The organism is Streptomyces atratus (genome assembly GCF_040655115.1).
Lineage (GTDB): Bacteria > Actinomycetota > Actinomycetes > Streptomycetales > Streptomycetaceae > Streptomyces > Streptomyces atratus_D.
This window is the reverse complement of record NZ_JBFAJH010000027.1, coordinates 1-92,943: the sequence shown is the minus strand read 5'-3', so window position 1 is coordinate 92,943 and position 92,943 is coordinate 1. Positions and strand designations below refer to the sequence as shown.

The 92,943-nt window shown below is 69.1% G+C and carries 82 protein-coding genes and 10 pseudogenes; 59 read left to right on the top strand and 33 right to left on the bottom strand.

What is annotated here, in order from left to right; genetic code table 11:
• The first annotated feature begins 407 nt into the window (after window positions 1–407).
• A complete protein-coding gene (locus AB0I23_RS25710; RefSeq protein ID WP_359112604.1) occupies window positions 408–2,267 on the top strand; it encodes a phosphoenolpyruvate carboxykinase (GTP) in 1,860 nt (619 codons plus the stop codon).
• Window positions 2,268–2,676: 409 nt separating this feature from the next.
• Here AB0I23_RS25710 and AB0I23_RS25705 read toward each other — a convergent pair whose 3' ends face one another.
• From AB0I23_RS25705 to AB0I23_RS25690, 4 genes are all read right to left on the bottom strand, one after another.
• Window positions 2,677–3,297 (bottom strand): hypothetical protein, encoded by a 621-nt coding sequence (locus tag AB0I23_RS25705; RefSeq protein ID WP_359112602.1) that lies wholly within the window; start codon window positions 3,295–3,297, stop codon window positions 2,677–2,679.
• The gene (locus AB0I23_RS25700; protein ID WP_359112600.1) at window positions 3,284–4,900 is read right to left on the bottom strand and encodes a substrate-binding and vWA domain-containing protein; all 1,617 of its coding nucleotides are present in this window, start codon (window positions 4,898–4,900) and stop codon (window positions 3,284–3,286) included. The genes AB0I23_RS25705 and AB0I23_RS25700 overlap by 14 nt, the downstream gene beginning before the upstream one ends.
• Window positions 4,897–5,835: a toxic anion resistance protein gene (locus tag AB0I23_RS25695; protein WP_359112598.1), complete on the bottom strand. Its 939-nt coding sequence runs from the start codon at window positions 5,833–5,835 to the stop codon at window positions 4,897–4,899. The genes AB0I23_RS25700 and AB0I23_RS25695 overlap by 4 nt, the downstream gene beginning before the upstream one ends.
• 207 nt (window positions 5,836–6,042) lie before the next feature.
• On the bottom strand, window positions 6,043–7,149 hold the full coding sequence (locus AB0I23_RS25690; RefSeq protein ID WP_359112595.1) for a hypothetical protein: 1,107 nt from the start codon (window positions 7,147–7,149) through the stop codon (window positions 6,043–6,045).
• Window positions 7,150–7,460: 311 nt separating this feature from the next.
• Between AB0I23_RS25690 and AB0I23_RS25685 the strand changes: the two genes are divergently transcribed.
• The 3 genes from AB0I23_RS25685 (at window position 7,461) to AB0I23_RS25675 (ending at window position 10,944) form a co-directional block, all read left to right on the top strand.
• On the top strand, window positions 7,461–8,183 hold the full coding sequence (locus AB0I23_RS25685; protein ID WP_359112592.1) for a peptidylprolyl isomerase: 723 nt from the start codon (window positions 7,461–7,463) through the stop codon (window positions 8,181–8,183).
• Between the two features lie 197 nt (window positions 8,184–8,380).
• Window positions 8,381–9,784, top strand: coding sequence for a DUF2079 domain-containing protein (locus tag AB0I23_RS25680; protein ID WP_359112590.1), 1,404 nt, complete (start codon window positions 8,381–8,383; stop codon window positions 9,782–9,784).
• A gap of 68 nt (window positions 9,785–9,852) precedes the next feature.
• On the top strand, window positions 9,853–10,944 hold the full coding sequence (locus tag AB0I23_RS25675) for a tetratricopeptide repeat-containing glycosyltransferase (protein WP_359112588.1): 1,092 nt from the start codon (window positions 9,853–9,855) through the stop codon (window positions 10,942–10,944).
• A 156-nt stretch (window positions 10,945–11,100) separates the two neighbouring features.
• Here AB0I23_RS25675 and AB0I23_RS25670 read toward each other — a convergent pair whose 3' ends face one another.
• From AB0I23_RS25670 to AB0I23_RS25660, 3 genes and pseudogenes are all read right to left on the bottom strand, one after another.
• The gene (locus AB0I23_RS25670) at window positions 11,101–11,487 is read right to left on the bottom strand and encodes a hypothetical protein (RefSeq protein WP_359112587.1); all 387 of its coding nucleotides are present in this window, start codon (window positions 11,485–11,487) and stop codon (window positions 11,101–11,103) included.
• A gap of 85 nt (window positions 11,488–11,572) precedes the next feature.
• Entirely contained in the window at window positions 11,573–12,784 is a 1,212-nt protein-coding gene (locus AB0I23_RS25665; protein ID WP_359112586.1) for a pyridoxal phosphate-dependent aminotransferase, read from the bottom strand.
• A gap of 259 nt (window positions 12,785–13,043) precedes the next feature.
• Window positions 13,044–13,433 (bottom strand): annotated as a pseudogene (locus tag AB0I23_RS25660) (arylamine N-acetyltransferase family protein); the annotation flags it as partial.
• Between the two features lie 469 nt (window positions 13,434–13,902).
• Here AB0I23_RS25660 and AB0I23_RS25655 point away from each other — a divergent pair.
• The 6 genes and pseudogenes from AB0I23_RS25655 (at window position 13,903) to AB0I23_RS25630 (ending at window position 19,438) form a co-directional block, all read left to right on the top strand.
• Window positions 13,903–14,355, top strand: coding sequence for a winged helix-turn-helix transcriptional regulator (locus AB0I23_RS25655; RefSeq protein ID WP_359112584.1), 453 nt, complete (start codon window positions 13,903–13,905; stop codon window positions 14,353–14,355).
• A gap of 118 nt (window positions 14,356–14,473) precedes the next feature.
• A pseudogene (locus tag AB0I23_RS25650) lies at window positions 14,474–15,220 on the top strand (DUF3626 domain-containing protein).
• A gap of 343 nt (window positions 15,221–15,563) precedes the next feature.
• Window positions 15,564–16,430 (top strand): S1 family peptidase, encoded by an 867-nt coding sequence (locus AB0I23_RS25645; RefSeq protein ID WP_359112583.1) that lies wholly within the window; start codon window positions 15,564–15,566, stop codon window positions 16,428–16,430.
• A 226-nt stretch (window positions 16,431–16,656) separates the two neighbouring features.
• Window positions 16,657–17,079 (top strand): hypothetical protein, encoded by a 423-nt coding sequence (locus AB0I23_RS25640; protein WP_359112581.1) that lies wholly within the window; start codon window positions 16,657–16,659, stop codon window positions 17,077–17,079.
• Complete coding sequence (locus AB0I23_RS25635; protein ID WP_359112579.1) at window positions 17,076–19,166, top strand: bifunctional polysaccharide deacetylase/glycosyltransferase family 2 protein; 2,091 nt, start codon at window positions 17,076–17,078, stop codon at window positions 19,164–19,166. The genes AB0I23_RS25640 and AB0I23_RS25635 overlap by 4 nt, the downstream gene beginning before the upstream one ends.
• 104 nt (window positions 19,167–19,270) lie before the next feature.
• A complete protein-coding gene (locus AB0I23_RS25630) occupies window positions 19,271–19,438 on the top strand; it encodes a hydrophobic protein (RefSeq protein WP_359112577.1) in 168 nt (55 codons plus the stop codon).
• Window positions 19,439–19,486: 48 nt separating this feature from the next.
• Here the strand turns inward: AB0I23_RS25630 and AB0I23_RS25625 are convergent, their stop codons facing one another.
• Entirely contained in the window at window positions 19,487–20,320 is an 834-nt protein-coding gene (locus AB0I23_RS25625; RefSeq protein WP_359112576.1) for a TetR/AcrR family transcriptional regulator, read from the bottom strand.
• An 86-nt stretch (window positions 20,321–20,406) separates the two neighbouring features.
• Between AB0I23_RS25625 and AB0I23_RS25620 the strand changes: the two genes are divergently transcribed.
• On the top strand, window positions 20,407–21,249 hold the full coding sequence (locus AB0I23_RS25620; RefSeq protein ID WP_359112574.1) for a siderophore-interacting protein: 843 nt from the start codon (window positions 20,407–20,409) through the stop codon (window positions 21,247–21,249).
• On the opposite strand, the pseudogene AB0I23_RS25615 reads toward AB0I23_RS25620, so the two are convergent.
• Together AB0I23_RS25615 and AB0I23_RS25610 are read right to left on the bottom strand one after the other, a co-directional pair.
• A pseudogene (locus tag AB0I23_RS25615) lies at window positions 21,241–21,906 on the bottom strand (amidohydrolase family protein); the annotation flags it as partial. The gene AB0I23_RS25620 and the pseudogene AB0I23_RS25615 overlap by 9 nt on opposite strands.
• 134 nt (window positions 21,907–22,040) lie before the next feature.
• Entirely contained in the window at window positions 22,041–23,354 is a 1,314-nt protein-coding gene (locus AB0I23_RS25610; protein WP_359112572.1) for an amino acid deaminase, read from the bottom strand.
• Between the two features lie 137 nt (window positions 23,355–23,491).
• Between AB0I23_RS25610 and AB0I23_RS25605 the strand changes: the two genes are divergently transcribed.
• The 17 genes from AB0I23_RS25605 (at window position 23,492) to AB0I23_RS25525 (ending at window position 38,437) form a co-directional block, all read left to right on the top strand.
• Complete coding sequence (locus AB0I23_RS25605; protein WP_359112571.1) at window positions 23,492–24,595, top strand: sugar kinase; 1,104 nt, start codon at window positions 23,492–23,494, stop codon at window positions 24,593–24,595.
• Window positions 24,592–25,350 carry an IclR family transcriptional regulator gene (locus tag AB0I23_RS25600; protein ID WP_359112569.1) on the top strand — a complete coding sequence of 253 codons (759 nt, stop codon included), beginning with the start codon at window positions 24,592–24,594 and terminating at the stop codon, window positions 25,348–25,350. The genes AB0I23_RS25605 and AB0I23_RS25600 overlap by 4 nt, the downstream gene beginning before the upstream one ends.
• A gap of 6 nt (window positions 25,351–25,356) precedes the next feature.
• Window positions 25,357–25,776: a RidA family protein gene (locus AB0I23_RS25595; RefSeq protein ID WP_359112567.1), complete on the top strand. Its 420-nt coding sequence runs from the start codon at window positions 25,357–25,359 to the stop codon at window positions 25,774–25,776.
• 578 nt (window positions 25,777–26,354) lie between these two features.
• The gene (locus tag AB0I23_RS25590) at window positions 26,355–27,221 is read left to right on the top strand and encodes a hypothetical protein (RefSeq protein ID WP_359112566.1); all 867 of its coding nucleotides are present in this window, start codon (window positions 26,355–26,357) and stop codon (window positions 27,219–27,221) included.
• A gap of 223 nt (window positions 27,222–27,444) precedes the next feature.
• The gene (gene cpaB, locus AB0I23_RS25585) at window positions 27,445–28,152 is read left to right on the top strand and encodes a Flp pilus assembly protein CpaB (RefSeq protein ID WP_359112564.1); all 708 of its coding nucleotides are present in this window, start codon (window positions 27,445–27,447) and stop codon (window positions 28,150–28,152) included.
• 7 nt (window positions 28,153–28,159) lie between these two features.
• The gene (locus AB0I23_RS25580; protein ID WP_359112563.1) at window positions 28,160–29,446 is read left to right on the top strand and encodes an AAA family ATPase; all 1,287 of its coding nucleotides are present in this window, start codon (window positions 28,160–28,162) and stop codon (window positions 29,444–29,446) included.
• 3 nt (window positions 29,447–29,449) lie between these two features.
• A complete protein-coding gene (locus AB0I23_RS25575) occupies window positions 29,450–29,914 on the top strand; it encodes a TadE family protein (RefSeq protein WP_359112561.1) in 465 nt (154 codons plus the stop codon).
• A 3-nt stretch (window positions 29,915–29,917) separates the two neighbouring features.
• Window positions 29,918–30,310 (top strand): TadE/TadG family type IV pilus assembly protein, encoded by a 393-nt coding sequence (locus AB0I23_RS25570; RefSeq protein WP_359112559.1) that lies wholly within the window; start codon window positions 29,918–29,920, stop codon window positions 30,308–30,310.
• 62 nt (window positions 30,311–30,372) lie between these two features.
• The gene (locus AB0I23_RS25565; protein ID WP_359112557.1) at window positions 30,373–31,710 is read left to right on the top strand and encodes a CpaF family protein; all 1,338 of its coding nucleotides are present in this window, start codon (window positions 30,373–30,375) and stop codon (window positions 31,708–31,710) included.
• Window positions 31,711–31,721: 11 nt separating this feature from the next.
• On the top strand, window positions 31,722–32,660 hold the full coding sequence (locus tag AB0I23_RS25560) for a type II secretion system F family protein (RefSeq protein WP_359112556.1): 939 nt from the start codon (window positions 31,722–31,724) through the stop codon (window positions 32,658–32,660).
• A 14-nt stretch (window positions 32,661–32,674) separates the two neighbouring features.
• Window positions 32,675–33,562 (top strand): DUF5936 domain-containing protein, encoded by an 888-nt coding sequence (locus tag AB0I23_RS25555; protein WP_359112605.1) that lies wholly within the window; start codon window positions 32,675–32,677, stop codon window positions 33,560–33,562.
• Window positions 33,563–33,613: 51 nt separating this feature from the next.
• Window positions 33,614–34,930, top strand: a complete 1,317-nt coding sequence (locus tag AB0I23_RS25550) for a sensor histidine kinase (RefSeq protein WP_359112554.1) — start codon at window positions 33,614–33,616, stop codon at window positions 34,928–34,930.
• 47 nt (window positions 34,931–34,977) lie between these two features.
• Window positions 34,978–36,072 (top strand): response regulator transcription factor, encoded by a 1,095-nt coding sequence (locus AB0I23_RS25545; protein ID WP_359112552.1) that lies wholly within the window; start codon window positions 34,978–34,980, stop codon window positions 36,070–36,072.
• Window positions 36,073–36,293: 221 nt separating this feature from the next.
• Window positions 36,294–36,527: a hypothetical protein gene (locus AB0I23_RS25540; RefSeq protein ID WP_359112551.1), complete on the top strand. Its 234-nt coding sequence runs from the start codon at window positions 36,294–36,296 to the stop codon at window positions 36,525–36,527.
• Window positions 36,524–37,129 (top strand): pilus assembly protein TadG-related protein, encoded by a 606-nt coding sequence (locus AB0I23_RS25535; RefSeq protein WP_359112549.1) that lies wholly within the window; start codon window positions 36,524–36,526, stop codon window positions 37,127–37,129. Before AB0I23_RS25540 ends, AB0I23_RS25535 begins: the two co-directional genes overlap by 4 nt.
• Window positions 37,130–37,160: 31 nt before the next feature.
• Window positions 37,161–37,778 carry a hypothetical protein gene (locus AB0I23_RS25530; RefSeq protein WP_359112546.1) on the top strand — a complete coding sequence of 206 codons (618 nt, stop codon included), beginning with the start codon at window positions 37,161–37,163 and terminating at the stop codon, window positions 37,776–37,778.
• A 77-nt stretch (window positions 37,779–37,855) separates the two neighbouring features.
• Window positions 37,856–38,437, top strand: a complete 582-nt coding sequence (locus AB0I23_RS25525) for an OmpA family protein (protein WP_436846996.1) — start codon at window positions 37,856–37,858, stop codon at window positions 38,435–38,437.
• Between the two features lie 522 nt (window positions 38,438–38,959).
• Here AB0I23_RS25525 and AB0I23_RS25520 read toward each other — a convergent pair.
• Complete coding sequence (locus tag AB0I23_RS25520) at window positions 38,960–39,715, bottom strand: GbsR/MarR family transcriptional regulator (protein ID WP_359112542.1); 756 nt, start codon at window positions 39,713–39,715, stop codon at window positions 38,960–38,962.
• 228 nt (window positions 39,716–39,943) lie between these two features.
• Here AB0I23_RS25520 and AB0I23_RS25515 point away from each other — a divergent pair, with 228 nt between their 5' ends.
• Genes AB0I23_RS25515 through AB0I23_RS25505 form a run of 3 tightly spaced genes read left to right on the top strand, consistent with a single transcriptional unit; the run spans window position 39,944 to window position 42,400 of the window.
• Entirely contained in the window at window positions 39,944–40,609 is a 666-nt protein-coding gene (locus tag AB0I23_RS25515; protein WP_359112540.1) for a DUF4097 family beta strand repeat-containing protein, read from the top strand.
• Window positions 40,610–40,622: 13 nt separating this feature from the next.
• On the top strand, window positions 40,623–41,612 hold the full coding sequence (locus AB0I23_RS25510; RefSeq protein WP_359112538.1) for an ATP-binding cassette domain-containing protein: 990 nt from the start codon (window positions 40,623–40,625) through the stop codon (window positions 41,610–41,612).
• A complete protein-coding gene (locus tag AB0I23_RS25505; protein ID WP_359112537.1) occupies window positions 41,609–42,400 on the top strand; it encodes an ABC transporter permease in 792 nt (263 codons plus the stop codon). The genes AB0I23_RS25510 and AB0I23_RS25505 overlap by 4 nt, the downstream gene beginning before the upstream one ends.
• Here AB0I23_RS25505 and AB0I23_RS25500 read toward each other — a convergent pair.
• The 3 genes and pseudogenes from AB0I23_RS25500 to AB0I23_RS25490 form a co-directional block, all read right to left on the bottom strand.
• Window positions 42,381–42,631 (bottom strand): annotated as a pseudogene (locus AB0I23_RS25500) (hypothetical protein); the annotation flags it as partial. The gene AB0I23_RS25505 and the pseudogene AB0I23_RS25500 overlap by 20 nt on opposite strands.
• Window positions 42,632–42,721: 90 nt before the next feature.
• Entirely contained in the window at window positions 42,722–42,913 is a 192-nt protein-coding gene (locus AB0I23_RS25495) for a hypothetical protein (RefSeq protein ID WP_359112536.1), read from the bottom strand.
• Between the two features lie 11 nt (window positions 42,914–42,924).
• On the bottom strand, window positions 42,925–43,776 hold the full coding sequence (locus AB0I23_RS25490; protein ID WP_359112534.1) for a helix-turn-helix domain-containing protein: 852 nt from the start codon (window positions 43,774–43,776) through the stop codon (window positions 42,925–42,927).
• A gap of 307 nt (window positions 43,777–44,083) precedes the next feature.
• Here AB0I23_RS25490 and AB0I23_RS25485 point away from each other — a divergent pair, with 307 nt between their 5' ends.
• On the top strand, window positions 44,084–44,581 hold the full coding sequence (locus AB0I23_RS25485) for an ATP-binding protein (protein WP_359112532.1): 498 nt from the start codon (window positions 44,084–44,086) through the stop codon (window positions 44,579–44,581).
• Window positions 44,582–44,645: 64 nt separating this feature from the next.
• On the opposite strand, the gene AB0I23_RS25480 is transcribed toward AB0I23_RS25485, so the two are convergent.
• On the bottom strand, window positions 44,646–45,377 hold the full coding sequence (locus tag AB0I23_RS25480; protein ID WP_359112530.1) for a FadR/GntR family transcriptional regulator: 732 nt from the start codon (window positions 45,375–45,377) through the stop codon (window positions 44,646–44,648).
• 281 nt (window positions 45,378–45,658) lie between these two features.
• On the opposite strand from AB0I23_RS25480, the gene AB0I23_RS25475 reads away from it, so the two are divergent.
• From AB0I23_RS25475 to AB0I23_RS25455, 5 genes and pseudogenes are all read left to right on the top strand, one after another.
• The gene (locus tag AB0I23_RS25475) at window positions 45,659–46,894 is read left to right on the top strand and encodes an aminotransferase class V-fold PLP-dependent enzyme (RefSeq protein ID WP_359112529.1); all 1,236 of its coding nucleotides are present in this window, start codon (window positions 45,659–45,661) and stop codon (window positions 46,892–46,894) included.
• A 79-nt stretch (window positions 46,895–46,973) separates the two neighbouring features.
• Window positions 46,974–48,278 (top strand): ABC transporter substrate-binding protein, encoded by a 1,305-nt coding sequence (locus AB0I23_RS25470; protein ID WP_359112527.1) that lies wholly within the window; start codon window positions 46,974–46,976, stop codon window positions 48,276–48,278.
• 8 nt (window positions 48,279–48,286) lie between these two features.
• Window positions 48,287–49,441 (top strand): carbohydrate ABC transporter permease, encoded by a 1,155-nt coding sequence (locus AB0I23_RS25465; RefSeq protein WP_359112525.1) that lies wholly within the window; start codon window positions 48,287–48,289, stop codon window positions 49,439–49,441.
• Window positions 49,438–50,274 (top strand): carbohydrate ABC transporter permease, encoded by an 837-nt coding sequence (locus AB0I23_RS25460; RefSeq protein ID WP_359112524.1) that lies wholly within the window; start codon window positions 49,438–49,440, stop codon window positions 50,272–50,274. The genes AB0I23_RS25465 and AB0I23_RS25460 overlap by 4 nt, the downstream gene beginning before the upstream one ends.
• A pseudogene (locus AB0I23_RS25455) lies at window positions 50,275–50,530 on the top strand (hypothetical protein); the annotation flags it as partial.
• Window positions 50,531–50,752: 222 nt separating this feature from the next.
• On the opposite strand, the gene AB0I23_RS25450 reads toward AB0I23_RS25455, so the two are convergent.
• Window positions 50,753–50,944, bottom strand: a complete 192-nt coding sequence (locus AB0I23_RS25450) for a hypothetical protein (protein ID WP_359112522.1) — start codon at window positions 50,942–50,944, stop codon at window positions 50,753–50,755.
• An 11-nt stretch (window positions 50,945–50,955) separates the two neighbouring features.
• Window positions 50,956–51,746 (bottom strand): annotated as a pseudogene (locus AB0I23_RS25445) (DUF5753 domain-containing protein).
• Between the two features lie 41 nt (window positions 51,747–51,787).
• Between AB0I23_RS25445 and AB0I23_RS25440 the strand changes: the two are divergent.
• From AB0I23_RS25440 to AB0I23_RS25430, 3 genes and pseudogenes are all read left to right on the top strand, one after another.
• Window positions 51,788–52,270 (top strand): ATP-binding protein, encoded by a 483-nt coding sequence (locus tag AB0I23_RS25440; RefSeq protein ID WP_359112520.1) that lies wholly within the window; start codon window positions 51,788–51,790, stop codon window positions 52,268–52,270.
• 315 nt (window positions 52,271–52,585) lie between these two features.
• A pseudogene (locus tag AB0I23_RS25435) lies at window positions 52,586–52,747 on the top strand (helix-turn-helix domain-containing protein); the annotation flags it as partial.
• A gap of 62 nt (window positions 52,748–52,809) precedes the next feature.
• Window positions 52,810–53,706 carry a hypothetical protein gene (locus AB0I23_RS25430; protein ID WP_359112518.1) on the top strand — a complete coding sequence of 299 codons (897 nt, stop codon included), beginning with the start codon at window positions 52,810–52,812 and terminating at the stop codon, window positions 53,704–53,706.
• Window positions 53,707–53,717: 11 nt separating this feature from the next.
• Here the strand turns inward: AB0I23_RS25430 and AB0I23_RS25425 are convergent.
• Window positions 53,718–53,951: pseudogene (locus AB0I23_RS25425) on the bottom strand (N-acetylmuramoyl-L-alanine amidase); the annotation flags it as partial.
• Window positions 53,952–54,075: 124 nt separating this feature from the next.
• Between AB0I23_RS25425 and AB0I23_RS25420 the strand changes: the two are divergent.
• The 4 genes from AB0I23_RS25420 (at window position 54,076) to AB0I23_RS25405 (ending at window position 59,079) form a co-directional block, all read left to right on the top strand.
• Window positions 54,076–54,945 carry an LLM class F420-dependent oxidoreductase gene (locus AB0I23_RS25420; protein WP_359112516.1) on the top strand — a complete coding sequence of 290 codons (870 nt, stop codon included), beginning with the start codon at window positions 54,076–54,078 and terminating at the stop codon, window positions 54,943–54,945.
• A 214-nt stretch (window positions 54,946–55,159) separates the two neighbouring features.
• Window positions 55,160–55,753: a hypothetical protein gene (locus tag AB0I23_RS25415; protein ID WP_359112514.1), complete on the top strand. Its 594-nt coding sequence runs from the start codon at window positions 55,160–55,162 to the stop codon at window positions 55,751–55,753.
• A 127-nt stretch (window positions 55,754–55,880) separates the two neighbouring features.
• Window positions 55,881–58,325, top strand: coding sequence for a Tox-REase-5 domain-containing protein (locus AB0I23_RS25410; RefSeq protein WP_359112512.1), 2,445 nt, complete (start codon window positions 55,881–55,883; stop codon window positions 58,323–58,325).
• Between the two features lie 25 nt (window positions 58,326–58,350).
• Window positions 58,351–59,079, top strand: coding sequence for an Imm52 family immunity protein (locus AB0I23_RS25405; RefSeq protein WP_359112510.1), 729 nt, complete (start codon window positions 58,351–58,353; stop codon window positions 59,077–59,079).
• Window positions 59,080–59,218: 139 nt separating this feature from the next.
• Here AB0I23_RS25405 and AB0I23_RS25400 read toward each other — a convergent pair whose 3' ends face one another.
• From AB0I23_RS25400 to AB0I23_RS25390, 3 genes are all read right to left on the bottom strand, one after another.
• Window positions 59,219–59,668 carry a DUF3592 domain-containing protein gene (locus AB0I23_RS25400; protein ID WP_359112508.1) on the bottom strand — a complete coding sequence of 150 codons (450 nt, stop codon included), beginning with the start codon at window positions 59,666–59,668 and terminating at the stop codon, window positions 59,219–59,221.
• Between the two features lie 20 nt (window positions 59,669–59,688).
• Window positions 59,689–60,273, bottom strand: coding sequence for a hypothetical protein (locus AB0I23_RS25395; protein ID WP_359112506.1), 585 nt, complete (start codon window positions 60,271–60,273; stop codon window positions 59,689–59,691).
• A 195-nt stretch (window positions 60,274–60,468) separates the two neighbouring features.
• Complete coding sequence (locus AB0I23_RS25390; protein ID WP_359112505.1) at window positions 60,469–62,475, bottom strand: hypothetical protein; 2,007 nt, start codon at window positions 62,473–62,475, stop codon at window positions 60,469–60,471.
• 387 nt (window positions 62,476–62,862) lie between these two features.
• Here AB0I23_RS25390 and AB0I23_RS25385 point away from each other — a divergent pair, with 387 nt between their 5' ends.
• Complete coding sequence (locus tag AB0I23_RS25385) at window positions 62,863–63,270, top strand: hypothetical protein (protein WP_359112503.1); 408 nt, start codon at window positions 62,863–62,865, stop codon at window positions 63,268–63,270.
• 96 nt (window positions 63,271–63,366) lie between these two features.
• Here AB0I23_RS25385 and AB0I23_RS25380 read toward each other — a convergent pair whose 3' ends face one another.
• Window positions 63,367–63,738 (bottom strand): DUF192 domain-containing protein, encoded by a 372-nt coding sequence (locus tag AB0I23_RS25380; protein WP_359112501.1) that lies wholly within the window; start codon window positions 63,736–63,738, stop codon window positions 63,367–63,369.
• Between the two features lie 104 nt (window positions 63,739–63,842).
• Between AB0I23_RS25380 and AB0I23_RS25375 the strand changes: the two genes are divergently transcribed.
• From AB0I23_RS25375 to AB0I23_RS25360, 4 genes are all read left to right on the top strand, one after another.
• The gene (locus tag AB0I23_RS25375) at window positions 63,843–64,655 is read left to right on the top strand and encodes an A24 family peptidase (protein ID WP_359112499.1); all 813 of its coding nucleotides are present in this window, start codon (window positions 63,843–63,845) and stop codon (window positions 64,653–64,655) included.
• 77 nt (window positions 64,656–64,732) lie between these two features.
• Entirely contained in the window at window positions 64,733–65,515 is a 783-nt protein-coding gene (locus AB0I23_RS25370) for a class I SAM-dependent methyltransferase (RefSeq protein ID WP_359112497.1), read from the top strand.
• 198 nt (window positions 65,516–65,713) lie between these two features.
• Window positions 65,714–66,172: a hypothetical protein gene (locus AB0I23_RS25365; protein ID WP_359112495.1), complete on the top strand. Its 459-nt coding sequence runs from the start codon at window positions 65,714–65,716 to the stop codon at window positions 66,170–66,172.
• Window positions 66,173–66,382: 210 nt separating this feature from the next.
• Window positions 66,383–67,006, top strand: coding sequence for a hypothetical protein (locus tag AB0I23_RS25360; RefSeq protein ID WP_359112493.1), 624 nt, complete (start codon window positions 66,383–66,385; stop codon window positions 67,004–67,006).
• A gap of 248 nt (window positions 67,007–67,254) precedes the next feature.
• On the opposite strand, the gene mgrA is transcribed toward AB0I23_RS25360, so the two are convergent.
• Window positions 67,255–68,295, bottom strand: coding sequence for an L-glyceraldehyde 3-phosphate reductase (gene mgrA, locus AB0I23_RS25355; RefSeq protein ID WP_359112492.1), 1,041 nt, complete (start codon window positions 68,293–68,295; stop codon window positions 67,255–67,257).
• Window positions 68,296–68,495: 200 nt separating this feature from the next.
• Between mgrA and AB0I23_RS25350 the strand changes: the two genes are divergently transcribed.
• The 4 genes from AB0I23_RS25350 to AB0I23_RS25335 all read left to right on the top strand — a co-directional run bounded on the left by AB0I23_RS25350 (window position 68,496) and on the right by AB0I23_RS25335 (window position 73,852).
• Window positions 68,496–69,257 carry an isoprenyl transferase gene (locus AB0I23_RS25350; protein WP_359112490.1) on the top strand — a complete coding sequence of 254 codons (762 nt, stop codon included), beginning with the start codon at window positions 68,496–68,498 and terminating at the stop codon, window positions 69,255–69,257.
• Between the two features lie 633 nt (window positions 69,258–69,890).
• A complete protein-coding gene (locus AB0I23_RS25345; protein WP_359112488.1) occupies window positions 69,891–71,213 on the top strand; it encodes a PhoH family protein in 1,323 nt (440 codons plus the stop codon).
• Window positions 71,214–71,603: 390 nt separating this feature from the next.
• On the top strand, window positions 71,604–72,305 hold the full coding sequence (locus AB0I23_RS25340) for a transglycosylase SLT domain-containing protein (RefSeq protein ID WP_037689534.1): 702 nt from the start codon (window positions 71,604–71,606) through the stop codon (window positions 72,303–72,305).
• Window positions 72,306–72,439: 134 nt separating this feature from the next.
• The gene (locus AB0I23_RS25335; RefSeq protein ID WP_359112486.1) at window positions 72,440–73,852 is read left to right on the top strand and encodes an AI-2E family transporter; all 1,413 of its coding nucleotides are present in this window, start codon (window positions 72,440–72,442) and stop codon (window positions 73,850–73,852) included.
• 68 nt (window positions 73,853–73,920) lie between these two features.
• On the opposite strand, the gene AB0I23_RS25330 is transcribed toward AB0I23_RS25335, so the two are convergent.
• Together AB0I23_RS25330 and AB0I23_RS25325 are read right to left on the bottom strand one after the other, a co-directional pair.
• Window positions 73,921–74,457, bottom strand: a complete 537-nt coding sequence (locus tag AB0I23_RS25330; protein ID WP_359112484.1) for an alkyl hydroperoxide reductase — start codon at window positions 74,455–74,457, stop codon at window positions 73,921–73,923.
• A 12-nt stretch (window positions 74,458–74,469) separates the two neighbouring features.
• Window positions 74,470–75,024 carry a peroxiredoxin gene (locus AB0I23_RS25325; RefSeq protein WP_266982028.1) on the bottom strand — a complete coding sequence of 185 codons (555 nt, stop codon included), beginning with the start codon at window positions 75,022–75,024 and terminating at the stop codon, window positions 74,470–74,472.
• Window positions 75,025–75,155: 131 nt separating this feature from the next.
• Here AB0I23_RS25325 and AB0I23_RS25320 point away from each other — a divergent pair, with 131 nt between their 5' ends.
• Window positions 75,156–76,115, top strand: coding sequence for a hydrogen peroxide-inducible genes activator (locus AB0I23_RS25320; protein WP_359112482.1), 960 nt, complete (start codon window positions 75,156–75,158; stop codon window positions 76,113–76,115).
• A gap of 89 nt (window positions 76,116–76,204) precedes the next feature.
• Here the strand turns inward: AB0I23_RS25320 and AB0I23_RS25315 are convergent.
• Window positions 76,205–76,372 (bottom strand): annotated as a pseudogene (locus AB0I23_RS25315) (PadR family transcriptional regulator); the annotation flags it as partial.
• 269 nt (window positions 76,373–76,641) lie between these two features.
• On the opposite strand from AB0I23_RS25315, the gene AB0I23_RS25310 reads away from it, so the two are divergent.
• Entirely contained in the window at window positions 76,642–78,915 is a 2,274-nt protein-coding gene (locus tag AB0I23_RS25310) for a transglycosylase domain-containing protein (protein WP_359112480.1), read from the top strand.
• A gap of 94 nt (window positions 78,916–79,009) precedes the next feature.
• On the opposite strand, the gene AB0I23_RS25305 is transcribed toward AB0I23_RS25310, so the two are convergent.
• The 5 genes from AB0I23_RS25305 to AB0I23_RS25280 all read right to left on the bottom strand — a co-directional run bounded on the left by AB0I23_RS25305 (window position 79,010) and on the right by AB0I23_RS25280 (window position 86,876).
• On the bottom strand, window positions 79,010–80,473 hold the full coding sequence (locus tag AB0I23_RS25305; protein WP_359112478.1) for a catalase: 1,464 nt from the start codon (window positions 80,471–80,473) through the stop codon (window positions 79,010–79,012).
• A gap of 137 nt (window positions 80,474–80,610) precedes the next feature.
• Window positions 80,611–82,569 carry a SpoIIE family protein phosphatase gene (locus tag AB0I23_RS25300; protein ID WP_359112476.1) on the bottom strand — a complete coding sequence of 653 codons (1,959 nt, stop codon included), beginning with the start codon at window positions 82,567–82,569 and terminating at the stop codon, window positions 80,611–80,613.
• A gap of 371 nt (window positions 82,570–82,940) precedes the next feature.
• Window positions 82,941–83,687, bottom strand: a complete 747-nt coding sequence (fomD, locus tag AB0I23_RS25295; RefSeq protein WP_359112474.1) for a cytidylyl-2-hydroxypropylphosphonate hydrolase — start codon at window positions 83,685–83,687, stop codon at window positions 82,941–82,943.
• A 216-nt stretch (window positions 83,688–83,903) separates the two neighbouring features.
• Window positions 83,904–85,328 carry a class II fumarate hydratase gene (locus tag AB0I23_RS25290; RefSeq protein ID WP_359112472.1) on the bottom strand — a complete coding sequence of 475 codons (1,425 nt, stop codon included), beginning with the start codon at window positions 85,326–85,328 and terminating at the stop codon, window positions 83,904–83,906.
• Between the two features lie 402 nt (window positions 85,329–85,730).
• Window positions 85,731–86,876, bottom strand: coding sequence for an MFS transporter (locus AB0I23_RS25280; protein ID WP_436846995.1), 1,146 nt, complete (start codon window positions 86,874–86,876; stop codon window positions 85,731–85,733).
• A 376-nt stretch (window positions 86,877–87,252) separates the two neighbouring features.
• Between AB0I23_RS25280 and AB0I23_RS25275 the strand changes: the two are divergent.
• Window positions 87,253–87,393, top strand: a pseudogene (locus AB0I23_RS25275) (LuxR C-terminal-related transcriptional regulator); the annotation flags it as partial.
• Between the two features lie 92 nt (window positions 87,394–87,485).
• Here the strand turns inward: AB0I23_RS25275 and AB0I23_RS25270 are convergent.
• On the bottom strand, window positions 87,486–89,153 hold the full coding sequence (locus AB0I23_RS25270; protein ID WP_037688689.1) for a fumarate hydratase: 1,668 nt from the start codon (window positions 89,151–89,153) through the stop codon (window positions 87,486–87,488).
• A gap of 319 nt (window positions 89,154–89,472) precedes the next feature.
• Here AB0I23_RS25270 and AB0I23_RS25265 point away from each other — a divergent pair, with 319 nt between their 5' ends.
• Together AB0I23_RS25265 and AB0I23_RS25260 are read left to right on the top strand one after the other, a co-directional pair.
• Window positions 89,473–90,147, top strand: a complete 675-nt coding sequence (locus tag AB0I23_RS25265; protein WP_359112469.1) for a DUF1707 SHOCT-like domain-containing protein — start codon at window positions 89,473–89,475, stop codon at window positions 90,145–90,147.
• A gap of 372 nt (window positions 90,148–90,519) precedes the next feature.
• Entirely contained in the window at window positions 90,520–90,891 is a 372-nt protein-coding gene (locus tag AB0I23_RS25260) for a WhiB family transcriptional regulator (protein ID WP_359112467.1), read from the top strand.
• A gap of 208 nt (window positions 90,892–91,099) precedes the next feature.
• Here AB0I23_RS25260 and glpX read toward each other — a convergent pair whose 3' ends face one another.
• Window positions 91,100–92,131, bottom strand: coding sequence for a class II fructose-bisphosphatase (glpX, locus tag AB0I23_RS25255; RefSeq protein WP_359112465.1), 1,032 nt, complete (start codon window positions 92,129–92,131; stop codon window positions 91,100–91,102).
• A gap of 167 nt (window positions 92,132–92,298) precedes the next feature.
• Here glpX and AB0I23_RS25250 point away from each other — a divergent pair, with 167 nt between their 5' ends.
• A complete protein-coding gene (locus AB0I23_RS25250; protein ID WP_359112464.1) occupies window positions 92,299–92,817 on the top strand; it encodes a DUF4245 domain-containing protein in 519 nt (172 codons plus the stop codon).
• Window positions 92,818–92,943 lie beyond the last annotated feature (126 nt).

Genomic DNA, 92,943 nt, shown 5'->3' with positions numbered 1-92,943 from the left:
TGCTCATGTTGCTCTTGCCACTCAACCTGGACTGCTTCCTCCGGGACCCATCCGTCCCAGTATCAGGCTGTCCACTTCAGAGGGGGAACTTCAGTCCCGGCGCACTGCACAACCCCCACCCAGGTGGGGAAGAACCAGGAACCCGGCTCAAGGCACACCACGCGGATGCCAGGGAGAGAATCGCCTCGTTCGGGGGGTGAGGATGTCAACTACGCCACCGTAGGTTTCGAATTTTCGAACTATCGAACAGGAGTGGCGATGCTCACGTGGGCGCCCCTCTGGACATATGGGCGAATCGGTCGGATGATCAAATGAGTATGGTCGGCACCGGATGAGCGGCTACGAAGCATCCGGGTCGCAGCCCCCACGGGGCAACTGCCCAAAAACACCCTCGACAAGGAGCGATCGTGGCGCGCGACATCGCGGCTCCCTTCACTGTTCCCACCCGTCACCAGGAGCTCGCCTCCTGGGTGAACGAGATCGCAGCCATCACCGAGCCGGACCGCGTGGTCTGGTGCGACGGCTCCGAGGCCGAGTACGAGCGCCTGTGCGGGGAGCTCGTGGCCAAGGGCACGTTCACCAAGCTCGACGAGATCAAGCGCCCGAACTCGTACTACGCCGCCTCCGACCCGAGCGATGTCGCCCGCGTCGAGGACCGCACCTTCATCTGCTCCGAGAAGGAGGAGGACGCGGGCCCGACGAACCACTGGAAGGCCCCCGCCGAGATGCGGGCCATCTTCACGGGCGAAGAAGGCAACAGTTTCACCGGTGAGAAGGGTGTCTTCCGCGGCTCGATGCGCGGTCGCACGATGTACGTCGTGCCGTTCTGCATGGGCCCCGTCGGCTCCCCGCTCTCCGCGATCGGCGTCGAGATCACCGACTCCGCGTACGTCGCCGTCTCCATGCGCACCATGACGCGCATGGGCCGGGCCGTCCTCGACGAGCTCGGCACCGACGGCTTCTTCGTCAAGGCCGTCCACACGCTGGGCGCGCCCCTGGAGGAGGGCCAGGAGGACGTTCCGTGGCCGTGCAACTCCACCAAGTACATCTCGCACTTCCCCGAGGACCGCGAGATCTGGTCGTACGGCTCCGGCTACGGCGGCAACGCCCTGCTCGGCAAGAAGTGCTACGCGCTCCGCATCGCCTCGGTCATGGCCCGCGACGAGGGCTGGCTCGCCGAGCACATGCTGATCCTCAAGCTCACGCCGCCGCGGGGGGAGTCGAAGTACGTCGCCGCCGCGTTCCCGAGCGCCTGCGGCAAGACCAACCTCGCCATGCTGGAGCCCACGATCTCCGGCTGGACCGTCGAGACCATCGGCGACGACATCGCCTGGATGCGGTTCGGCGAGGACGGCCGTCTCTACGCGATCAACCCGGAGGCCGGATTCTTCGGAGTCGCGCCCGGCACCGGTGAGCACACCAACGCCAACGCGATGAAGACCATGTGGGGCAACTCCGTCTTCACGAACGTCGCGCTCACCGACGACGGCGACGTGTGGTGGGAGGGCATGACCGAGGAGATCCCCGCGCACCTCACGGACTGGAAGGGCAACGACTGGACCCCCGAGTCCGGCACGCCCGCCGCCCACCCCAACGCACGCTTCACCGTCCCGGCCGGCCAGTGCCCGATCATCGCGCCCGAGTGGGAGGACCCGAAGGGTGTGCCGATCTCGGCCATCCTCTTCGGTGGCCGCCGCGCCTCGGCCGTACCGCTGGTCACCGAGTCCTTCGACTGGCAGCACGGTGTCTTCCTCGGCGCCAACGTGGCCTCCGAGAAGACCGCCGCCGCCGAGGGCAAGGTCGGCGAGCTGCGCCGCGACCCGTTCGCCATGCTGCCGTTCTGCGGCTACAACATGGGCGACTACATGAACCACTGGGTCAAGGTCGGCAGCGACGCCGCGCGGGCAGGGAACCAGGCGAAGCTCCCGAAGATCTACTACGTGAACTGGTTCCGCAAGAACGACGCGGGCAAGTTCGTGTGGCCGGGCTTCGGCGAGAACAGCCGTGTTCTGAAGTGGATCGTCGAGCGCCTGGAGGGCACGGCCGAGGGCGTCGAGACGCCGATCGGCATCCTGCCCGCCAAGGGCTCCCTGGACACCGAGGGCCTGGACCTCTCCGAGTCCGACCTGGACTTCCTGCTCACGGTCGACAAGGAGGTCTGGCGCGAGGAGGCGGCGCTGGTCCCCGATCACCTCAACACCTTCGGTGACCACACGCCGAAGGAACTGTGGGACGAGTACCGCGCGCTGGTCCAGCGTCTGGGATGACGCCCCCGGGCGGCGCCTTCGAGGCGTCGCCCACCCGGGCGTACTCCTGAAGCGCCCCCTTCGATCCCCGCGGCCGGGTCTTCCGACATCCGCCCTGACCTGTGGGGTCAACAGCCCGCCGCGGAAAGGCCCCCGGAATCCCTGACGGTTCCGGGGGTCCCTCGTCATCCTCGCCGTCGAGCGGACCGACCGGAAGGGCACCGGCGCGCTGCCGCCGGCGGCGGTCGCCGCCGACGGCACATTCCGGATCAACGACCTGCCGGGGGCGACCGGCCAGGTGACGTACACGGTGAGCCGCACAGGCGACGCTCTGCACACGGACTCGGCGGCGTCGGCGACGGTGCGCGTCCGGCGGTGGAAGGGCGGCCTCCCGTCGGACGGCCCGGGAACCCCGCTCGTCCGACGGGAGTCAGTCCGTCCGGCCCCGGTCCTCCAGGTACCGTGTGTGCGTCTGCTGCCGACGCGCCTCGGCCTCCCGCTCCCCCGCGACCAGCGACTCCGCCTCCCGGTGCAGCAGCGACAGCTGCTGTTCGAGGTGGCGCTCGGGCGGCTCGGTGCCCGGTGCGATCCGCGTCCACCAGCGGGTCCGCAGATAGGTGTCGACGGACTCCGGGATGTCCTGGTGCACGGCGCGCGACAGGGCGTGGATGCCTTCCGGGTCGGTGGCGAGGGCCTCGGAGACCCAGCCGGGTGCGAGTAGCCCTGCCAGCAGCTCCGTCAGCTCGACGAGCCGCCCGGACGCCGCGGGCGGCAGCTCCACCTCGTCCAGATATGCCCGCAGGGTCACGAAGTCGGCCCGCAGCGAATCCAGTTGGGACGACGGGTCGGGGAAGTCCGGGGCGGGTGGCCGCTCGGGCGGGGCGATCAGCGCACCCGCTCCGTACAGCCCGACGATCACCACGGGCCAGTACGCCCCCGCGAGCCCGGTGAAGGTGAGGGCGAGCCCGGCGATCCCGCAGGCGCTCCCGGTGAGGTTCTTGCGCGACTCGACGTATGCCAGGACCCGGCCCGGCGCTCTACTGGTAGCCACGGATCTCCTCGAAGGCGTCGTCCAGGGAGCCCGGCCCCCGGTCCTTCGTCGCGTCGAAGAGCCGGCCGCCGGTCAGGGAGGCGATCGCGTCCAGCTCCGCGCGGTCCGAGTCGCCGAAGACGACCGGGAAGACGGGGGTGAAGCGGCGCGCGGCCAGGAGCGAACGGTAGAAGTCGGCGAAGTCGTCGGCCGAGTCGCCCGTCGTGTTCTCGCCGTCCGTCATCAGGACGATCGAGGTGAACGCGGACCCGGTGTCCGGACCCAGCCGGTCGTAGGCGGACTCCAGGCTCGAAAAGATCGCTGTTTCGCCGCTCGCGGTCAGGGCGGCGCTGTCCGCCTTGATCGCCGCAAGCCCCGCCTGCGGATCGGCGGGATCGACCGTATGGGTACGCGCCCGCTTCACCGACGACCCGAACGGCAGCAGCGTGACCTCCTCGCGCTCCCGGAAGTCCCCGGTCAGCCCGGTCAGCGCCGCCTTCAGCTTTCGCAGCCGCTCGCCCTTCATCGACCCGGACGTGTCCAGGACGTACACGGTGCGCGAGGGCCGCCGGAGCTTGTTCTCGTACTGGTCGAGCAGCCCGTCGGCGACGGATCGCGAGCCGGGGAAGGGTAGTTCGCGGCGTGCCTCGGCGGCCGGCGGCGCCGCCGGCCGTACGGACGAGACGACCGGGCGGCGGAACGTCTCCCGGGTCAGCTGCCGCTGCACGGCGGGGGAGCGGAGGTACGAGGTCAGGGCGCGCACCGAATCCTTCGCGTCCGGCGAGGCGGCGGAGAGCAGGCTCAGCGGGTAGTCGGCCGTCACCACGCCGTCGCGCGGGCGGATCACCGTCAGCCCGGTACGACTGTCCCGGCCCAGGGAGAGCAGCACGGACTCGTAGTTGATCAGCGCGTCGACCGTGCCCCGCCGGGCGTACGCGGTGGCCAGCCAGCCGGACGAACCGGAGGTCAGCCGCTGGCCGCCGAAGAACTCCTTCATCTTCCCGCTCGCCTTGCGGACATCGGCTTCGGTCAGCGCGGACTGGGCGCCCGACAGCGCCGAAGCGACCGAAACAAGCGCGGCGAAACCGGAGTTGGAGCGCGCCGGATCCGTCATTCCGTACGTCAGCTCCCCGTCGGCCACCGCCCGGTGCACCTGCGACCAGGTGACGCGCGACGGGTCCCAGCCCAGCCGCTTCACCACCGCCGGCTTGACGCCGAGGGCGACCGGCGACGTCATCAGCGGCGTCTCGGAAGTGATCCGCTTCGCCGCCTCCGGGTGGAGCCGCAGATAGTCGTTGGACGACAGCCATACCGCGTCGTACGCCCCGTCCGCCTTCCCGGAGCCGAGCTGCTGGACGGCGTCGAGCGTCCCGGTCCAGGTGGGCCGCACAGTGATTCCGGTCGCCTTCCGCGCCTGCTCCAACAGCGGCTTCATGTCGGCGAGTTCACTGGACACCAGCACGCGCAGCGTTCCGGCCCGCGGAGCGCCGTCGTCCTTCTTCCCGGACGCCGCGGGATCGTTTGCCGCCGAACACGCGGCGATCGGCACGAGGACCGCGGCGGTCAGCAGTGAAGCGAGGGTGCGCGACACCCGCCGGCGCGGCTTTCTCGGTCGGTCCGTCATCCGGGACCACCGCCCTCAAGTGCCCCCGCGGACCGGCTGCGCTCCAAGTGGGTGCCGGCCTGCTGGAGTTCGGATGTCAACGACTCGACCGTCGCCGCCATGGACTCGGTGGCCTGCACCTTGTACATGTCGATCGCGTCCAGCGTCCGGTAGATCTGCTGGAACGCCGTCCGCAGCGTCTCCGCGCCCACCGCCGGGTCGGCGGCGATCCGCTGGATCTCCCCGCTCTGCGTGGCGAGCATCTCCGCATTGCCGCGGATCAGATCCTCCGTGGTGGAGCGCAGCACCTGCACCTGTTCGGTCACCTTGCGCTGGCTCTCCAGCGCCGATGCCAGCATCACGGCTATCCGCAGCGCGGAGACGGTCGTGGTCGCGGCGCGGTCGACGCCCCTGATCAGCTCCTCGTTGTTGCGGCGTACGACATCCATCGCCAGGTACCCCTGCGCACAGACCGCGAGCTGGGTCAGCAGATCCTGGTGCTTCTGCCGTACGGGGAACAGCACATCGGCCCGCAGGGCCGCCCGTCCGCTCAGCGTCGCCAGCCCGTTGTCCGCCAGCACCTGCGCGGCGCCGCGGTGCGCGACGACGACGAGCGGCGAGTAGAAGGGCCGGAGCGGGCCGCCCTTGACGGGGGACTTGCGCTGCAGCTCATCGGCCGGAGCCTTCGAACCGGGGAACGCGAAGTCGTAACCCTTCAGCGGAAGTCGCTCCATGGCCCAGGACCCGGACGTCTCCGCCTTCACGGTGAATCCCTTGGCAGCAAGGGCCTTCACCACATCGGGATCGGCGAAGAACTCCGCCTTCTCCGACCCGATCACTCCACGCACGGTCTTCGTTGCCGTGCTCGTGTCCTTGCTGTCGCGGCCTGCTACGACGGCCACTGCCACTCCGCCGATCAGCAGCACCGCCAGGACGATTCCCACGATGCGTCTCACGGAGGCATCCTGCTCGCGGAAGCCTAAATTCCGGGCGGAGTTGAGTGGACGTCAGGTGAAGTGCGTATCTCAGTACGCAACGGGATCGGCCCGTTCCCTCCGGCAACCCGATCACAGGATGACGTGGACTGCGCCGCAGGGCGCACGCACGTGTGCCGTGCCCGGACGATCCCGGGCACGGCACACGTCAGAGGGATCCCAACGAGGTCAGGACCGCATCTGGCTCTTCGAGAGTGCCTTGTCGGCTGCCCTGTTGAGGTCGAGGCTGTTCAGCAGCTGCTCAAACGGGCTCGCGCCGCTGGACGACTGGTTCGCGCTGCTGGACGACTGGTTCGTGGTCGGCGGCTCGCCGGCCACGAACGGCCCGGTGCCTACAGGCACGAAGGTGATGAGATTCCAAGGCTTCTGGTCCAGGGGAGCGGTACTACCGCAGTCGATACTCATCCCCATGAGCGTGCACTGGAGCTCGTACACGGCCCCGGTCGCGGTGATCACCTTGAAGTTCACCTCCCCGTCCTGGGCCGAAACGCTGGCGGCACAGACAGTGGCGGGGTCGGGGTAGCCGGGGTTTTGATTCGGGTTGGTGAGGTCCTCGCGGAAGTAAGGTCCCGTGCTGGGGTCCTTCCGGTGGGCCCCAAACGCAACCCCGTCGACCAGGAGGACGCTGATCTCCTGAGTGTTGTCGGGGAGAAGACTGTCGACCTCGGAACCGCACCCGTTGGCTCCGGAGGCTCCGGTGGCTCCCGTGGATCCCGTGGCGCCGGTCGCGCCGGTCGCGCCGGTCGCGCCGGTCGGTCCCGTGGGTCCGGTCGGTCCCGTGGCTCCGGTGGCTCCGTTTTCGCCGTTCTCACCCGTGGCGCCGGTCGGTCCCGTGGGTCCGGTCGGTCCCGTGGCTCCGGTGGCTCCGTTTTCGCCGTTCTCACCCGTAGCGCCGGTCGGCCCCGTGGCTCCGGTGGCTCCGGTGGCTCCCGTGGCTCCCGTGGCGCCGCGCGGACCCGTCGGTCCGGTGGGTCCGGTGGGTCCGCGCTTGCCCTTCTCCTTCTCCTTGCACTTGTCCCTGTCGTGCTTGTTTTTGTGGTGGTCGCAGCACTCGTCCCTGTCGTGCTTGTTCTTCTGGCGCTCGCACTTGTCGCCGCCCATAAGCACAGGCCGGTTCATCCCGCCCGGAGAGAAGGCGTTCTGTGCGACCGCCATCGCAGGGCTGGAGAAGCCCAGCACGACGAGGCTCAGCGTTGCCATCGCACCGCCGGCCAGCCACTTGCGACCTCGGGGAACCGGGCCCAGACGTGAGGGGGTCCTGTTCTCAGGACTCATGAATTTGCTCCTTGGGGAACCGAATGGAGGTGGTCTCGAGAGGCATGCGGAGCCTCTGACGCAACATTCGGGTGCGTGTGCAAGAAAGTGGGCGAGACACACCAGACGTTCAGGCGATCGGCAGAGGGGGGAAGGGGGCCGAAAGGGGATAGGACCCCGAAGAGTTGGGCCACGCAGCCTAGTAGTGGTTTCAATCCCGAGTGTGTGTCGGTGCAGCAGGCACACAGGTGGATGGATACGCTCTGCATGCTTCATCAGCTCCCACTCGCCAAATCGAGGCTCGAATGTCCGTCAGCGATTTTCAAGGAAAGATGAATTTCTTCACCAGGGCCAGGAAGCGTGTGGTCAAGGTGGCGACGGTCGCACTCGCCGTGACCGCGACCTGTTCAGGACTGACATGGGCGGCGGTCTCCCTGACGGGAAACAGCGCCGATGCGAAGTCGCCGGTCGCGTGCTCATACAAACCCACCGACGGTGCAAAGCCTGTGGGAATTCCCACCTTCGATGCCTGGACCGCGGCCCGGCCGTACACGGCAGAACTCGTGACCAACCGGGGAACCATCACCTTTCAGGCCCTGACCGACAAGGCGCCCTGCGCCACCAACTCCTTCTCCTTCCTGGCGCGGAAGGGGTACTACGACGGCAGCACGTGTCACCGCGTCACGACCCGGGGGATTTACGTATTGGACTGCGGTGACCCCGAAGGGGAAGGTGCAGCCGATCCGGGCTATTACTTCCAGGACGAGAATCTGGACGGAGCCGAATATTCGGCCGGCACCGTGGCGATGTCCAAGGCGGTCCCCGGCAGGAACGGCAGTCAGTTCTTCATCAGTTATGCCGATCCTGATACTCCCATGTCGTCCGAGTGGACTCCCTTTGCGAAAGTCGTGAGTGGATTGGACGTACTGAAGGAGATCGCCGGGAACGGGACGCAGGACGGATCCTCCGACGGAAAGCCGAAGAAGGCCGTCGTCATCAAGTCGGTAACGGTGCGGCAGGCATCGGTCAGTGCCCCTCGCGAGAAGCGCGGGTGACTCCACCACGCCCCAGGTGTGCCGCTGTTCGGAGTATTCCGCGCGCGCACATGGTGGCTCAGAGCCAAGCCGTGAAGGCTGCTGGCATCTTGAGGTCCTCAGGGTCAGCTTTCCGGAAGGAATAAGTCATGCAAGCCCCACCCACCGACAGTGCCACGCTCCCGGTTCAACAAAAATCAACTGTGGATGAAGGGCCGGTGGTCGAGCCGTCTCGGGGGAGCCGCTCCGACATCCCGTGGTGGATCTGGGCCCTGGCGGGAGCGCTGTTCTTCACATACGCGACGTTGTCCTTGCGTATCCATCAGCGCATGCTCTCCCACAGTTTCGACCTGGGAATCTTCGAGCAGATCGTCCGCTCCTACGCGAATGGGCACCTGCCCGTCTCCGAAATCAAGGGGCCGGACTTTCCCATCCTGGGGGACCACTTCTCTCCCGTTCTGGCCCTGGTGGCACCTGTCTACCGGCTGTGGCCTTCGGCGATGGCCCTGCTCGTGGTGCAGGCGGCGCTGATCGCCGCGAGCGTTCTGCCCCTGACTCTCTGGGCGCGCCGAGCGCTGGGCTCCCCCGCCGCCGCGGTCATCGGGGTCTGCTACGGCCTCTCCTGGGGTCTCGCGAGCGGGGTCGGCTCCGACTTCCATGAATGGGCCTTCGCCGTTCCCCTTCTCGCGTGCTCACTCACCGCTCTCGCGACGGGCCGGATGCGTGCCGCGGTCTGCTGGGCTCTGCCCCTGCTGCTGGTGAAGGAGGACCTCGGGCTCACCGTGGTCGTGATCGGCCTCGTCGTCGCCCGGCGTGGCGACCGCAAGCTCGGGATCACAACCGCCGCAGTCGGTCTGGCGGGGGCACTGCTGGCGACGATGGTGATCCTGCCGGCCTTCAGTCCGAGCGGGTCCTACGACTACTGGCACTGGCTGAACGGCTCGGAAGGCAGTGAGGGTGGGCTGACGGATCTGCTGTACAAGAGCACGATCGGTCTCATCACCCCCGAGGCCAAGATCTCGACGCTCCTGCTCGTGCTGGCCCCGACCCTGTTCCTGGCCCTGCGGTCCCCGTTGATGTGGATCGCACTGCCGACCCTGATGTGGCGGGCTGCCTCAGGTCTCAGTACCCACTGGGGCACCGCCTACCACTATTCGCTCGTGCTGATGCCGATCGTCTTCGCGGCCTTCATCGACGCCTTGGTCCGACGGAACCCGAGCAGGAGCAGCCTGCGCCGATACCTCGCCGGCTCCGCGGCGATCACACTCCTGATCCTTCCGCAGTATCCGTTCTGGCAGCTGGTCCAGCCGGCCACCTGGCGGGGCGATCCCCGCATCGCTGTCGCCCACCGTCTGATGGACCGGATCCCTGACGGCGCCACGGTCCAGGCGTCCAATCTACTCGTGCCCCAGCTCACGAACCGTACGAGCGTCAGCCTCTACGGCTGGGCCGACAGCCGCCCCGATCCTCAGTGGATCATGGTGGACACCTGGGTGCCGTTCAGTCAGCGGTGGCCGCTGAACGTCCTTCAGGAACAGCAGGCCCTGGGCATCGCCCGCGCACAGGGGTATCTCACCGTGGCCAAGGAACAGGGCTTCGTCCTGCTCAAGCGCCCGAGCTGATGTCGTGACGTCGGTCTTCTACCTCACCGAGTTGGAGGTGACCCGTGAAATCAACGGTCTGCCTGAACATGATCGTCAAGAATGAGGCCCCGGTCATCAGACGCTGCCTCGAATCCGTGCGCCCTTTGATCGACACGTGGGTCATCCTGGACACCGGCTCGACCGACGGCACCCAGGACGTCATCCGTGACGTCTTCAGTGATCTGCCGGGCGCCCTGCACGAAAGTCCCTGGAAGGGATATGACGGGAGCCGCAGCGAGGCGATCGACCTGGCGCGTGCCGAAGCGGACTATCTGCTGTTCATCGACGCCGACGACGAGATGGAGGTGAAGCCCGGCTTTCGCATGCCGGAGCTGACCCACGACGCCTACCGAGTCGCACTGCACGACGGACCCCTCACCCACTGGCGCCCCGCGCTGGTCTCAACCCGGCTGCCCTGGCGCTACGTAGGCGTCCTGCACGAGTACATCGACTGCGGAACGCCGTACACCCTCGGGACGTTCAACGGCGCCAACATCCTCTCGGTGGGGGGCGGCGCACGCCTGAGGGGAGAAGGGCAGCGCAAGAAGTACCTGCGCGACGCCAAGGTCCTTCAGCAAGGCCTGATCAAGGAACCCGACAACTCCCGCTACGTCTTCTACCTCGCCCAGAGCTGGCGCGATGCCGGCGAGCCGAAGAAGTCACTCGCCGTCTACGACCGCCGGGCAGGCATGGGCGGCTTCGCGGAGGAAGTCTTCTGTTCCCACCTCTACGCCGCACGGCTTGCGGTAGAGCTCGGCAAGCCGTCGGCCGAGGTGATCGACCGCTACCTCCGCGCGCACGAAAGCCGTCCCTCGCGCGCCGAAGCACTCGGTGAACTCGCACGCTACTGCCGCATGAACGGCCGGCGCTGGCCACTTGCGCACATGTTCGCGCAGCAGGCAGCGCAGATCCCGTACCCGGAAGACATTCTGTTCGTCGAATTCGAGTGGTACGACTGGTGCTCGCTCGACGAACTCGCCGTAGCCGCTTACTGGACCGGAAACTATGAGGAGTCGGAGCGATGCGGCCAACGCCTCCTCGAGGGCGGCAAGGTGCCTCCCGAGCACCACGACCGCGTGGTCGGCAACCTCGAATTCGCCCGGCAGAAGCTGGGATCGAGGGAACTCGTCAACGCCTGACCGGGGGTCGGCGCAACCGCGGTGGCCCGGCCGGGGAAGAGACTTCGCGTCGCAGGCCGGTGCCTGCGGACGAGCCGGCGGCCGCTCGGGACGGCCGGCTGCGGCACACGAATGGCACCCGGTCCGCGCGCCTCCCCGGCCCGCGGACCGGGGCCGTCAGGGGGCGCCGATCGGCTCGGCGTCACGCAGGGCGGCGGTGTGCGCGTCCATGCGCTCGGCGGCGAGGATCGCGGCGGCGGTGTCCGCGCGGGACGCGGCGACGACGAGTGCGCGGCCGGCGAGGGCGAGCGCGCGATGGTGCAGTGCGGCGGGGGCGGGCTGGCTCAGCGCGGCAAGCCGCGCCGGTGGCGCCCCGCGCAGCCGGGCCACCTGCTCGGCTATGCGATCGCCCTGCCGGCCGAGCCCCAGCTCGTCGGTGACGGCGAGCAGGGCGGCCAGATGCCCGGCGAGCTGGATGTCCAGCTCCTCCTCGCGGGTGCGATGGGGGTACTGCGCGTCGTCGGCCATCGAGTGGACCGACTTGGTGCGGATCGGCTCGTACATGGAGATGGCCTCCTGCTCACGGTCAGGAGGCCAACCCTACATTGGATTCAGTCTAAAGTTGAGTGGTGTCGGGATTCGGTTGTTTTCAGGGCTGCCCGTACCCGTCCAGGAAGGCGCCGATCCTGGTCACCGCGTCCCTCAGGTCCTCGGCCGACGGCAGCGTCACGATCCGGAAGTGATCGGGCTCCGGCCAGTTGAACCCCGTACCCTGCACGACCATGATCTTCTCGGCCCGCAGCAGGTCGAGGACCATCTGCCGGTCGTCCTTGATCTTGTAGACGGCGGGGTCGAGCCGCGGGAAGAGATACAGCGCCCCCTTCGGCTTCACGCAGGTGACGCCCGGGATCTGCGTCAGCAGGTCGTACGCGACGTCCCGCTGCTCCAGGATCCGCCCGCCCGGCAGCACCAGATCGTCGATCGACTGCCGCCCGCCGAGCGCCGCGGCCACCGCGTGCTGCGACGGCATATTGGCGCAGAGCCGCATGTTGGCGAGGATCGTCAGCCCCTCGATGTACGAGGAGGCGTGCCCCTTGGGACCGCAGACCGCCAGCCACCCGGACCGGTATCCCGCCACCCGGTAGTTCTTGGAGAGCCCGTTGAACGTCAGCACCAGCAGATCGGGCGCGATGGCCGCCGTCGGGGTGTGCGTCGCTCCGTCGTACAGGATCCGGTCGTAGATCTCGTCGGAGCAGACCACCAGGTTGTGGCGGCGGGCGATCTCCGTCAGGCCGCGCAGCATCTCGTCGTCGTAGACCGCACCCGTCGGATTGTTCGGGTTGATGATCACGATCGCCTTGGTGCGGTCGGTGATCTTCCGCTCGATGTCGGTGAGGTCCGGCATCCAGTCGGCCTGCTCGTCGCACCGGTAGTGCACGGCCGTACCGCCGGCCAGCGACACGGAGGCGGTCCACAGCGGATAGTCCGGTGCGGGTACGAGCACCTCGTCGCCGTCGTCGAGCAGGGCCTGCATCGACATCTGGATCAGCTCGGAGACGCCGTTGCCCAGGTAGATGTCCTCGACGTCGAGGGCGATCCCCTTGGTCTGGTAGTGCTGCATCACTCCGCGGCGCGCGGACAGCAGCCCCTTCGCATCGCCGTAACCGTGCGCCCCGGAGAGGTTGCGCAGTATGTCTTCGAGAATCTCGGGCGGGCACTCGAACCCGAACGCGGCAGGGTTGCCGGTGTTCAGCTTGAGGATGCGGTGACCAGCCGTTTCCAGCCGCATCGCCTCCTCGAGCACGGGGCCCCGGATCTCGTAACAGACATTGGCGAGCTTCGTGGACTGGATGACCTGCATGCCAGCGAGGATACGGTGGTGTTTCACAGGGTGCGCGAGGTTTGCCTGCGGGTTGACCCGCCCGGGGAACCCGGTCCGCCCATCCGGTCTTCCATCGCCATGCACCCGCCGCCCCCGGCCGTGGGAACCCTGGCCAGGGGCGGTGACGCGGCTTGGAATGGGTGTGTGGCGGGCCGGTACGGGTGAGATGCGCCACGCGAACGGGTGCCACCGTCACTCCGGCAGGCGCGTGCCGTCCGGGAGACGGATGCCGAAGTCGTCCGCCAGGACCCGCAGTACCTCGTCGCCGCGGCAGCGGGCCGCCGTGCGGTGCGTGGACGAGCCGGTGACGGCGCGGTGCGTCGTGCAGCTCCGCGTCCGCCACCAGCGCGATCGGCTCCAGCAGCGAGCTGCTCGTGCCGAAGCCGACATCGGCGAGATACCGGGTCGGCTCGCCCGGCACCAGCATGTGGGTGCGCGGCCGTACGACCCCGGGCGCGGCCCCCAGCACCACGCGTGCGCAGAGCAGCGTCACCGTGAATCCGAGCTCGGCCGGCACGGCGGCGAAGAGGGTGTTGTGTTCGTAGCAGTACCCGCCGCGCTCACTGCGTACGAGCTTCGCCTGCAGATCGGCGAGCGCGAGCGAGGGCGCGCTGCCGAGCACGGGGTTGTGAGCTGCTGTCGGTTTGCTGAGCTGAAGTGAGTGGTGGTGAGTGGGAGTGAGTCCTGTCGGTGGGTTCGCGGGGGTGGGAACGGGAGTTCTGGCGCCGAATGGGTGACCTTGACGGCTGGTTCATCGCTGCCGACGGCGAGTCGGGAAAGCGGTTCGGGAACGAGACGATCCGCGTCACCCCGGACCAGGCGCCCGGCGGCGTGAGGAAACCCGCCCACCCACAACGGACCGGCCCCCTGGAGGACCGTCGCCGAGCGGGAAGCGAACGCGGGAACCCAGCGCATCCAACACCGTTCGGGATGCGCCCAGTACGCAGCAGTGGGTCCAAGACCCACTTACGCACACTGGTGAGGAACGGTGTTGTCAGTCATGGAGATTAGGCTGGTCGCAGGCCTCGGAGCGATCAAGTGCCCACTTCCGAGTGGGGGTTGCCACGGGGTGAGTGACCAGGTGAGAGAGGTGGGCCATGGGGACCGTACGCAGGCCGGGGGCGTTCGTCTGCGGGATCGACGCGGCGATGGATGTCATCGGCGGTAAGTGGAAGGTGCTGATCCTCTGGGCGCTGAACAAGCAGACGTGCCGCTTCGGCGAGCTCCGCAGACTGGTGCCGGGGATCACCGAGAAGGTGCTCACCTCGCATCTGCGGGAGCTGGAGGAAGACGGCATCGTGCACCGCGAGGTGCATGCCGAGGTGCCACCCCGCGTCGAGTACTCGCTGACCCCGCTCGGGTACGGGCTCAACGAGGCGCTCGGGCCGCTCGGCGCGTGGGGACGGGAGCACGTGCTCGGCCAGGGCGCCGCTGAAGGTGCTCCGGGTGGCCCCGACGGTGTGCAGGGCGGCCCCGAGGGCTCGCCGCATGCGCGCAATCCACGTGCGAGGGCGGACCGCGTTCCGACAGACTTCGCCGGTGACAGCTGATCCCTCATCCGCCTCTGCCTCGTCGCGGGCGCGCGCCCTGAGACATGTCGCTTCCCTTTCCTCGGGGCGGCCGCTGGACCGGTCTCTGCCGCTCACGCTGAACTTCCATCCGGACCGCATGGCGGGCCGCCGTTCGGTTCTGGTCAAGCCGGCCGAGGACGGCGTCTACCGCTCGCAGTTCGTCACCGGCACCAGCAATGGCGGACTGACCGCGCACCCCGGCGGCGACCGGTGGGGCCGGGAGAGCCGGATCTTCGGCGGTGCGTACGACGGCGTGCCCGGTGAACAGCGCCCGGTGTACGGGGCGTTGAACTTCCGGCGCAAGGAGGTCGGGGCGGCGCCACGGTTCGGCTCGGCGCACTTCCGGCTGACTGCCGAGGCGCTTGCGCGCACCACATTCCGCTACCCGGACAGTGCCGCCGAGCCCACGGACTTCGGCGTCGCGGACCGTATGCGGCTCATCGAACTGGCCGAGACCGACAGTCAGGACGCGCTCAACGACTACATCGAGGCACAGGTGCACGGCCCGGTGGTGCTCGACCGCCGCATGGAGGCCCTGGTCCTCGACCCGAGCCACCGCGGCACCGCCGTGGAGGAGGCGGCCCGTCGACTGCCGTGTGCCACCCAATGACACGCCGGATTCAGGCTCTCCGTCGACGAGTTGCACCACCACGCGGACTACCGCGGACAGGAGTTCGTGGACCTCGGCGCGGAGATCGCGGAGGGCGGCGTGCTCGATCCGCGGATCATCGGGGACGCGGCGCGGACGGGCCGTTACGAGACGCAGTCGCTGAAGATGGTCTGGCACTGCCTGGCCCGCTTCGGCGCACCGGCCGAGCCGCGGGTACCGGCGCAGGCCCGCTGAGAGGTGGCGGACTGCCGGCGGCCGGTACCTCTACGTTCCTGCCGTCGGCCGGCGGGGGCCGGCCCGCGGCGTGTTGCCGGGGCCGCGTGGCGGTGGAACCCGAACCTGCGCGCGGGTGACCGGCCACCCCGTCAGCAGACCGTGCCCGGCGGGCCGCGGTGCCCCTCAACAGGTCGCGCACCAGGTCGAAGTCGACGTCCTCCGCCGTGCTCTGCACCATGCGCACAGCCTAAGCGCTGTCCCGGGGCCGGAAGGGGGTCTTGCCCCGGACCCGTGCACCCCCAACAATGCGCATGACAAAACCGAAGGAACTTCGGTCACAGGTGTTAGAGGGGATCCCCACATGAAGAAGCCTCTCCTCGGCGCGCTTTTCGCTGTTCTGCTCCTCGGAGCGGGAACGGCACCCGCTGTCGCGGCCACAAGCCACGACGCGGACGCGCCGCAGAAGACGACGCAGGCCGAGCAGATCACGGCCAAAGCGGTCGACTTCGCCGGTACGGTCGCGCTCAGCAACTGCTCCGGCTCCGTGGTCCGCACGGCCGCCTCGCTCCCGAGCGATCCGGCGCTCGTGCTCTCCAACGGGCACTGCATGGAGACCGGCTTCCCCGGTCCGGGTGAGGTCGTCCTCGGCCAGAGGTCCACCCGCAGCTTCACCCTGCTGAACTCCGCGGGCAGCGGAGTCGGCACCCTGCGCGCCAGCAAGATCGCGTACGGGACGATGACCGACACTGACATATCGCTGTATCAACTCACCCGTACCTACGCGCAGATCGAGAGCACCTACGGCATCAAGGCGCTGGAGCTCAACGCCGCGCACCCGGTCCAGGGAACCGCGATCACGGTCGTCTCCGGTTACTGGAAGCGCACGTACAGCTGCAGCATCGACGGGTTCGTCTACCGCCTGAAGGAGGGCGGGTGGACATGGAAGGATTCGGTCCGCTACACCTCCGCCTGCCAGACCATCGGCGGCACGTCCGGCTCCCCGGTGATCGACAACGCGACCGGCAAGGTCGTCGCCGTCAACAACACCGGTAACGAGGACGGGCAGCAGTGCACGGTCAACAATCCGTGCGAGGTCGACGAGAGCGGCAATGTGACGGTCCGCCAGGGCATCAACTACGCCCAGGAGACGTACGGCATCGTGCCGTGCATCGGCGCCGGCAGCCAGATCGACCTCAACCGGACCGGGTGCACGTTGCCCAAGCCGTAGTCGTCGGCGTCCCCGTGTGGCCCGGGCGGTTCACGCCCCGCCCGGGCTGCATCGGTCCGAGCCGAGGTTCGAACGGGTGATATGACCCGGCCTCCGCCGTGTCGCTGGCTATGCCCTGGTATCGGAGGCGGCTTCCCATGGGGGCTCGCACTCCATAGAATCCGCCCCCGTGACACATCGTGACCATGCTGTATTCGTCGACACGTCCGGCCGCAGGGGTCGCCTCATGAGGTATGTGGCCACCTTTGTCGGCGTGATCTGCGTCGGATTTGTCGCGATCATCGTGGCCGGCCTGTTCGGCGCGGTTCCCTCGGGCGGCGCCCTGCCCTGGAGCCCGGGCGACGGCGGCAAGGCGCCCGCCCACGCCGAGGAATCAGCACAGCCCTCCGCCCCCACCGGCGCGGAGAAGCCCTCCGCGGTGCCGGCCGCCGACACCTCGGCCGTCGCCTCGCCCGGCGAGGACGCTTCCGGCGCGCCCACCGGCGCGGCCACCGCGCCCGCGAAGTCGACCGCCTCCGCCCCCACGGCATCGGCCGCCCCCGCCCCCGCGACGACCACCCCGTCCGCCTCCCGCGGCAACGGCAACGGCAACGGCAACAGTTCCAGTCGCAGCACCGCCGCACCCGGCTCGACCAAGGGACCCAAGTGACCCGGCACGCCCTGAGCCGCGACCCCCGAGCCCACTGGTTCCTGCTCAGCCTGACCCTGGCCGTCGCCGCCACCGCGCTGATCTTCAGCGGGTACGGACGCCACGAGATAGCCCCGACCGCCGCGCCCTCCACCACCACCTGCGCCACCGAGCCCACGGTGAGCCTCAGCGGCGGTCCCGTCATCCGCCAGAACCCCAGGACCGGCGGTGTCGAAGCCACCGAGATGCCCGGTGACACCGTCGCCCTCACCTACGACGGCGGACCCGACCCCGCCTGGACCCCGCGCCTGCTCGACGTACTGAAGAGCCACGACGCCAAGGCCACCTTCTTCCTCACCGGTGCGCAGGCCGCCGCCCACCCGGATCTCGTCCGCCGGATCAAGCGCGAGGGCCACGAGATCGGCTCGCACACCTACACCGACGCCAATCTCGCCGGACTCTCCAAGCCCCGCACCAACCTTGAGCTGTCGCTCACCCAGAACACCCTGGCCGGCGCGGCCGGCATCGGTACCCATCTGCTGCGCCTCCCGCACACCACCACCACCGGCACCCTCTGCGGCTCCCAGTGGGAGGCCGCGCGCCGGGCACTCATCGACGGCTACGTCGTGGTGGCCGCCGACGGTCCGGACCGGTCACCGCAGCGCGGCGCGGTACGGCAGTTGGTCGGCTCGCCCGCCGCGGTCAGCGAGACCGAGCAGCTCCTGACGGCCGGCGGCGCCCACGACCTTACGTTCACCAGCGTGGGCCACGGCATCGGCATGGCCGGCGCCACCTACGAGGTCTCCGCGCCCGCCCGCTGGCGGGGCGCCGCCGTGGTCGGCGCCCAGCAGGCCGCGCGCGGCTTCGCCGACGCCATGACCTGGCTGCTCGCGATCGCCGGTGTGATCACGGTGCTGCGTCTGGTGATGCTCTTCACCGTCGCCCGTGTCCACGTGAAGCGCGTCCGCGTCAAGCGTTCCCGCAGACGTGGCGCCCCGCGCCACCCCCCGCTCACCGATCCGGTCTCCGTGATCGTCCCCGCCTACAACGAGGAGGCGGGCATCGAGGCGACCATCCGCTCGCTCCTCGCCTCCACCCATGAGTACATCCAGGTCATCGTGGTCGACGACGGCTCCAGCGACCGGACCTTCGAGATCGCCGAAGCGATGCAGGCCGAGGACCAGCGGGTGATGGTGGTCCGTCAGCCCAACAGCGGCAAGGCGGCCGCCCTCAACACCGGTCTGGCCTGGGCCCACTTCGACATCATTGTCATGATCGACGGCGACACCGTCTTCGAGCCGGATGCCGTGCGCCATCTCATCCAGCCGCTCGCCGACCCCCGGGTGGGCGCGGTCAGCGGCAACACCAAGGTCGGCAACCGGCAGGGCGTGCTGGGCCGCTGGCAGCACCTCGAATACGTCATCGGCTTCAATCTCGACCGCCGGATGTTCGACATCATGGAGTGCATGCCGACCGTGCCGGGCGCCATCGGCGCGTTCCGCCGCGACGCACTCGTCGGCGTCGGCGGGGTCAGCGAGGACACCCTCGCCGAGGACACCGACCTCACCATGGCGCTCTGCCGTGACGGCTGGCGCGTCGTGTACGAGGAGAAGGCCATCGCCTGGACCGAGGCGCCCGCCACCGTCAAGCAGCTGTGGAAGCAGCGCTACCGCTGGTGCTACGGCACGCTCCAGGCCATCTGGAAGCACCGCAGGGCCGTCTTCGAACGCGGCCAGTCGGGCAAGCTCGGCCGGCGCGGACTGATGTACCTGATGGTCTTCCAGACCGTGCTCCCGCTGCTCGCCCCCCTGGTGGACGTCTTCGCTCTGTACGGGCTTCTCTTCCAGGGCGCGGGGCAGGCGCTGGTGGTGTGGCTCGGCTTCACGGCGATTCAGGTCTTCAGCGCGGTGTATGCCCTCCGCCTGGACCGCGAGAAGTTCGAACCGCTCTGGACGCTCCCGCTCCAGATCTTCGTCTACCGCCAGCTGATGTACCTGGTCGTTGTCCAGTCGGTGGTGACCGCACTCCTGGGATCCCCGCTGCGCTGGCACCGCATGCAGCGCACCGGATCGGCCACCGACACCCTGGAACGCCAGCCGGCCGGCTGACGCCCTGACCTCTGCACCGGGCCACTGTGCGCCCGGGCCCGTACCCCGGACAGAGTGTGGACGACGAAATGCGGGGCACTCGATGGGCTGGAGGTTGATATCCCATGGTTCCCCTTCTTCTCGTTCTCCTGATCGCCCTGCTTCTTTTCGGTGCCGGATTCGCGCTGAAGGTGTTGTGGTGGGTCGCCATCATCGTGCTGGCCGTGTGGCTGCTCGGGTTCATCGTCCGGCCCGGGAGCGGTGCGGGCCGCGGCCGCTGGTACCGCTGGTAGCCGGGCCGCCGCACACCCGTCCCCGCGCGCCGTGAGACCCCACAGCTCTCACGGCGCGCCCGTGCGTCGCACCGCCGCCTCGATCCCGTCCAGCAGCACGCCGAGCCCGGTGGTGAACGTCTCGCGCGCCTGACGCTCCAGGTAGGGCACCGTGTCGTCGGCCGGTGGCGGCTCGGGTGCGCTCTCGCTCTCCAGGCGGCCGACGTCCGGGAAGCGGTCCGCGAAGTCCGGGGCCACCTCACCGAGCAGCGCCGAGCGGGCGAACCACCACTCCTCGTCGGACTGGCCGGTCACCGCCGCGGCCTGCCGGGACTCGGCGACCGTCTGCGCCGAGCCGCGGACGAAGTGGAACAGCGTGCCGATCAGCCGCCGCAGGAGATGCGCGTCGAGCCCGGTCCCGTACAGGAGGCGTACGAGGGTGTTGAGCGCGGTGTACTCGTGCGGGCCCAGCACCGGCCGGGCCTGGGAGACCTGGAGCACCCACGGGTGGCGGAGGTGGAAGGCGAGGGTGTCCTCCGCCCAGCGCGTGAGGGAAGCGCGCCAGTTCTCCGTGTCCGGGTAGTCGGACGGGAGTTCGGCATGCACCGCGTCGTACATCAGGTCCAGGAGCTCGCTCCTGCCGGGGACGTACGTGTAGAGGGCCATGGCCGTCCGGCCCAGCCGCTCGCCCACCGCGCGCATCGAGAGCGCCGCCATGCCGTCCTCGTCGGCGACGGTGACGGCGGCGCTCACGATCGCGTCCACGGTCAGTCCGGGCTTGGGCCCCGACCGGGCCGGTCCCGTTCCGCCCGGCCCTGTTCCACCCGGTGCCGGAGCGTTCTCCGTGCGCCACAACAGGGCGATCGAACGGCGGGCGTCGCCCTGTCCCGCATAGACCACCACTTGCGACTCCTTACGCCATAAAGTAACTTCGCCCAGACGATTCTTTACGGCATAAGGTATCAGGGAGAAAGAAGGTGCCCGCTCCGATGAGTCAGTCGCTGCCGGTGTCGTACGTCCAGGTTGTGGGCGTGGAGCGGATCACGCCGCGGATGGCGCGTGTCACCTTTACCGGAGATGCGCTGGCCGACCTGATCGAGGACCGGCCGGATCAGCAGATGAAGCTCTGCTTCCCGAAGGGGCGGGGCGCGCCCGTGCTGCCGGAACAGGACGCCGACGACACGTACGGGATGCGGTGGTACGAGGCGTACCTCGCGATCCCGGAGGCCGACCGGCCGTGGATGCGGAGCTTCACCGTCCGGGCGTACGACCGTGAGCGCGACGAGATGACCGTCGACTTCGTGCTCCACGGCGACACCGGACCCGCCACCCGCTGGGGGCGGACCGCGCGGCCCGGGGACGTACTCGGCATGGTCGGCCCCTCCTCGGCGTACGCCCGGCCGCTGCCCGCCTCCGACTGGCTGCTGCTGGCGGGGGACGCGACAGCGCTCCCCGCGATCGGCACGCTGCTCGAAGCACTCCCGGCCGGGATGCGCGCGGTGGCGTACGTGGCGGTCGTCGACGTGGGGGAGGAGCAGCGGCTCTCCTCCGCCGCCGAGGTGACCGTGCGCTGGGTGCACGCGGGGGAGGAGCTGACGGACGTGGTCCGCGCGGCGGAGCTGCCGGGCGGGGCGGGGGCGGGGGCCGCATGGCTCGCGGGGGAGTCGGGGACCGTACGGACGCTGCGCCGCCACCTGGTCGAGGAGCGCGGGATGCCCAGGTCGGCGGTGGAGTTCAGTGGTTACTGGCGGCGCAGGCTGACCCAGGACGACGCCCCGACCGAGGAGGACCTGGCCTGGGCGAAGGAGCGGGCGGAGGAGGGTTCACCATGAGCCGCGTACCGACCGGGACGACCGGACCGCCCGTCCCGCCAGCACCGAGGTCCGCCTGCCGTCCTCGATGACGAAGCGGCCGTCGATCAGGACGTGCGGAATGCCCACCGGCAGGGTGCGGGGCGCCTCGAAGGTCGAGCCCGCCGCCACCGTCGCCGGATCGAAGAGGACGAGGTCGGCGCGGTAGCCCTCGCGGACGTACCCCCGGTCGGTCAGCCGCAGCCGGGCCGCCGGGCGGGAGGTGAGATGAGCGACGCACTTCTCCAGCGAAAGGACGCCCAACCCCCTTGCGTACCGGCCGAGATACTGCGGGAACGTGCCATACGCGCGCGGGTGCGGCTTGTCGCCCTGGAGGATGCCGTCGCTGCCGCCGGTGTGGACGCGGTGGCGCATGATCTGTCGGACGTTCTCCTCGTGGCCGACATGCTGCAGGATCGTCGAGCCGAGCCGGTCGTCGAGGAGCAGCCGCCGGGCGGTCGTCCAGGGGGTCTCGCCGCGCAGTCGCGCGGACTCGGCCACCGTACGGCCGACATGGTCGGCGAGGCCGGGTGCGCCCACGCCGGAGATCTCGATGGTGTCCCACTCGATCGGCACGCCGTGGCAGCCGTCCGAGCCGAGGACCTCCAGGTGGTGGCGGACGGTTTCCGCCAACCGGGGCCGCCGCCCCCGGCCCCCCGGGTCCTCGGTCGCCGGACGGGCTGGAGCGGACCGGTGACCGGGGGCGCTGCCCCCGCACCCCCGCTCCTCGATCGCCGGAGGGGCTGGAGGGCTGAGGACAACGCCCGCAGGGATCAGAAGAACGTGCGGATGTAGTCCGTGACCGTGCCGTCCGCCTCGACGAGCGGAATCAACTGCCACTTGTCGAACGACGTGCACGGATGCGACAGGCCCATGCCGACCCAGTCCCCGACCTCCAGTTCCGCCCCGGCCTCGGTGCGCAGCCACCCGTGCTGGTCGGACAGCCTGGTGACGGTGATGCCGGTGGCGGCCCGCACCGAACCGTCCCGCCCGGACCGTACGACCTGCGCCTGCGGAAGATCGAGGTCGTACGCCGCGTCCCGCTTGCCCGCGTTCACGAACGCCTGCTCGGCGGACGGCCGCGAGACGACCTGGGCCCAGAGACGGAACGCGGGCTGCAGGGCGCCTTCCTCCGGGACCCGGTTGAACGGTGTGAGGCGCAGGTAATGCCCGTCGTCGTGCGAGACGTACGCCCCCGAACGCAGCAACTTGCATACGGGGCGAGTGAGTTCGGGAATCGCGGCGAAGACCTCCGCGACCGTGTCGAACCACGCGCTGCCGCCCGCGCTGATCACGATCCGGTCGTCTCCGGCCAGTGCGGCGAACCGGCCCGCCTTGTCGAAGTCGGCGGCCACCCGGACGAGCCGGTGCAGCCAGTCCCGCACCCGCTCCGCGGACGCGTCCGGCACCTCGCCCTCGTAACCGGCGACCCCGACCAGCCGCAGCGTCCCCACCGCGGCCACCGCGTCGGCGACCGCCGCGCAGTCGGCCTCGGTACGGGCACCCGTGCGGGCGCCCTCACCGGCGCCGAGTTCCACGACCACGTCCACCGGACGTACCGCACCCGCGGCCCGCAGCGCCTCGTCCATCAGCTCGACGCCGCGCACCGAGTCGACGTAACAGATGAAGTGGAAGCCGGGGTCGGAGTCCAGCTCGCCGGCGAGCCAGCGCAGCGCGACCGCGTCGACGAGCTCGTTGGCGAGGAAGATCCGCTCGATCCCGTACGCGCGGTACACCCGGACCTGATGCGGAACGGCGGCGGTGATGCCCCACGCGCCGTGCTCCAGCTGGCGGGCGAAGAGCTGCGGCGCCATGGACGTCTTGCCGTGCGGGGCGAACACGAGCCCATGGCGTTCGGAGTACGTCTCCAGCAGGGCGAGGTTGTGCGCGACGGACTCCGCGGAGAGCGCGAGGACGGGCGTCGTGAAGCCGCCGGTGAAGAGGTTGCGGCGCTCTGCGGCGAGGGCGGCGACCGTGAGCCCGTCGGCGTCGGGCGGGAGCGCCTTGAAGCGGTGGTCGACCCGCTCGGCGGCGAGATCGCCGAGCGTGTGGGGAGCTGTCGCGACGTCTTCGTCGGCGGCGGCCATGGACCCTCCTCGAAATCTGTTCGTTGCATCATATGCAACGCCCGTTGCGCATATCGCTTACGGCTGTCTAACATCCGAGCCGACGCCGGGTCAATGGTGAGAGCCGGTGCGGAGCGCTCAGCAGCGAGGAGCCCAGAGTGTCCGGACCCGCAGCCGTGGGACGAGGTGGAGCCGCCACCGCCGATGTCGTCTGCGTCGGTGAGTCCATGGTGACGTTCCTGCCCTCGCAGCCCGGACGCCTCGCCGACGTCCCGTCCTTCGGCCGCGCGATCGGGGGCGCCGAGTCCAATGTCGCCTGCGCGCTCGCGGCGGCGGGACACCGCGCGAAGTGGGTCGGCCGGGTCGGTGCGGACGGATTCGGCGACCATCTCGTCGACGCGATCTCGGCCTACGGGGTCGACACGTCGGCGGTCCGGCGCGACCCGGACCGCCCCACCGGCATCTACTTCCGCACGGCGGCGGACCGGGCGACGGGTACCCATGAAGTCGCCTACTACCGGGCAGGGTCGGCGGCCTCCGCGATGTCCCCGGCCACCGTTGCGTACGAGGACCTGCTCGACGCGAGGATCCTGCACCTGACCGGCATCACGGCGGCCCTCTCCGCGGACTGCCTGTCCCTGCTCCGCTCCCTCACCGAGCCCCGCCCGGACCGCCCGCTGATCTCGTTCGACGTGAACCACCGCCCGCACCTGTGGCGCCGCGGGGACGAGGGCCCGGGCGTGCTGCTCGATCTCGCGCGCCGCGCCGATCTCGTCTTCGTCGGTGAGGACGAGGCGGAGGAGGCCTGGGGACTGCGGGGCGCCGACGCCATCCGTGAGGCGCTGCCGGAGCCGGCGGTGCTCGTGGTCAAGCGGGGGTCCCAGGGGGTGACTGTCTTCTCGGGGCGCCGCCCCGAACTCCGCTCCTCAGTCGCCGGACGGGCTGATTCCTCCGTCACGACCGTCCCCGCCCTCCACGTGGACGTCGTCGCCGCCGTCGGCGCCGGCGACGCCTTCGCCGCCGGCTTCCTCTCCGCCACTCTCCGCGGGCTCCCCGTCCGCGACCGCGTCCGCCACGGCCACCTCATGGCCGCCGCCGTCCTCACCGTCCCCGGCGACCTCACCGACCCGCCGGCCCGCGCCCACGCCGACGAACTCGTCGCTCTCGACGACGCCGCCTGGGGAAGACTTCGTCTCGGTCCCGGCTGGACGGCAGCCGGTATCGACCGGAGCCCGGCCCCGCAGGAGGTACACCCGACATGAGCCAGACCGTCGACCGAGCACTGAGCATCCTCCCGCTCCTCGCCGAGGGCCCCGCCGACCTCGGCCAGGTCGCCGACCGCCTCGGCGTCCACAAGTCCACCGCGCTCCGCCTGCTCCGTACGCTGCACGAACACGGTCTCGTCTACCGCCAGCAGGACCAGCGCTACCGCCTCGGCGCCCGCCTCTTCGCCCTCGCGCAGGAGGCCGTCGAGAACCTCGACGTACGCGAGATCGCCCACCCCCACCTCGTCGAGCTCAACGCACAGTGCGGGCACACCGTCCATCTCGCGGTGTACGAGGAGGAGGAAGTCCTCTACATCGACAAGGTCGAGAGCCGCTACCCGGTCCGGATGTACTCGCGGATCGGCAAGCCCGTCGCGATCACCGTCGCCGCCGTCGCCAAGCTGCTGCTCGCGGACCTGTCCGAGCCCGAGCGGCGGGCGGTGGCCGAGAAGCTCGACTACCCCATGTACACGTCCCGTTCGGTCCCGAACGCCGGTGCCTTCCTCAAGGAACTCGCCGTCGTCCGCGAACAGGGCTGGGCCACCGACCTCGGCGGCCACGAGGAGTCCATCAACTGCGTCGGCGCCCCGATCCGCGGCGCCGACGGCCGTGTCGTCGCCGCACTGTCGGTCTCCGCACCCAATGTGGTGGTCACGGCCGAGGAACTCCTCACCCTGCTCACGCTGGTGCGCCGTACCGCCGACACCATCAGCCGGGAGTACTCCGGCACCAACCGACCCGAGAAAGCCTGAACCGCGATGACCGAGAAGACCGCTCTCACCCCCAGCACCCACACCACGCCGCCCGCCAGGTTCTCGCACGGCGTCAGGAAGGGGAACATCCTCCAGGTCGCCGGCCAGGTCGGCTTCCTGCCCGCCGACCGAAAGGGGACCGGCCAGGCCCCCACCCCGGCCGGCCCGACGCTGCGCGAGCAGACCCTCCAGACGTTCGCCAACGTCAAGGCGATCCTGGAGGAGGGCGGCGCGAGCTGGGACGACGTGATGATGATGCGCGTCTACCTCACGGACGTGGACCACTTCGCGGAGATGAACGAGATCTACAACACGTACTTCGGCGAGCAGAACCTCAAGGAGGCCCCTGCCGCCCGTACGACGGTGTACGTCGGCCTCCCCAAGGGCCTGCTGATCGAGATCGACGCCCTCGCCGTCCTCGGCTGAACGATCCCCGGCCGATCCGCTTGCCTCACCGCACCACCACGCCGCACGGCGCGGCGCCCCGCATCGAGGGGGCGCCGTGCCGAGCCCCACAGGTCGCGGACGCATCCTGCGCGGTGGTCCGGACCGCTGTCGGCCGAAGTCACCCGTAGGTGGGTTCCATTGACGCTTTCCGGTGATCTTTTCGCGCGCGGTTCGAGGTCTCTCGCGGGTGGGCGGGTCGAGGTGGTCGGACAGTGACCGAGCCCGCCTCGGAGCCTGCCGTCGATCGGCGGAGATCCATTCTGACGTGCGGATACGAATTCTGAACACCGGGAATCGGAACGGAGTCCAGTAACCCTCCGCAGTGGTACGGCATTTAACGAGTATCAGTTTCGTCCGATTTCGCACCGGTGTGTTGCGTGCGAGTCGCCCCCGCACCGCGCGCACCTTGTCGTACTGGCCTCCGAAAAGTGTTCTCTGGCTGGTAAGACGTGGATAAAGTGCTGACGCAGAAGCACGGAGCAGGAGCGATTGCGGCCGTTGTCGTGACGACAACGGCCGGAGCCGAACGGGGAACCAGCGTGCCGACCGCAATAGCAGTGACCAGTGCTGATCTCGTGCTGCCGCCGACCGACCAGCAGACACCGACAGCCGCTTTGCTCCGGGCTCCGGAAGACCAGACCATGGACCAGGCGATCGGCGACATGCATGTGCTGCTGGAGCAGCACGGGTATGTCGTCGCCATCTACTCGGCCAGCCTGCCGGTCGCCCATGAGCGCAGGATGCACTCCGTCAGATCGGTCCTGGAGAGTGACCGGATCGCCCTGCTCAAGGTGGATCTGCCACCGTTGGGCATCGCCGTACTGGTGCGTCAGCTACGTCAGTTGTCGATCTGCGACTTCAGCCCGGGCGTGGTGGCATCCGCCGCCCGGCTGCTGTCCCACTACATCCACGCCGGCGCCCTGCTGAACTCCGTCACCAAGCTGGACCGGGTTCCGGTCAGCCTGAAGACGCACGCCAAGTCCTGGGTCCCGGGTTCCCAGTTCGCCGTACTCGCGGGTCCGAAACCGCAGCTCATCAAGGTCGGACCGACCGTCAAACCTCTGGACGGTCCCGAATTCGCGACGGATCTGCTGATCGCCAAGGGGCAGTCGCAGTCCGAATGGGTGCAACAGACCTTGGCCCCTGCATGGAAGGTCCAGGCCATTCACGAGACCGCCCCGCCTTCCGATTCCTCCGGCTGGTGGGGGACCGGAAAGCTGGTGGAATTTGCCGCTTACCTTCCGGACATCTCCGTGCTGTACCAACTCGTGGCCTCGGTAAGGCGGGAGATCTGCCACTGGTGCGGAATGGAGCTCATCGGGGACCGCTGCGGATTCTGTACGTCACCGCTTCACGCTCCCGAGAACCGAATGCCTGCCAGCGGTGTCCTCGGCCAGGGGGCACCTGCACCACCGGGCTCCTAACGCCTCCGGATTCCTCCACAGCCGCATATATCTACCCCCCGCTCCCCGATCTCCGCTCCTGTGTCTCCGCTCCCTGTCATCCGCCGTCCCCGTCGAACTGCACACAAGCCCCATGGACAGGTCCACGCGCAGACACAGACGCAGATTCAGACATGAACCGAGTCACCGCACATCCTTCTGTCCGCTGCCCCACGCATCCGATACGAACGAGGTTGTCCGGCCCATGAACTCCCGCCAGCGCCGCGGCGTGATACTCCTGCTCCTGTCGGTCCTGTGCGCCTTCGGCGCCTTCGCCGGGGTGCTCTCGGTGATCAGCGACGTCAACTCGAAGGTCGGACCCGAGGTCTCCGCCTACCAGCTGAGGTCCGACGTCGCCCCCTATACGGCGCTGTCCACCGGACAGTTCAAAAAGATCACGATGCCGAAGCGCTGGCTCTCGACCAACGCGGTGACCGATCTCTCCGAGATCAACGGCAAGATCGCCGTTACCCAGCTGCGCCAGGGTTCGCTGCTCCAGTCGGACATGATGCAGAAGCGTCCCGAACTGCAGCCCGGCGAGCAGGAGATCGCCATCATGATCGACGCCGCGACCGGCGTCGCCGGCAAGATCACCCCCGGTGCGACGGTCAACATCTACGCCACCTTCGCCGGGGAGCAGGACGGCGCGGCGTCCCAGTCGAAGGTCATCGTCTCCAACGCCAAGGTCCTGGACGTCGGCAAGCTGACCGCCCTGGAGCCGGGCCGGGACGCCAAGTCGAACATGGGCACCGAGGCCGTTCCGATCACCTTCGCGCTCAACACGCTCGACACCCAGCGCATCGCCTACGCCGAGTCCTTCGCGGAGCACGTACGCCTTGCGCTCCTCGCCTCCGGCAGCGACAGCACCATCCGCCCGGGCGACCGCACCTACACGCTCGACAAGGACAAGTGAGGATCGAATGACCACGAGGATCCTCCCGGCGGTCGGCGACCCCGACGCGGCCAGATCCGTCACCACCCTGCTCAGCCAGCTCCCCGACGCCGAGCCGGGGGCTCCCGTCGGTGACTCGACGCAGCTGATCGACACCCTCGCCCGGCTCGCGGGCGAGTCGCTCGACGAGCTGCCCGAGGTCGTGCTGGTCCATGAGCGGATCGGCCCGGTGCCGGCGCTGGAACTGATCCGGGAGGTCTCGCTGCGCTTCCCCGCCATCGGGGTCGTGCTGATCACCGCCGACGCCAGCTCCGGCCTGTTCGCCGCGGCGATGGAGTCCGGCGCCCGCGGCCTGGTCACCCTGCCGCTGAGTTACGAGGAGCTGGTCAGCCGGGTCCAGTCCGCCGCCCAGTGGTCGGTCGGCGTACGCCGCCACCTGGGCACCGGCGGAGATGTCTTCACCGGTCCCGGCGGCACGGTCGTCACGGTCAGCGGCGCCAAGGGCGGTGTGGGCGCCACCGTCACCGCGGTCCAGCTCGCCCTGGCCTCCCAGGCCTCGGGCCGTACGGTCGCCCTCGTCGACATGGACCTCCAGGCCGGCGACATCGCCTCGTACCTCGATGTGCAGTTCCGGCGCTCCATCGTCGACCTGGCGGCGATCACCGACATCTCCCCCCGGGTCCTGTCCGACGCCGTGTTCAGCCACAGCTCCGGACTCGCCCTGCTGCTGGCGCCCGGCGAGGGCGAACGCGGCGAGGAGGTCAGCGACCGGTCGGCCCGGCAGATCGTCAGCGCCCTGCGGTCACGGTACGAGGTCGTGGTCATCGACTGCGGCAGCCAGCTCCAGGGCGCCAACGCGGCGGCCATCGAAATGGCGGACACGGCGCTGCTGGTCACCACCCCGGACGTGATCGCGGTGCGCGGCGCGAAGCGCACCGTACGGATGTGGGACCGACTGCAGATCCGCAAGGCGGAGGAGACGCTCACCCTCGTCAACCGGTTCATCCGCAACACCGAGATCCAGCCCCAGCTGATCGAGAAGATCACCGGGACCCGGATGGCGAACACGGCCGTCCCCGCGAATTTCAAGGAGCTCCAGAGCGCCGTCGACGCGGGGCGGATGCACGAACTCGATGCCAAGAGCACGGTGAAGCAGGCGCTGTGGGGGCTGGCCGGAGAGCTGGGGATCGTGAAGGTCCCCGAAAACGCGGACAAGCGCGGCAAGTTCAAGAACGACCGAGGCTCGATCGGACGCCCGCGCAGACGGCGCGACGGTGACACCGGGGGCCGTGCGACGACCGAGGAGGCACGTTGAGCCATGGTGACCACCGAGATGAAAGGCCCCGGGATACGGGAGACGCGGGAGGTGCGGGGAGGGCGCTACGGCGACCCTGTCCGTGAGGGGGACAGCGGGAGGCGCGAGCGTGATCGTGGCCAGACCGCGATCGAGTTCCTGGGCGTGACGCCGCTGATCATCCTGCTGATGCTCGTGCTGTGGCAGTGCGCGCTGATCGGCTACACGTTCTCCCTGGCGGGGAACGCGGCGGACGAGGCGGCGCACAAGGGGGCCATCTCGCAGGGGTTGCGGTTCAAGGAGTGCCGGGACGCTGTCGAGGAACACCTGCCGCAGGCTTGGCGGGACGGATTGAAGTCGTCGAAATGCCGTGTCAAGTCCGGCCTGTACACCGCCGAGGTCAAGCTGCAGGTACCGGTCCTGGTGCCCGGCATCCTCAACTGGAAGTTCCCGGTCACCGGCTATGCGGCCGCGCCGCTGGAGGGCTGAGCGATGAGCAAGCGCACGCACACACCCGGCCGGACGGCCGATGTCACCACTCGCCGTGAGCGCGGCCAGGTCGCCATCGAGTATCTGGGTTTCATCCCCCTGCTGCTCCTGGTCGGCCTCCTTGCGATCCAGGCGGGCCTCGCCGCGTATGCCGCCAACCAGGCGGGCACCGGGGCCCGCGCGGGAGCCCGTATGGCCAGCATGTCGACGGGCGACTGCGACGGGCAGGCAGCCAAGGACGCGATGAGCGGCTGGACCGCCAACCGGGCCGAGGTCTACGGACCCTCCTCCGTCGACGAGGTCACCTGCACGGTCAGCGTCGACGTGCCCGACATCATCCCGGGCGTCCATATCTGGGGCCCGGCCGAACGCAGTTCAACGATGCCCCGCACCTGACCCGCACCGCACCGCTGCCTCAGCGGCGGATCAAAAAGCAAGTGGGAACGAGGAGTTACGGAATGAGTCTGCGGGCACGCATGACCGCCCCCGAGAAGAACGGTGAGGGGCGGGAGGACAGCCACATGGTGGCCACCTACCGCGCCAAGCTGCTCGAAGAGATCGACCTGGCGGAGATGTCCTCGCTCGCCGCAGCAGACCGGCGAGCCAGGCTGGAGCGCGTCCTCAGCCACATCATCAGCCGTGAGGGACCGGTCCTCTCGACCGTCGAACGCACCCAGCTGATCCGCCGGGTCGTCGACGAGGCCCTCGGTCTCGGCATTCTGGAACCACTCCTCGAAGACGCGTCCATCACCGAAATCATGGTCAACGGACCGGACCAGATCTTCGTCGAGCGCAGCGGCAAGGTCGAACAGCTCCCGATGCGCTTCGGTTCGCACGAGCAGCTGATGCAGACCATCGAACGCATCGTGTCGACCGTCAACCGCCGGGTCGACGAGTCGAATCCGATGGTCGATGCCCGCCTGCCCAGTGGTGAGCGTGTCAACGTGATCATTCCTCCGCTCTCGTTGACGGGTGCGACGCTCACCATCCGACGGTTCCCGAGGGCGTTCACGCTCCAGGAGATGATCAACGTCGGCTCGCTCGACGAGCAGATGCTGATCCTGCTCTCCGGGCTCGTCCAGGCCAAGCTCAACGTCATCGTCTCCGGCGCAACCGGCACGGGCAAGACGACCCTGCTCAACGCGCTCTCCGGGCTCATCCCGAACAGCGAGCGCATCGTCACCATCGAGGACTCCGCCGAGCTGCAGCTCCAGCAGAGCCATGTGATCCGGCTGGAGTCCCGTCCGGCGAACGTCGAGGGGAAGGGCCAGATCACCATCCGTGACCTGGTCCGCAACTCCCTGCGTATGCGTCCCGACCGGATCGTCGTCGGTGAGGTCCGTGGCGGCGAATCGCTGGACATGCTGCAGGCGATGTCGACCGGCCACGACGGCTCGCTCGCCACCGTCCACGCGAACAACGCCGAGGACGCGCTCATGCGTCTGCAGACCCTGGCGTCGATGTCCGAGATCAAGATCCCGTTCGAGGCACTGCACGACCAGATCAACAGCGCCGTCGATGTCATCGTCCAGCTCACCCGGCACGCGGACGGTTCCCGCAAGGTCACCGAGATCGCCGTCCTCGACTCGCACGGCCGGGACCCGTACCGCATCGTGACCGTCGCCCGCTTCAACGCCCAGCCGATGGCCGCCGACGGGCGGATCTACGGCGAGTTCCAGTACCTCCCGATCCCGCGCAAGATCGCCGACCGTCTCTACATGGCCAGCCAGCCCATCCCGCAGGCCTTCGGAGTCGCCGCGTCCGCCGAGCAGCTCGCCACCCGAGAGGCCAATTAGGTACCTGTGCCATGACAAATCTTCCTCTTCTCACGATCGGCGTCACCCTGCTCTGCGGCGTGACGGGCGTCATGGGCCTGCACGCCTACTCCGGCGGGAAGGCCGACCGGGACGCCCTGGTGGACCGGCTGTCGCACACCGGCCACCTCCCGGAGACCGGGCGCCACCGCCGCTTCCGGGAGCTCGACACCAGGCTGCGCAAGACCGGCTTGGGGCGGAAACTCGAACTGAAGCTGGCCGCCACCGGTCTGGACGTCACTCCGGGCGAATTCTTCGTCTACGCGATTCTCTCGATGGCCGGCCTGTGGATGACCGCCTCGTCCATACTCGCCAGCTTCTTCGGCCCGGTCGCCGCACTCATCGGTCTCTGGGGCACCAACGCCTTCCTGAACTGGCAGCGGACCAAGCGCACCGAGCGCTTCATCAACCAGCTCCCCGAGCTCGCCCGTATCCTCGCCAACGCCACCCAGGCCGGACTCGCGCTGCGCACGTCCATCGGTATGGCGGCCGACGAGATGGAGGACCCGGCGGGCGAGGAACTGGCCCGGGTCTCCAGACGCCTCGCCGTCGGTGAGTCCCTCGACGACGCGATGAGCGAACTGACCGACCGGCTCCCCTCCCGTGAACTCGTCGTACTCGTGACCACGCTCGTCCTGTCCAACCGGGCCGGCGGTACGGTCGTCAGCTCCTTGCGCAACCTCACCGAGACGCTGGAGGAGCGCAAGGAGACCCGGCGCGAGGTCAAGACCCAGCTCTCCCAGGTCACTGTCACCGCCTATGCCGTCCCCATCTTCGGCCTGGGCGCCATGCTCCTGATGAACGCGGTCATGCCCGGTGCGCTTGATCGCATGACCGGCGCGTTCATCGGCCAGGTCGCGGTGGTCATCTCCATCGCCCTGTACGCGATCGGATTCATCGTGATCCGCCGCATGTCCCGGATCGACGTCTGATGGGTGGCGCACACATGGACTTGCTGCTCGCCGGCCTGATGGGCCTCGCGGTGTATGGAGCCATCTCGGGCATCCGCATGTACCGGCGCGACGCGAAACTCCCCGGCGACCTCGCGATTGCTCTGGAGGTCGGCTCCACCCGCACCAGCGCCGTCGGCTCCGGCATCGACCGGCTCGGCATGCGCTGGGCCCCCGCTGTGCTGCGGATGATGGGCCCGAAGGCCGTCAACAAGAAGCGCCGCCAGATCGACCTGGCGGGCAACCCGGGCGGCCTGACCATCGACCGCTACGCAGCTCGCCGCTTCGTCTACGGCGCTCTCGGCGCGTTCGGCGCGCTCACGATGCTGATGCGCGGGCAGCTCTTCCTCGCCATTGTGCTGATCGCCTTCGGCCTGTTCTGGGTCGAGGTCGGCCTCTGGTCCGCGGTACGCGTACGCCGTGACCACATCGACCGGACGCTCCCCGACTTCCTCGACGTGCTGGCCGTCGTGGTCTCGGCGGGTCTCGGCTTCCGCCAGGCGCTGGCCCGAGTCGCCGAGAAGTACGAAGGCCCCTGGGCCGACGAACTCCGCATCACGCTGCGCCAGATGGACATGGGCGTCAGCCGCCGCGAGGCCTTCGACCAACTCCGCAAGCGCAACGACTCGGAACAGGTCGCCATGTTCGTGACCACGCTCCAGCAGGGCGAGGAACTCGGTGCCCCGATCGTCGAGACGCTGATCCAGATCGCCAACGACATGCGGCGCACCGACGCCCAGAACGCCCGCCGAAAGGCTGCCAGGGCCGTTCCCAAGGCGACCTTCGCGGTCACCACCTTCCTGCTCCCCGGAACGTTGGTCCTGCTGACGGTCGGCTTTGTCTATGGAGCCAACATCGACTTGGGCTTTCTCGCGGGCGGCTGACATGAATGACGCGGGCGGCGGAGAGAACGGGACAAGGGAGGTGACAGGCTCATGTCGTTCCAACTCGGCGGAACCCAGACCGGAGTGGACGCGGAGGTGCGCCAGGCGATAGCCGGTCCGGGCTCGCGCCCGGCATTCGCGATCCAGCTCAACGCACTCCAGGCGATGTGCAGGCAGGTCTTCGGCTTCCGGCTCGCGATGATTGCCATGGCCACACCGTCCGCGATCGCCCACACTGCGTCCGGCCCGGCCTCCTGGCTGATCGGCTCGGCCATCCTGGTCACCTTCATGGGCTCCTACGTCCTGTTCCGCGACTGGGAACGCTTCGGTCCCGTTTTCCTGCGCCACCCCTGGCTGTTGGGCATCGACGCCTTCTTCGGCGCCCTGTTGCTGATCACGGCCACGCCCGAATCCACGCTCGCGTACGTCACCGTGTGCACCCCGCTGCTGGCCGGACTCGTCTACGGCTGGCGGGGCGCGGCGGTCTTCGCGGCGCTCCAGATGGTGATCGTCTTCGGCGTGTACGCCACCGGCCCGAAGATGGATTCCGCCGACGCGACAGCCCTCCTTCTCCCCGGCTTCTGCGTGATCGCGGGCGCCGTCGGGGTCACCCTGCGCAATCTGCTCCTCCGATTCGGCACGGCAAGCCAGGCGCTCACCGAGACCAGGGCACGGCTCGCGGTGAACGAGGCGGTGGAGGGCGAGCGCACCCGGCTCGCCCGGGAGATGCACGACTCGGTGGCCAAGACTCTGCACGGTCTGGCGCTGGCCGCGGACGGTCTGGCCGGCTCCTCCGACCGGATGGATCCGCTCACCGTCAAGCACCAGGCCGAACTGGTCGCCCGGTCCGCTCGCCGGGCGGCGGCGGAATCGCGGGAACTCCTCTCCGACCTGCGTCGCGAGTCCGGACTCGACGGGGGAGTGGATGTCGTCGGCGAACTCCGCGCCCGCGCGGACGACTTCACCCGCCGCCACGGACTCACGGCCACCTTCCGGATGCTCAACGAGACCCCGGTCCCGTCCGTGCCGCAGGTGGTCGCCCGCCAGCTGCTCACAGTCGCCTCCGAAGCGATGGAAAACGCCCATCGCCATGCCCATCCCACCTATCTCGTCGTGCTTGCAGGCGTGAAGGGCGATGTCCTGCGCGTCAGCGTGTACGACGACGGGCGCGGCCTGCCCCCGGGCACGACACTCGACGACCTCAGGCGCGCCGGTCACTTCGGTCTCGTCGGCATGGTCGAACGCGCCGCTTCGATCGGCGCCCGTATCCGCATCGGCAAGGGTAAGGCGGCCAAGGGCACCGAAGTACGTCTCGAACTCCCGGTGGCCGCGCTCGTCGCCGGTCCGGAAACACAGCAAGTGAACTGACCCGCTCCACCCCCCACCCCCCATAGATCCTGAGAGGAGGTCGCAGAATGCCGGACGATATCTCCCGCGCTTCGGGCCAGAACTGGGCGGCACAGAATCACACCTCCCAGCACACGTCCTCGCACCTCACCCCGCTCACCTCGGAGCTCAGCTCCTCCGGGTTCCCCATCCCCCAGCAGCCCGCGGCATCCGAGGTCACACCTCCCTTCCCCGCAGCCCCGCCCATGGCCCTCCCCAGCCCCCTGCGGGTCGTCGTCGCCGACGACAACCCCGTGGTCCGGGCCGGCCTGGGCGTGCTGCTCTCCGGCCGTGAGGACATCGAAGTCGTGGCGGAGGCCGTGGACGGCCGCCAGGCCTACGACATGGCCGTGCAGCACCGCCCGGACGTCGTTCTGCTCGACGTCCGCATGCCGGGCGTCGACGGCATCTCCGCGCTGCCGCACCTTGTGCACGTCGCCCCCGTCATGATGCTGACCTACAGCCGCGAGAGCGAGATCGTCCACGAGGCGCTGCGGCTGGGCGCCGGTGGCTATCTGGTGCACGGCGAGTTCACGGCGGACCAACTGGTGCAGGCGGTACGGGACACCAAGAGCGGCCGCGCCCACTTCACCGCGACCGCGGCGAACGCGCTCCTGGCCCATATGCGGCAGGGAACGGGACCACAGGGGCGACCCCTTCCGGAGGGGCTGGGAACGGCGCTGACCACGGGCGTTCCCTACCCGGGTCCCGGATACGACGGACACCCGCCGGGCGCGGTGCAGCAGGACGGTGCGCATGCACACGGCTCCGGTCCCGAAATGGTTCCACCTGCGCCGCAACCGGTCCGATCCGCTCAGGGTCTTTCGCATCTGCAATCATTTATGGCACAGTCTTCACTGACCGGGACGCCGGGAACGGCGCCCAACAGGCAGCAGTACGGGCTGAGTTCTCGGGAGGTGGAGGTCATGGAGCTGATCGCGTCCGGCATGAGCAATCAGCAGATCGCCGCCACCTGCTTCATCAGCGAGAAGACGGTCAAGAACCACATCAACCGCATCTTCACCAAGCTCCACAGCGGCAGCCGCAGTGAGGCGATCGCCCGCTGGCTCGGCACGGCCCCGGCGAGTGGACCCGGAGCACGGGGGACTGGTGGCCGTGGCTGAGATGAAGGTCCGGACACCGCACAGGAGTGCGGGACTCGGGACCCAACTCCCCTTTTGGGCCCGGGAATGGGCCCTGGGACCCTCTGGAAGGCAGGGTGTGCCGCCGTATGTTTCTCATGTCGCCAGCGGGACCGGCCAGGAGGAAGCCGGTACCGCGGGCGGCACCAGAGAAACGTGCGAGTCGGCCGGCTACCGGTCGGCCGAACCCGGAGGGGAACACCATGTCGGACATCACCCTGAAGACCGCCGTCCGAATCAACGGTTGGGCCAACACGGCAGTCAGCGCGATCCAGAAGCGCTACGAGGCCAAGGACCGCGGCCAGACGGCGTTCGAGTACCTGGGCATCATCCTGGTGGTCGTGGCGATCATCGGCGCGATCATGGCCACGGGCATCGGTGGCAAGATCTCGCAGCGGATCGACGGCCTCGTGACCTCCATCACCTCGGGCACGTGATCGAGCGCAGTCGCCGCGATGCAGGGCAGGCCTTCCCTATCTATGTCGTGATGGTGGCGGGCCTGCTCTTCCTCGTGTTCGCATTCTTTGCCGTCGGCAAGGCTGCAGCCTTGCGTAATGGAGCCCAGGGCGCGGCGGACGCGGCAGCTCTGGCTGCAGCGAACGAGGCGCGTGAGAACTTCGAGGCCGGGTTCCTTGCCTCGCTCCCCGAGGACTTGCTCGACGCGTACCTGCAGAGTCATCCGGTCATCGGCTGCCCTGCGGCCCAGGGGTTTGCCGCCGCGAACCAGGCGGACGTCACGGGCTGCTACACGTACCCCGGTGGCTATCGGGACAGGATCAAGGTTGAGGTCGAGGGTCGAAAGCCGGTGAACTCGTCGGTGCTTCCCGGTTCGGAGACGACGCGCGCGAAGGCCACAGCCACCGCCCTGATCGAGTTCCGCTGCAAGTGGAGGTCCGTGGACCTCAACCGCGACAGCATCCGGGACATCTTCTTCTTCACATGCAAAGGTGGCCAGATGCTTGAAATCAGGCCGAGCAGCCCACCGCCCTGGTCCCAGGTGAGCAAGATTCTCTACGACGTGCATCTGGTCGACAATTGACAGCGAATGACGAGTAAAGGAATCAGAACCCATGAGCGTTCGGTGCTCCACCAAGTCCCGAAGGGTTGTGGCGGCCGTCTCGCTGGCGGCAGCGCTGGCCCTGGCTGTCACAGGCTGCGGCACTGATGACGGTGGCGGAAAGACCAATGACGCTGGTTCGTCACCATCCTCTACTCCGTCCAAGCCCTCGGAAGAGGACAAGGGCTCAAAGCAGGAGGACACGGCTGCCGGCGACAATGTGGACCCGAATGTAAAGCTCGCGCAGGCCAATGGTCGCGACGGGCTGATTCTTGTCGTCAATGAGGTAAAGCGTGATAGTGGCGGGTTCGTTACTGTCAGCGGCGTGATCAAGAATGACGGAGACAGTATTCAGAGTGGCGCCCAGTGGTCGGGCAACGAGAGTACTATCGTGGCCAAGAATCCGAATTCTGTAGCAGGCGCGACACTTGTGGACAAGGTCGGCAAGAAGCGCTACTACATCCTTCGGGACACGGATGGGCGATGCCTCTGCACCACCGGGCTGACAGCGATCCCGGCCGGAAAGTCGGTCTCTGTCTTCATGCAGTTCCCGGCGCCACCGGCAACCACCAGTGAAGTCGACTTCACGCTGCCGACGTTCGCCGCTGCCTCGCTGAAGATTTCTGGGTGATGGCCGACATGACCCACACCCTGACACGCCGCAGGCCACCGCGCCTCGCGGGCCACGTCATCGCAGCCACTTTGCTGATGGCAAGCGTCACCGTCCTGGGGGCCTCGCAGGCTGTCGCTGACGACGGTCCGAGCGTGCCGCCCGGCACCGAGGCGTCATCGGTGCCACCTGTCGAGGTGGACGGCAACGACCCCGACCTCAAGATGGCCGAGGGGGCCACACTCGCCCCGGCCAAGGTCCTCGACATCATTCAGGTCGTCGAGGACCAGGGCGGCGAGGAGCGGCGCGAGGACAGCAACGCCAGCATCAAGTTCGCGCTCCAGGCGGAGGTCCTCTTCGGCAAGGACAGTGCGAAGCTGAGCGCCGCAGCCAAGTCCCGTATCGCGGCCGTCGCAGCCGAGATCAAGAAGCAGAACGCCACCAAGGTGCGGGTCTTCGGCTTCACCGACAATCTCGGGTCCTCCGCACACGGCGACGTCCTGTCCAAGCAGCGGGCCGATGCGGTGCACGGCGAGCTGGTCAAGTCGCTCGGATCGACGATCACCTTCGAGATCCGCGGTTACGGCGAGCAGTACCCGATCGCTGACAACAGCACGGAAGAGGGCCGGAAGAAGAATCGGCGCGTGGAGGTCTCCTTCCCGCGCGGCGGCGCTTCCTGACCAAGTTACGTACGCACAGGGCTTGTGTAGGGTCTCAAATTTCTTGGCAGAGCCGCAGTACGTTGTGGCCAACCGAGCGGTGTTCGAGGTAACCACCGTGGATGATCATTCGCTCACGGGTGCCGCTTGCGGGATGCGCATGAAAGAACGGGCCTTTCGGTGGAGACGCGGTTGAAGACGACCGATCTCGCCGGGAGGCCCGTTGCCGCACCAGTTCACTACCGACGCCGTCGGCGAGTCCACTGCGGTCACTCCGGAGTGTGCCTGCTACGTCCACCAGTTCGGGGCGATCGCGCCGGGGCGCCGACTGCGCCGCTATCCGAGCGACATGACGGACGCGGAGCGGGCCGAAGTGCCCGCCGCTTCACGCTCCACCTGCCGCAACACTGGCGATAGGAGCACGATTTCGCCGACCCGTGGACAGCGACCGGCCAGCGCCTGATCACCTGAACAGTGCCGTCAGGGCCTCCGGGGCGCCTGACCCCGGACTCCGGGGAAGGCGTTGACCATCAAGACGGCTGTCTATCCGCGATCCGAACCTGGCGTGGTGGTGTCACCTGGGGTCGTTTCGGGTTTCGTGTAGAGGACTTCGCGGACCTGCTCCGCGGCGCGGAGGATGCTCTCGCTGATGAAGTCGCTGAAGCGGGCGATGTTCTCCAGGCGGGCGGCGGCCGGGGTGTCGCGGCCGAGGATGGTGACGCCCTGCCGTGCGGTCTCGGCGACCTGGGCGATGCCGCGGGCGCTGGCGATCGTCGACTGGTACCAGAGGTCGTTGTCGACGACGTAGCGCTCGCGGCGGCGTTCGTCGCGTTCCCGTCGGACGAGGCCCAGGCTTTCGAGGGCCGCGATCGCTTTGGAGACGGAGGCGGGGCTGACCTGGAGGCGCTGGACGATTTCGCCTGCGGTGAGGCTGCCCGCGTCGGTGGTCAAAAGGCAGGTCAGCACCCGGGATGTCATCTTGGGCAGGCCCTGTTGCATGAAGAGGGTGGTGAACGTCTCCTCGTACTCGCGCACGGCCTCGTCATCGCGCCCGTGGTCCTGCGTCGGCGCCCCCTGCCCGCGGGGCGCGGTCTGCCTGCGCCGGTGGGCGCGGCGTTCGGTGGCGCGGTGGGCCAAGTCGGCGCGGTAGGCGGTGGGGCCGCCGTTGCGCATCACCTCACGCGTGATCGTCGAGGTGGGACGGTCGAGACGTCGGGCGATCTCCGCGTAGGCGAGGCCGTCGGCCAGCCCCAGCGCGATCTGCTGACGTTCCTGCTGGGTGAGTCTGCCTCCCGGCACCGCGATCTCCCTTCGTGCTTCCCTAGTGCCGCCAGCGTAGCGTTCGCTTGCAGTCCAATGCAACGACCAGGACGCCCGTCATTGCGTTAGATTTACGCCCGTTGCAACGAAAACTGGACCTCTACCTGCACTAATGCAGATTGTGCGCAACGGGTTCGTTGCGTGATCCTCGAACGCAACATAGCGTTTCTGGCATCGGAAACAACGAGCGAGCTCGAGGAGAGCATCATGCAGAAGTTCGACACCCCCGCCCAGATCTCCGCCGTCCTGGACATCCCCGCCGGGCGCATCCAGGTCATCGCCGCCGAACGGGCCGACACCACCGTCGAGGTCCTGCCCGCCAACCCCTCCAAGGGCCGCGACGTTCAGACCGCCGAGCAGACCACCGTCGCCTACGCCGACGGCGTCCTGCGGATCCACACAACCGGCCCCAAGAACCAGCTGTTCGGCCCCTCCGGGTCCCTGGAGGTCACCGTCCGGCTGCCCGCCGGCTCGAGCATCGAGGCCAAGGCCGCCAGCTCCGAGCTCCGCGGCGTCGGCCGCCTTGGCGACGTCGCCTTCGAAGGCGCGTACCGGCAGATCAAGATCGACGAGGCGGCGAGCGTCCGCCTCACTGCGGTCGACGGCGACGTCGAGGTCGGCCGACTCAATGGCCCCGCGGAGATCAGCACCGCGAAGGGCGACATCCGGATCACCGAGGCCGTGCGCGGCACGGTCGTGCTCCGCACCCAGTCCGGTGACATTTCGGTCGGCGCCGCCGCCGGCGTCTCGGCCGCCCTGGACGCCGGCACCGGCTACGGCCGCATCAGCAACGCCCTCAAGAACGACGGCACCGCCGAACTCGACATCCGCGCCACCACCTCCCACGGCGACATCACCGCCCGCAGCCTCTGAAGGAGCACCCATCGTGACGAACCTGGCCATCGCGGCGAACGGGCTGCGCAAGTCCTACGGCGACAAGGTCGTGCTCGACGGCGTCGACCTGGCCGTCCCCGAGGGAACGGTCTTCTCCCTGCTCGGACCGAACGGTGCCGGCAAGACCACCGCCGTGAAGATCCTCTCCTCCCTCATCTCCGCCGACCCGGGCACCGGCGACATCCACATCGGCGGCCACAACCTGGCCACCGACCCGCAGGCGGTCCGTGCCGCGATCGGCGTCACCGGGCAGTTCTCCGCCGTCGACGGGTTGATCACCGGCGAGGAGAACATGCTCCTCATGGCGGACCTGCACCACCTGTCCAAGCGCGAGGGACGGCGGGTCGCCGCCGAACTGCTGGAGCGCTTCGACCTGGTCGAGGCGGCGAAGAAGCCCGCCTCCACCTACTCCGGCGGCATGAAGCGCCGTCTCGACATCGCCATGACCCTGGTCGGCAGCCCGCGGATCATGTTCCTCGACGAGCCGACCACCGGCCTCGACCCGCGCTCCCGGCACAACATGTGGCAGATCATCCGCGAGCTGGTCACGGGCGGCGTCACCGTCTTCCTCACCACCCAGTACCTGGAGGAGGCGGATGAGCTCGCCGACCGTATCGCCGTGCTCAACGACGGGAAGATCGCTGCCGAGGGCACCGCCGAGGAGCTGAAGCGGCTCATCCCCGGCGGACACGTGCGGCTGCGGTTCACCGACCCGGCCGCGTACCAGAACGCCGCCCTCGCCCTGCGCGAGGCCTCGCGGGACGACGAGGCACTGGCGCTGCGGATCCCCAGCGACGGCAGCCAGCGCGAGCTGCGCTCCGTCCTCGGCCTGCTGGACTCGGCCGGCATCGAGGCGGACGAGCTGACCGTGCACACCCCCGACCTCGACGACGTGTTCTTCGCCCTGACCAGCACCGCCCCGCAGCCCGGCCCGTCCAGCCTGCCCAGCCAGCCCAGCCAGCCCAAGGAGGATGTCCGATGAGCTCCCTCTCCCTCGCCGTACGCGACTCGTCCACGATGCTGCGCCGCAACCTCCTGCACGCACGGCGCTATCCGTCCCTCACCCTGAACCTGCTGCTCACCCCGATCATGCTGCTGCTGCTCTTCGTCTACATCTTCGGCGACACGATGAGCTCGGGCATCAGCGGCGGTGGCCCGGACCGCTCCGCATACATCGCGTACCTCGTCCCGGGCCTGCTGCTGATGACCATCGGCAGCACCGTGATCGGAACCGCGGTGTCCGTCTCCAACGACATGGCCGAGGGCATCATCGCCCGCTTCCGCACGATGGCGATCCACCGCCCTTCGGTGCTCGTCGGGCACGTCGTCGGCAGCGTGCTGCAGTCGGTCGTCAGCGTGGTCCTCGTGGGCGCCGTCGCCGTGGCCATCGGCTTCCGGTCCACGGACGCCACCGCCCTGGAGTGGCTGGCGGCGTTCGGGCTGCTCGTGCTCTTCGCCATGGCGCTCACCTGGATCGCGGTCGGCATGGGCCTGATCAGCCCGAACGCCGAGGCCGCCAGCAACAACGCGATGCCGCTGATCCTGTTGCCGCTCCTCTCCAGCGCCTTCACCCCGGTCGACTCCATGCCCGGCTGGTTCCAGCCGATCGCCGAGTACCAGCCGTTCACGCCCGCCATCGAAACCCTGCGGGGCCTGCTGCTCGGCAGCGAGATCGGCCACAACGGGTGGCTCGCCATCGTCTGGTGCCTGGGTCTCGCGGTGCTCGGCTACTTCTGGTCGACCTCGAAGTTCAACGGCGACCCGAAGTAACCGCCATGACAGCGCGGGCGGCCTCCCGCAACTCGTCCCGCCCCAGGGCGGCGTACTCCGACACCGCGTCGGCGTACGCCGCCCCGTCGGCGTTCTCGGCCATCCGCCGGGCCCGCTCCGCCGACATCGTCGGCTGGAACTCCCGTAGCACCCCGGCCGTTCGACCGGCGCGAGCAACCGCACCGCGGAAGGGTCGCCCCCGGCAAGGCCCGCCACGGCGAGCCGGTGCAGGGCTCAGGTCACGGACGCGGTCCCCGACATGAGCCACGAGATCCTACAGCCCGGTACCGCGATCACCTCGCGGTACCGGGCCCTGCGGGGTTACAGCAGGTGGTCGGCGGCGCCGGCCTTGATGTCGCGGATCATCTGCTGGAGTGCCTCGCGGCTGTCGGTGAGGAAGTGGTCCTCCGCGCCCGCGATGGTGATGTAACTGTTGCCCTGCTCATCGGTTCCGATCCGGTAGCAGGAGTTCCCCTCGCCGCAGAACGCGTCTTCCCAGTTGACGTCAGGCATCCGTCATCCCTTCAGAGTTGGCGTGCGATGTTGTGGATGAAGTCTCGCGACTTGCCAGGTGGCAGCGCGATTCGCTCCATCCAGTCCAGGTGGGCCCGGTACTTCGCCAACTGCGCCTCCGAGTAGACGAAGGCGGGCCCGTGCGAGCTGTCGATCTGTACGGTGTCGAGCTGAGGTGCCGGTCCCTCCGCGTACAGGACCGTCTGACCCGCTCCGGGGAACGCTCCCGCCTCGAACGGGATGACCAGCAGCGTCACGTTCGGCTGATCGGACTTCTCCAGTAGATGCTGGAGCTGGGCGCGGGCCACACCTCGGCCGCCGAACTGCATGCGGAGCGCGGCTTCGTGGACGATGCCGGTGTACGGCGGTGGCGGGTCCCCGTCCAGAACCTCCTGGCGCTCGACGCGGTGGGCCAGGCGCAGTGCGATCTCGCGCTCCGGCAGTTGGGGGACGACCACGCGGAACACGGCCAGGGCATGGTCCGAGGTCTGGAGCAGGCCCGGGATGTGCATGGAATACGCAGCCCGCATTCGCAGAGAGTGCGCCTCCAATTCGGCGATATCAAGGAGCCCTTGAGGCAGCGTCCCCCGGTATCTCTCCCACCATCCGCGGCTGCGCGGCTGAGCCATTTCGACGAGTGCGTCGACGTACCTGTCGTCCGTGCAGTCGCAATTGCAGGCCAAGGTGCGCAGGCGATCCGGGCTGATGGGGCGTGCTCCGGACTCGATGTTCGAGATCTTTCCGCGGTCCACACCGAGCAGGCCGGCCGCGAACTCGGCCGAGACATCAGCTGACGTGCGCATCCTCCGCAGTTCGGCACCTAGCCGCTTCTGGCGTTCAGTAGGAGACGTCCTCGCTGCCATGCCGTTCCTTTCCGCAAGCGGTCAACGGCAGTCTGCCGCTTGTGTGTCTGACCCGGCCACGAAAGGGTCCAGTTTCCATATGCGTAGGGTTATTTTGCCCTCAAGGCGCTACTTTGGGTAGTGCACTGCTCACGCTGCGATGAGTCGGAAGTGCATCGCGCGGTCCTGCCCGCAACCTCCTGCCCTGGGAGGGGCGGCCCGCGCCAGGGAGACAAGCCACTGCTCATTCAGCAGCGCACGAGCCACCTGTGCGCATCGACGCGATAGAGAGACAGCCAACTCGCCACCCGCACAAGGGGAGTCAGTCATGCCGCAATCTCCGCGCGCCGCGCTCTGCCCGGTAGCCACCGAGGAGCCCGCACCCGACCCGTATCCGTACGCGACCGCGTACCCGCGCCGCTCCGAGCGTGGGCTCGCGCTCAGTCTCACTCTTCCCGGTGATCCGCGGAGCGCGGCGATCGGACGCAACGCGGTCACGGCCTCGCTGCGCGCGTACGGGCTCACTCCGTACATCTGGCCGGTCGCGCTCGTGGTGAGCGAACTGGTCGGCGTCACCTCCACCATGACCCCGGGCCAGGAGCTGTACGTCTCCGCGCGGCACCGCGACAACGCGCTCCGGATCGTCGTCTGGGACCAGCATCCGCGCCACTGTGACCCGGATGCCGTCACGCTCTGCGAGGCGCGGCGCCGACAAGCGCTGTGGCTGCTGACTGCGGTCGTGGACGACTGGGGTGGGGAGTGGGGTGTCTGCGACGCGATGCCGCCGCACGCGGGCACCAAGTCCTGGGTCCTGTTGCCCCGTTGATGTTCGCGACCGGCCGTTGGCGGAGTGCCTGGCGGGGGTGACGAAGCACGGGCGGACCCCGAGGTCAGGCGCCCGACAGGCTCTCGGGGCTCGCCGGTGGTTCGGGGTCCGGTTCCGGTGCCCGCGGCAGGAAGGCGTGCAGCCACCTCTCCGTATGCGCCACATGCGCGGACGCCGCGGCCGCCGCCGCCACCGGGTCCCTGTTCGCGATCGCCGTCGCGATCGCCCGGTGGTCCTCGTCGCTTGAGCGCTTGATGCGGGGGCCCTCGGGCAGGGTGAAGACCTGGTACGCGCGGGAGCGGGCGCGGAAGACTCCCAGGAAGGACTTGAGGGTCGGGTTGCCGCCGACGCGGGCGATCTCCGCGTGGAAGTCCTGGTCGAGCGCCGAGACCCGCTCCGGATCCTCGGTGGCCTCCATCGCCTCCATGTACGCGAAGATCGTGCTCAGCGACTCGGGCGTGATCCGCGCCGCCGCCTGCGCCGCCGCGTGCGACTCCAGGACGCGCCGTATCTCGTACATCTCCAGGAGCCCGGTCAGCGGCAGCAGGTCGACGGTGAGCGAGAGGCTGCCGACGATGTCCTCGGGCCGGAGCTGCGAGACGTACGTACCGGAGCCGTGGCGCGGTTCGATCACGCCGAGCGCCGCGAGCATACGGACCCCCTCGCGCAACGAGCCGCGCGAGACGCCGAGTTCCTCGCAGAGGTCGCTCTCGGGCGGGATGCGCTGTCCGGCGACGAGACGCCCGTCGGCGATCATGCGGCGCAGGCCGTGGAACGCCTGGTCGACTGCGGACATCGCTTCCCCTCCCAAGACATCGACGGCGGCGGTCCGGTGGAACCGCCCACGGTCGAATGTGCTGCCGATCCTACAGACTCATTGGATCTCTTCAGTGTTTCCTTCCCAAGTCATCAGATGACTTCATCGGTCTCAGGTAACCAATTCGTGAACAACCTTGTTCTTTCCCGAGCCCGGTGTCAGGATTCGCCGCAAGTCATCAGACCTCTTTCTGCGACTGTCCGATGTGTCGACGGTGGCGTCCGCCGAGTCGATGAGGCCAAGGGGAGATCTTGAACCACGTGAGCGAGACCTGCGTCACCACGGCGCCCCGCCCCCTGCTGCTGGCCGACGGCCGGCCGGCGATCGAGGCGTGGTCGCTGCTGGCCGCGCACCAGCACCTCAACCACGGGTCGTTCGGGGCGGTCCCGCTCGTCGCGCAGCGGGAGCAGGGCCGGCTGCGCGAGGAGATGGACCGCTCGCCCGGCACCTGGTTCCCGGCCCTCCCGGCACGCGTGGCGGCGGCGCGGACGGAGATCGCCGCGTTCCTGCGGGTTGCCGCCGACGACCTCGCCCTCGTGCCCAACGCGAGCGGTGGCGCGAGCGTGGTCTACGCGAACGTCCCGGCGAGGCCCGGCGGCGAGATCGTCGTGACCGACCACGGATACGGCGCGGTGACCATGGGCGCCCACCGTCTCGCACGCCGCTGGGGCGGCACCGTCCGGACCGCGCGGGTCCCGCTCGACGCCGGCGAGGACGAGGCGTACGAGGCCGTGGCCGCCCAACTCACCGGCGCCACCGGGCTGATCGTCCTGGACCACATCACCTCGGCCACCGCCCGCTGGATGCCGGTGGAGCGGATCGGCGCGCTGGCGCGGGAGCGCGGCATTCCGCTCCTGGTCGACGGGGCGCACGTGCCCGGCCTCGCCGAGGACCCGCTCGCCGGCCTGGACTGCGACGCGTGGATCGGCAACCTGCACAAGTTCGGCTGCGCGCCCCGCGGTACGTCGGCCCTGGTCGCCCGGGGACCGCTGCGGGACGCGCTCTACCCGCTGATCGACTCCTGGGGCGCCGAGGAACCGTTCCCGCACCGCTTCGACACCCAGGGCACCATCGACGCGACGAGCTATCTCGCGGCCCCGACCGCCCTCGACTTCATCGACGGCGTCTGGGGCTGGGACACGGCCCGTACGTACATGACGGAACTCGCGGACTACGCGGAACGCCTCATCGGTGACGCCTTCGCCGAGGCCACCGGCGCCGGCGCCGCCGTGGACGTCGGCATGCCGGTCAACGCGCTGCGCCTCGTACGGCTCCCCGACGGTCTGGGCGCGACCCACGCCGCGGCCGACGCGCTGCGCGACCGGGTCGCCGCCGAACTGGGCTTCGAGGCCGCGTTCACGAGCTTCGGCGGCGCCGGGTACTTCCGCCTGTCGACGCACGTCTACAACACCGCAGCCGACTTCGAGGACTTCGTCGAGCGCTGCGTTCCCGTGCTCGTCGACTGGGCCCGCGCCCCGCAGGCCACATCCCAGTGACCTGCGCGGCCCCCGCCGCCCCCCGCAGATCCCTGTCCTGCATCACCGTCACCGACCCCCTTGAACTGGGAGGACAACAGTGTTGAGCAGAAGAAGGACCGCCACGGCGCTCTGTGTCGCCGCCGCTCTCGTGCTGTCGGGCTGCGCCGTGGGAGGAGGCGGCGCCGCTGACGGCACCGTCACCCTGCACATGGTCGAGAGCCTCACCAACCCCACCCGTACCGCGGTCCTGAAGGACCTCATAGCGGAGTTCGAGAAGCAGAACCCCAAGATCAAGGTCGATCTGATCTCGCCGCCCACCGATCAGGCGGACCAGAAGATCCAGCAGATGCTCCAGTCCGGCAGCGGCATCGACACCCTGGAGGTCCGGGACATCACGTCGGGGCCGTGGTCGACCAACCGCTGGCTGTACGACATGAGCAAGGACCTGAAGGGCTGGGCCGGCTGGAACCAGCTGACGGACAACACCGTCAAGTACGCCAAGGACGCCAAGGGCCGCACGTACTACATCCCGTACGGCTTCTACGGACTCAGCCTCTTCTACCGCAGCGATCTGGTCACCGGGGCCGGCTTCAAGAACCCGCCCGCGAGCTGGGACGACCTCCTTGAGCAGGCCACCGCGATCCAGAACCCGGGCAAGCGCCAGTACGGGTACGCGTTCCGGGGCGGGACGAACGCCAACAGCAACGCCGTGGCCGTCATCGAGGCGTACGTCGCCGACAGGATCGACCGCGAGAACGGCTTCAAGCTCACCGACGGCAGGACGATCTTCTCGGCGCCGGAAGCGCTCACCGCACTCAAGACGTACTTCGCCCTGTTCAAGAAGGCGTCGCCGCCGTCGTCCGTCGCCTGGGGCTACCCGGAGATGGTCGAGGGCTTCTCCAACGGCTCGACGGCGTTCCTCCTCCAGGACCCGGAAGTCATCGCGACGCTCGGCGAGTCGAAGTCGATCAGCCGGCAGCAGTGGACCACGGCGCCGCTGCTCACCGGGCCCAGCGGCAAGGCCGTCCAGCCGGTGGCGACCGCGGGCTGGGGGATCGCCGCGGGCAGCAAGCACAAGGCGGAGGCCACCAAGCTGGTCACGTTCCTCGCCGAGGGCGACGCGGCCACCACGTTCGACAAGAAGAACAGCCTGGTGCCCATTCTGAAGAGCGCCGCCGACGACGCGTACTACAAGACCGGCGCCTGGGCGAGCTACGTGAAGATGACGGAGAACCCGGACGCGTACATCACCGTCACGCAGCCGCGTGACTCCTCCTGGTGGACCGAGTGGATCCAGAAGTCGGACGCCGACATCCAGAAGGTGCTGCTCGGCAAGATGACGCCCGAGCAGCTCCTCACCGGCTGGGACTCCTACTGGACCGCCAAGTGGAAGAGTCAGTGAAGGAGCCGGTGGCGTCCCCCTCCGCGCGGCCGGAGGGGGAGCCGGGCGGGACGCCCACGCCCACCACCTCGACTACGGACGCCGCCGTGGAGGCCCGCCCGGACGCCGGCCCGGATGCCGGTACGGATGCCGGTACGGGTCTCCGCCCCCGCGCCGGCGGGCGCGGCTCCACCGCCACCGCCACCGCCACCTCCGCCCCGGCGGCCCCCCGCCCACGCCGACCCGTCTTCACCGGCCGTCAAGGGCTGACCGTCGCCGCCTTCATGGCCCCGGCCGCCCTGTTCGTCGCGGTGTTCATCTACTACCCGATGATCGCGGGCAGTCAGATGGCCTTCCGGAACTGGAACCTGAACGACCTCACCGACACCTCCTGGGTGGGGCTGAAGAACTTCCGGGAGATCTTCACCGACCCGGTGTTCGGCACGGTCCTGAGCAATACCGGGATCTGGGTCGTGGGATCGATCGTGCCGCAGTTCGTCATCGGGTTCGCCATCGCGCTGTGGCTGCGCCGCCGGTTTCGGTTCCGCGGGCTCTACCAGGCGATGATCTTCTTCCCGTGGGCCATTTCCGGATTCCTGATCGGCATCCTGTTCCGCTGGATGTTCAACAGTGAATTCGGTGTCGTCAACGACCTGTTGGAGAAGGCCGGTCTGATCAACGAGCCGATTCCCTGGCTCGCCGATCCGAAGACCGCCATGGTCGCCGTACTCATCGCCAACATCTGGTACGGCGTCACGTTCTTCGCCATCATGATCCTCGCCGCCCTCCAGTCCATCCCGGACGAGATCTACGAAGCGGCCGAGATCGACGGCGCGGGCAAGGTCCGCACGCTGTTCCGGATCACGATTCCCTCCATCCGGGGAACGCTGTCGCTGACCGTACTGCTCCGCGTCATCTGGATCTTCAACTTCCCCGACCTCATCTTCGCGATGACCGGCGGCGGACCGTCCAACGAGACGCACATCGTGACCACGTGGATGATCACTGTGACCCAACGGGGCGACTACGGAAGGGCGTCGGCGATCGGCCTCATCGTCGTCGCGATGCTGCTGGTCTTCTCGGTCTTCCATCTGACGGCCACGCGCGAGAAGTCGGCCACCGGCGGGAAGCGGGCCACCGGCCGTAAGCCGAGGACACGCAAGACGAAAGGAACAGTTTCGTGATCGGGAAGGAGTCCGCCGCAGGGCGCACGGTCCGTATCCTCTTTCTCTCCCTCTGGCTGGCCGTCACGGTGTTCCCGCTGTACTGGATCGCCGTCACGTCCTTCAAGAGCCCCGGGACGATCTTCTCCTTCCCGATCTCCTACTGGCCCACGCACTTCTCCCTGGAGAACTACACCGGGCTTTTCCGTGAGGCCGAGTTCGGGGTCTACCTCACCAACAGTCTGATCATCGCGACGGCCGCCGGAACGGTGGCGACCGCGATATCGATGCTGTCGGCGTACGTGCTGGCCCGTTTCGAGTTCCGCACCAAGGGCGCGGTGCTGATGGCGGCCCTCGTCACGCAGATGATCCCGTCGTTCATCGCGCTCGGCCCGCTCTACATGATGATGACGGAACTGAACCTGGTGGACAGCCGGTTCGGGCTCACCCTCGTCTACATCGCGGTGTGCATTCCCTTCTGCACGGTCATGCTCCGCGGTTTCTTCGAGAACATCCCGGACGCACTGGAGGAAGCCGCCATGATCGACGGCTGCTCACGCCTCGGGGCCCTGTTCCGGGTGCTTCTCCCGGTGATGAGGCCCGGAATCGTCGCCGCCTTCATCTTCAACTTCGTCAACTGCTGGAACGAACTGTTCCTGTCGGTGACCCTGATGAACGGCGACGCACGCAAGACGGTCCCCACGGCCCTGAACGGCTTCATCTCCAGCTTCAACATCGACTGGGGCTCCATGTCCGCCGCGGCGGTCCTCACCATCGCCCCGACGATGATCCTCTTCGCCTTCGCGAGCCGCCACATCGTGCAGGGGCTCACTTCGGGGGCGGTCAAGGGGTAGGGCGACCATGTCGGCTCCTGCGTCGCGGTGGCCGACGTGACTGGCGACGGCCGTGCGGAGGTCGCGTTCGGCATCAGCGGGGAGGATTTCGGCGGCCTGACCGACGCGGGCTCGTTCGCGCCGCTCCACGGCAGCGCGTCGGGCGTCACCGGCAGCCAGGTCATACACCAGAACACCCCCCGGTGTGCCCGGCGTCGCCGAGAAGGGCGACACGTTCGGGGCGGCCTGTGCCCTCCACGGCGGCGGGCACCGCGACCGGGCCGTCTTGCGGTAGACGTAGGACAGTACGTCCTCATCTTCCAGCGTGGGGCTGACACAGTGCCGAGGAAATGCCATGGGAGCCGAGACACAAGCGCAGGAAGGTGCCCTGAGACACATGACGAACCTGCTGGTCAGCACGACGCTCTATGACAGGAACCGCGAGATCCTACAGGGGCCCGGCACCGCGACCACCTCGCGGTACCGGGCCCTGCGCCGTTTACAGCAGGTGGTCGGCGGCGCCGGCCTTGATGTCGCGGATCATCTGCTGGAGTGCTTCGCGGCTGTCGGTGAGGTATCGATCCTCCTCTCCGAGGACGGCGATGAAGCCGTTGCCGTCTGCATCCGTGCCGAGTCTGAAACAGTTGTTCCCTTCACCGCAGAAGGGATCTTCCCAGTCGATCGCCGGCATGACGAGCATCCTTAGATTTGACGTGAGATGGCGTGGACAAAGTCTCGTGATTCAGTGGCAGTCAGCGAGACATCCTCCATCCAGTTCAGGTGTGCGCGGTACTTGGTGAGCTGCGCGTCGGCATGCATGAATTCGGGCCCGTGTGCGGAGTCGAGCTGCACAGTGTCGAGCTGGGGCACGGCTCCGTGGGCGTAGGGAACTGCGTGTCCGGCGCCGGGGAACGCCCCCCGGTCGACAGGGATAACCCGGAGCTCGATGTGCTCACGCTCGGACATGTCGTATAGGTGCTGCAGCTGCTCCTGCGTGACTTCCGGCTGCCGAACTGCATCCGCAGGGCGGCCTCATGGATGTAGCCCACGTAGTCGACCGGAGATTCGCGGTCGAGCACTTGCTGTCTTTCCATCCGATGGGCTACCCGCAGCTCGATCTCCAGACGTGACAGTGCGGGCAACACGGCGCCGAACACCGCCCGGGCGTACCCATCGGTGTGGAGCAGGCCAGGGAGGTGGACGGTCTGCGCTGTACGGATCCGGGCGGCGTGCCATTCGAGTTCCGCGATGTCCAGAAGCCCTGAAGGCAGAGTGCCCCGGTACTGCTCCCACCACCCGCGCTCGCCCTGCTCGGCCATCTCCACGAGAGCGTCGACGTAATGGGCGTCGGCACAGGCGTAGTTGCAGGCCAGAGTGCGCACGCGTGCCGGAGTGACAGGGCGGACGCCAACCTCCATGTTGGAAATCTTGGTCCGGTCGATACCCAGAAGGCCGGCCGCGTAGGCGGTGGTCGCTTCGGCGGCGAGGCGCATCTTCCGTAGTTCGGCGCCGAGCCGTTTTTGACGCTCTGTCGGTGTGGAACTGCTGGGCATGGGGCTCCTTTTCCGCCGACGCACCCGGCCCGTACCCGACCGCGTACCCGAGGCGCCCCTCCGAGCGTGGGCTCGCGCTCAGTCTCACTCTTCCCGGTGATCCGCGGAGTGCGTCGATCGGACGCAACGCGGTCACGGCCTCACTGCACGCGTACGGGCTCACTCCGTACATCTGGCCGGCCGCGCTCGTGGTGGCCGAACTGGTCGGCGTCACCTCCACCATGACCCCGGGCCAGGAGTTGTACGTCTCCGCGCGGCACCGCGACAACGCGCTCCGGGTCGTCGTCTGGGACCAGCACCCGCGCCACTGCGACCCGGATGCCGTCAGCCTCTGCGAGGAGCGGCGTCGGAGCGCGTTGTGGTTGCTCGCGGCCGTGGTGAACGAATGGGGCGGGGACTGGGGGGTCTGCGACGCGCTGCCGCCACACGTGGGCACCAAGTCCTGGGTTCAGCTGCCCAGGTGACGAGACGCTTCGCGAGCACCTCACCGGTGGTGTGCCGCATACCGCCAGGAACGTGTCGTGACTGCAGGCGCCCTTGTAGGTGCCGTGGGCCCCGGCCTTGGATTGTGTGCGCCGGCGGCCCCGCAACGCAGACGGCGCTCAGACGACCTCGGAAGGACTGAGAAAGAAACCGCCGCGACACACGACGTAAAAGTCTTTGAACACCCGGGGAAAACACCCCTCCCAGCCCAACCCGGCCTCCCGTCACCCACACGGGTGAGCTTGGCCAATTCGGCTGGATTCGTGTCCGGTTGGTCGGCATATGCTCGCGGCAAGGCACGCCTCCTCGCCCGCCGCCTCACCACTCATCTGCCGCCGCCACTCCTGGTGGCGCACGCCCCGGCAACCGCACCACGGCCGCACCCCTTCCAGGACTGCGACGGATGCGACCGCCCCTTCCGCGCTCCCGAACCTGGGCGTTGCCGCGACTGCCGTACCGGCGTACGCGAAGCCGCATGGTCCGTACGCCACCATCCATCCGCACGACCGAAGGACCCCGTATGGTCAGCTCGCCCCACGAGGCGATGCACCGCATCTTCCAGGAGTACCCGGGACTGTTCTCCCGCGTGTCCGAGGTGCTGGGCGTTGCCATCGACCCGCCCACCTCGGTCACCGTCATGCCCACCGACCTCACCGAGAACCGGCCCCTCGAACGACGCGTCGACACCCTGTTACGCATCGAAATGGAGGACAGCGAGCCTTTCCTTCTGGCCATCGAGGCGCAGGGCAAGAAGGATCCGGACAAGCCCGCCAGTTGGGGCTACTACTACATGTACCTGCTCAATAAGTACCGGCTGCAGGCTCTGCTGCTGATCGTCTGCCAGGACCGCGCCACCGCCGAATGGGCCGCACGCCCGTCAGTCTTCGGCAGCGTCGGGCATCCGATCATCACCCTGCGTCCCCTCGTCGTGGGGCCGCACAATATGCCGGTGATCACTGATGTGGCCGAGGCCCGCAAGGACCTGGCGCTCGCCACACTGGCCGCGATCACACACGCAGGCGATCCGGACATCGGTGCCATACTGAAAACACTGTCTGCCGCTCTGCGGGAGGCCCCGGAAGCAATCGCCGACCCCATCGTCGAACTCACCGCACAGGGCCTGGGCAACCGCCCGGCCGCACAACAGTGGAGGAACCTGGTGGCCGTGGACCTTTCTTTCTACACGTCACCCCTCTCGGAGGAAATCCGGGACGAAGGCCGCGCAGAGGGCCGCGCAGAAGGCCGCGCAGAAGGCCGCAAGGAAGACATCCTGCTCTTCCTCGCGCAGGCCGGTATCGATGTGCCCGACGAGGCCCGCGAACGCATCATGGGCTGTGGCGATCTGGACACCCTGAGCCGGTGGCTCCTGCGCGCCCCCGTCGCGTCGTCCATCGAGGACATCTTCACCGAGGAGTAGTCCCGCCTCGCCGAGGCGTCATCGGTGGATGTGAGCCGCACCTCGCTGCGGGGGTCGTCACCGCGCAGGCCGAGATTCCAGGCGGCGAGGGCCGCGATCGCATGTTCCATGGGGGTCGGCACCGGCGTCCCTCGTCCGAAAGTGCCGATCGCCGCGATTCCCGCAGTGCTCCGGTTGAACCCGAGGGTGTGGGAGCCGACGACGGGGTGGTCGACCCCGCCGGCGCGGCCTTCGTAGACGGTGCCGCGTGTGCCGAGTCAGTCCGGCACCCGGCCGGGCGTACAGGTCATGCCCGCCCGCCCGGACACACGTAACGTAACGAGGGGCTGCACAACGTTGCCGAAGGTGTTCCGGCGTGGAGGAGTGGACGTGAAGCTCGGCCTGCACTACTGGAACTACTCGCAACCCGCCGATCCCGCGCTCATCGCGCCCACCCTCGCCGAGTCGGCGCGGATCGCCGACCAGGGCGGGGTCGCGTCGTTCACGGTGATGGACCACTACTTCCAGATGGAGACCCCGCAGAGCGCGGCCGACGCGCCGATGCTGGAGGGGTACACGACCCTCGGGTACGTGGCCGCGCTGACCCAACGGATGACGCTCGGGCTGATGGTCACGGGGGTGATGTACCGCCACCCCGGCCTGCTCGCGAAGATCGTCACCAGCCTCGACGTGCTCTCCGGCGGCCGGGCGGTGCTCGGCCTCGGCGCCTCCTGGTACGAGCGGGAGCAGCGCGGCCTCGGCGTGCCGGTCGTTCCGGTGGCGGAGCGGTTCGAACGGCTGGAGGAGACGCTCCAGATCTGTCTGCAGATGTGGAGCGAGGACGACGGTCCGTACGACGGGCGGCACTACAAGCTGGCCGAGACGCTCTGCGTGCCGGAGCCGATCGGGGAGCGGCCGCCGATCATGATCGGCGGCGGGGGTGAGAAGAAGACGCTGCGGCTGGTCGCACGGTACGCGGACGCGTGCAACCTGTTCGCCACCGACGTCGACGAGGTGGCCCACAAACTCGACGTCCTGCGGGAGCACTGCGCGGCGGTGGGGCGCGACTACGACGCCATCGAGAAGACCCTGATGTTCAGCAGGCCGGTCCTGGACGAGACCGATGCGTTCCTCGCCGACGTCGAGGCGTACGCGGAGCTCGGCATCAGCGCGGTCCAGGTGCTGCCGGACCGGCACCCGGTCAGTTTCACCGAGCAGCTCGCCGCACGCATCGTGCCCAGGCTCGCCACGATCGGCTGACGGCCTCCAGATCCTCATACCTTCTTTGGGGCCGGCGGTGGGCCCGTGGGCCCAAGCCCCTTTCCAGCACGCTCATTACGCTCCTACCCGACCAACTGTGAGGCATGTGACGACGCCGCCCCGAAGCGGCAATCCGGCATGCCCGCGCGCACGGAGAACTTCACGCTCCATTCGTACGGGCGAGGTGCCCCCACACCGATGAGGTGAAGCGTCGATGAGTGACGGATTCTTCTACTCGTACCACCTTGGCTGGAGCCGCCCCGATGCCGAGTCACTGCTCGGCGATCTCGATGCGGCCGGACTGCGGATCACCCACCCCACCACCCGACGCATCACCCTCGTCACCCCGGGATCCGAGCCGGCGATGACCCAGTCGTGGGTGACCAGGGAGCAGCTCGCGCTTCTCGCGGGCCTGCAGCGTCTCGACGAGATCGGGTTCCTGCTGTGGGTGAAGCGCGGCGCGGAGATCCATGTGCGCATCCGCCGCACGCGGGACAGCATCGTCTCCCTCGAGTTCGGGCTGTACCGGCTGTCCCGGGACGAGCAGGAACTGGCCGTACGCGCGATCAGGGAGGCGATCGGCAGGGCGTCCCTGCTCTGCATCGGTTTCGTGGTCGACCGGGAGGGCGCGTCGGCGGCGACCGACTGGCGGGCGGTCATCGTGGGCGGCACGACCTTCTTCGACAGTTGGCCCGACACCCTTGCCGTACGGCATGAGATCGCCGACATACAGCCGCAGTTGTCCGGTGTGACGTCCTTCGAGCAGTCGCCGTGGATGCTGTTCGGGAGCGAGGTTCCCAGCAGGTAGGGCGCGCAGGCCGGGAGCTCGGGGTCCGGGTTTGGGCCCTGGGGCCCATGCCCTGGACGCGGCGATGTGGTCGGATAAATGAAGTGGCCCAAGTCTGGTCACACGCCGACCAGTTGGGGGACTCGTCGTGTCTGGCACAGGCGGAACAGCAGTTCCGGGCGGCGGCGTCTCCCTGACCCGTTCCGGCAGGCAGTCGCTGCCGCGCCCGCTGCAGGCGGTGCTGATTCTCGTCCGGACGCTGTTCGTCTTCGCGGTCCTGGGCGGCATCGGCGTGCTCACCGTGGCGTCGTCGATCAACGAGGTCGACGGAAAGCTGATCGGACTGCTGCTGTACGCGGCACTGCCGAGCGTCTGCGCCTTCGTCCTCTCGCTGTACCTGCGCACCGGCGGCATCTGGATCCGGCGCGGTCTCCTCGCCGTACACGTCTGGCTCACCCTCGGTGCGCTGGCGACGCTGGGCGCGGGCGGCGGGCGCGGGGCGACGCAGCTGGTGATGCCGGTCGTGATCGTCGTGCTGCTGCTGCTGCGTCCGTCGTCCCGCGACTGGTTCGAACTCCCCCTGGAGCAGCGGCAGCCGCACCGGCCGTTCAGCATCGCGCGGATGATCAAGTGGCGCCGGGACGGCGGCCAGACCGCCATGGAGTACCTGGGCATGGTCCTGGTGGTCGTGGCCCTCATCGGCGGCCTCGTGGCGACGGGGATCGGCGCCCAGCTGACCGGGGAGATCCGGAGCGCGGTCTGCCGGCTGACCGGCAGCGCGTGCCCGGCGCCGGGCGGCGGTGACGTGGAGGCCGGGGGCGGGACGAACGGCGGGGGTGCGGCATCCGGCGGGGGTACGGACTCGGGCGGCGCGGTCGCGGGCGGGGGCACGGACTCCGGCGGATCGGCCGCGTCCGGGGGCTCGGACTCCGGCGGGTCGGACTCGGGAGGCTCCGACGCGTCGGGCGGAACCAACGGCGCGGGCGGCTCCACCGAGGGCTCCGGCGCCTCGGGCGGATCCGACAGCACCGGCGGGAACGGCGGGACCACCGGCTCGGGCGGCACCGACACCACCACCCAGGACGGCGACGTCGACGTGGGCGGCGACGACATGGACCCCACCGAGGGTCCGGACGCCGACTACGGCGACTACGACGGCACCCAGGACAAGAAGGACGACGAGAGCTGCACCTCCGGCGTCGGAGCGTTCTTCTCGTGCGCCGCCCACCAGACCGGCGGCTTCGTCAAGGGCCTGGTCGGCGACGGCCTGTGGGGCGATGTCACCGGCACCTTCGACACGATCATTCACCCCATCAAGGCGTGGAACGGCCTGATGGACTACGGCAAGAGCCTCGGCGACACGTGGGCCGAGGACTCCAAGGGCGCGGGCGACAAGTGGTCCGAGGGCGACTACCTCGGCGCCGTCTGGGACTGGACCAAGGCGTCCGGCGGTACGGGCGTGAAGGTCCTCGACGACATGTTCATCGGCGACGAAGTCCGTGACATGTGGAAGAACGGCAACGAGGGCCAGGCGATCGGCACCGGTCTCTGGAACATCGGCTCGCTCTTCATCCCCGGCTACGGCGAAGCCAAGCTGATCGGCAAGGCCGGAAAACTCGGCAAACTCGGGAAGCTCGGCAAGCTCGGCGAGCTGGCCCAGAAGGCGTCGGAAGCCGCCTCCAAGGCCAGGAAGCTCGCCAAGGCGGGCGACGTGGGCGGCGCGGAGAAGGCCGCGAAGGAGGCGCGTCAGCACGCCGACGACCTGGAGAAGAAGGTCGAGAGCAAGGGCTGCCCGATCGGCGCGGGCCCCCTCGGCCGTACGGGCATCCGGCCCGGTGGCACCACGGTCACCGCGGCCTCCGTACGGACGACGGCCGGCACGACGCCCGGCACGACGGCCGGCACGATGCCCGGCACGACGACGCGTACGACGGCATCCGGCGCCGCACGGGCCACGTACGCCGGATACGCCGCCTTCCGAACCGGCTTCCGCGCCGAGGGCTGCGAGGCCACACCGGAAGAGGTCGAGGCGGCCGAGCAGGCGAAGAAGGACGCGGACGAGGCCGACAAGGCGGCCAAGGCGGCCAAGCGCGAGGCCGAACGGAAGCGGCTCGCGAAGATGGCGAAGCCGTCCTGGTACGACCAGCTCAAGAACCCGCGGGCGGGCACCAAGGACCTCGGCGACGGCACGTGGAAGTCGAAGAGCGCCGACACGTACGCCTACCCGCAGGAGATGGGCGCCCGCTACCAGGAGCAGGTCTCCGGCGTGAAGCGCGGCAAGGAGTACGAGGTTCCGCTCGACAAGCTGGACGGCAAGCCCGTCGAGTTCGACGGCTGGGACTCCGCGAAGCAGACGTACATCGAGACGAAGTGGGGCTACCGCGGGACCCGGTTCTACAACGAGGCGACGGGTCAGCTCACCAGCCTGGCGACCAACCGCTGGGTGCAGCAGGCGACACGGCAGCTCGACGCCGCGCGCGGAAAGCCCGTGGTCTGGCACATGTCGGACCCCGATGTGGCCAGGGCCACGCAGGAGATGTTCGACGACAGGGGCCTCGACATTACTGTGGAGCCCACCCCGGTGAAGCCCTGACCGGGCAGCGTGAGAGGAGACCCCGTTGCTGAATGTCACGGTCCACGGGCTGTGGGGTGTCCGGAAGGAGGACCCGCAGGAACTCGCCGAGCGCTGGGGGCACCTGCTCCGGGCCCTCGCCGGCATCGACGCAGATGCCTGCGGGACCTGGCGGGCGGCGGAGGCGGAGGAGGACCCGACGGCGCCGCCGGTGGAGCTCGACGCACCCGCGCTGACGGAGTATCTCCTGCGCACCAACCCGGACTCGGACGCCCCCTACATCGGCTACACCGCGTCCCTGTGGTCGGGACGGCCGGACACGGTGAAGGCGACCGTCTCCGTCACCGCGGGAGGGTCGGCGAACCGCGCGCCCGACTCGTGCGTGGTGGGACTCGTCTCGGCCGCGGACGGCGCGCCGGAGCTGATGTGGCGCTCCGCGGACGTTCTGGAGGCGCTCGTCTCCTGCTGGGGCCCGGACTGGGGCGAGGCGTACAGCAGGGAGGAGTTCCGCACGGTGAAGACGGAGTTCGGGCTCCGGGCCGGCGCGCCGCGCGCCGGCCGGTCGGTGTATCTGTCGCCGGGCCGGGCGGACCGCGTACCGGAGGGGCTGCCGGGGACGTACACCCGTACGGCAGACGGTGGCCTGGTCGTCGATCTCACGCGCGGTGGGACGGAGCTGCCCGGAATCGACACGATCACCGAGGTGAACAGGCAGCTGCTGGCGGCCGGGGCGCTGGAGCCGCTGACGGTGCCGTTCGACCGGGCCACGTTCTAGGGGTGCCCGGCGGAGCGCGCCGGGGACCGGCGCGCTTCACGAGGTTCCCCGGAAGAGGGCACCCAGGTGTCCCCTGATCATGGGGGTCCGACCGCCGCAGCCGCTGTGCGGCGGCTGTCGGACCCGGCTGCGGCGGCTGTCAGACCCAGCCCCGCATCGCCGCGAACCCGACCAGCAGCCCCACCGCGAACACCCCCAGGACCACCGTGAACACCGCGGGCATCAGCACCGGACCCCAGGCCCGCGGCCCGGCGACCGTGGCGCGCCCGACCGGGTCCGCCGGATCGTACGAGACCCGGACCGACGCCCCGACCTCGAAGCCGAACGGGCCCGGCGCGTGGTCGACGAACTCGACCTCGCGGCCGTCGAGCGTGCGGAACGCGAACACGTACTCCGTCGCGTAACTCCGCTCCCGGTCCGCCCCCCGGTCCACGACCCGGCGCTCCGCGCACCGCCCCTCGGCCCGCTCGCCGTGCCGGACCAGGCTCAGCACGCGGCTCAGCCGCAGCGCCGACCGCACGGCGAACGCACCGAGGAACAGGCCGAAGAGCAGCAGGAACGTGGCGGTCCCGCCGGGCAGTACATCCATGAACGCCACTCCTCCACCCGCTACTTCACGGTGATCGAGTCCACGAACGCGTCGAGATCCTGAGCGCTCAGCGAACCCTTCACCGCATTGATCCGGATGGCGAACGGTACGTCCTTCGAATCGACCCCCGCCACCACGACCCCCGTCATCCGGGTGCCGCTCGCCGGGGTCTGCTCCTTGCCGGACGAGGTGAACTCGTAGTCGATCCGACGCGCCTCGCGGGCACTCTCCTCACCCGCGAGGCGCACATCGGTGGTTCCCTTACGGGTGGCACCGAGGCCGATGCCCGCGCCCGCCGCGGAGGCGGCCTCGCTCGCGTCGTCGATGCCGGTCGCGAAGTCGAGCTGGACCGAGACCATCCCGGTACGCAGCCCGCCCTCCTCCTTGAGCGCGACGGCCGCGTTGTTCTTGTTGCGGTCGGCGGCGGACTGCTCCTTGTAGCCCTTGTCCTCGGGGTAGCCGACGGACACGCTCCTGGTGTCGAGCGTGCCCCAGCCGTCCGGGACGGCGGCGGCGTCCGAGGAGCCGCAGCCGGTGAGCAGGGTGAGACCGAGGGCGGCGGCAACAACCGCGCCGGACGTCCGGGACTTCTTCACTGCCGTCATCGCCTTTCGTTGTGCGGGGTGCTGCCTACGGGGCTGAGACCGGCCGGCAACCGGGGGGCGGCGTCACGGGGCTGGGGCACGCACCTCGCGGCGTTGTCGTCAATCACCAGGGCTCCGCCATGGCTCAATCCTCCGCCTTGCGATGCACGCACCCCAGCCCCGCTCCTTCACCCACCCCCCGATTGCCGGTCGGTCTTACTTCGCGCAGTAGCTGTACGGGAGGAACTCGCGCTTGTCGCCCTGCGGAGCTCCGAGGAACTGCGCGTCCGTCAGTCTCTCCTTCTTGTGCTCGTCCGAGAGGGAGAATCCGAGGCTCATGCCGAGCGAGACCTCGAAGCCGAACTCCTGGGCGTCCGTCTCGCCGTGGTACTGCATCGTGCTCGACAGACCGTCCTGGAACATCATCCGGTCGAACGGGTCGGTTCCGTCGGGCTTCTGCTGCAGTGACTTGTCGCCGAACATGTACTCGAACGGGGCGGTGTTGTTGCCGCTGCCGTCCAGCCACCGCTCGGCGACGGCCCGCTTGTCCTCGGTCGCCTTGTCGGTGTCCTTGCCGAAGACGATCGAGTTCGTCCGGACCTCGATGCCCGTGTCGCCGGACGAGTCGGTGGCGCCCGCCTTGCCGCCGCGCTTGTCGCCGTCCTTCTTGCCGTTGTCGCCCTTGGCCTCGCCCTTGTCGGACGTGGAGCCCGTCTCGACCGTCTTCGTCATGTCGATACGGACGATCTTGCCGGTCTTCTGGTCACGGGTGACGGTGATGGCCCCGGTACGGGTGTCCTTCGCACCGGCCGTACCGGTGAGCGGGCCGGCCGAACCACTGACCTTGCCCTCCAGCTCGAGCTTGGCGGTGTACGTGTACGACTCGTTGCCGTTGACGTCGTCCTTGGAGATGGTCACGTCCGGGGAGAACTTGGCCTTGCCGCCGAGCTTCGCGCCGAGCTGGGACTCGTCGCCCGCGCTGATGCCCAGACCGCCGTCCGCGTACACATTGAGGCCGATCGTCGAGTAGGAGATCTTCTTGTTGCCGATCTGCTTCTCGACGTCCTCCTTCTTGTCCGCCCACTTCATCCCCGAGTACCAGTTGCCGCCGTAGGCGCCGCTGTACTTCGTGGAGGTCTCCCACATCTTCATTTCCTCGATGTCGTCCCGCATCTTCTTGGCGTCCTCCTCGCTCTTGAAGACCCAGGTGTCACCGTTGGTGATCTTGACGCCGCCGCCGACGTCGACATCCGCCTTGCCCAGCTTGCCGAGCTTGAAGCCGGGGGTGCTGGCGGTGGCGCCCGCGGACGCGGCGTCCGTGAACGTCATGTAGACCAGCTTGTCGTTCTCGTCGACCTTGCCGTCCTCGTTCACATCCGTGTTGGCCTGGCTGACCTTCTGCTGGAAGCCGTACTCGTTGCCCCACTCGAACCAGCCGATCTTGACCTTGCCACCGACCGTGTCGGAGACGCTGGAGATCTGGCAGAGCCTGGGCTCGTAGTCGGCGTCCGTCTTCGGCTTCGCGACCGGGTCGGTGCCACCGGTGGTGCACCCGCCCCCACCGCCACCGAGCGAACTGATCGCACACCGGATCCGCTCGCCGATCTGACCGCCGACCCCGGCCATCGCCATCGCGCCGATCATCGTGACGACGAGGACGATCACCCCGAGGTACTCCATGGCGGTGGCGCCGCTGTCCCGCCAGGAGTACGAGTTCGGCGTGACGGACTCCCCTGTGTCGTCCTCCTCCAGCAGCCGGTCGACGGCCAGCCCGACGGCCGAACCGGTGACCAGCACCACGAACGGCATCAACACGCCCTCGACACCCACGAGATGCCACGACACGAAGAGGCCGTACGCGAGTCCGGCGACCGGCACACACAGAGCGGCGGCCAGATACACCGGGCGGGACTCCCGCTGCTCCTCGGGCAGGACACGGGCGGCGGCCAGGACGGTGAGCAGAGAGGTGATGACACCGGGCACATGCAGCAGGCCCAGCCGCCAGGTGAACTCCTCGAGCCGCTCACCGGTGGCGAGGGTCTCCAGCAGCCCGCGGCTCACCAGGAACCCGGCGACGATGTAGACGAGGGCGCCGACGGCCCAACTGCGCGTCAGCGGAAAGAACGCACCGCCGCTGCCCCGGGCTCCGCCGTACCGGCCGGGGCCCTGCCCCGGTGGTATGCGGCCTGCGCTTCCCTGCCCCCAACCCCCGCCACTGCTCACGGCTCTCCCTCTCCGACGTCCACTCGCCCTGCTCGTGCCCCGCTGACCGAACCCCGGGTTGGCGTGAGCGTACGAGCGAAATGGCCCGGTGACCCGGGCCCTTGGCCCCAAAGCAGGGCCCAAGCGCGCGACAGGAGCGGTGAAGTCGGCGACGCCCGTCGGCGCCGAAGTCGCCGATAGCCCCGGGTCCGTGACCGCCCGGCCCGCAGAACGGCCCGTCTCCACGCTTCCGCAACGGTTCCGGCTGGGTCCGCGTATGAGTCCTGGGGCCCAAGACGGCCCCGTGGACGGGTCGTTAGCGTCGCTTCCCTGAGGTTCTGATGTTCCGCCCCACCCGCGTGCGCACAACGGCCGCGGGGCCGGGCGGGCTCCCGGAAGGGTGGAAGGGTGACGACTGGCTTGCAGACGGCGGAACAGCTGACGCTGACCGATGAGGAGTCCCGGCTCCTGCAACAGGGCCTGATCGAGTGGAGCGGCCCCGCGCGGTGCACGGAGGAGTTCGCCGTGGCCATGGGCTTCGACGACGCGGACGACCTGAACCGGCGAGGCGCCCGGATCCGTAAGGCACTTGCGGCCAAGGAGCCCCTGGAGCCGATGGACTGGGCGCGGGCCCTGCTCGCGACGGAGCTGGCGTTCGCCAGCGAGATGGTCGGTTCGGGATACGAATGGTCCACGACCACCGGCTGGTCCGACGACATGACGGTGAAGGTCCTGCGCTCCACCCAGCTGAAGCTGATCCGGACGGTGACCCCGCTCGTCGGCCGCGGGCTGGGCACCCGCCGCCCGGCCTCGTGAGCTGTACGCCCTCACCCGCCGCGACCGCCCGGACCGGGCCCGGCGCGGCGGGCGGCGAAGCGAACCTTCCCGGGCCCCTCGACCCCGTTCCCCGCGTCAGGAGGTCTGGACGACCCGCACCCGCGCCCCCGGCCGCAGCCCCCACTTCTCCATCGCCCCGGCCTCCGACTCGATCACATGCCGCGAGCGCAGCCGCACCATCCCGAGCCGCCCCGGCTTCATCGTGTGCACCGCCACGACGTTGAACTTCCGGTCCAGGTACGCCACATCGATCGCGAACCGCATCCGGAACGTATGCACACTCCCGCACGGGGTGATCATCAGCGCCCCGTCGATCCCGTCCTGCCCGAGCAGCCCCTTGGACCGCGCCCGGTACGAGGCGGCGATCCGGAGCGGCACCACCTGCTCCGGTTCCCCCTCCCGGCCCGTGACCGTCAACGTCCCGTTCCCATTGCGCCATTGACCCATGGCCACGACCGTAGCGCCCGGTGACCGCCGCTGGGCCCGGAACAGTACGCAGTGGGTCCCTGGACCCATGACCTGTGCGCGTCCACCGGTCTAGGGTCGGTTCCGTGTTCGCCATGTTGCTGGGGGCTGCCGCGCTCTGGGGCGCCGCGGCCGGACTGCTGGTCCCTCGCGCCGCCTACCGGTTCTCGGTCGATCCGGACGACGCATGGCGGGACACCTGCCCCGCCGGCCACCCCTTCAGCGGGGTGGCCGGCGGCTGGTTCGGTCCGGTCCGGTGCGCCGCGTGTGCCGGGGTGCGTACGGCTCCGCGGGCCGCGACGGTTGCCGCTTCCGAGCCGGACGCGGACAGCGGTGAAGCCGGGGAAACGGCCGAGCGGTACGCCCCCTCCGTCCTCGCCCCTGTCGTCACCGCCCTCGGCTGCACCGCCCTGGCCGCGGCCACCGGGCTCCGCCCGGAGCTCGTCGTCTGGCTGCTGCTCGCCCCGGTCGCCGTGCTTCTCGCCACCATCGACCGCCGCGTGCACCGGCTGCCCGACCGGCTGACGCTGCCGCTCGCCGCCGCGGCCGCCCTGCTCCTGGGCGGTGCGGCACTGCTTCCGGAGCATGCCGGATCGTGGACCTCCGCACTGCTCGGCGGGCTCGCGCTCGGCGGCTTCTACCTCCTGCTCTTCCTGATCAACCCGAACGGGATGGGCTTCGGCGACGTCAAGCTCGCCCTGTCGCTGGGCGTGGCCCTCGGCTGGTACGGATGGGCGATCGTCTGCGCGGGAGGCTTCGCCGGGTTCGTGTTCGGTTCGGTGTACGGATTCGGGCTGATGATCCTGCGACGGGCCGGGCGCAAGACGGGCATCCCGTTCGGGCCGTTCATGATCGGGGGCGCCCTGCTCGGGCTGCTGTTGGGCGGCCTCGCCGCCTGACCGCTCGAGGGACCGCCCGGAACGGGGCACCCGGAATCCGGTCGCGTCCGCGGGCGCACCGGTGACACCATCCGCGTATGCCTGGAACACCCGAAGAAGAACGCGCACGCTTCGACGCGCTCGTCGCCGAGGCCGATGCCGTCTCCGTCGACGGCTGGGACTTCTCCTGGCTCGACGGCCGGGCCACCGAACAACGGCCGTCCTGGGGCTACGCGCACGCCATGGCGGAGCGGCTGGGCCGGGCCCACGCCGCCCTCGACATCCAGACCGGCGGCGGCGAGGTCCTCGCCTCCGCCCCGAAGCTGCCTCCGCTCACCGTCGCCACCGAGTCCTGGCCGCCGAACATCGCCCGTGCCACCGCCCGACTGCACTCGCTCGGCGTGGTCGTGGTCGCCGATGCGGACGAGCCGCCGCTGCCGTTCGGGGACGCCGCCTTCGACCTGGTGACCAGCCGTCATCCGGTGACCACCTGGTGGACGGAGATCGCCCGCGTCCTGCGGCCGGGCGGCACGTACTTCTCGCAGCAGGTCGGTCCGGCCAGCGTCTTCGAACTCGTCGAGTACTTCCTCGGCCCGCAGCCGCCCGAGGTGCGAGGCGCCCGCGACCCGCAGCAGGCCCGCGCCGAGGCGGAGGCGGCCGGGCTCGAAGTCGTCGATCTGCGGCTGGAGACGCTGCGTACGGAGTTCTTCGACATCGGCGCCGTCGTCTACTTCCTGCGGAAGGTGATCTGGATGGTGCCCGGCTTCACGGTCGAGCGGTACCGGTCGCAGCTGGCCGCCCTGCACCACCTCATCGAGACCGACGGGCCGTTCGTCGCGCACACCACCCGCTTCCTGATCGAGACCCGCAAGCCGCGGTAGCGGCGGTTTACGAGAAGGCGGTCCGTGCCTCCGCCGAACTCCGCGTCCCGGACGACCGTTGCGCAGCGAGGGTGGTGGCAGTCCAACAGGACATACGGATACGAACGGGTCGCCGTGCGCGACGGCATCACGCTCCTTCATCGTCGTACGCCCACATGATGCGACCCTGGGCGTGCGCGCACGGGGAAGGAGCCGGCCATGAGGGTGGGGCACGACGAGGAGGCCTTCCGCAGCCCGCGACGCGGGGACTCCGAATGGCTCAGAGGGGCACGGATCACCGGCGTCCTCGGCCTCTTCTACCGGCCGGAGGGGCGGATGGGGGAACCGGAGGCCGTCGAATTCCTGCTCTCCGACGGCCAGTCGGTGCTCCTGACCTGCGCCTCCGACGGGACCCTGCACATCGGTCCCGGCACCGGGCCGCAGCTGCCCGACTGGTGCGTACCCGCAGGCCAATGGGGGTTCGCCACCCTGCCGCACCTGCCGGCACCGCCTGCGGGCGGGTGGACGGTCACCCGCACCGAGGAGCGTCGGGACGAACGCGGCGAGGTGCACGAGGCCGTCATCCGGTGCGAGGGCGGGCGGTTCGTCGTCATCGGCGGCGACACGGTGGTGATCCGCTTCACCCGGGGCCACCGCGGCGCGGAAGCAGCCATGTAGCGCGTTGAGGGACTCTTGATGGGATCACGCCGGGTTCGCCCGGTCCGGCACGCGCCACGGCGTCGGCGGGGGAGGCGGCCAGGGGGCGGAGAGGTCCTGCCGGCCGATCCGGCGTGCGTTCGCCCCGGCCCAGGTCACGGTAGCTGTTCGGGTCGTCATGATTCGGAAACCGGCGGCCCATCAGGTCTGAGGCTGTCCCATACTCGGCCCATGACCTCTGCGAGACGTGCGACTGCGGTTCTGATCGGCGCGACGGTGCTGGTCCTGACCCCGGCACTCGCGGGCTGCGGCAAGGGACGGACCCCGAGCGCCGGACCGACCGCCGCGGCCCCCGCCCCTGCCTCGGTCTCCGCCACGACGGCGACCGCGCCCACGACCCCGGATGCCGCGAGCGCCTCCGCACCCACCACGGCGGCGGGCTCCCCGCCCGTCGGGGCGAGCCCGTACCAGGAACCCGGCACCGTGGACGGCGCGCCGCACTACAAGGAGAACCACGCCTTCCAGCAGGCGCGCGAACTGTCCCCGGCCGAACGGGCCGAGGCCGATGCCCGCGCCGCGCGGATCAAGGAGGCGCTGACTCCGGCGGCCCAGGACCCGCACACCACCGAGTCCGGCGTCCGCAAGGTCCTCGCCCGACTCGGTTACGCCTCCGGTGCCATCACCACCAGTTCCTGGGGCCACGACCACACCTACCTGATCGACAACGGCGCGATCTGTCTCGAAGGTGTGGTGTACGTCGCGGTGGACGGCACGGGCCGCGGCCAGGTCACGGCCGAGGCGCACGGCCGCTACATCGAGGGCACCGGATGCGTGAAGCCGGAGGGCGGTCACTGACCTCCGGCAGGCGGTGCCCGGCGTCAAGCCGACGCCTCCGGCACCCCACCCGACTCATGCCCTCCCTCCGCCCCCCGGATGCCGTGCTCGGACCGGAGTCTTTCGCATTCGGAGAGTAATTGTGGGGTGGCGTGGCACGCAGCATCACTTACGAAGGGTTATGGTGGAAACCCCCCCTCGGGCCGGTCCGTATCCCCCCCCCACGGACCGGCCCGTTTTTTTGTCCCCGTCCGGTGAGGGCCGGACGCTCAGCCCCGCCCGGCCCAGATGTTGGTGCCCGCGGTGTCCACGGCGAAGGTGTCGATCTCCTTCAGCTCCTCGGCCGACAGCGCCGGTCCGGCGAGCGCCGCGACATTCTCCTCCAACTGCTTCACGCTCGAAGCGCCGATCAGGGCCGACGTCATCCGGCTGTCCCGCAGCACCCAGGTGAGCGCCAGCTGGGCGAGTGACTGGCCGCGTCGCTGCGCGATGTCGTTCAGCCCGTTCAGCCGGCGGACCACCTCGTCCGAGAGCAGATCCGGGTCGAGGGACTTGCCCTGGGTGGCGCGCGAACCCTCCGGGATGCCCTTCAGGTACTTGTTCGTGAGCAGTCCCTGGGCGAGCGGCACGAAGGAGATGCAGCCCATGCCGGCCTCCTCCAGGGTGTCGAGCAGCCCGTCGTCCTCGGTCCAGCGGTTGATCATCGAGTAGGACGGCTGGTGGATCAGGGCCGGCACGCCCATCTCCTTGAGCAGCACGGCTGCCTCGGCGGTCTGCTCCGAGTTGTACGAGGAGACGCCCACGTACAGCGCCTTGCCCTGCTGTACGGCGGAGGCCAGCGCGCCCATCGTCTCCTCGAGCGGAGTGTCCGGGTCGAAGCGGTGCGAGTAGAAGATGTCGACGTAATCGAGCTGCATCCGCTTCAGTGAGGCGTCGAGCGACGACAGCAGGTACTTGCGGGAGCCCCATTCGCCGTACGGGCCGGGGTGCATCTCGTACCCGGCTTTGGTCGAAATGATCAGTTCGTCCCGGTAGGGAGCAAAGTCCTGCTGGAAGAGCTTCCCGAAGTTGAGCTCGGCGGAGCCGGGCGGCGGCCCGTAGTTGTTGGCCAGGTCGAAGTGGGTCACGCCGAGGTCGAAGGCGCGGCGCAGAATCGCCCGCTGGGAGTCCAGGGAGCGGTCGTCGCCGAAGTTGTGCCAGAGGCCGAGCGAGACGGCGGGGAGCTTGAGGCCGCTGCGGCCGGTGCGGCGGTACTCCATGGAGTCGTAGCGCGAACCGGCGGCCCGGTAGGAGAGAGAAGAATCAGTCACGTTTCCCTCCTTATCACGGACTTGTGACAGGCCGGGTTGGGCCGGTGCGGTGCCTGCGCAGTAATGTGGCGGCTTCGGGGACTGCCACGGCACGGCGGAGCATCGGACTCTGCGGACCAGTGCGACGATCCCCACGGGGTCGGCCCCGGACCCCGGGAAATGGGGCGGGAGGGCCCGCACAGAACCGAGAGGTGAACTCAGTGAACTTGCGCGACCTGGTGTACAGGCTCTACGCGCGCCGGGTGGAGGCCCGCCTCGACCACGCCCAGGTGCCCAAGCACATCGGTGTCATCCTCGACGGCAACCGGCGCTGGGCGAAGGCGTCCGGCGGCACGGCCGCGCAGGGACACCAGGCGGGTGCGGACAAGATCCAGGAGCTTCTCGGCTGGTGCAGTGAGACCGATGTCGAGGTCGTCACCCTGTGGCTGTTGTCCACGGACAACTTCGACCGGCCCGAGTCCGAGCTGACGCCGCTCCTCGGCATCATCGAGAACACGGTGCGCGACCTGGCGGCGGACGGGCGGTGGCGCGTCCACCACGTCGGCACCCTCGACCTGCTGCCGGCGCACACGCAGACCGTCCTCAAGGAGGCGGAGCAGGCCACGGCCGGGGTCGACGGAATACTGGTCAATGTCGCCGTCGGCTACGGCGGCCGACAGGAGATCGCGGACGCGGTCCGGTCGCTGCTGCTCGACCACTCGTCCAAGGGGACGTCCTTCGAGGACCTGGCGGAGATCGTCTCCACCGACCTGATCTCGGAGCACCTGTACACGCGGGGACAGCCGGATCCGGACCTGGTGATCCGCACGAGCGGTGAACAGCGGCTGTCCGGATTCATGCTCTGGCAGAGCGCACACTCCGAGTACTACTTCTGCGAAGTCTTCTGGCCGGCGTTCCGCAAGGTCGACTTCCTCCGCGCGCTGCGCGACTACGCCGCCCGAGGCCGCCGCTTCGGCGGCTGACGCCGCCCGTCTCCGCCACAACCGGCCAACGGCCCCGCCGGCCCCGCCCGGAAATCCAGCCTGCCCGGCGTGAGGGGACGCGACCCTTGGGCGGGTTGGCCTGGGCCTGCGTGCCCGGAGTCGCCGCTTCCCGCCCCCGACGGCACCGGTTCCGTCCTCAATCGCCGGACGGGGTCGAGTGCTCGGCGGGAGGCCGTGTGTCGGGTCGGGTTCGTGAGTTCGGCCCGTCCGGCGATTGAGGGCGGAACCCTTCGGCCGGGGGGTCTGGACCCGCGGGCCTGGCGCATTGCTTCCGGACGGCCCACAACGTGGGCCCGAACCCACGTGTTCGGGGTTAACACTCCCGGCCCACCCGCGTCCCCGGCGCGGCATGGCTTCGCGTGTTCGAGGGAATACCCCTGTCAGGTCGACGTCCGGTCAGAAACCAGGCGGACGTCGTGTCCAAGTGAGCGGCATGGAGTCCGCTCGCCCGGGAGGCCCTTTGCACACGAAGGACCGTACACACTGTGCGGCTGACGCGGAGGGCCGGCGCTCGGCCCGTGCAAGAGGGTCGCAGCCCGGTCCGTCCTCTCCCTTTGGGATGCTCCGCGACGCCGTCGCACCCCAACCTCGTCCGAGGGGGTACGTCCTTCCGTGGTGACCAGCACAAAGCGCCGCATGCCCGACAGGCGCACCTATGTTCTCGACACCAGCGTCCTGCTGGCCGATCCGAACGCCATGGCCCGGTTCGACGAGCACGAAGTCGTGCTCCCGATCGTCGTGGTCACGGAACTGGAGGCCAAACGGCACCATCCGGAGCTCGGCTACTTCGCCCGGCAGGCCCTGCGCCTGCTGGACGATTTCCGGGTCAGGTACGGCCGGCTGGATGCCCCGATCCCCCTCGGGGATCTCGGCGGGACGCTGCGCGTCGAACTCAACCATTCCGACCCCGGCGTACTGCCCGCCGGCTACCGGTTGGGGGACAACGACTCACGGATTCTCGCGGTCGCGCGCAATCTCCAGGCCGAGGGGTACGACGTCACGGTCGTCTCCAAGGACCTGCCGCTGCGTATCAAGGCATCCTCGGTCGGCCTCCTCGCGGAGGAGTACCGCGCCGAACTCGCCATCACCGACTCCGGCTGGACGGGCATGTCCGAACTGCCCCTCTCCGCCGAACAGGTGGATCTGCTCTTCGGAGAGGAGACGCTCTACGTCCCCGAGGCCGCCGACCTGCCCGTGCACACCGGACTGGTCCTGCAGTCCGAGCGCGGCAAGGCGCTCGGCCGGATCACCGCCGAGGGCAATGTGCGCCTCGTCCGCGGCGACCGGGAGGCCTTCGGGATCCACGGCCGCAGCGCCGAGCAGCGCATCGCTCTCGATCTGCTGCTCGACCAGGACGTCGGCATCGTGTCGCTGGGCGGCCGGGCCGGCACCGGAAAGTCGGCGCTGGCGCTCTGTGCCGGTCTCGAGGCCGTCCTGGAGCGGAGGCAGCACCAGAAGGTGATGGTCTTCCGGCCGCTGTACGCGGTCGGCGGCCAGGAGCTCGGTTATCTCCCCGGCACCGAGGCCGAGAAGATGAGCCCGTGGGCGCAGGCCGTCTTCGACACGCTCTCGGCGGTCGCCGGGCGCGAGGTGATCGAGGAGGTGCTGGGGCGCGGGATGCTGGAGGTTCTGCCGCTCACCCACATCCGTGGCCGCTCGCTCCACGACGCGTTCGTGATCGTCGACGAGGCGCAGTCGCTCGAACGAAACGTCCTGCTGACCGTGTTGTCCCGGATCGGGGCGAATTCCCGGGTCGTGCTCACGCATGACGTGGCGCAGCGGGACAACCTCCGGGTCGGCCGGTACGACGGAGTCGTCGCCGTGGTCGAGAAGCTGAAGGGACATCCGCTCTTCGCGCATGTCACGCTCACCCGTTCCGAGCGCTCGAAGATTGCCGCGCTGGTGACCGAAATGCTGGAGGAAGGCCAGATCTGATACGGGATAGGACGCTTGATGCCGCCCGGCGAGCCAGATATCTTAGCCGGGCGGCATCGTGCTGCGGCACCTTTTCGTAAAACACGTGGACCAAAAGGGGTGTGAGCTTTCACACGCAACAGAGAATTGCTTCGCGGCGGCCCGTTCCGGCAGAGTCTTGCTTCCGTCAGGCCCCGCATACGGCACACCCGCACCTCCAGAGGTGCCACGCATCAGACAACTGAACAATCGCCGTCCGTATGCCGCCCGCGAGCACTACGCGGCACTCCTTCAGGGGAGTTGCCCACCGGGCCCGTGCCTCCCCGTGACCTGAGCAGTAGGGAGGCCAGCGCCAGGGGCACGATTGCGTCCGCGAGGTCACCTAAGCGGGCGATGCTGGAAGGACACCGTGTGAGCCGGATCTCGGTCCGGGGGTTCGCCGTGGCATCTGCCACTGCGGTCACCACCGTCGGCGCCGTCGTAGGCGTTGCATCGGGCAGCACTCCTGCTGCCGACGACAACAACTTCGAGGCGACCGCAGCCGACACGACGCTTCTCGCCGACATCCCTGCGGGCCAGCAGGCCCAGGTGCAGACCGCCTCGCTGACGCAGCAGGCGGACGCCCAGGCGTCCGCAGCCGACGCGGCAGCGAAGAAGTCCGCGGAGGAAGCGGCCCGCATCCAGGCCGCGAAGGACGCCGCGTCGAAGAAGCAGGCGGCCGAGGACAAGCTGGAGAAGGAGCGTCAGGCCAAGAAGGACGCCGATCGCGCCAGCCGGTCCGCGGTTCGTTCCGCCTCCGCCTTCGCCACGCAGAGCTCGTACACCGTGGCCGAAGTGCAGGCGATGGCTCGCCAGATGATTCCCGGCGACCAGTACCAGTGCTTCAGCAACATCGTGAACCACGAGTCGAGCTGGAACTACCGGGCGACCAACGCGTCCTCCGGTGCGTACGGTCTCGTCCAGGCGCTCCCCGGTTCCAAGATGGTGTCCGCGGGTGCCGACTGGCAGACCAACCCGGCCACCCAGATCAAGTGGGGCCTCAGCTACATGGACGGCCGCTACGGCTCCCCGTGCGGTGCCTGGTCCTTCTGGCAGGCGAACCACTGGTACTAGAACCTTCCGAGGTTCCGGTCTCAACCTTGCGAAGCCCCTCACCGTCCTACGGTGAGGGGCTTCGCGCGTGTACCGTCGTCCGGACGGCTCCGGGGGGAGTGGTGGGGAGAGAACTCGGGGGAAGAGGAACGCTTATGTCGAAACTGCCAGGGTGGCTCGGTCGGCTGGGTGCCGAACTGACCGAGCTGGGCGATCGCCTGGAGGAACGCCGCGCCGCGGCGGAGGCCGAGGGGGACAGGGACGCACAGCCCGATTTCCCGGTCATGGCCGTCGCCGCGGTGTCCACCGCCGAGGACCACGCCACCGTCCCCGGCCAGGTGCCGCCGCCGCCCCCCTACGCACCCGCCGTCGCCGCCCGCCCCGACCCGGTCGTGGCGATCCCCTGGGGGATACGCGTCGCGGCCGAGGCCGGCTGGCGGCTGCTCGTCCTCGCGGGCACGCTCTGGGTACTGATGAAGGTCATCAGTGCCGTGCAGCTGGTGGTGCTGGCGTTCGTCGCCGCGCTGCTCGTCACCGCGATGCTGCAGCCGACCGTCTCCCGGCTGCGGCGGTACGGGCTGCCGCGGGGTCTCGCCACCGCCGTCACCGCGATCCTGGGCTTCGTCATCATGGGCCTGGTCGGCTGGTTCGTTGTCTGGCAGGTCATGGACAACCTCGACACCCTCTCCGACAAGGTGCGGGACGGTATCGACGAGTTGAAGCGATGGCTGCTCGACAGCCCCTTCCATGTCACCGAGCAGCAGATCAACGATGTCGCGAAGAATCTCAGCGACACCATCGGCACCAACACCGAGGAGATAACCTCCGCCGGACTCCAGGGCGTCACCGTGATGGTGGAGGTCCTCACCGGGATACTGCTGGCGATGTTCTCGACGCTCTTCCTGCTGTACGACGGGAAGCGCATATGGCACTGGGTGCTGGGGCTCGTACCCGCGCAGGCGCGGCCGGGTGTCGCGGGCGCCGGGCCGCGTGCCTGGCGGACGCTGACCGCCTATGTGCGGGGCACGGTGCTCGTCGCCCTGATCGACGCGATCTTCATCGGGCTCGGCATATGGTTCCTCGATGTGCCGATGGCGGTGCCGCTCGCCGTCTTCATCTTCCTCTTCGCCTTCATCCCGCTCGTCGGCGCCGTGATCTCCGGAGCGCTCGCAGTGGTTGTCGCGCTGGTCACCGAGGGCGTGTTCACCGCGCTGATGGTGCTGCTCGTGGTGCTGGCCGTGCAGCAGATCGAGGGCCATGTGCTGCAGCCGTTCATCCTCGGCCGCGCGGTACGTGTCCACCCGCTCGCCGTCGTCCTCTCGGTCGCCGCAGGCGGCATGATCGCGGGCATCGGCGGAGCGGTCGTCGCGGTGCCGCTGGTCGCCGTCACCAACACGGTGGTCGGCTATCTGCGGACGTACGGGCAGGAGGAGTCGCTGCGGCACGCGCCGCGGTCGCGCGGTGCCACGGCGGCCGGAGCCGCCCCGGCCCGGGTGCCGGGACCGCCACCCGAGGACCACGGCGAGGGTGACGCCGAGAAGGACGCAAAGCAGCCGGAGAAGGAATAGGGCAGAAAGAAGGGCCCCGTGGACGGTCGGTCGTCCTCGGGGCCCTTCTCGTATCAGGGGTACCGCTGTTACTGCTCGGCGAGCACGGCCTCGGCTTCGAGGGTGACGCCGACCGCCTGGATCACCGAGGCGATCTTGACGGCTTCCTGAATGGTCTCACGATCCACGCCGGCCTTGCGCAGCACCTGCTCGTGGGAGTCCAGGCACTGGCCGCAGCCGTTGATCGCGGAGACGGCGAGCGACCACAGTTCGAAGTCGACCTTCTCCACGCCCGGCTTGCCGATGACGTTCATCCGCAGACCCGCACGGAGCGTCCCGTACTCGGGGTCCGACAGCAGGTGCCGGGTCCGGTAGAAGACGTTGTTCATCGCCATGATGGCAGCCGCCGACTTCGCCGCGGTGTACGCCTCGGCGGAGAGGTTGGCCTTGGCCTCCGGCTCCAGCTCGCGCAGCACCTGCGGCGAGCGCGAGGCGATCGCGCAGGCGAGGACGGTGCCCCACAGCTGCTGCTGCGGAAGTTCGCTGTTCCCGATGACCGAACCGAGGTTCAGCTTCAGGTCCTTGGCGAAGTCCGGAACAGCGGCCTTCAGTTCGTCGAGTGCCATGTCGGTGTCAGCTCACTCGCCCGAGAGGAGCGCGACCGGGTCCAGGGTGTTCTCGCCCTTGGTCCAGTTGCACGGGCACAGCTCGTCGGTCTGCAGGGCGTCGAGGACCCGGAGGACCTCCTTGGGGTTACGGCCCACGGAACCGGCGGTCACCATCGTGAACTGGATCTCGTTGTTCTGGTCGACGATGAAGACGGCGCGCTGGGCGAAGCCGTCCTCGCCCTCGATGCCGAGGTCACGCATGAGCTCGTGCTTCGAGTCGGCCATCATCGGGAAAGGCAGGTCGGTCAGGTCCGGGTGGTCCTTGCGCCAGGCGTGGTGCACGAACTCGGAGTCACCGGAGAAGCCGAGGACCTGGGCGTCACGGTCGGCGAACTCGTCGTTCAGCTTGCCGAAGGCGGCGATCTCGGTGGGGCACACGAAGGTGAAGTCCTTCGGCCACGCGAAGACGATCTTCCACTGGCCCTCGTAGGTCTTGTGGTTGATCTGCTCGAACTCCTTGCCGCTCTCCAGCGAAACACAAGCGGTCAGGTCGAACTCGGGGAACTTGTCACCGACAGTGAGCACGCGCTCTCCTTGCAGCGTAGGAATTCCCTTTTGCGGGACTTCCTGAGGGTTGGACGGTGTCCACCATGGCACAGAGTGCATTGATCGCGGAAATAGCTATACTCGGTCGTGATGATCGGAGGTGCCTATCAGTGGCGCAGGGTAGTCAGGGCAATCGACCCAAACAGCCCAGTCTGTCGCAGCTGCGCGCCTTCGCGGCCGTGGCCGAACATCTGCACTTCAGGGATGCGGCGGCAGCAATCGGGATGAGTCAGCCCGCGCTCTCCGGAGCCGTGTCCGCGCTGGAGGAGGCACTCGGTGTCCAGCTCATCGAGCGTACGACGCGCAAGGTACTGCTCTCGCCCGCCGGGGAACGGCTCGCGGTGCGGGCCCGGGCGGTGCTGGAAGCCGTCGGCGAGCTGATGGAGGAGGCCGAGGCGGTCCGGGCGCCGTTCACCGGAGTGCTCAGACTCGGCGTGATCCCGACCGTCGCCCCGTATCTGCTGCCGGCCGTGCTGCGGCTGGTCCACGAACGCTACCCGGAGCTCGACCTCCAGGTGCACGAGGAACAGACCTCGTCGCTGCTGGAGGGGCTGGCCGCCGGACGGCTGGACCTGCTGCTGCTCGCCGTACCGCTCGGGGTGCCGCAGGTGACCGAACTCCCGCTCTTCGACGAGGACTTCGTGCTGGTCATGGAGCGCAGCCACTGGCTGGGCGGGCGCGCCGACATTCCGCGCGAGGCTTTGCGAGAACTGCCGCTGCTGCTGCTCGACGAGGGGCACTGCCTGCGCGACCAGGCCCTCGACATCTGCCGGGAGGCGGGGCGTACGGAGGGGGCGCCCGTCACCACGACGGCGGCCGGGCTCTCCACGCTGGTGCAGCTGGTCGCGGGCGGACTCGGGGTGACACTGCTGCCGCGTACCGCCGTGACCGTCGAGACCGCCCGCAACGACGCGCTGACCACCGGGTACTTCGCGGAGCCCGCGCCCTCGCGGCGGGTGGCGCTCGGTATGCGGACGGGGGCGGCCCGGCAGGACGAGTTCGAGGAGTTCGCCGCCGCGCTGCGCGAGGCGATGCGGGTGCTGCCGGTACGGGTGGTGGCAGCCGCGTAGCGCCGTGACCGGCAATATTTACCGTTCGGGATGCGCCCGGTACGCAGCAGTGGGTCCAGGGCTCACCTACGCACACTGGCTGGGAACGGTCACGGGTTCACCACTTTCGCGAGCCGGCCGAGTCGCGCGACAGTCAGTTCCAGCCGGCGGAGGCCGGCTTCGATGTGCAACAGTGCGTGGTCGCGGATCAGCTGGTCGGCGAGGTCGCCCTTGCGCTTGCGGTCGGTGAGGACACGCATCGGACGCAGGTGCTCGGAGCTACCAGGGCTTTTGGCCAACGCGGCGAGCGTGCGTGCTGGGCGGCGCGACGGGGCAAAGCTTGCCGGGAGGGGCACTGGCAATCTGTTATCAGATCAGCTGTCCTGGCAACCTTCCGCACCTCTCGTGAGTCGGTTCCCTAAGGAGCAGGTGCTGATTGTCACGTCCACAAAGGACCGGATCTCTTGCTTTTTGTCCCCGTCGACAGTGTTAGCTGGCTGGGCCGAGGGGGATCCGGGCGAGCAGAGAAACAGGGAGCAACACAGCGATGGGTCGAGCGGATGCGCGACGAGCCCAGCAGCGCGGGGCGCGGCGGGCTACGAAGAGCGGCGGCCTACGCAGACTCTTCACGTGGAAGAAACTGCTGGGTACGTTCTTCGGGTTCTGCCTGCTGGGCATGGGCGCGTTCTTCGTGCTCTACATGATCGTGGACATACCCGAGGGCAACGCCCAGGCCAAGCTCCAGAGCAACGTCTACAAGTACCCCGACGGCACCGTGCTGGCCCGAACCGGCAAGGTCAACCGGGAGATCGTGGGGCTGTCCGAGGTCCCCAAGGACGTGCAGCGGACCTTCGTCGCCGCCGAGAACAAGTCCTTCTACACGGACCAGGGCGTCGACTTCAAGGGCACCGCGCGCGGTCTGATCAACACGGTCTCCGGCAAGGGCAAGCAGGGTGGCTCGACCATCACCCAGCAGTACGTCAAGAACTACTACCTCGACCAGGACCAGACGGTCACCCGCAAGCTCAAGGAGCTGGTGATCTCCCTCAAGGTCGACCAGCAGAAGAGCAAGAACGACATCCTCGCCGGGTACATCAACACCAGCTACTACGGCCGCGGCGCCTACGGCATCCAGGCCGCCTCGCAGGCGTACTACGGCAAGGACGCCCGGGACCTGGACGTCGCCGAGGGCGCCTACCTCGCGGCGCTGCTCCAGGCGCCGAGCCAGTACGACTGGGCCGTCGCCTCGCCCGTGGGCAAGCGCCTGGTCAAGGAGCGCTGGAACTACGTACTGAACAACATGGTCGGGGAGAAGTGGCTGGACGCCGGCAAGCGCCAGGGACTGGAGTTCCCGGTGCCGCAGGACCCCAAGCCCGCGGACGGTCTCACCGGCCAGAAGGGCTACATCGTCAACGCGGCGCGGGCCGTGGTGCAGAAGCAGGAGCACCTCAGCGACGAGCAGTTCGACGCGGGCGGCTGGACCATCACGGTCACCATCGACAAGAAGAAGCAGAAGCAGCTGGAGCAGTCGGTCAAGGCACGGCTGACCAGCAAGCTCGACACGAAGGGCCGCAGCGTCGACAAGGACGTGCAGGCCGGCGCGGTCTCGGTGAATCCGAAGACCGGCGCGGTCGTCGCCCTGTACGGCGGCGCCGGGCTGACCGAGCACTGGACGAACAACGCCACCCGGCGTGACTACCAGCCCGCCTCCACCTTCAAGCCGATCATCCTTGCCGCGGCGCTCGACCAGGAGGCCAAGACGCAGGACGGGCAGCCGATCACCGCCGACACCCGGTACGACGGCAACAGCCGGCGCCCGGTCCAGGGCAGTGACATCGCCTTCGCGCCGCCCAACGAGGACAACGTGAACTACGGCCCGGTCACCGTCCAGACGGCTATGAACAAGTCCATCAACTCCGTCTTCGCGCAGATGGGCGTGGACGTCCACATGGACAAGGTGATGCAGACCGCGGGCAAGCTCGGCATGGACGTCGAGGGTCTGCCGGTCGTGCCCGCTCAGACCCTCGGTTCGATGGGCGCGAGCCCCATGGAGATGGCCGGGATCTACGCGACGCTCGACAACCACGGCAAGAAGGTCACCCCGTCGATCGTGAAGTCCGCCTCCCGGCAGGGCGGCGCCCCGATCGCGCTGCCCGACCCGATCGGCGGGCAGGTGATCAGCCGCCAGGCCGCGGACTCCGTGACCTCGGTGCTGACCGGCGTGGTCGACGACGGCACGGCCCGCGTCTCGGTGCGCGACGCCCCGGGCCGCGGCGGCCAGCAGGTGGCCGGCAAGACGGGTACCTCGGACAACAACAAGTCGGCCTGGTTCACCGGCTACACCCCGGAGCTCGTCACCTCGGTCGGCCTCTTCGGTGAGGCCGCCGAGTCCCACAAGGGGGCCGACGGCAAGCAGATCCAGAAGGGCTCGCAGGTGACCCTGAAGGGCGCCGCGGGCGGGGGCCGTGTCAACGGCGGTGGCTTCCCGGCCGAGATCTGGGCGGACTACACGTTCCAGGTGATGGGCGGGACCAGCAGGTTCGACCTCGACACGGACATGGGTGCGGCCGTGACGCCGCCGCCGTCCTCGACCTCGCCGAGCCCGAGCGGGCAGCCCTCGGATTCGGCCAGCCCGTCGGCCGAGCCGTCCAGTGAGGCACCGTCCCCCCAGCAGTCGACGGACAGTGCGCCCCCGTCGACACCGTCCGACCCCACTCCCTCGGGCGACACGTCGAGCGGGCCGCCGACCCTCCCGGGCCCGACGGACAGCGCCGACGTCCCGCTGAAACCGGCGAACGACAACAGCCGCCCGCAGGGCTGACGCGGCTCACGCACCGCTCTCACGCGGCTGACACGGCGAAGGGTGCCACGGACACGGTCCGTGGCACCCTTCGCCGTGTGTCCGGCGTGCGCGGTCAGTCGCCGTTGACCTCCTTGGCGACCCGGTCGCCGAGGTCCTTGTCCACGTTGCGCCAGTACTGCAGCGCCCGATCGAGGACCGGGCGGCTCACACCGTCCAGCAGATGGCCGGAAATGTTCGACACGAGCCGCTCGCGCGCGGCGTCGTCGAGCACCTTGCGGACCATGGTGCCCGCCTGGCCCCAGTCGTCGTCCTCGCGGTGCAGCTTGTACGCCTCGTGGACCATCTCGCCCGCCGTGGCCCAGCCCGCCGGGTCGCCGAAGCGCTCGGTGTCCGCAGCCGGTCCGCCGTACGAGTTCGGTGCGTAGACCGCTCCCGTGCGCGCCGGCTCGTACCGCATCGGGCCGTCCTTCGCGTACGAGTTCCGGCCGAAGCGCGGCCGGTTCGGAGGCAGCTGCGCGTAGTTCGGGCCGATCCGGTACCGGTGGGTGTCGGGGTACGAGAACAGCCGGCCGAGCAGCATCTTGTCGGGCGACGGACCGATGCCGGGCACCAGGTTCGACGGCTCGAAGGACGCCTGCTCGATGTGGACGAAGAAGTCCTCGGGGTTCTCGTTCAGCGTCATCCGGCCGACTTCGATCTCCGGGTAGTCGCCGTGCGGCCACACCTTGGTCAGGTCGAACGGGTTGAACCGGTAGTCCGGCGCATCCTCGAACGGCATGACCTGGATCTTCAGCGTCCAGCTCGGGTGGTTGCCGCGCTTGATCGACTCGAACAGGTCACGGCGGTGGACATCGCCGTCCGTGCCCGCGAGCGCGTCCGCGTCCGCCTGAGTGAGGAAGTCGGCGCCCTGGTCCGTCTTGAAGCGGTACTTGACCCAGAACTTCTCACCTCCCGCGTTCACCCACATATAGGTGTGCGAGCTGTAGCCGTTCATGTGGCGGTACGTCTTCGGGATGCCCCGGTCGCCCATCAGCCACGTCACCATGTGGGCGGACTCGGGGGAGAGGGTCCAGAAGTCCCACTGCATGTCGTGGTCGCGCACCGCGCTGTCCGGGCGACGCTTCTGCGAGCGGATGAAGTCCTGGAACTTCATCGGGTCCCGGACGAAGAAGATCGGCGTGTTGTTGCCGACCATGTCGTAGTTGCCCTGCTCGGTGTAGAACTTCAGCGCGAAGCCCCGGGGGTCGCGCCAGGTGTCGGGGGAGCCCTGTTCGCCGGCGACCGTGGAGAATCGGGCGAGCATGGCGGTCTGCTTGCCCGGTTGGAAGAGGTCCGCCTTGGTGAACTGGCTGACGTCGTTGGTCACGACGAAGGTGCCATAAGCCCCGGAGCCCTTGGCGTGGACCACCCGTTCGGGGACCCGTTCACGGTTGAACTGGGCCATCTTCTCGATGAGGTAGTGGTCCTGGAGCAGGATCGGTCCGTCGGATCCGACGGTGAGTGAATGTTCGTCGCTCTCCACCGGGATCCCGGCGTTGTTCGTGGTGTAAGGAGTGTTCTTGGTTTCCTCGGTCACGAGCGTCCTCCCGTCGGTGCGGGGTGTCGGTCAGATCGTCCAGGCGGCGCCCGGTCACGACTGAAGTCAACTCCGACGACGGGAGGATGGCAACATGTGGCGATCATCCCGACTTGTCCAAATATGGCGAGGTGCTGTTACTGGCTGCGGGTCGGCATCTCGAACCAGACGACCTTGCCGGTCGACAGCCGGGTCGCCCCCCACCGCCTGGCCAGCCGGTTCACCAGGAACAGTCCGCGGCCGCCCTCGTCCATGTCGCGTGCCCGGCGCTGCCGGGGCAGCTGCGGGGCGTCGTCGCCGACCTCGCAGCGCAGGATGTCGGTCCGCAGCAGCCGCAGCGTGACCGGCCGCTCCGCGTACCGCACGGCATTGGTGACCACCTCGCTCACCAGCAGTTCCACCGAGTCCGAGAGCTCATCGAGCCCCCACCGGCTGAGCGCCCTGCGGGCCAGCCGGCGGGCCCGTCCGGGGGCGGAGTCCTCCGGTTCCAGGAACCAGTACGCGACATCGCTCGGTGCGATCCCGTCGAAGCGGGCGGCGAGCAGCGCGATGTCGTCGTCCCGGTCGCCGGGGCCGAGAATGTCGAGCACGTCGTCGCAGAGCGCCTCCAGCGGCGGCGAATGGTCCGGTCCGGTGAGCCGGGCGGTGGCGGCGAGCCGCTCGCGCAGCTGCTCGATCCCGGTCCAGACGTCCCGCAGCCGGGACTCCACCAGACCGTCGGTGTAGAGCAGCAGCGTGGCGCCCGAGGGCGCGTCCAGCTCGACCGCCTCGAAGTCGACCCCGCCGACACCGATCGGGGCACCGGGCGGCACCCGGAGCACCTCGGCGCGGCCGCCCAGGTGAAGCAGGACGGGCGGCGGGTGCCCGGCGTTGGCGATGGTGATCCGGTGCGCGACCGGGTCGTACACCGCGTACAGGCAGGTCGCCATGCGGTCGCTGCCGAGCCGTTGCGCCTGTTCGTCGAGGTGGTGCAGGACCTCCTGCGGCGGCAGGTCGAGCCCGGCGAGGGTCTGCGCGGTGGTACGCAGCTGACCCATGATCGCCGCGGAGGTCATGGAGTGGCCCATGACGTCGCCGACGACCAGGGCGACCCGGCTGCCGGGCAGCGGGATCGCGTCGTACCAGTCGCCGCCGACCCGGGCGGTCTCGGCGGCCGGGAGGTAGCGGGAGGCGAGCCGGACACCGGTGGGCTGCGGCAGCGAGTCGGGCAGCATGGTGCGCTGCAGCTCGTCGGCGATGTACGCCTCGCGCCCGTACAGCACGGCCTTGTCGATGCCGAGCGCGGTGTGCGTCGCCAGCTGCGCGGCGACCAGCAGATCGTTGGCCTCGAAGGGGGGCCGCTCGGTCCCGCGCAGGAAGACGGCAGCACCGATCACCCTCCGGCGGCCGCGCAGCGGGGCAAGGATCGCCCGGTGGCCGGAGGGCACGGTGCGCCCGGCGCCGAGCAGCTCGGGCAGGGCGACGCGGGCCGTCGCGGAGTCACCGAAGACAGGGCGTACGCCGCGCAGCACCTCGGCGAGCGCGCCGCCCGCCCGGACCTCGCAGAGCTCGGCCGCGGGCATCAGATCGGCGTGCGGGTCGAGGGCGGGCAGTCGCAGCCGCTCCCTCTCCGCGGAGGGGGAGACGTCGGACTCGTCGTCGCTTAAACGCAGCCGGTCGGACCGGCGCAGCCGCAGTACGAACGGGGCGACCGGGCGCTCGTCGCCGACCGGGAGCGGGTCACGGAGGTAGACGAGTATGGCGTCGGAGAACGTCGGCACGCTGGCCCGGCACAGCCCCAGGACGATCTCGTCCAGGTCTATGCCGCGGGCGATCCGGCGGGTCGCGGCGCCCACGAAGCGCAGCCGGTCGCCCTCGCGGCGGGCCACCGTCTGCGGGTCCGGTCCGGCCGCGGCGGGACTCGGCGCGGTGGCCGGGTTCGGTGCGCCGACGGGGCCGGGAACCGCCGTGGGATTCGAGCCGGGGCCGGGCGCCGGGGCCGGCCCGGGGATCGCTGCGGCGGCGGGTGCGGCATCCTGCTGCCGCGGCCGGGCGCGTTCCTGCGGCCGGGCGGCGAGAGGCTGCCGGCCTTCGTGGGAGGTGGGGTGCTCCGTCACGCGTGGGGTTCCGTCCGTCCGGGCCGGTTGTATGAGGCAATCACCTTGTGGGGCGCCACTGTGCCCCGGCAGGAGCGGCGATGACAACGGCTGTCACCGCATGCCCCGCTCGACGGGGCCGAAACCGTATGCCTGTGAGGTGTGTAGGTGACAACGTCTCCGGCGCGTGGGCGGCGGACAGCGTGCACGTCTCCACCCCCTCGTCGTGGTCCATGCGGTTCTTGCGACTCATGCAACAGATGCGGCTCATGAAGATCGTGCAACTCGTGCGATGACTTGCGGTCAGGTCCTGTGCCGTGCCCGCCGGTTGAAGCGGAGCAGCCCTCCGGAGGACGATCCTACGGTTGCCCCCCTGGGGTGCATCAAGAGTCTCACGACGGCATATGCGAGGGCGTACGGTCCCAGTCATCCGGCAGCGCGGGTACCCGCCACCGCGGATCGGGCCGCCAGTTCTCCCAGCCGTCCCGGAACGGCGCCCCCCACGCGTCGATCACGCGGACGGCCGCGCGGCCCGCCTCCCGTACCCGCCGCGCGGTGTCCCGGTCCATCAGCCCGACCCGCTGCGCCTGCGCGAACTCGTCCTCGTCCAGCCAGCGCCAGCTGCGGTCGGGGTTGACGGCGATGTCGAGGAAGTGATCCTCGGAGTCGATGCCGCCCGCCCAGCGGGTGCGCGGTTCCTCCAGGTTCACGTACCAGTTGCGAAAGCTCCAGCCGCGGTCCCAGAACAGCCAGACCGACCAGGGTTCGCCGGGTCGGGCGAGTTTGAGCACACCCGTACCGAACCAGGTCGAACGGGCGGTGGTGCGGGGCGCGGTGTACCGGGTGACGAGCGGCTCGGCGTGCACATGGGTGCCGTCGGCGAGGACCGGCTTCACGCATTCGGTGCCGGGTGCCATCCACACGGCGAGCAGCTCGGCGGTGTCCTGGACGACGGTGACGGGACGGCAGATGTGGACCGGGCCGTGGGCGTGGCCGGGCGACCGCGGACCGTTGCCTCGGTAGCGCCACAGAATCTGATCACCGGGCGCCCAGTACGTGGTCTCTCCGGGGTCGATGTCTCCGGGTTCGACGTCTCCGGGTTCGATGTCTCCGGGTTCGATGTCTCCAGTACCTGCCATCTCTGATCTTGTGTGGGAATCCCGGCCTTCGGGCCGGGTGGGATCCTGATGATCGTAGCCGCGAGGCGTGATACGCCGCGGCTCTGCTTCGGCAGCGGTCAGGGCCTGGCCGTCATGAGATCCCTTGCGGTCGAGTGAGAAGCCGCCTCGTTCACGAGGGGGAGGAGTCACGGGCAGATCTTAGGGATGCGCCCCGCCCGTCCGCTGCGATCCACGTCACGGGCGGGTCATACGCAACACGTCGAGTGCCTCGTCGAGCTGTTCGACCGTGAGATCGCCGCGCTCCACATACCCCGATTCCAGCACCACCTGGCGGATCGTCCGCCGCTCGGCGAGCGCCTTCTTGGCGACCTTCGCCGCCTCCTCGTAGCCGATGTACTTGTTCAGCGGCGTGACGACGGACGGCGAGGACTCCGCGTACTCCCTGGCCCGCTCCACGTCGGCGGTGATGCCGTCGACGGTGCGGTCCGCCAGCAGCCGGGAGACGTTGGACAGCAGCCGGACGGACTCCAGCAGATTCTTCGCGATGACCGGAAGCATCACATTCAGTTCGAAGTTTCCCGCCGCGCCCGCGACGGCGACCGTCGCGTCGTTCCCCATCACCTGGGCCGCCACCATCAGCACGGCTTCAGGAATGACCGGATTCACCTTCCCCGGCATGATCGACGAGCCCGGCTGGAGGTCGGGAAGGCTGATCTCGGCCAATCCGGTGCGCGGCCCGGAGGCCATCCAGCGCAGATCGTTGCAGATCTTGGTGAGCGAGACGGCGATCGTGCGGAGCTGGCCGGACGTCTCGACGAGTCCGTCCCGCGCGCCCTGTGCCTCGAAGTGGTCACGGGCCTCGGTGAACGGCAGTCCGGTGACGCGGGCGATCTCGGCGATCACGGCGGCGGAGAAGCCGGGCGGGGTGTTGATGCCGGTGCCGACGGCCGTGCCGCCCAGCGGCAGTTCGGCGAGGCGGGGCAGTGACGCGTACAGCCGTTCGATGCCGTACCGCATCTGCGCCGCGTAGCCGCCGAACTCCTGGCCCAGGGTCACCGGCGTGGCGTCCATCAGATGGGTACGCCCCGACTTCACGACCGCCGCGAACTCGACGGACTTGCGCTCCAGGGCGGCCGCCAGGTGATCCAGCGCCGGGATCAGCTCGCCGGTGACGGCGGCGGTCGCGGCGATGTGGATGGAGGACGGGAAGACGTCGTTGGACGACTGCGAGGCGTTGACGTGGTCGTTGGGGTGGACGTCGCGGCCGAGTCGTTCGGTGGCGAGGGTGGCCACGACCTCATTGGCGTTCATGTTGGAGGACGTGCCGGACCCGGTCTGGAAGACATCGATGGGGAAGTGCGCGTCCCAGCGGCCGTCGGCGACCTCGGCGGCCGCGTCCTGGATCGCGGCGGCGACGGCCGGGTCGAGCACCTTCAGCTCGGCGTTGACCTTCGCCGCAGCCGCCTTGATCCGGGCCAGGGCCTCGATATGGGCCCGCTCCAGGCGCCGGCCGGAGATCGGGAAGTTCTCCACGGCGCGCTGCGTCTGGGCCCGCCACCGGGCCTCCGCGGGGACCTTCACCTCGCCCATCGAGTCGTGCTCGATGCGGTAGCTCTCTCCGGCCGTGCCGCTGTCCGCCGGGACCTGTGAGTTGTCCATGGGTTCAACCTCCTGAAAAAGTTGAGCACTTGTCTTGTCCTGTGTATTCCCAAGTCGCCTACCGACCAGTAAATACCGGGGGCAACTACAACCCGGGGAGGCGCAATGGGGCACACCAGGCACAGAGTTCGCTGTGCGGTCGCGGCTGTCGCGGCCATGGCGGCGGCGTTCGGCGGCACGGCCGCGGCAGGCGCGGCAGACCGGTCCGACACCACCACTACCGCATCGACTCCCCTCTCGCCCGAACCGGAGGCCATCCGCGCCGCCGAAGCCACCCAGCTGTACGGCAGCCCGGCCGAGCGGCCCCGTCACAGCGGTCGCTGGGAGGAGGTCACAGCGGCACCGGGTCCAGGGCGCGGTCCTCGCCCGCTCCGGCACGGTCCGCAGCTCCCGCAGGTGGTCTCAAGATTGGCTGAATCCCGTCTTTCTGCGCAGCCACGCCACCTGGAGCACGAACACCAGCGCGACGAGGATCGCTGCCCCGTGGGACCACCCGACCACGGTCAGCGGGGTGTAGCGGTCAAGTGCCGCCGCGACAAGGATCATTCCGACACAGAAGCCGAGATTCTCGAACGTCGCGGAGAGCCCGAAGGCGTGACCGCGCGGGCCGGCCGGGAGCGTCTGCAGGTGCGAGGTGTACGAGACCTCCGTGAGCCCGTCCGCCGCGCCCGCGATCAGCGCGATCACGCCCGTCGCGACGAGTGGGAAACCCGCGAACGCGAGGATGAAGGCGCCGGACATCACGATCGTGCCGTAACCGAAGCCGAGCGCGCCCACCGACCGCCCGGTGCGCTTCGCGTGCCGCTGGATCACCTGCTGCGCCAGGACGTTCCCCACCGCCCACAGACACCAGAAGGAGCTGACGAACACCGCGGGGTGCGAAGGGTCGAGCTCGGTGGAGTGGACCGGCAGCCCCGCGTTGTGGGACGAGGATCCGAAGGCGTCCACCCCGCGCAGCGCCACCATCAGACCGAGGCCGGGCGCGGCGGCCGGCGCGGCGAACGCGCCGGGCTTCCTCGACCGCCGCCCCGTTCGCTCCGCGGCCTCGCCCGTCCCGCCTCCGCCCGCGACCGGCAGCAGCGCCACCGTCACGGCACACAGTACGAACGTGACCATGTCCACCACGAACGCGGCGGTGTACCCGACCAGCGACACCACCACACCCGCCGAGGCGAAACCGGCCACCATCGCCAGCGAACGCCCCGTGATGGAAAGGGAGTTCGCCCATCCGCGGCGCTCCTCGCCCACCATCTCGGGAACGGAGCTGCGCAGCGCCACCATGAACAGCGTCCCGCAGGCGCCGATCACCACTGACACCGCCACCAGCGCCGCTGTCCGCAGCCCGTCCGGCGCGAGGATCAGCAACAGCATCACCGCCGCCTGCGCCGCGTTCGTCCAGAGCATGACGGCCTTGGCCGTGAAGCGCGCGAGCAGCGTGCCGGCCGTCAGGCCGGCGACGAAGCCGGCCCCCAGCCGCACCGCCATGAACAGCCCCATGGCGATCGCCCGGCCCGTCGTCTCGTAGACGAACAGATTGAGCGCCACCATGTTCAGGAACGTGCCGTACGACGAGACGGCGTATCCGGCGACCAGGAAGCGATAACGCCGTTCGCCGCGGGCCGAGTTGTCCGGCCGGTCGGACGAATGGCCGGGCGAGTGTTCGGTGCGGAGCGTCACCCGCACATAATGGTCGAGTAACTGCGAACCCGGATGTCGGCCCGTTCGCACGAATGTAATCTGCGTACTTGTGAAGGACGGTCATTCCGGCCCAGGCTCATGTGATTGCCGCGAATCGTCGTCGGACCGCCTCTGCGCCACCGCCTTGACGGCCTTCCGGCGCGCACTGATGGAGGGAAGCCTTCCGGAAACCGGGGCGCCCGCCTGCCTGCGCGCCCTGCAGCTGGTGGTGGCGGACCGCGAAGCGCCCGCGCCGATCGCCCGCAGGCTCGGCATGAGCCGCCGCAGCGTCGCCGAGCACATGCGGAAGGTCTCGGAACAACTGGGCGGCAACAGCCGTGCTCAGCCGGGCTATCTGCTCGCCACGTCGGGACTGCTCGACACCTGAACGACGGGGTGCGGACGCGGCAACGAGGCGCCGACGCGCCGCGAGGGCGCCCCGGCCGAAACCGTGACGCCCTCGACGGGACCCGAGTCCGATCAGGCGAGACCGGGGCCCCGCACCGGAATGCTGGTGAACGTCGGTGCCGGAGCGGGCTCGGTGAAGAAGTCGTTGCCCTTGTCGTCGACGACGACGAACGCCGGGAAGTCCTCGACCTCGATCCTCCAGACCGCCTCCATGCCGAGCTCCTCGTACTCGACGACCTCGACCTTCTTGATGCAGTCCTGCGCAAGACGCGCCGCCGGGCCGCCGATCGAGCCGAGGTAGAAGCCGCCGTGCGCATCACACGCGTCGGTGACCTGCTTGGACCGGTTGCCCTTGGCGAGCATCACCTTGGAGCCGCCCGCCGCCTGGAACTGTGCGACATAGCTGTCCATGCGCCCGGCCGTCGTCGGGCCGAAGGAACCCGAGGCGTACCCCTCGGGCGTCTTCGCCGGACCCGCGTAGTACACCGGGTGGTCCTTCAGGTACTGCGGCATCTCCTCGCCCGCGTCCAGCCGCTCCTTGATCTTGGCGTGCGCGATGTCGCGCGCCACGACCAGCGGGCCGGTCAGCGAGAGGCGGGTCTTGACCGGGTACTTGGTCAGCTCGGCGAGGATGTCGTCCATCGGCCGGTTCAGGTCGATCCTGACGACGTCACCCGCCTCGTCCAGGTGCTCGTCCGTGGTGTCCGGCAGGAAGCGCGCCGGGTCCTTCTCCAGCTGCTCCAGGAACACACCCTCGGCGGTGATCTTCGCGGTGGCCTGACGGTCCGCCGAGCAGGACACGGCGATCGCGACGGGCAGCGAGGCACCGTGCCGGGGCAGCCGCACCACGCGTACGTCGTGGCAGAAGTACTTGCCGCCGAACTGCGCACCGATCCCGATCTTCTGCGTCAGCTCGAAGACCTTCTCCTCCAGCTCCTTGTCCCGGAAGCCGTGACCGGTGGGGGAGCCCTCGGCCGGCAGCTCGTCCAGGTAGTGCGCGGAAGCGTACTTCGCGGTCTTCAGCGCGAACTCGGCCGACGTACCGCCGACGACGATCGCCAGGTGGTACGGCGGGCAGGCCGCGGTTCCCAGCGAACGGATCTTCTCCTCCAGGAACTTCATCATGGAGGCCTCGTTCAGGACGGCCTTCGTCTCCTGGAAGAGGAACGACTTGTTGGCCGAGCCGCCGCCCTTCGCCATGAAGAGGAACTTGTACGCGCCGCCGTCGGTGGCGTACAGCTCGATCTGTGCCGGGAGGTTCGAGCCGGTGTTCTTCTCCTCCCACATGGTGAGCGGAGCCATCTGCGAGTAACGCAGGTTGAGCTTCGTGTACGCGTCGAAGATGCCGTGCGAGAGCGCCTCTTCGTCACCACCCGAAGTCAGCACGTTCTGCCCGCGCTTGCCCATGACGATGGCGGTGCCGGTGTCCTGGCACATGGGGAGGACGCCCGCGGCGGCGATGTTGGCGTTCTTCAGCAGGTCGAGCGCCACGAACTTGTCGTTGGACGACGCCTCGGGGTCGTCGACGATCCGCCGCAGCTGTGCCAGGTGCGCGGGGCGCAGGTAGTGCGAGATGTCGTGCATCGCCTCGGCGGCCAGGGTGCGCAGCGCCTCCGGCTCGACCTTGAGGAACGTACGGCCGTCGGCCTCGAAGGTCGAGACGCCCTCGGCGGTCACCAGCCGGTACGGCGTGGTGTCCTCTCCCAGAGGGAGCAGATCGGAGTACGCAAACTCTGGCATTACGGCCATTCCTCACTCGGCGACAGCGGCTGGCCTCCCTTGGGCAGCGCACCCACCAGGGTAGAACGTCGCCAGGGCGCCGAAGCTGTGAGGTAGGGCTCAGTCGGGCGCGCGCGGATGCGCGGGGCGCGGCGGGCGCGACTCCCGATCGGCCCGGCCGGGTGCCCGGGGCCGTTCATCCGGATCATGCCGGGTTCGCCGGGTCCGGCACACAGATCCGCGGCGTTGTCGTCACTGCGCGGCGGGCCGTTCCCCGATCCGGCCCGATCCGACGGTGAGGCCCTAGTCGCGATCTATCGCGTTTGGGTACGCTTGGCCGGTGGACCTCGAAAAGCACCCCCAGCAGCCTGCCGCCCCGGCGCACCCCGCGCCCGCGGGTATCCGTGCCTCCGACGCGGACCGCGACCGGATCGCGGACATCCTGCGCGATGCCATGGCCGAGGGCCGGCTGACCGCCGAGGAGCATGCCGAGCGGGTCGACGCGGTCTACCGGGCCAAGACCGTCGGTGAACTCGAACCGCTGGTACGGGATCTGCCGGCCCCCGGCGGCGCCGCCCTGCCGTCGTCCGCCGCTCCGTACGCGTACGGCCCCGAGGCGCCCGCCGGCCCGGCCGACAATCTGGTGGCGATCTTCAGCAGTTCCACCCGCAAGGGTCGTTGGCGGGTCGGCGGCCGCACGAACGCCTTCTCGCTCTTCGGCAGCGTGGAGATCGATCTGACCGAGGCGCTTTTCGGTCAGAGACTCACCGTCATCAATGCGACATCCATCTTCGGAAGTGTCGAGATCAAGGTCCCGGAGAACATCTCGCTGCGCGGCAGCGGGACGGGCGTCTTCGGCAATTTCGAAGTGGTCACACTGGAATCCGCAGACCCGGAAGCGCCGGTGGTCGTTGTCAACGGCTATTCGGTCTTCGGCAACGTCGAGGCGAAGCCGAAGCGCGGGAAGCTGATCACGGATCTCCACAGCAAGCTGCGCAAACACCTCGGCCACTGAGAGCCTGTCGGGTGACCTCTGATCGGGCGGCCACGCCCTGGCACGCACGCTTCCGGCGTTGCCGAAATGCCCTGGTAGCTCCTTCCCCAAGCTCTCAGCTTCGTTCGAGCAGGGGAGACCCCATCCAAGGCCCTCTCGGCGCCTTGGAATCGCACGCACCATGCCGCGTCCGCCATCCGATCGAAGGTCACCCGACAGGCTCTGAACCACGGCACATCGCGCCGGTCCGCACCCCGTCCAATCAGGCCATTTTCCGATCGATCACCGTTTCGCCGCCCGGAACTCAGTGCCACTCGGTGCATAGGCGCACGCACAACGGGTAGGGACTGCTGCATCGTCTCTCGCTCGCGAAGCCGTCGTCAGGAGTAGACCGTGCTGCAACCGCCGCATCAGCCCCTGCGTGTCGCTGCCGGCCCCACCCCGCGCACCCCTGCTCGGGAGGACAAGGCCGGCCCCTGGCACTCGGAGGCGGTGTGCCGCCGGGACGAAGCCAGGCTGTTCTTCGCCCCGTCGAAGGAGCCGACTGCTGCCCGACTGTCACGCGAGGAGTCCGCGAAGCGGGTCTGCGCGCGCTGTCCGGTGATGATCGAGTGCCAGGAACACGCCTTGGTGCAGCCCGAACCGTACGGAGTGTGGGGCGGCCTCACCGCCGCCGAACGCCGTGTGGTGCTCGCCCGCCGCAGGCGGCGCGAGATGGAGCTCAAGGCCGCTGCCCCGGCCGGCCACGTCGCCGCAGCCGGCTGACCGGAGAGGACCGGACCGGAGCGGACTGAACGGGACCGGCCCCGCGGGACGCGGCGAGCGGTTCCATACGGGAGGCGTCGGCCCGTCGGACGCGACGAGCAGCCCCCCGCCCGCCATCGACGCGGAGAGGCGCCCCCACCGCACATGGGGGGCGCCTCTTCACGTTCTCCCGGCCGGGCGAGGCCCGCTCGCGCGTGCTTCGCGCGAGCTACTTCGCGCGGTCGAAGTCGATCGCGCTGTAGGCGCGCAGCTTCGACAGCCGGTGGGTCGAGTCGATCTTCCGGATCGTGCCGGACTTGGACCGCATCACGATCGACTCGGTGGTCGCCGTCTCGCTGCGGTACCGCACGCCGCGCATCAGCTCGCCGTCCGTGATGCCCGTCGCGACGAAGAAGACGTTGTCGCCGCTGACCAGGTCGTCCGTGGACAGCACCCGGTCCAGATCGTGCCCGGCGTCCAGCGCGCGCTGCCGCTCGGCCTCGTCCTTCGGCCAGAGCTTGCCCTGGATGACACCGCCGAGGCACTTTATGGCGCACGCCGAGATGATGCCCTCGGGGGTGCCGCCGATGCCCATCAGCAGATCGACGCCGGTGCCCTCGCGGGCGGCCATGATCGAGCCGGCGACATCGCCGTCGGTGATGAACTTGATGCGGGCGCCGGTCTCCCGGATCTCCTTGACGATGCCCTCGTGGCGCGGACGGTCCAGGACGACGACGGTGACGTCCTCGGGGGAGGAGTTCTTCGCCTTCGCGACCCGGCGGATGTTCACCGCCACCGGGGCGTTGATGTCGACGAAGTCGGCGGCCTCGGGGCCGGTGACCAGCTTGTCCATGTAGAAGACCGCGGACGGGTCGAACATGGAGCCGCGGTCGGCGGCGGCCAGCACGGCGATGGCATTCGGCATGCCCTTGGCATTCAGGGTCGTGCCGTCGATCGGGTCCACGGCGATGTCGACCTCGGGGCCGGTGCCGTCACCGACCCGCTCGCCGTTGAACAGCATGGGGGCTTCGTCCTTCTCGCCCTCGCCGATGACGACGACGCCGTTCATCGAGACGGTCGAGACGAGGGTCCGCATGGCCTTCACGGCGGCGCCGTCGGCGCCGATCTTGTCGCCGCGGCCGACCCAGCGCCCGGCAGCCATGGCGGCGGCCTCGGTGACCCGGACCAGTTCCAGGGCCAGGTTGCGGTCGGGGGCCTCCGGGGAGACCTCTAGCTGGGACGGCAGATGATGCTCGGACATCGGAGCGCACCTTTCTGTACGGCGACGACCGGAAGAGGGTGCTCTGACTCTATCGCCAGGTCGATAAAATGAGCAGACAGGGTCACGTATGAGCGGCCGGATGTGGCGGGTACCCCGTCCTCCTGCCCCTCGGTCGGCCCCGTCGGGTGTGATGCGACCATGGACCCGTGGCAAGCAAGCGAGGCAAGCAGACAGCGCGGGACATGATCCTGTCGATGGCGGTGATCTCCGCCGTCGCGGGGGTCGTTTACATTTTCGTCCCGCACGACGACAAGGCCAACCCGATCAAGGCGGTCGACTACCGCGTGGAGCTCGTGACGGCCAGGCGCGCGGCTCCGTACCCGGTGGCTGCTCCGGCCGGCCTGTCCAAGGACTGGAAGCCGACCTCGGTCAGTTACCAGCGCGAGGCGGACAACGGCTGGCACCTGGGCTTCCTCGACCCGGACGGCAAGTACGTCGCGGTGGAGCAGTCGACGTCCCCGGCGAAGAAGTACGTGTCCGAGGTCAGCCAGGACGCGCGGAACACCGGGCGCACGCAGCAGGTCGCGGGTGAGACGTGGCAGCGCTGGGAGGGCCCGAAGTACGACGCCCTCGTGCGCCACGACAAGGGCGCGACCACGGTCGTCACCGGCTCGGCGTCGCCGGAGCGGCTGGCCGAGATGGCCGCCGCGCTCAGGACGTCCTGAGAGGCTGTCGGCCCCGCACACGGCCGTACGGCCGAACTCATCGACGTACGAGGGCAGTTCGCTCAGGGCAGATGGGCCAGGGCCCGCTCCCTGCTGGTCGCCACCGGCCATGACTGGGACCGCCGC

Bases quoted from the DNA above. Each gene is read 5' to 3' on its own strand.
- AB0I23_RS25700 (WP_359112600.1), bottom strand. From the start codon at position 4,900: ATGACGGACCGACCGAGAAAGCCGCGCCGGCGGGTGTCGCGCACCCTC.
- AB0I23_RS25690 (WP_359112595.1), bottom strand. From the start codon at position 7,149: ATGAGTCCTGAGAACAGGACCCCCTCACGTCTGGGCCCGGTTCCCCGA.
- AB0I23_RS25685 (WP_359112592.1), top strand. From the start codon at position 7,461: ATGAATTTCTTCACCAGGGCCAGGAAGCGTGTGGTCAAGGTGGCGACG.
- AB0I23_RS25675 (WP_359112588.1), top strand. From the start codon at position 9,853: ATGATCGTCAAGAATGAGGCCCCGGTCATCAGACGCTGCCTCGAATCC.
- AB0I23_RS25670 (WP_359112587.1), bottom strand. From the start codon at position 11,487: ATGTACGAGCCGATCCGCACCAAGTCGGTCCACTCGATGGCCGACGAC.
- AB0I23_RS25665 (WP_359112586.1), bottom strand. From the start codon at position 12,784: ATGCAGGTCATCCAGTCCACGAAGCTCGCCAATGTCTGTTACGAGATC.
- AB0I23_RS25655 (WP_359112584.1), top strand. From the start codon at position 13,903: ATGGGGACCGTACGCAGGCCGGGGGCGTTCGTCTGCGGGATCGACGCG.
- AB0I23_RS25645 (WP_359112583.1), top strand. From the start codon at position 15,564: ATGAAGAAGCCTCTCCTCGGCGCGCTTTTCGCTGTTCTGCTCCTCGGA.
- AB0I23_RS25640 (WP_359112581.1), top strand. From the start codon at position 16,657: ATGAGGTATGTGGCCACCTTTGTCGGCGTGATCTGCGTCGGATTTGTC.
- AB0I23_RS25630 (WP_359112577.1), top strand. From the start codon at position 19,271: ATGGTTCCCCTTCTTCTCGTTCTCCTGATCGCCCTGCTTCTTTTCGGT.
- AB0I23_RS25620 (WP_359112574.1), top strand. From the start codon at position 20,407: ATGAGTCAGTCGCTGCCGGTGTCGTACGTCCAGGTTGTGGGCGTGGAG.
- AB0I23_RS25610 (WP_359112572.1), bottom strand. From the start codon at position 23,354: ATGGCCGCCGCCGACGAAGACGTCGCGACAGCTCCCCACACGCTCGGC.
- AB0I23_RS25600 (WP_359112569.1), top strand. From the start codon at position 24,592: ATGAGCCAGACCGTCGACCGAGCACTGAGCATCCTCCCGCTCCTCGCC.
- AB0I23_RS25595 (WP_359112567.1), top strand. From the start codon at position 25,357: ATGACCGAGAAGACCGCTCTCACCCCCAGCACCCACACCACGCCGCCC.
- cpaB (WP_359112564.1), top strand. From the start codon at position 27,445: ATGAACTCCCGCCAGCGCCGCGGCGTGATACTCCTGCTCCTGTCGGTC.
- AB0I23_RS25580 (WP_359112563.1), top strand. From the start codon at position 28,160: ATGACCACGAGGATCCTCCCGGCGGTCGGCGACCCCGACGCGGCCAGA.
- AB0I23_RS25575 (WP_359112561.1), top strand. From the start codon at position 29,450: ATGGTGACCACCGAGATGAAAGGCCCCGGGATACGGGAGACGCGGGAG.
- AB0I23_RS25570 (WP_359112559.1), top strand. From the start codon at position 29,918: ATGAGCAAGCGCACGCACACACCCGGCCGGACGGCCGATGTCACCACT.
- AB0I23_RS25565 (WP_359112557.1), top strand. From the start codon at position 30,373: ATGAGTCTGCGGGCACGCATGACCGCCCCCGAGAAGAACGGTGAGGGG.
- AB0I23_RS25560 (WP_359112556.1), top strand. From the start codon at position 31,722: ATGACAAATCTTCCTCTTCTCACGATCGGCGTCACCCTGCTCTGCGGC.
- AB0I23_RS25555 (WP_359112605.1), top strand. From the start codon at position 32,675: ATGGACTTGCTGCTCGCCGGCCTGATGGGCCTCGCGGTGTATGGAGCC.
- AB0I23_RS25550 (WP_359112554.1), top strand. From the start codon at position 33,614: ATGTCGTTCCAACTCGGCGGAACCCAGACCGGAGTGGACGCGGAGGTG.
- AB0I23_RS25545 (WP_359112552.1), top strand. From the start codon at position 34,978: ATGCCGGACGATATCTCCCGCGCTTCGGGCCAGAACTGGGCGGCACAG.
- AB0I23_RS25540 (WP_359112551.1), top strand. From the start codon at position 36,294: ATGTCGGACATCACCCTGAAGACCGCCGTCCGAATCAACGGTTGGGCC.
- AB0I23_RS25530 (WP_359112546.1), top strand. From the start codon at position 37,161: ATGAGCGTTCGGTGCTCCACCAAGTCCCGAAGGGTTGTGGCGGCCGTC.
- AB0I23_RS25525 (WP_436846996.1), top strand. From the start codon at position 37,856: ATGGCAAGCGTCACCGTCCTGGGGGCCTCGCAGGCTGTCGCTGACGAC.
- AB0I23_RS25515 (WP_359112540.1), top strand. From the start codon at position 39,944: ATGCAGAAGTTCGACACCCCCGCCCAGATCTCCGCCGTCCTGGACATC.
- AB0I23_RS25505 (WP_359112537.1), top strand. From the start codon at position 41,609: ATGAGCTCCCTCTCCCTCGCCGTACGCGACTCGTCCACGATGCTGCGC.
- AB0I23_RS25495 (WP_359112536.1), bottom strand. From the start codon at position 42,913: ATGCCTGACGTCAACTGGGAAGACGCGTTCTGCGGCGAGGGGAACTCC.
- AB0I23_RS25490 (WP_359112534.1), bottom strand. From the start codon at position 43,776: ATGGCAGCGAGGACGTCTCCTACTGAACGCCAGAAGCGGCTAGGTGCC.
- AB0I23_RS25485 (WP_359112532.1), top strand. From the start codon at position 44,084: ATGCCGCAATCTCCGCGCGCCGCGCTCTGCCCGGTAGCCACCGAGGAG.
- AB0I23_RS25480 (WP_359112530.1), bottom strand. From the start codon at position 45,377: ATGTCCGCAGTCGACCAGGCGTTCCACGGCCTGCGCCGCATGATCGCC.
- AB0I23_RS25450 (WP_359112522.1), bottom strand. From the start codon at position 50,944: ATGCCGGCGATCGACTGGGAAGATCCCTTCTGCGGTGAAGGGAACAAC.
- AB0I23_RS25430 (WP_359112518.1), top strand. From the start codon at position 52,810: ATGGTCAGCTCGCCCCACGAGGCGATGCACCGCATCTTCCAGGAGTAC.
- AB0I23_RS25415 (WP_359112514.1), top strand. From the start codon at position 55,160: ATGAGTGACGGATTCTTCTACTCGTACCACCTTGGCTGGAGCCGCCCC.
- AB0I23_RS25400 (WP_359112508.1), bottom strand. From the start codon at position 59,668: ATGGATGTACTGCCCGGCGGGACCGCCACGTTCCTGCTGCTCTTCGGC.
- AB0I23_RS25395 (WP_359112506.1), bottom strand. From the start codon at position 60,273: ATGACGGCAGTGAAGAAGTCCCGGACGTCCGGCGCGGTTGTTGCCGCC.
- AB0I23_RS25380 (WP_359112501.1), bottom strand. From the start codon at position 63,738: ATGGGTCAATGGCGCAATGGGAACGGGACGTTGACGGTCACGGGCCGG.
- AB0I23_RS25370 (WP_359112497.1), top strand. From the start codon at position 64,733: ATGCCTGGAACACCCGAAGAAGAACGCGCACGCTTCGACGCGCTCGTC.
- AB0I23_RS25365 (WP_359112495.1), top strand. From the start codon at position 65,714: ATGAGGGTGGGGCACGACGAGGAGGCCTTCCGCAGCCCGCGACGCGGG.
- AB0I23_RS25360 (WP_359112493.1), top strand. From the start codon at position 66,383: ATGACCTCTGCGAGACGTGCGACTGCGGTTCTGATCGGCGCGACGGTG.
- AB0I23_RS25335 (WP_359112486.1), top strand. From the start codon at position 72,440: ATGTCGAAACTGCCAGGGTGGCTCGGTCGGCTGGGTGCCGAACTGACC.
- AB0I23_RS25330 (WP_359112484.1), bottom strand. From the start codon at position 74,457: ATGGCACTCGACGAACTGAAGGCCGCTGTTCCGGACTTCGCCAAGGAC.
- AB0I23_RS25310 (WP_359112480.1), top strand. From the start codon at position 76,642: ATGGGTCGAGCGGATGCGCGACGAGCCCAGCAGCGCGGGGCGCGGCGG.
- fomD (WP_359112474.1), bottom strand. From the start codon at position 83,687: ATGGCAGGTACTGGAGACATCGAACCCGGAGACATCGAACCCGGAGAC.
- AB0I23_RS25290 (WP_359112472.1), bottom strand. From the start codon at position 85,328: ATGGACAACTCACAGGTCCCGGCGGACAGCGGCACGGCCGGAGAGAGC.
- AB0I23_RS25280 (WP_436846995.1), bottom strand. From the start codon at position 86,876: ATGGTGGCGCTCAATCTGTTCGTCTACGAGACGACGGGCCGGGCGATC.
- AB0I23_RS25270 (WP_037688689.1), bottom strand. From the start codon at position 89,153: ATGCCAGAGTTTGCGTACTCCGATCTGCTCCCTCTGGGAGAGGACACC.
- glpX (WP_359112465.1), bottom strand. From the start codon at position 92,131: ATGTCCGAGCATCATCTGCCGTCCCAGCTAGAGGTCTCCCCGGAGGCC.